The sequence below is a fragment of the Gemmata palustris genome (genome assembly GCF_017939745.1).
GTDB classification, from domain to species: Bacteria; Planctomycetota; Planctomycetia; order Gemmatales; family Gemmataceae; genus Gemmata; species Gemmata palustris.
The window spans coordinates 2073819-2189161 of the sequence record NZ_JAGKQQ010000001.1 but is presented as its reverse complement, the minus strand read 5'-3'; the positions used below and the strand labels follow the sequence as shown (position 1 = coordinate 2189161).

The 115343-nt window shown below is 64.8% G+C and carries 88 protein-coding genes and 2 tRNA genes (2 of these 90 cut by a window edge); 41 read left to right on the top strand and 49 right to left on the bottom strand.

Translation table 11 applies throughout. From position 1 onward, the window contains the following. The 4 genes from J8F10_RS08585 to J8F10_RS08570 all read right to left on the bottom strand — a co-directional run. Positions 1 to 230: the start of an ATP/GTP-binding protein gene (locus tag J8F10_RS08585; protein WP_210653418.1), read on the bottom strand. The gene continues 364 nt to the left of window position 1, outside the view; only the first 230 of its 594 coding nucleotides appear in the window; the start codon lies at positions 228 to 230; its stop codon lies beyond the left edge, outside the window. Further along, complete coding sequence (locus tag J8F10_RS08580) at positions 227 to 778, bottom strand: hypothetical protein (protein WP_210653417.1); 552 nt, start codon at positions 776 to 778, stop codon at positions 227 to 229. Before J8F10_RS08580 ends, J8F10_RS08585 begins: the two co-directional genes overlap by 4 nt. A gap of 298 nt (positions 779 to 1076) precedes the next feature. After that, positions 1077 to 2171: an IS630 family transposase gene (locus J8F10_RS08575; protein ID WP_210653416.1), complete on the bottom strand. Its 1095-nt coding sequence runs from the start codon at positions 2169 to 2171 to the stop codon at positions 1077 to 1079. A 605-nt stretch (positions 2172 to 2776) separates the two neighbouring features. Beyond that, positions 2777 to 2850, bottom strand: a tRNA-Val gene (locus J8F10_RS08570). Between the two features lie 387 nt (positions 2851 to 3237). Here J8F10_RS08570 and J8F10_RS08565 point away from each other — a divergent pair. Next, positions 3238 to 3375 (top strand): hypothetical protein, encoded by a 138-nt coding sequence (locus J8F10_RS08565; protein WP_210653415.1) that lies wholly within the window; start codon positions 3238 to 3240, stop codon positions 3373 to 3375. Between the two features lie 3 nt (positions 3376 to 3378). Here J8F10_RS08565 and J8F10_RS08560 read toward each other — a convergent pair whose 3' ends face one another. Continuing rightward, a complete protein-coding gene (locus J8F10_RS08560) occupies positions 3379 to 4713 on the bottom strand; it encodes an IS701 family transposase (RefSeq protein WP_210651692.1) in 1335 nt (444 codons plus the stop codon). Positions 4714 to 5497: 784 nt separating this feature from the next. On the opposite strand from J8F10_RS08560, the gene J8F10_RS08555 reads away from it, so the two are divergent. Continuing rightward, entirely contained in the window at positions 5498 to 6724 is a 1227-nt protein-coding gene (locus tag J8F10_RS08555; protein ID WP_210653414.1) for a glycosyltransferase family 4 protein, read from the top strand. Between the two features lie 2 nt (positions 6725 to 6726). On the opposite strand, the gene J8F10_RS08550 is transcribed toward J8F10_RS08555, so the two are convergent. Beyond that, positions 6727 to 12147 (bottom strand): neutral/alkaline non-lysosomal ceramidase N-terminal domain-containing protein, encoded by a 5421-nt coding sequence (locus J8F10_RS08550; RefSeq protein WP_210653413.1) that lies wholly within the window; start codon positions 12145 to 12147, stop codon positions 6727 to 6729. A gap of 163 nt (positions 12148 to 12310) precedes the next feature. On the opposite strand from J8F10_RS08550, the gene J8F10_RS08545 reads away from it, so the two are divergent. The 5 genes from J8F10_RS08545 to J8F10_RS08525 all read left to right on the top strand — a co-directional run bounded on the left by J8F10_RS08545 (position 12311) and on the right by J8F10_RS08525 (position 19055). Next, complete coding sequence (locus tag J8F10_RS08545) at positions 12311 to 13732, top strand: pyridoxal phosphate-dependent decarboxylase family protein (RefSeq protein ID WP_210653412.1); 1422 nt, start codon at positions 12311 to 12313, stop codon at positions 13730 to 13732. A gap of 75 nt (positions 13733 to 13807) precedes the next feature. Further along, positions 13808 to 14524, top strand: a complete 717-nt coding sequence (locus J8F10_RS08540) for an MIP/aquaporin family protein (protein WP_210653411.1) — start codon at positions 13808 to 13810, stop codon at positions 14522 to 14524. Positions 14525 to 14608: 84 nt separating this feature from the next. After that, positions 14609 to 15979 (top strand): DUF1501 domain-containing protein, encoded by a 1371-nt coding sequence (locus J8F10_RS08535; protein ID WP_210653410.1) that lies wholly within the window; start codon positions 14609 to 14611, stop codon positions 15977 to 15979. Between the two features lie 116 nt (positions 15980 to 16095). Beyond that, positions 16096 to 17703: a sialate O-acetylesterase gene (locus J8F10_RS08530; RefSeq protein ID WP_210653409.1), complete on the top strand. Its 1608-nt coding sequence runs from the start codon at positions 16096 to 16098 to the stop codon at positions 17701 to 17703. A 110-nt stretch (positions 17704 to 17813) separates the two neighbouring features. After that, a complete protein-coding gene (locus J8F10_RS08525; protein ID WP_210653408.1) occupies positions 17814 to 19055 on the top strand; it encodes an NAD(P)/FAD-dependent oxidoreductase in 1242 nt (413 codons plus the stop codon). A gap of 88 nt (positions 19056 to 19143) precedes the next feature. Here J8F10_RS08525 and J8F10_RS08520 read toward each other — a convergent pair whose 3' ends face one another. Further along, the gene (locus J8F10_RS08520) at positions 19144 to 21402 is read right to left on the bottom strand and encodes a glycoside hydrolase family 2 protein (protein ID WP_210653407.1); all 2259 of its coding nucleotides are present in this window, start codon (positions 21400 to 21402) and stop codon (positions 19144 to 19146) included. Between the two features lie 43 nt (positions 21403 to 21445). After that, complete coding sequence (locus J8F10_RS08515; RefSeq protein WP_210653406.1) at positions 21446 to 22321, bottom strand: carbon-nitrogen hydrolase; 876 nt, start codon at positions 22319 to 22321, stop codon at positions 21446 to 21448. A 120-nt stretch (positions 22322 to 22441) separates the two neighbouring features. Between J8F10_RS08515 and acs the strand changes: the two genes are divergently transcribed. Then, positions 22442 to 24391, top strand: a complete 1950-nt coding sequence (acs, locus tag J8F10_RS08510) for an acetate--CoA ligase (RefSeq protein WP_210653405.1) — start codon at positions 22442 to 22444, stop codon at positions 24389 to 24391. A gap of 240 nt (positions 24392 to 24631) precedes the next feature. Here the strand turns inward: acs and J8F10_RS08505 are convergent, their stop codons facing one another. The 8 genes from J8F10_RS08505 to J8F10_RS08470 form a co-directional block, all read right to left on the bottom strand. Then, entirely contained in the window at positions 24632 to 24817 is a 186-nt protein-coding gene (locus tag J8F10_RS08505; protein ID WP_210653404.1) for a hypothetical protein, read from the bottom strand. A gap of 59 nt (positions 24818 to 24876) precedes the next feature. Continuing rightward, positions 24877 to 26160 carry a DUF1501 domain-containing protein gene (locus J8F10_RS08500; protein WP_210653403.1) on the bottom strand — a complete coding sequence of 428 codons (1284 nt, stop codon included), beginning with the start codon at positions 26158 to 26160 and terminating at the stop codon, positions 24877 to 24879. Positions 26161 to 26175: 15 nt separating this feature from the next. Further along, complete coding sequence (locus tag J8F10_RS08495; protein ID WP_210653402.1) at positions 26176 to 28518, bottom strand: DUF1549 and DUF1553 domain-containing protein; 2343 nt, start codon at positions 28516 to 28518, stop codon at positions 26176 to 26178. A 221-nt stretch (positions 28519 to 28739) separates the two neighbouring features. Further along, entirely contained in the window at positions 28740 to 31553 is a 2814-nt protein-coding gene (locus J8F10_RS08490; RefSeq protein WP_210653401.1) for a carboxypeptidase regulatory-like domain-containing protein, read from the bottom strand. Position 31554: 1 nt separating this feature from the next. Next, positions 31555 to 31941, bottom strand: a complete 387-nt coding sequence (locus J8F10_RS08485; RefSeq protein ID WP_210653400.1) for a BlaI/MecI/CopY family transcriptional regulator — start codon at positions 31939 to 31941, stop codon at positions 31555 to 31557. 252 nt (positions 31942 to 32193) lie between these two features. Further along, positions 32194 to 33498, bottom strand: a complete 1305-nt coding sequence (locus J8F10_RS08480; protein WP_210653399.1) for a DUF1552 domain-containing protein — start codon at positions 33496 to 33498, stop codon at positions 32194 to 32196. A 378-nt stretch (positions 33499 to 33876) separates the two neighbouring features. Continuing rightward, positions 33877 to 38034, bottom strand: coding sequence for a DUF1592 domain-containing protein (locus tag J8F10_RS08475; protein ID WP_210653398.1), 4158 nt, complete (start codon positions 38032 to 38034; stop codon positions 33877 to 33879). Positions 38035 to 38494: 460 nt separating this feature from the next. Further along, a complete protein-coding gene (locus J8F10_RS08470) occupies positions 38495 to 40525 on the bottom strand; it encodes an ATP-dependent DNA helicase (protein ID WP_210653397.1) in 2031 nt (676 codons plus the stop codon). Between the two features lie 328 nt (positions 40526 to 40853). Here J8F10_RS08470 and J8F10_RS08465 point away from each other — a divergent pair, with 328 nt between their 5' ends. The 8 genes from J8F10_RS08465 to J8F10_RS08430 all read left to right on the top strand — a co-directional run bounded on the left by J8F10_RS08465 (position 40854) and on the right by J8F10_RS08430 (position 48782). Then, positions 40854 to 41042: a hypothetical protein gene (locus tag J8F10_RS08465; protein ID WP_210653396.1), complete on the top strand. Its 189-nt coding sequence runs from the start codon at positions 40854 to 40856 to the stop codon at positions 41040 to 41042. Between the two features lie 836 nt (positions 41043 to 41878). Then, positions 41879 to 42850, top strand: coding sequence for a DUF1559 domain-containing protein (locus tag J8F10_RS08460; protein WP_210661816.1), 972 nt, complete (start codon positions 41879 to 41881; stop codon positions 42848 to 42850). A gap of 24 nt (positions 42851 to 42874) precedes the next feature. Then, a complete protein-coding gene (locus J8F10_RS08455) occupies positions 42875 to 43261 on the top strand; it encodes a hypothetical protein (protein ID WP_210653395.1) in 387 nt (128 codons plus the stop codon). Then, positions 43258 to 44541: a carboxymuconolactone decarboxylase family protein gene (locus J8F10_RS08450; protein ID WP_210653394.1), complete on the top strand. Its 1284-nt coding sequence runs from the start codon at positions 43258 to 43260 to the stop codon at positions 44539 to 44541. The genes J8F10_RS08455 and J8F10_RS08450 overlap by 4 nt, the downstream gene beginning before the upstream one ends. A gap of 111 nt (positions 44542 to 44652) precedes the next feature. After that, on the top strand, positions 44653 to 45618 hold the full coding sequence (locus J8F10_RS08445) for a DUF1559 domain-containing protein (protein ID WP_210653393.1): 966 nt from the start codon (positions 44653 to 44655) through the stop codon (positions 45616 to 45618). A 63-nt stretch (positions 45619 to 45681) separates the two neighbouring features. Then, a complete protein-coding gene (locus J8F10_RS08440) occupies positions 45682 to 46053 on the top strand; it encodes a hypothetical protein (RefSeq protein ID WP_210653392.1) in 372 nt (123 codons plus the stop codon). A 52-nt stretch (positions 46054 to 46105) separates the two neighbouring features. After that, complete coding sequence (locus J8F10_RS08435; protein WP_210653391.1) at positions 46106 to 47488, top strand: carboxymuconolactone decarboxylase family protein; 1383 nt, start codon at positions 46106 to 46108, stop codon at positions 47486 to 47488. A 94-nt stretch (positions 47489 to 47582) separates the two neighbouring features. Then, the gene (locus tag J8F10_RS08430) at positions 47583 to 48782 is read left to right on the top strand and encodes an ATP-grasp domain-containing protein (RefSeq protein WP_210653390.1); all 1200 of its coding nucleotides are present in this window, start codon (positions 47583 to 47585) and stop codon (positions 48780 to 48782) included. An 83-nt stretch (positions 48783 to 48865) separates the two neighbouring features. Here J8F10_RS08430 and J8F10_RS08425 read toward each other — a convergent pair whose 3' ends face one another. Next, the gene (locus J8F10_RS08425; RefSeq protein ID WP_210653389.1) at positions 48866 to 50431 is read right to left on the bottom strand and encodes a porin; all 1566 of its coding nucleotides are present in this window, start codon (positions 50429 to 50431) and stop codon (positions 48866 to 48868) included. A 309-nt stretch (positions 50432 to 50740) separates the two neighbouring features. Between J8F10_RS08425 and J8F10_RS08420 the strand changes: the two genes are divergently transcribed. The 5 genes from J8F10_RS08420 (at position 50741) to J8F10_RS08400 (ending at position 55278) form a co-directional block, all read left to right on the top strand. Beyond that, positions 50741 to 51487 carry a gamma-glutamyl-gamma-aminobutyrate hydrolase family protein gene (locus J8F10_RS08420; protein WP_210653388.1) on the top strand — a complete coding sequence of 249 codons (747 nt, stop codon included), beginning with the start codon at positions 50741 to 50743 and terminating at the stop codon, positions 51485 to 51487. Between the two features lie 98 nt (positions 51488 to 51585). Next, positions 51586 to 52473: a serine hydrolase gene (locus J8F10_RS08415; protein ID WP_246523071.1), complete on the top strand. Its 888-nt coding sequence runs from the start codon at positions 51586 to 51588 to the stop codon at positions 52471 to 52473. 111 nt (positions 52474 to 52584) lie between these two features. Further along, positions 52585 to 53586: an IS701 family transposase gene (locus J8F10_RS08410; RefSeq protein ID WP_210652885.1), complete on the top strand. Its 1002-nt coding sequence runs from the start codon at positions 52585 to 52587 to the stop codon at positions 53584 to 53586. Between the two features lie 24 nt (positions 53587 to 53610). Next, positions 53611 to 54045, top strand: a complete 435-nt coding sequence (locus tag J8F10_RS08405; RefSeq protein ID WP_210653387.1) for a GxxExxY protein — start codon at positions 53611 to 53613, stop codon at positions 54043 to 54045. 63 nt (positions 54046 to 54108) lie between these two features. Further along, positions 54109 to 55278, top strand: a complete 1170-nt coding sequence (locus J8F10_RS08400) for a Gfo/Idh/MocA family protein (RefSeq protein WP_210653386.1) — start codon at positions 54109 to 54111, stop codon at positions 55276 to 55278. Between the two features lie 580 nt (positions 55279 to 55858). Here J8F10_RS08400 and J8F10_RS08395 read toward each other — a convergent pair. The 4 genes from J8F10_RS08395 to J8F10_RS08380 form a co-directional block, all read right to left on the bottom strand. Further along, positions 55859 to 56002: a hypothetical protein gene (locus J8F10_RS08395; protein WP_210653385.1), complete on the bottom strand. Its 144-nt coding sequence runs from the start codon at positions 56000 to 56002 to the stop codon at positions 55859 to 55861. Between the two features lie 176 nt (positions 56003 to 56178). Next, a complete protein-coding gene (locus J8F10_RS08390; RefSeq protein WP_210653384.1) occupies positions 56179 to 56361 on the bottom strand; it encodes a hypothetical protein in 183 nt (60 codons plus the stop codon). A gap of 340 nt (positions 56362 to 56701) precedes the next feature. Beyond that, the gene (locus tag J8F10_RS08385) at positions 56702 to 57157 is read right to left on the bottom strand and encodes a response regulator (protein WP_315854094.1); all 456 of its coding nucleotides are present in this window, start codon (positions 57155 to 57157) and stop codon (positions 56702 to 56704) included. Positions 57158 to 57319: 162 nt separating this feature from the next. Beyond that, on the bottom strand, positions 57320 to 57778 hold the full coding sequence (locus tag J8F10_RS08380; RefSeq protein WP_210653383.1) for a response regulator: 459 nt from the start codon (positions 57776 to 57778) through the stop codon (positions 57320 to 57322). Positions 57779 to 57947: 169 nt separating this feature from the next. Here J8F10_RS08380 and J8F10_RS08375 point away from each other — a divergent pair, with 169 nt between their 5' ends. Together J8F10_RS08375 and J8F10_RS08370 are read left to right on the top strand one after the other, a co-directional pair. After that, positions 57948 to 58136 carry a hypothetical protein gene (locus J8F10_RS08375; protein ID WP_210653382.1) on the top strand — a complete coding sequence of 63 codons (189 nt, stop codon included), beginning with the start codon at positions 57948 to 57950 and terminating at the stop codon, positions 58134 to 58136. Between the two features lie 138 nt (positions 58137 to 58274). After that, entirely contained in the window at positions 58275 to 58682 is a 408-nt protein-coding gene (locus J8F10_RS08370) for a DUF2171 domain-containing protein (protein WP_210653381.1), read from the top strand. 142 nt (positions 58683 to 58824) lie between these two features. Here the strand turns inward: J8F10_RS08370 and J8F10_RS08365 are convergent, their stop codons facing one another. Beyond that, the gene (locus J8F10_RS08365) at positions 58825 to 59991 is read right to left on the bottom strand and encodes a PP2C family protein-serine/threonine phosphatase (protein ID WP_210653380.1); all 1167 of its coding nucleotides are present in this window, start codon (positions 59989 to 59991) and stop codon (positions 58825 to 58827) included. A gap of 172 nt (positions 59992 to 60163) precedes the next feature. Here J8F10_RS08365 and J8F10_RS08360 point away from each other — a divergent pair, with 172 nt between their 5' ends. Continuing rightward, on the top strand, positions 60164 to 60556 hold the full coding sequence (locus J8F10_RS08360) for a bifunctional nuclease family protein (protein WP_210661810.1): 393 nt from the start codon (positions 60164 to 60166) through the stop codon (positions 60554 to 60556). 23 nt (positions 60557 to 60579) lie between these two features. Here the strand turns inward: J8F10_RS08360 and J8F10_RS08355 are convergent, their stop codons facing one another. The 3 genes from J8F10_RS08355 to J8F10_RS08345 are packed head-to-tail and all read right to left on the bottom strand — an operon-like array spanning position 60580 to position 64953. Continuing rightward, entirely contained in the window at positions 60580 to 61713 is a 1134-nt protein-coding gene (locus tag J8F10_RS08355) for a universal stress protein (RefSeq protein WP_210653379.1), read from the bottom strand. After that, positions 61703 to 63589, bottom strand: coding sequence for a sensor histidine kinase (locus J8F10_RS08350; protein WP_210653378.1), 1887 nt, complete (start codon positions 63587 to 63589; stop codon positions 61703 to 61705). The genes J8F10_RS08355 and J8F10_RS08350 overlap by 11 nt, the downstream gene beginning before the upstream one ends. After that, entirely contained in the window at positions 63586 to 64953 is a 1368-nt protein-coding gene (locus J8F10_RS08345; protein ID WP_210653377.1) for a sigma-54-dependent transcriptional regulator, read from the bottom strand. The genes J8F10_RS08350 and J8F10_RS08345 overlap by 4 nt, the downstream gene beginning before the upstream one ends. 269 nt (positions 64954 to 65222) lie before the next feature. Here J8F10_RS08345 and kdpF point away from each other — a divergent pair, with 269 nt between their 5' ends. From kdpF to J8F10_RS08320, 5 genes are all read left to right on the top strand, one after another. Further along, positions 65223 to 65318: a K(+)-transporting ATPase subunit F gene (kdpF, locus tag J8F10_RS38605; protein ID WP_210653376.1), complete on the top strand. Its 96-nt coding sequence runs from the start codon at positions 65223 to 65225 to the stop codon at positions 65316 to 65318. A gap of 415 nt (positions 65319 to 65733) precedes the next feature. Continuing rightward, complete coding sequence (gene kdpA / locus J8F10_RS08335; protein ID WP_210653375.1) at positions 65734 to 67572, top strand: potassium-transporting ATPase subunit KdpA; 1839 nt, start codon at positions 65734 to 65736, stop codon at positions 67570 to 67572. 110 nt (positions 67573 to 67682) lie between these two features. After that, positions 67683 to 69857, top strand: coding sequence for a potassium-transporting ATPase subunit KdpB (kdpB, locus tag J8F10_RS08330; protein WP_246523069.1), 2175 nt, complete (start codon positions 67683 to 67685; stop codon positions 69855 to 69857). Positions 69858 to 70207: 350 nt separating this feature from the next. Then, on the top strand, positions 70208 to 71302 hold the full coding sequence (locus J8F10_RS08325) for a potassium-transporting ATPase subunit C (protein ID WP_210653373.1): 1095 nt from the start codon (positions 70208 to 70210) through the stop codon (positions 71300 to 71302). Between the two features lie 504 nt (positions 71303 to 71806). Then, positions 71807 to 71877, top strand: a tRNA-Gln gene (locus J8F10_RS08320). 26 nt (positions 71878 to 71903) lie between these two features. On the opposite strand, the gene J8F10_RS08315 is transcribed toward J8F10_RS08320, so the two are convergent. Both J8F10_RS08315 and J8F10_RS08310 read right to left on the bottom strand, forming a co-directional pair. Continuing rightward, positions 71904 to 72305, bottom strand: a complete 402-nt coding sequence (locus J8F10_RS08315) for a hypothetical protein (protein WP_210653372.1) — start codon at positions 72303 to 72305, stop codon at positions 71904 to 71906. Positions 72306 to 72314: 9 nt separating this feature from the next. Beyond that, on the bottom strand, positions 72315 to 72578 hold the full coding sequence (locus J8F10_RS08310; RefSeq protein WP_210653371.1) for a hypothetical protein: 264 nt from the start codon (positions 72576 to 72578) through the stop codon (positions 72315 to 72317). Between the two features lie 183 nt (positions 72579 to 72761). On the opposite strand from J8F10_RS08310, the gene J8F10_RS08305 reads away from it, so the two are divergent. Further along, positions 72762 to 74015, top strand: a complete 1254-nt coding sequence (locus J8F10_RS08305; protein WP_210653370.1) for a ribonuclease D — start codon at positions 72762 to 72764, stop codon at positions 74013 to 74015. A gap of 284 nt (positions 74016 to 74299) precedes the next feature. Continuing rightward, positions 74300 to 75706 (top strand): BRcat domain-containing protein, encoded by a 1407-nt coding sequence (locus J8F10_RS08300; protein WP_210653369.1) that lies wholly within the window; start codon positions 74300 to 74302, stop codon positions 75704 to 75706. 25 nt (positions 75707 to 75731) lie between these two features. Here J8F10_RS08300 and J8F10_RS08295 read toward each other — a convergent pair whose 3' ends face one another. Further along, a complete protein-coding gene (locus tag J8F10_RS08295) occupies positions 75732 to 76250 on the bottom strand; it encodes a PEGA domain-containing protein (protein ID WP_210653368.1) in 519 nt (172 codons plus the stop codon). Between the two features lie 176 nt (positions 76251 to 76426). On the opposite strand from J8F10_RS08295, the gene J8F10_RS08290 reads away from it, so the two are divergent. From J8F10_RS08290 to J8F10_RS08275, 4 genes are all read left to right on the top strand, one after another. After that, the gene (locus tag J8F10_RS08290) at positions 76427 to 77764 is read left to right on the top strand and encodes a PP2C family protein-serine/threonine phosphatase (RefSeq protein ID WP_210653367.1); all 1338 of its coding nucleotides are present in this window, start codon (positions 76427 to 76429) and stop codon (positions 77762 to 77764) included. Between the two features lie 119 nt (positions 77765 to 77883). Then, a complete protein-coding gene (locus J8F10_RS08285; protein ID WP_210653366.1) occupies positions 77884 to 80226 on the top strand; it encodes a PSD1 and planctomycete cytochrome C domain-containing protein in 2343 nt (780 codons plus the stop codon). Positions 80227 to 80296: 70 nt separating this feature from the next. Continuing rightward, on the top strand, positions 80297 to 81745 hold the full coding sequence (locus tag J8F10_RS08280; RefSeq protein WP_210653365.1) for a DUF1501 domain-containing protein: 1449 nt from the start codon (positions 80297 to 80299) through the stop codon (positions 81743 to 81745). Positions 81746 to 81901: 156 nt separating this feature from the next. Then, a complete protein-coding gene (locus J8F10_RS08275) occupies positions 81902 to 85033 on the top strand; it encodes a c-type cytochrome (RefSeq protein ID WP_210653364.1) in 3132 nt (1043 codons plus the stop codon). A gap of 6 nt (positions 85034 to 85039) precedes the next feature. Here J8F10_RS08275 and J8F10_RS08270 read toward each other — a convergent pair whose 3' ends face one another. Next, positions 85040 to 86344, bottom strand: a complete 1305-nt coding sequence (locus J8F10_RS08270) for a hypothetical protein (RefSeq protein ID WP_210653363.1) — start codon at positions 86342 to 86344, stop codon at positions 85040 to 85042. Positions 86345 to 86428: 84 nt separating this feature from the next. After that, positions 86429 to 86980 (bottom strand): DUF1415 domain-containing protein, encoded by a 552-nt coding sequence (locus J8F10_RS08265; RefSeq protein ID WP_210653362.1) that lies wholly within the window; start codon positions 86978 to 86980, stop codon positions 86429 to 86431. Between the two features lie 620 nt (positions 86981 to 87600). Here J8F10_RS08265 and J8F10_RS08260 point away from each other — a divergent pair. Continuing rightward, positions 87601 to 88845, top strand: coding sequence for a glycosyltransferase (locus J8F10_RS08260; protein ID WP_210653361.1), 1245 nt, complete (start codon positions 87601 to 87603; stop codon positions 88843 to 88845). A gap of 106 nt (positions 88846 to 88951) precedes the next feature. Next, on the top strand, positions 88952 to 90814 hold the full coding sequence (locus tag J8F10_RS08255) for a TIGR03960 family B12-binding radical SAM protein (RefSeq protein ID WP_210653360.1): 1863 nt from the start codon (positions 88952 to 88954) through the stop codon (positions 90812 to 90814). Positions 90815 to 90929: 115 nt separating this feature from the next. On the opposite strand, the gene cysN is transcribed toward J8F10_RS08255, so the two are convergent. The 8 genes from cysN to aroC form a co-directional block, all read right to left on the bottom strand. Next, positions 90930 to 92864: a sulfate adenylyltransferase subunit CysN gene (gene cysN / locus J8F10_RS08250; RefSeq protein ID WP_210653359.1), complete on the bottom strand. Its 1935-nt coding sequence runs from the start codon at positions 92862 to 92864 to the stop codon at positions 90930 to 90932. 36 nt (positions 92865 to 92900) lie between these two features. Then, the gene (locus tag J8F10_RS08245; protein ID WP_210653358.1) at positions 92901 to 93530 is read right to left on the bottom strand and encodes a Shedu anti-phage system protein SduA domain-containing protein; all 630 of its coding nucleotides are present in this window, start codon (positions 93528 to 93530) and stop codon (positions 92901 to 92903) included. Between the two features lie 6 nt (positions 93531 to 93536). After that, entirely contained in the window at positions 93537 to 93818 is a 282-nt protein-coding gene (locus J8F10_RS08240; RefSeq protein WP_210653357.1) for a hypothetical protein, read from the bottom strand. 84 nt (positions 93819 to 93902) lie between these two features. Further along, positions 93903 to 94814 (bottom strand): sulfate adenylyltransferase subunit CysD, encoded by a 912-nt coding sequence (cysD, locus tag J8F10_RS08235; RefSeq protein ID WP_210661808.1) that lies wholly within the window; start codon positions 94812 to 94814, stop codon positions 93903 to 93905. A gap of 605 nt (positions 94815 to 95419) precedes the next feature. Further along, on the bottom strand, positions 95420 to 96349 hold the full coding sequence (locus J8F10_RS08230; RefSeq protein ID WP_210653356.1) for a TIGR02996 domain-containing protein: 930 nt from the start codon (positions 96347 to 96349) through the stop codon (positions 95420 to 95422). A 448-nt stretch (positions 96350 to 96797) separates the two neighbouring features. Beyond that, positions 96798 to 97235, bottom strand: a complete 438-nt coding sequence (locus J8F10_RS08225; protein ID WP_210653355.1) for a TIGR03067 domain-containing protein — start codon at positions 97233 to 97235, stop codon at positions 96798 to 96800. Between the two features lie 183 nt (positions 97236 to 97418). Next, positions 97419 to 97913, bottom strand: coding sequence for a TIGR03067 domain-containing protein (locus tag J8F10_RS08220; RefSeq protein ID WP_210653354.1), 495 nt, complete (start codon positions 97911 to 97913; stop codon positions 97419 to 97421). A gap of 98 nt (positions 97914 to 98011) precedes the next feature. Beyond that, complete coding sequence (gene aroC, locus J8F10_RS08215) at positions 98012 to 99169, bottom strand: chorismate synthase (protein WP_210653353.1); 1158 nt, start codon at positions 99167 to 99169, stop codon at positions 98012 to 98014. 255 nt (positions 99170 to 99424) lie between these two features. Here aroC and J8F10_RS08210 point away from each other — a divergent pair, with 255 nt between their 5' ends. Continuing rightward, on the top strand, positions 99425 to 100036 hold the full coding sequence (locus tag J8F10_RS08210; RefSeq protein WP_210653352.1) for a hypothetical protein: 612 nt from the start codon (positions 99425 to 99427) through the stop codon (positions 100034 to 100036). Between the two features lie 32 nt (positions 100037 to 100068). After that, positions 100069 to 101100, top strand: a complete 1032-nt coding sequence (gene ltaE / locus J8F10_RS08205) for a low-specificity L-threonine aldolase (protein WP_210653351.1) — start codon at positions 100069 to 100071, stop codon at positions 101098 to 101100. Between the two features lie 11 nt (positions 101101 to 101111). On the opposite strand, the gene J8F10_RS08200 is transcribed toward ltaE, so the two are convergent. The 6 genes from J8F10_RS08200 to J8F10_RS08175 all read right to left on the bottom strand — a co-directional run bounded on the left by J8F10_RS08200 (position 101112) and on the right by J8F10_RS08175 (position 106420). Next, positions 101112 to 101534 carry a TIGR03066 family protein gene (locus J8F10_RS08200; RefSeq protein ID WP_210653350.1) on the bottom strand — a complete coding sequence of 141 codons (423 nt, stop codon included), beginning with the start codon at positions 101532 to 101534 and terminating at the stop codon, positions 101112 to 101114. Positions 101535 to 101645: 111 nt separating this feature from the next. Next, entirely contained in the window at positions 101646 to 102017 is a 372-nt protein-coding gene (locus tag J8F10_RS08195; protein ID WP_210653349.1) for a TIGR03066 family protein, read from the bottom strand. Positions 102018 to 102192: 175 nt separating this feature from the next. Beyond that, positions 102193 to 102561: a TIGR03066 family protein gene (locus J8F10_RS08190; RefSeq protein WP_210653348.1), complete on the bottom strand. Its 369-nt coding sequence runs from the start codon at positions 102559 to 102561 to the stop codon at positions 102193 to 102195. Between the two features lie 102 nt (positions 102562 to 102663). Beyond that, positions 102664 to 103959: a Na+/H+ antiporter gene (locus J8F10_RS08185; protein ID WP_210653347.1), complete on the bottom strand. Its 1296-nt coding sequence runs from the start codon at positions 103957 to 103959 to the stop codon at positions 102664 to 102666. 419 nt (positions 103960 to 104378) lie between these two features. Next, positions 104379 to 106118 (bottom strand): S10 family peptidase, encoded by a 1740-nt coding sequence (locus J8F10_RS08180; protein ID WP_210653346.1) that lies wholly within the window; start codon positions 106116 to 106118, stop codon positions 104379 to 104381. Positions 106119 to 106186: 68 nt separating this feature from the next. Further along, positions 106187 to 106420, bottom strand: coding sequence for a hypothetical protein (locus J8F10_RS08175; protein ID WP_210653345.1), 234 nt, complete (start codon positions 106418 to 106420; stop codon positions 106187 to 106189). Between the two features lie 294 nt (positions 106421 to 106714). On the opposite strand from J8F10_RS08175, the gene thrS reads away from it, so the two are divergent. Further along, positions 106715 to 108583, top strand: coding sequence for a threonine--tRNA ligase (gene thrS, locus J8F10_RS08170; RefSeq protein ID WP_210653344.1), 1869 nt, complete (start codon positions 106715 to 106717; stop codon positions 108581 to 108583). A gap of 66 nt (positions 108584 to 108649) precedes the next feature. Next, a complete protein-coding gene (locus J8F10_RS08165; protein WP_210653343.1) occupies positions 108650 to 109876 on the top strand; it encodes a hypothetical protein in 1227 nt (408 codons plus the stop codon). On the opposite strand, the gene J8F10_RS08160 is transcribed toward J8F10_RS08165, so the two are convergent. The 5 genes from J8F10_RS08160 to J8F10_RS08140 form a co-directional block, all read right to left on the bottom strand. Further along, on the bottom strand, positions 109866 to 111191 hold the full coding sequence (locus tag J8F10_RS08160) for a vWA domain-containing protein (protein ID WP_210653342.1): 1326 nt from the start codon (positions 111189 to 111191) through the stop codon (positions 109866 to 109868). The genes J8F10_RS08165 and J8F10_RS08160 overlap by 11 nt on opposite strands. A 47-nt stretch (positions 111192 to 111238) precedes the next feature. Next, positions 111239 to 112300, bottom strand: coding sequence for an ATP-binding protein (locus tag J8F10_RS08155; protein ID WP_210653341.1), 1062 nt, complete (start codon positions 112298 to 112300; stop codon positions 111239 to 111241). Positions 112301 to 112345: 45 nt separating this feature from the next. Then, positions 112346 to 113332 (bottom strand): DNA-directed RNA polymerase subunit alpha C-terminal domain-containing protein, encoded by a 987-nt coding sequence (locus tag J8F10_RS08150; RefSeq protein ID WP_246523059.1) that lies wholly within the window; start codon positions 113330 to 113332, stop codon positions 112346 to 112348. A 96-nt stretch (positions 113333 to 113428) separates the two neighbouring features. Further along, the gene (locus J8F10_RS08145) at positions 113429 to 114502 is read right to left on the bottom strand and encodes a hypothetical protein (RefSeq protein WP_210653340.1); all 1074 of its coding nucleotides are present in this window, start codon (positions 114500 to 114502) and stop codon (positions 113429 to 113431) included. 16 nt (positions 114503 to 114518) lie between these two features. Then, positions 114519 to 115343, bottom strand: the final stretch of a protein-coding gene (locus tag J8F10_RS08140; RefSeq protein WP_210653339.1) for a HEAT repeat domain-containing protein. 1521 nt of this gene lie beyond the right edge of the window; the window shows 825 of its 2346 coding nt (coding positions 1522-2346); its start codon lies beyond the right edge, outside the window; its stop codon occupies positions 114519 to 114521.

Below are 115343 nucleotides of genomic sequence, written 5' to 3'. Positions count from 1 at the left end.
ACCACGTCTCGCTCGATCGTCCGTTTGCGGAGGAAATACGCCTGCTGAAAGGAGCGAGTTTCGTCCGGTTTCATGACGTCCATGCCGTGGTGCCCAAGTTCTGCCAGGAGGCTCCGCGCGTCTGCAGTCAAGAATCGTCGAAGCTCGGCCGGCCAACTTGGGAGGCGCAGCACACGGTCAATCAGGGTGGTCTTGCCGGTCGAACTGGCTCCGGTCAGTGCCACCTTCATGAAGTAGCTCCTGGTGGTACGGGATAAACTTGGCGGGCGATGTTTTTATCTGCGAGCAGCGCCTCGAAGTGCCTCACAATTGCCCGGCCGATTACGCCATCGGCCGAGCAGTGAATGATCGGATCATTGTTGCTTTCCGGTTCCGCTAGGAAGGGGAAAAAGAACACATCGTCATCAACAATCAAGCAACTGAAATTGGTTACACTCGCCAGCCGCAGCATCCGCAGGTTCCCGTGCCGGGTCGCCCCCGCAGGGAAGTGACGAATGAGTGCAGCCTCGGAATTGCCAATCTGTTTGCCCCATTCCGCCCCGGTCGTCTGCTCCAGTGCCGCCTGCACCTCCAGAATGGACCTCTCCTGCGTTGGGCGGCCGGGCGTCCTCAGGCTTGCGTCAGGATCCCAAAATGCGACGACGACCTCTACAGGCCGAAGAGTTGCTACAGCGGCCAAAGCCTCTGCATTCTGAGTGACGAAATGCCGATTGGTCATTCCGAATGCCCAGACTCGCTTCTGAGCTTTTTCGATCAGGGCGATGTACACCGCCCGCACGTCATCGCTCCCCCTCTGGCGGTACGCCTTCCGTATCCCATGCTCACCGGACAAGTCTTTATACCAGCGTTCGAAAACCGATGCCTCTGCCTCCCGAGTCATCTCCACCACCGTTTGGATCACGAAGAACAGCGCGGCGGCAAGAACCCCGCCACTCAGGTTCTGCCAACTCGCCTTCGAGATGCCGAGGTAGTGACCGGCCTCCGCATGCTCGGCCCAGAGAAAAGTGAGGACAGAGATAACGCCGGTGATCAGAATGGTTGCAAAACGGGCTCTTGTGGCAAGCCCTAGTGCAGCTTCAGGCGGATAGTTGTGCGAGCGGCTCCAGGTGCTCGCATCCGTAGTAGTCGCACACGCGGGTTCGGACCTCGACTGCTGCCAGCAGGCGGTCGGGTTCGACGATGGCCCTCTTGCCGTGCGCCCACTTGGGCTCGATGGGGTTGAGCCACGGGCTCTTCACCGGCAGGAAGCACGCCACGATCCGAACCCCGCCCTCCGCACGAGCCTTCCGGTTGTGGCCCTTGATCCACACCCGCACGCGCTTACTGACGTGCCACGCCGCGTTGTCCCACACCAACAGTAGCGCCTTCTTCCCCTCCGCCTTCAGCCGCTCGCACACCCAACCCAAGTAGTCCTCCGTCACTTGCGAGACCGGGCGGCCCGACACGAACCGCAACATCATCCGGCCCGTGTCCCCGCGCAACAGCCCGTAGCACGACAGCGCCTTCGGGTCGGTATCGCCCTTCGGCACCTCGCGCTCGACCAGCCGCAACGGGTCGTCGGACCAGGCGTGCATCGCGGGGAGGGCCAACCGGCTCCACCAGCACTCGTCTTGGTACCCCAGCACCCACTCCGGGTGCGACGCCGCCAATCGGATCAGCCGGTCGCGCGCTTTTTTTTTTCGCGCGTAGGCGGGGTCGGGACTTGTGATCCACTGCTTGGCCCGCTTCCACCCGTGCCCCAGGCGCTTGACCGCCTGCCGGACGGCCTCGTGGGAGAGCCGGCGCGGGGGCAACTCCTGCTCGAAGGCGACTTCGGCCAACAGATCCAGGGTCCAGGTGCTCCGGGCCTTGCCGAAGCGGCGCGGGGACTGGTGGAGGATGCCCTTGAGCGGATCGGCCTTCGCCTCGTCGAGGATCGGCTGGGCATCCTTGGGTCCGCGCTTCTTCTCGGCCAAGCAGCCGGCCCCCTCCTTCTCGAAGGCATGGATCGTGTTGCGAACGGTTTGCGAGGCGCAGCCGACCCGGCGCGAGATCTGGGACGGGGTTTGTTGGTCGGCGCTGGCCAGCAGGATCTGGGCGCGCCGGAGGGTAAGAACTTCCCGGCTGCGGAGGCCCTGTCGGAGCGCCCCGCGCTCGGATTCCGTCAACTCACGAAGAAACAGTGCTTTCATGAACCATTATTCGCAACCAACTGACCCCTCACAACAAACCGAATGACTCTCCACTAGGAGAGCGCCCCACCAGAGTTTGACAAAAAGTTTCTTACCCGGAAGGCGCATAGATCACCTGGTACACGCGCGTGGCCCCAACGTGGCGGCCAGCACCCTTACCGTCTCATCGGGTAAAAGCTCGACTCGCTCCGAGGTCGCGATCCAACCGGGACAGAAATTCGGTTTGGCTCGCCCTCCACGATTGTATTCGATGAAACTGAACTCGCCTTTGGGCACTTCAAGCCGATCCCTTTGCCCGAAATGGCTGTCACCTGCCACACTCAGCTTCAAACCCGCTGGCACCGGCGACGGTTTGTTCGTTGAATCCGCGCCGAAACCCGATAAGGCAGCGCGGAACAAGATTGGAAGACTGCTTGTAATCGCGATGCGGCCGGCGTGTCGGAACAGGTGGCCCACACAAGCCGGAACCACTTGCCACGCCGGGACGAAACTGGTGACAAGCCAGGTGACAAACAAGTCGGTGACAAACGAGACGGGTAGGGCGGGACAAAAAAAACCAGCCGCAAACCCTTGTTTTGCTTGGGTTTGCGGCCGGTGTTGTTGAGTGCGCGTTACTGGACTTGAACCAGTGACCCCCACAATGTCAATGTGGTACTCTAGCCAACTGAGCTAAACGCGCATTTTGTTGAGATTTCCAGGCTTTCGTCGTGATTGAGGCTTCCTACGCTTCCGTTTCCTACACCCGTCAGCTTTTGGAACAGTGGCTATTTGTGACCTCAAACAGCCACCGAGACAACTACACCCAAAGTAGGGGGCGATGTGTCTAAGAGCGATTCTACACCCGCATCGTCCGGCGACAAGCCTCAGAAAACCGAACAAGCCGTACCCGGGGTTCCCACTCTTCCCCACGCCACAGGAGTGTGGGCGAAGAAGATCCGCGGGAAGAGGCATTAATTTGCTCCCTGGAACAACCCCGACGGCGCTCTTGCCAAGTACCTCGCGGAAAAGGACGCCGCTGCATGCGGGCCGTAAGCCGCGCGAAGACACCGCGGGGTACACGGTCAAAATGCTCTGCAACGACTTCCTCAACGCGAAGAAGGCGCTCGTTGATTCGGGCGAACTCGCTCAGCGCTCGTGGCAGAACTACCGGGAGAGCTGCGAATTCGTGCTCTCGGAACTAGCTGTACTTTCCGCGAACTTATAGCGTTTAAGCAGCCAGATCCAGGCACCGGTGCGCGAGGGCGCGGATTCTCGCGGGGTCGTGGTGCTCGCCCACAACGGCCTGAATTTCCTCGGCCAGCAGCTCCCGTTGCCAGGCCCGGCGCTTGTCCGCGTGGCTCGGGCGCCGGTTCGGATCGTCCCACGGGGAGGCCGCCCGATGGGCCACCAGTTCATCCGCCTTCTGGTTCCAGGCCCACACCTCGGTGAGCGTGAGGGACCACGCACACAGGTGGAAGCATCCCACGTTCGACGCGACCCCGCGTACCTGCTGGTGACCGGCGCCCGCGACCTGTTTGAGATCTCGAAAACAGGTTTCCAACGAGAACCGGTCCGCGATCAGGCCCAGGATGTCGGCCACGGAGGCCGTGGGGTCCGTGCAGAAGAACGCGACCCACCCCTTGGGTTCGTCCACCAGGACGACCCGGATCGTGCCCCCGGCCGGCCGCCACGTGGCCTCGAACGTCTTGTACCGCTTCTCCACGGGCTTCCCATACAGGGTGAACGTGCCCGTGGTCCACCCGCCCTTGTGCCCGGCCCGCTTGGCGAGCGACACCCGCTGCTCCCCGTACACGCGGGGCCGCCCGCGGGCGCTCGGATCGCGGGCCGGGGGCACCGTCCACAGGGCCGCGTCCTTGCGGAGCCGGCTCACCATGGTCACCCGGAGCGCGAGTAGGGCCTTGAGCACCGGGGCCTTGGCGTACGCCCCGTCGGCCACCACCCACACGGCCCGGCCCCACGTCTTCAGCCACCCGTGGGCCCACCGGACCAGGTCCACGGCCATCACCAACTTGGTTGCGAACTCGGGCCGGTCCGGCCCGGGGATGGCCCCGAGATCTTTGCGGCGGATGTACAGGCGGGCCAACAGGGGGAGGGCCACAATCCCCCCGAGGGGGTGTCCCACCAACAACCCGAGGACCACCCACACGTGCCCGTACACGAACGGGCCCCCGGCCGGCCCGGGTGTCGGGTTGTGGTGCGCCCCGGCCCCTCGAACCTTGGGCCCGTACCGCTCCGTCGGGGTGTCGTCGAGGGCCAGCACCACCCGAGGCGCACCGGCCACCATGGGCTTGAGAACCTCGACCAACAACCGCATGGCGATACGCTCGGTGCGGCGCCCCACGGCCGCGGCCGTGGCGTAGCACCGGCGGTACTGGGGCGACAGCCCGGCGGCCCGGATCCAACCCGCGAGGGTGCGGCGCCCGCGGGTCAGGATGATCCCGAGGAACAGGACCGCGAGCCGCCGCCCGGACCGCGGGTCCAGAGCCTTGGCCAGGGTTGAAAACCAGTGGCACCGAGGGGCCGGAGTATGCGAAGATGGCATGGCCGCGTCCGTTCGGGTCGGGAGGTCGTGTGGTAACGCCATCCTCCCGGACGGGCCGGCACTCGTCTACTCCCGGCCCCACAACTTACGCCAACCGCCTATAACTTCGCGGAAAGTACAGAACTAGGCAAGACGCGCCTCGTCGGGGATCTCGACCCGAAAGACTTAGCCGCGCTACACCGGGCTGCAGCAGGCCTTCCGGCTCGAGCGGCGCCGCCGGGTAGGAGAAACGGAAGCGGTGGAGGCGCTGTACGGGATCACGCCTGAGCCCGGTGGCTGGCCCCCCGGACGTGGTGCTTCGTTACACCCGTGGGCACTGGGGCATCGAGGCCTTGCGCCACATCCGCGACGTGACCCTGGGCGAGGATCGATGTCGGGTGCGCCGCGGCTCGGCCCCGCGCGCTCTGGCCAGCCTGCGGAACGCTGCGGTCTACCTGCTGTGCCGAGCCGGGTACCGTACCGTGGCCGCCGCCACACGGGGAATCGTTGCTCAACCCGAACGTGCTGGCTTTGCTCAACCAGCCAGTGTCAATCTCTGAGTAGCCCTGCTACCCCCGGGCCCGCACTCGAAGTGCGTCCCTGCCCTGAAACTGGCGGTCGCCGCCCGGTATTGGTGCCGAGAACAGGTATCACATCACTTCGCCGTTCGTATTGTTGATGAAAAAGGTGCTGACGCGATCCGCCCGTGCCCGTCGGTCGAATCGGGAAGAGCGCCGGCGCACGGCCCGAACGCGCCGCGCCCACACGGGAATCGGCCGAGAACGTTACAATTTGGACGAGCGAAATGAAGACCAATCCGCCATCGGACCCGGAATTCGGTGGTGCCGGGGCCGCTCCCGTACACGGGCCGCGCGTCGCGTTCATTACCCACTACACGGAGCTGTACGGCGCCAACTGGTCGCTGGTAAATCTCATTGAGGGGCTCAGTAAGTACGGGGTTCGCGCTCACGTGATCGCGCCCGATCGCGGTGACTTGTTGGACGCTCTGGCCCGGCGCGGGGTGCCGACCGCGGTGCTCCCGTTCGAGTGGTGGGTCTCCGCGGACCGCACACCACAAGGCGCCGCGACGCGGATTTACCGGAACGCGCGGAACCTGCGCCCGATCGCCGCCCAGATCAGCCACTGGAACGCGGACCTGATCTACTCGAACTCGTCCGTGTTCGCGATCGGGGCGATGGCCGCGACGGAACTCGGGCTGCCGCACGTCTGGCACATCCGCGAGTTCGGCAACCGGGATTACGACCTGTGGCCCGACTTCGGCTCGCGCATGTTCCGGCTCGGGCTGCGGACCGCGGACGCCACGATTTTTGTGTCCAAGGCGCTGCAACGGGCCACGCTGCGCAAGACGCGCCTGAAGAACTCGCACGTGATCTACAACGGCGTGGCCGAAGAAGCGGTCTTTGACGCGCGCCGACGGGTGGCAGAGGCCGCACGAACCCGACACCAGCCGTTCACGTTCGTGCTCGTGGGCCGGTTCCGTGAGAGTAAAGGACAGGCGATTGCGATTCGGGCCTTTAGCCAGATTGCGAGTCGTTTCCCCGATACGCGATTGCTGCTTGTGGGCGGTGCGGGGGGGACGGGTGACCAGAGCTACTTCGATCACTGCCGCGCGCTCGCGAGCGATCTGGTCGCCGCGAACCGGATCGAGTTTTGGGGGTTCGTACCCGATCCGGAACGGGCGTTCCTGGCCGCAGATTGTGCGCTGATGTGCTCGCGGAACGAAGCGATGGGGCGCGTGACCGCGGAGGCGATGTCCGCGTGCCGCCCGGTGATCGGCTACGACAGCGGAGGTACTAGCGAACTCATCGACCCGAACCGCACCGGCCTCCTGTACCGCGGTGACGCGGACGCGCTGGCCGAGTGCATGGCCCGTTACGTTGAGGCGCCGGAACTGGCCCGTGAGCACGGCGCCGCGGGCTGGCACACCGCGCGCCAGCGTCATTCGACGGAAGGCTACGCGGCACAGATTTACGAAGTGCTCCGCGGAGTCGGCGCGGAGTACAAACAGTAACGTTAACGTCCGTCGCCGACGAGCTTTGCGGCGCGGGTGCGAACGGCCCGGTCCGGGTGTTCAAGAAGCACGGCGCGGTGCTCCTCCTCGACCCACTCCGGCTTCGCGGTTCCTTTTTGGATCGCGTCGAGAAGGGCCGTTGCGCGAGCGGGTGTGCGAAGCAAGCCGGTGATCGCTAGTTTGCGGTTCCCGACCGTCAGATCGGGTAGTGCGTGGACCAGAAGCGTTGCGGCCTCGGTGCGGTCAACGTCTACCAATCCACTCACCGCGCCTTGTTGAAGCTCCGCGTGAGCGGACTGCGCGAGGTACTTTTTCAACCGCGGTTCGGTGCCCTTCCACTCGTCGAGTGCAACGATCCGCAGTGCATCGTACCGCGTGCCCGTTGACACCTTCTCGTCGTCGGCCATTACGTGCGACAGCTTCAGGCACTCGGCCCAGCGCCCGGCCAACTCCGGATCGGGGCGGATCAGTTCCGCGAGCCGCGCGCCGGGCCATTTCCCTTCGAGACTCAGCCCGTTAATTACGCCCCCACCGAGAACGACGGCTTGCCAGTCGCGCAGCGCTTCGCCCTTTCGGGGGAACGAGACATCGAGTAGGCCCGTGAGTACCGTGGCATCGTTCGCGCGCCCCGCTCCGATGGCGACGCGCCACACCCACGGGATTCGGCGGTACTCTTCCTTCGCGTCGTTCGCCGGGAGGTTCGCGACCATCGCGCGAACCACGTCCGGCGCGAGCGGAATCGCTTGCTTCACCAGAGCCTCGCGCCGGTCTCGTGGCGTCGCGTCGTCGAGGATGAGTGCGGCGAGTTCTGCCGGTGACAGCGGTTTGTTACTCACCCCGGCGACCTTTGGTTTTGCGCCCGGGGGAACGAGGTACAGGGTGCGCAAATCAAGTAGCGCGTTCTTCACGGTTGCGTCGGCGCGGAAGGTGATCTTCCCCGCACCGGGTGGGAGCTTGATCGTGCCGAGTTTCACAAGGGCATACTGGTCCCAGCCGCCGGTGGACGCGATCTTCCCGCGCAGGGCCTGTTCCGCGCCGTCGACCGCGAAGAGGTTGCCGGCGGAGTCGTTCGCGCAGGCGTAATCGAGGTACACGTCGAACTCGCGCGCCTTATCGACTTTCACCTTCCACGCGACGAAGTCGGCATCGCGATTCCAGTACCCGATGTTCTGGAAGTCCGGCTCGAAGACGATCGCGTCGCCGTACACGAAGCACTTCGTCGCCGGGAGTGTCAGAGCGTTGTCGGCGACAGTAATTTCGGCCGGAGCGTTGCCCGCGAACGCCTTGTGCGGCGGCTCGTTGGCGGTCAGGTACGCGATCAGGTCCGCCATATCCTGCTTCGTGACATCCTTTTCCAACCCCTCGGGCATGAGTGATTTCGAGGTGCCGCGCAGCTCCTGAATTTCGGACCGGAGGATCACTTCTTCTTTGGCCTGTTGACCGCGGAGCGTGACGCTCGTGCCCGTTTCGACCGCGAGGATGCCGCTCACCGTGCGCTCGTCCTTCGTCACGGCCTTGTATTCGGAGTAGCGCGAATCGAGGTTGCGGTTCGGATCGAGGATCTCGGAGAGCAGGTACAGCGGTGACTTGTTCGCGAGCGCGGCAAGGTCCGGACCGACCGCGCTCCCGACACCTTCGAGCACGTGGCACGCGGAACACGACTTCGCGAATACGGCCTTTCCGCGCGTCTTGTCGCCCTTCAGCGCGAGCGCCGACTTGTAGTCGTCGATGATTTTTTGCCGGTCGGGGTTGGTGCTGCCCGCGAACAGTTTTTCCGCGCGTTGGCGAATCGCGGCGTCCGGCGAATCGGCGAGTTGCTGGCGCCGGCTTGCATCGATCTGCCCCGCGAGTACGGTCCCTTTCTCGATGGCGCTAAGCAGTTCCGGGTGCCACGCGGGGCGACTGAGGAGCGCATCGAGTATGCGGGCGCGCAGGGCCGGCGTCGCACTCTTCCACGCGCTGATGAGTGTGGCGGGAGTGGAGGCGTCCGACTTGCGCGTGAGCGCAGTAACCGCGGCCGTTTGCACCGCGGCGGGGCGCGTCGCAGCGAGCAACTCGGCGAGGCGCTTCAGGTCGTCGGCACGTGTGGCCGGATCGTGGCCGAGGAGCGGCAGTGCGGCGAGTAGATCGGCTTCGGTCGCGTCGTCTTTCTCAATAATCTTTCGCGCGAACGCGACAATCGGGTCGATCGATTTGCGAAGGCCCGGCGCGAGCTTGTCCCAGGTCTTCCCCTGTCGCTCCAGGGAATCGAGCGCGCCGGCGACGGCTGCCAACTGCCACGATTCAAACATGCCCCCTTTGGGCTTCGCGGCAATTTCGAGCAACTGCGGCAAAGTTGATCCGTTGTCGAGGCCCGCGGCCGTGGCAAAGAGGTCGCGCATAAGCTGCGGGGACGAGAGTACTTTCATTCGCGCGAAGGCAGCGAGGTTGTCTTTATTCAGGTTGCTCACCACGGCCGCGCGCAGGAACGGATCAGAGGAAGCACGTTGCAGAAGGCGTTCGAGAACGTGCGGGTCGTCCACTGAGAGAGCGACTTGAAGTTGCGTGCTCGCGTCCGCGGTGAGGATTACTTCCGCGAGCTGCGCTCGAAGGTGGTCTTTGTTCGCATAGAGGTTCTTCCCGAGGCGTATACTGTGCTGCTGAACGACTGGGTCCGAATCCCCGAGTGCGGTCATCAGTAATTCCTGTTTCAGATCTCCCAACGTGTCGAGCGTGCAAAGCGCTTGCATTCGCGCGAGGCCGGTCTTCGATTCGAGAACCAATTTCTCGAGTGATTCTTTCGCCTTCGCGTCATCCTTCCAGATGAGCATCATCATCGCCATGTCGCGCTGCCAACCGTTCGAGCTGTCGAGGGCGGCGACCAGCCCGGCGGTGTCGAGATTGTCGAGCCGCACCCAGGGGCGCGGGGAACCCTTTTCTGGTGCGATGCGGTAAACGCGACCCAAACCCGCGCCGGCGCGGGTGTCGATTTGCGCGAGGTCCGCGGGCGGAATCCAGCGCGGGTGCTCGATCAGGTAGCGGTACATGTCCGCTACGTACAGGCAGCCGTCCGGACCGGTCGTGATGTGGACCGGTCGGAACCAGCCGTCCGTTGAGGCGAGGAACTCGCTATCGGTTTCGTCCTTGGCGCGCTCACCAACGAACGTGGCACCGCTCGGTTTGAGGACACGGCGCGTGACGACGAGGTTGACCGGTTCGCACGTGAACGAGTTGCCGTAATATTCCTGACCCAAGAGGGTGTCTCGGTAAATGCCGAGGCCGCACGCCGCGGTGATCGTGTTCGGCGGGCCGGACAGTGCGAACCGCTGGGCGTCCGTTTTCAGCGAGAATAGTTTGTTCGTGGGGGCGACGTTCACCATCGCGTTCGGGTAGCTGACGAACGGGTTCCGGCGCAGGTAATGGTCGTCGAGAACGTAGTGCCGGATCAGTGTGCTGTTGTCGCAGCCGAACCAGTTCCCGCGGTCGTCCCGGACGCGCCCCTGTTGCGTGCGCCCGGTCGCGGGTTCGAGTTCCCCCGTGTCCGGGCGGATGCGGAAGTCGCGGTCACCGAGCGCGACCACTTTTTTCGTCAGTCCGCAGGTGATGTTTCCGCCGAAGAGCCCACATGAGCCGTACACCCAGCCGTCGAGCCCGTACTGCAGGCTGTTCACGCGCCCCTGTTGGTTCTCGGTGCCGAACCCGCAGTAGAGCTTCGTGACTTTGTCGGCTTTGCCGTCGCCATCGGTGTCTTCCGCGAACAGGATGTCGGGCGCGGCACAGACGAGTACGCCCTTGCGCCAGGGGAGCACGCCCGTGGGGAGCGGGAGGTTGTCGAGGAACACTGTGCTCTTGTCGAAGATCCCGTCGCCGTTCGTGTCTTCGAGGAACACGACGCGCCCGCCCGGTTCGAGCGGTCCCTTACCACTCGGGTAGTCGGCCATCTCCGCGGCCCACAGTTTGCCGTCCGGCCCGAACGCGATCGTCACCGGGTCCGCGACGAGCGGCTCCGCGGCCACGAGTTCGACCTTCAGCCCGGGCTTCGTCTTGATGAGGGAGCGCGACTGTTGGGGCGAGAGTGGCTTCGTGTCGCCGGTCTTCTTCGGATCGAATTTCGCCGCGAACGTTTTCCCGATTTGTTCCTTCACGGCGCTGATGATTTTGTCCTCCAACCCCGGCGCGAACGCGGCCGGCAGGTCGTAGTAGATCATCGCCCCGCCGCCCTCGTAGCCGCCCTCCTTCAGCACGCGCTCGCTGGGGATGTAGCATGGGGCGTTGTTCGCGTAACCGGTCACCCACACGCGCTCGCCATCAAGTTCCTTCTTCAACCGCAGGGGGTAATCGACCACCAACTCGCCGGGCAAGTGAACCATCGCGAGCGCTTCGCCGAACGCCCATGTTTGGACCGGGTACGCGATCTTCGTGGGGAGCTTTTCGCCCCGATCGAGTTTCGCGAGCGTGACGCGGGCGTGGTGCCCGATCGCGTCCATCCGCTTGGCCTTCTCTTCCCACTCCTTGCGCGTCGGGAGCGCGGCGAGCGGCAGTTCAAGTGCAGTGACCTTCGCGGTGATCGCGCCCGTTACGGGGGCCAGATAGTTTTGTGACAGGCGCCGGACCTCGGTCGCGATGTCGCGCCCCTGTGCGTTCGCGACATCTTCTTTCGCTCCCGCAACACCCGACGCCGGGTTCTGGTCCGCACCACCACCGATGGCGACGAGTGCCACGGCCCCCTCGAAGTTGTCCTCGATCGCCGCGGCCGCGAACCCGGCCCAGTCGCCGCCGATCTTGTTGTGCGACAGCGTGACGCAGTGACAGGCGTAGTTGACGTAAACCGCACAAATCTTGCCCATCTCGTCGCGCGCGAACAGAACCGGGAGGTCGTGATCGGTCGGGCCGTTCTTCGTGCGCCGGTTCATCGCGAAGCCGACCTTCCCGACGCCCCACTCCAGCTTCGCGGGCGTCATGTCCTTGAGTGCGGTGAGGGCCGCCTCTTCCAGCTTGTCGAGGAACACCGGCGTGTATTTGTCGATGTTCGTCTGGTGCTCCTTCGGAATGGGGACGCCGAAGAGAGTAGGGTTGGCGCCCGTAATCATTGGGCCAGTGTGCGTGTGCGTCGCGGTAATCGTGAGCCGTTCCGGTTTGAGTCCTGCTCTCTTCGCCAGGCGCTTCGCAACCTCATCGAAGACGTCGGCCGGGATACCGAGAACGTCCACGGTCATGAGCACGACGGGCGCCTTGCCGTCGTCAATGGCGAGTGCTCGCGCGTGGATCTTGTGGTACGTGCCCTCCGATTCGGTGCGGCGGGAGCCAAACCCGTTGAGGCGGACCGCGTGGCCCGGGGTGATATCGACCTTTGCTGCGCCGATCTTGTAGGGCAGCGGCTCGGCCGCGGACGCAGTGCTGAAGAACGTCGTCACCAACAGGCCAAAAGTGAATGCGGTGCGCATGGGAAAGGTCTCCGCGAGGTGCCGGATTATCTCACACGATGTGCCCGGACGCGACCCAACTTTGTCGTCGTGACGGGCTCGTGCCCGAATCACGGGTGTGGCAGCTCTTTGACGTCGCACTACACAGATTAGGGAATGCCATTCGCTGTTCACCGAGGTTTCGATGACCCCCGACGAGTTCCGTGACTACGGCCACAAACTCATTGATTTCATTGCCGACTATCGCGCGACAATCGCGACGCGGCCCGTGCGGGCAACGACGGAGCCGGGCGCGATCCGGGCACAACTCCCGACCCACCCGCCGGCCGCCGCCGAGCCGTTCGATGCGGTGCTCGCGGATCTCAACACGATCCTCCTTCCCGGACTGACCCACTGGCAGCACCCGCGGTTCTTCGGGTACTTCCCCTCGAATGCGGAACTCGCGAGCGTGCTCGGCGACTTCCTCAGTACGGGATTGGGGCAGCTCGGGTTGAACTGGCAATCCAGTCCCGCGCTCACAGAATTGGAAGAACTCGCGTGCGACTGGATGCGCCAGATGGTCGGACTTTCGGGCGCGTGGTCGGGGGTGATTCAGGACGCCGCGTCCACCGCGACCCTACTCGCGCTGCTCTGCGCGCGCGAGCGCGCCAGTAATTTCTCCCTCGTTCGCGGGGGGTTGCAGGCGGAACCCAAACCGCTCGTGGTATACGTTTCCTCGCAGAGTCACAGTTCCGTGGAGAAGGCCGCATTGCTCGCGGGCTTCGGGCGCGACAACGTCTGCGCGGTTCCCGTCGATGACGCCTTCGCGATGCGCGCCGATGCGCTGGAAGCGGCAATTCGAGCGGACCTCGATGCGGGGAAGGTGCCGTGTGCGGTGGTCGCCACGACAGGCACCACGGCTTCGACCGCGCTCGACCCGGTGGGCGCGATCGCGGAAGTCGCAGCGCGGTACAAACTCTGGGTCCACGTTGACGCGGCAATGGCGGGGTCCGCGATGATTCTTCCCGAGTGTCGGTCGATGTGGGCCGGGATCGAGGGCGCGGATTCGCTCGTGTTGAACCCGCACAAGTGGCTCGGCGCGGTGTTCGACTGCTCGCTCTTCTACGTGCGCGACACCGAGCACCTCATTCGCGTGATGTCCACGAGCCCGAGTTACCTGCGCACGCAGGCGGATGGCAAGGCGCCGAACTACCGCGATTGGGGAATCGCGCTCGGGCGCCGGTTCCGCGCGTTGAAACTGTGGTGCCTCATTCGCGCCGAAGGCGTATCGGGTTTGCAGGCGCGGCTCCGGCGCGACATCGCGAACGCCGCGTGGCTCGCGGGGGAAGTGTCGCGCACCCCGAACTGGAAGGTGATGGCGCCGGTGCCGCTCCAAACGGTGTGTGTGGTTCACGAACCACCGGAACTGACCGGCGAAGCGCTCGATGCACACACGCGCGATTGGGCGGAGCGCGTGAACGCTTCCGGGGCGGCGTACCTCACGCCCGCGGTCCTCGCGGGGCGCTGGATGGTCCGCGTGTCGGTGGGTTCGATCACAACCGAGCGCGCGGACGTGGATGCGGCCTGGAACGCGATGCGATCCGCGGCCGAAAGACGAAATTCTTAACCTCTGCGTGTGGCACACGGGCGCGTGCGCGGGTACGCTTCGAGACTCGTAAATCTCTCCCACGAAGGGTACCCTGTGTACGACCTGCTTGGTGAGTTTGTTGGTACGGCAGTCCTGATTCTGCTCGGCAACGGGGTCGTTGCGGGCACGCTCTTGAACAAGTCGAAGGCCCAGAACGCCGGGTGGATGGCGATTACTGCGGGGTGGGCTTTCGCGGTGATGGCCGGTGTGTACACCGCGAAGGCGATCGGCGCGCCGGGCTACATCAACCCGGTCGGGCCGCTGGCGGCGGTTCTTACCGAGAAACTCACGGTCGACAAGGCACTGATGTTCGCCGCCGCGGAGGTCGCGGGCGCGTTCGTGGGGGCGACACTCGTCTGGCTGCACTACTTCGCGCACTGGGCCGAAACGCCCGATCCCGAATTGAAGCGCGCGTGTTACTGCACCGCACCCGCGATTCGTCACTTTCCTGCAAACGTCTTCGGCGAAGCACTCGCGACGTTCGTATTGGTCTTCGTCGGCACGGCCGTCGTGGAGAAAGGCATCAACGGCGCGCTGGCGGCCCCGCTCGGTGGCGCGCTCGTGTGGGGAATCGGCCTCAGCCTCGGCGCCACGACCGGGTACGCGATCAACCCGGCCCGCGACCTCGGTCCGCGCCTCGCGCACGCGATCTTACCCATCGCGGGGAAGGGTGGGGGCGATTGGGGCTATGCCTGGGTACCGATCGTCGGGCCGCTCGTTGGGGGCGCAGCAGGAGCATTGGCGGCAGCGAAGTTAGTGACAAGCGCGTAACGGAATCCGCGCTCGGATCGGCGGGTAGGTGTGGTATGCTCGGAAGTCCTGCCTCGCAACCCGCCGAATTCGTGGGTACCCGCCATGAAATTCAGCCCCCACGCGCGCCCCAATCGCCGCCAACTCCTCCAACTCGGCGGAATCAGCGTTCTTGGATTGGGGTTACCGGAACTTTTGCGCGCGTCACCGGGAGGTGGTAGCGGTCTGCGGCGGGGGAAACCGAAGTCGTGCATCTTCATTGTCCAGTACGGCGGGTGCAGCCAAATCGACAGTTTGGACATGAAGCCGGATGCGCCTGCGGAGATTCGCGGGCCGTTCAAGCCGATTGCGACCGCCGTTCCGGGTGTTCGGGTCTGTGAGCACCTCCCGCGCCTGGCGCGTCTCGCCGACCGGTACTGCCTCGTGCGGTCGATGACCCACGGCGACCCCAATCACGACGGCGGAATGCACGTCTGCATGACGGGCCACTCGCGCCCGGCCGAGAGCACCCCGTATTACGGTTCGGTCGTTGCGAAGCTGTGCCCGCCGACCGGGAACGTCCCACCCTACGTGTGGCTGCAGAACCTCGCCGGAGATGTGCAACCGCGTTACCTCACGGGCGGCTTCCTCGGAGCAGTTTACGCGCCGCTGCGCATCGGGACCGATCTCGACAATCCGTCCGCGCCGGGCTTCAAGGTGAAGTCGTTCGACCCACCCACGGATGTCCCGACGCCCCGGTTGCTCGACCGACAGAAACTCCTCGCGCGTGTCGAATCCACGCAGCCCGCGGGTGGTTCTGACGCCGCGAACATGGAGAAGTACCGCGAGAAGGCGGTTGATTTGCTCACCGGTCCCGAAGCGCGGGTCGCGTTCGATCTCGACCGCGAATCTGCACGCACGCGCGACCGCTACGGGCGCCACCCGCTCGGGCAGAATTTGCTCATGGCCCGCAGACTCGTCGAAGCGGGGACGCGGCTCGTCAGTGTGACCGCGTGGACCGGACTCCCACCGGGCGAGGCGTTTCGCAACGTGCAAACGTGGGACATGCACGGCACGGGGCCGGGCCTCGGTAGTATCTTCGGCTCCACCGCGTTTGGGCTGAGTTGGGCGCTCCCGCGTGTGGACGAAGCCGTGTCCGCACTGCTGAGCGACCTGGAAGATCGCGGATTATTAGAAACGACGCTCGTGGTGCTGGTAGGCGAATTCGGCCGCACGCCGCGTGTGAGTGGCGAGGGGCGCGATCACTGGCCGGCGTGCTACTCGGCGCTGCTTGCGGGTGCCGGAATTCGTGGGGGAGCGGTGCATGGCGCGTCCGACAAGATCGCGGCGTATGTGAAAGACAGTCCGGTGAGCCCCGAGGACTTCGGCGCGACGCTGTTCCACGCGCTCGATGTGGCTCCGGAAACGAAGCTCGGGTCCGACGGGTTCACCCGGCCCGTGAGCGCGGGGAAGCCGGTGCTCGATTTGTTCGGGTGATAAGATTCGCGCGCTGCGCAAACTGGCCAGTGCATCGTTGCCTTTCGCCGGGCGACAGTTTAATTTGTCCTCCGCCTACCATTCGCGTTCCCACTTATACACTTGGAGCCCTCTCCATGCGTCCGTTCAAGGCCGTACTGCTCACCGTATCGGTGAGCGTGCTGGCGCTGGGTACCGCCCGCGCCGATGTCAAACCGCACCCGATCTTCTCTGACAACGTGGTGCTCCAGCAGGGCACTGAAGTCGTCGTTTGGGGCAAGGCCGATCCGGGCGAGTCGGTCACCGTGAGGCTGGAACGAAAGACCGAGAACGAGGCGAGCGGCGCGGTCTCGGGCGTGACCGCGGACAAGGACGGCAAATGGGTCGCGAAGATCCCGGCGCAGAAGGCCGGCACCGGCTACGCACTCACCGTGAAGGGCAAGAACACCATCGCGTTCAAGAACGTCGCGGTGGGCGAGGTGTGGGTCTGCTCCGGCCAGTCCAACATGGAATGGCCCGTGAACATCAGCGAAGACCCGGCCAAAGTGAAAGAGGGCGCGAAGAACCCGGACCTGCGGCTGTTCACCGTCAAGCAGTGGACCGCGCCGCGCCCGATCACCAACCAAGACGACCTCGGGCACTTCACCAAGTGGGACGTGAGTTCGGCGGACACGATCGGCGGGTTCTCCGCGGTCGCGTACCACTTCGGCCAGAAGCTCCAGAAGGAACTCGGAATTCCCGTCGGGTTGATCCACTCGTCGTGGGGCGGCACCCCGGCCGAGGCGTGGACGAGCCTGGAAGCGCTCGACGCCGAGCCGAGTCTGAAATACTACGCCGACCGCGCCCGGGCCACAGTCAAGGCCTACGACGAGTACGACCAGAAGAAGGCACTGGAGGCTTACGAAAAGACCCTGGCGAAGTGGAAGGAAGCTGCGGACAAGGCGAAGGCCGAGGGCAAGCCGGTCCCGAGGGAACCGGGCAAGCCGGGTGCGACGCCGCCCAATCTGGGGCCGCACACCCCGGGCGTGCTGTACAACGCGATGATTTACCCGATTTTGAACTTCAAGACGAAGGGCGCGATCTGGTACCAGGGCGAATCGAACACCGGCCGGGCCTACGAGTACCGCACGCTGTTCCCGACGATGATTAAGGACTGGCGCGCGCGGTACAACTGCGACCTGCCGTTCATGCTCGTTCAACTCGCGCCGTTCGGGAACGGCAACGCGAACGCGGTCACCTACGCCGAACTGCGTGACGCCCAACTGTACGCGGCCAAGACTTTGCCGAAGACCGGGATCGCGGTCATCACCGACATTGGCAACGAAACCGACATCCACCCGAAGCCGAAGGGACCGGTCGGCGAGCGGCTCGCGCTCGCGGCGCTGGGGATCGAGTACGGCAAGAAGATCGAATACTACGGCCCGATGCTCAAGGACGCAAAATTCGCGAGCGGCACCGCGACGCTGACGTTCACACACGTGGGCGGCGGGCTGGTCGCGAAGGACGGCGACCTCGTGGGCTTCACGCTCGCGGGCAAGGACGGGAAGTTCCACCCGGCGAAGGCGACCATCAAGGACGACACCGTTCTCCTCAGCAGCGAGCAGGTTGCGGAGCCGACCGCGGTGCGCTACGGGTGGGTGAACTTCGCCAAACCGACCCTGAATCTCTTTAACAAAGAGGGGCTGCCGGCTTCACCGTTCCGCACGGACGATGCGCCGTACACCACGCAGCCGAAGCCGAAATAGTGCATCCGGGCGAACGGCCGGCACGAGCCGGTTAGTGAGAGGTGGGCGCCAGAGCCCCTCGCGCTCGATCGGTCGGCCCGCGCCGGCCGTTCGCCTTTTAGGGAGATCGCATGACGAAGCGCGTCGTGATTGTGGGCGGGGGAGTGGTGGGTGCGTGTTGCGCCTACCACCTTGCGAAGACCGGGCACACGGTCGCCATCGTTGATCGCAAAGAATTCGGGTCCGGCTGTTCTCACGCGAACTGTGGGTACGTGTGCCCCAGTCACGTTCTGCCGTTCGCCGCGCCCGGGGCGATCACGTCCACCCTCAAGACCCTCTTCCAGCGGAACTCGCCCCTCAAGGTCCGCCCGGGCGTGGCGCTCGCGAACCTGGGCTGGTTCCTGGGCTTCGCCCGGAAGTGCAACACGCGCGACATGATGGCCGCGGGGCGCGCAATTCAGGCGCTGCTCAATTCGTCGCGGGCGCTGTTCGACGAACTCATCGCGGCCGAACGCATCGAGTGCGAGTGGGAATCGAAGGGGCTGCTGTTCGTCTTCCAGACGCCGAAACACTTCGAGCACTACGCACACACCGACGAACTGTTACGCCGCGAGTTCTCGATGCCCGCGCGCCGGTTCGATTCGGCCGAACTCGCCGCGCTAGAACCGGCCCTCAAGCCCGGGATGGCTGGTGGCTACCTGTACGAGTCCGATGCACACCTCCGGCCCGACCGCCTGATGAGCGAACTTAAGCGCGTGCTGCTGGCGCTAGGAGTGGAGATCCGCGAGAACTGCGCGATGACCGGCCTCGTGACGGCAAACGGCGTCGCCACTGCACTCAAGACCTCGGCCGGAGACGTTCCCGGCGATCAGTTCGTGATCGCGACGGGCGCGTGGACCCCTCAACTCAACGCGGCGCTCGGGTGCCGGGTGCCGATCCAGCCCGGTAAGGGGTACTCGCTGACGATGCCGCGCCCGGCACTGTGCCCGACGTACCCGCTCATATTCGAGGAGCACCGCGTCGCGGTCACGCCGTTCGCGAGCGGGTACCGGCTCGGTTCGACGATGGAGTTCTCGGGGTACGACGATTCGCTGAACCGGTCGCGGCTGGCGCTGCTCACGGACGCCGCGAAGCTGTACCTGCGCGACCCGCTCGCGGAGCCGGTGCAAGAGGAGTGGTGGGGCTGGCGCCCCATGACGTCCGACGGGCTGCCCGTCATCGATCGCGCGCCTGTTGCGAACAACGTGATGATCGCGGCCGGACACAACATGCTCGGGCTTTCGATGGCCACCGCAACCGGAAAACTCGTCAGCGAACTGGTGGGCGGCGGCAAGCCGCACATCGACCCGACGCCGTACCGGTTGAATCGCTAACAGGCGAACCCCGCCCGCCAGGGCGGTGGGTGCATTTGCTATGTGCAAGACCCACCGCCCTGGCGGGCGTGGTTCGCCTGTCACTCGCCTACTTCAGCTCCAGTAGGCCCGCGTCGATGTACTGACCGCCGCGGGTCTGCTTGCAGTGAATGGCGATCACATTCGCGCCCTTCTTGAGCGCCTTGCGCCCTTCTGCGGTCAGGAAGAACTCCGTGTAACCCGACGTCCAGTCGGTCACTTTGAGCGCGAGGACGCCGTTGATGTACACCTCGGCATCCTCATCGTGGTGCATGCGCAAGATCACTTCGCCCGTCGGCGCGTCCTTTAACTCGAATCCGCGTCGGACCCAGATATCAGCGATCTTCCACTCGGTTCGCACCACCGCGCCCGGGGTGCCCTGCGTTCCGAACCCTCCATCGGCCTCGGTCCATTTTGAGGCATCGAAATCGGATTTCTCCCAACCGTCCGCGGGCTTGGTGGTCGTGAAGCGCCACTTCTGGGCGGTCGTTTCGGACGTCGGCACGAGTTCGCGGTACTCGGGCGCCGGGCCGAACAGCGTCTTGTGCCACTTCGCGGTTTCAGCCAGATCGAACTTGATGATCTCGCGGTCGTAGGTCATCAGCCCGTTCACTTCGACTTCCACGTCCGTCGTCTGGGTGTACACGGCCGCGCTCAATCCTTTGCCGACGAGCGGGTGCAATCGCCGCACGAGCAACCGGTAGTTCTCACGCAGTTCTTCGGTGGTCTTGAACGTCCGGTAACCCCAGTTGTCGGTGTCTTTCCACAGGTGGCCCTTGAGCGGCAGACCCAGCCCGCCGAACTCGCCGAGCACGCTCACGCGGTCCGGCATCGTGGGGAACATCCCCGGGCCGGGATAGATGTGCGCGTCCTTCATGTCGCCGAACCCGCGGTCCACCCACCCGCTCGGGCCGTTCACGAGGCGCGTGCGGTCGTAGTCTTTCACCCACTTCAGGACGTCGTTAGTGTCGTGCTGCCCCCAGCCCTCGTTGAACGGCACCCACACCACGATGCACGGGAAGAACTTCAGGTGGTCCATCATCGCCTTGAGTTCCACGCGGAACTGCTTCTTCTCCGGGTCGGTGAACTTGGCGTCTTCTTTGGCGTCCGGCGGAATGAGTTGCCCGCGCGACGGGACGCCCCCGCTGGGCATGTCCTGCCACACCAGCATCCCGAGCTTGTCGCAGTGGTAGTAGTAGCGCGACGGCTCCACTTTGATGTGCTTGCGGAGCATGTTGAAGCCGATCTTCTTCAGCACTTCGATGTCGTATTTCATCGCTGCGTCGGACGGCGGGGTGAGCAACCCGTCCGGCCACCATCCCTGATCGAGAGGCCCCACCTGGAACAACGGCTTCCCGTTGAGCAGCAGGCGCATCACGCCCTTGTCGTCTTTCCCGGTGGTGATGGTGCGGATCGCGAAATAGCTTGTTGCTTCGTCGATTGTCTGGCCGTTGCGCACCAGCTCCAACTTGAGGTCGTAAAGGTTGGGTGTATCCGGTGTCCACAGCTCTGGTTTGAGGATCGGAAGTGTGATCTCGCCGTTGGGGAGGGCGTCACCGGAAGCGATGCGTTGTCCATTTCGCAGAGCCGTCACGCGGACGCGATCGTTGGGCTTATCGTTATGAGATTGCAAACTTACGATTACGACCTTGTCTTGGAGTCGTGTTTCCGTGCGCAGACCCGTGATGCTCGTTTCTGGCACGGGTTCGAGCCACACCGTTTGCCAGATCCCGGTGACCGGCGTGTACCAGATCCCTTCGGGTTTCGCTTGTTGCTTCCCTCGTGGTTGCGCGCCCGAATCCGTTGGATCCCACACGCGCACGACGAGTTCACCCTTTCCGTCCTTCAGCGCGTCGGTGATGTCCACCGAGAACGGGTCGTTCCCGCCCTTGTGGGTAACGAGTTCTTTGCCGTTGACGAAGACCGTCGATTCCCAGTCGACGGCGCCGAAGTGGAGCAGCACGCGCTGATCCTTCCACCCGGCGGGAACTTCGACCGTGCGGTGGTACCACAGGTTCTGGTCCTTGCTGACGCTCTTGCCGACCCCCGACAGCGCCGACTCGGCGCAGAACGGTACCAGGATCTGGCCGTCCCACTTCTCGGGCTTGGGCGCGTCCTTTTTGGTGATCGCGTAGTCCCACAAGCCGTTAAGGTTTAGCCAGTTCTTTCGCACCATCTGCGGGCGCGGGTACTCCTGCCACGCGCTATCGGGTTTCACTTCCTTGCCCCACTTGGTCATGAGCGGGGTGGGAGCCGGTTTCCAGTCGGCACCGAGTGCGCCGGCAGTAACGGCGCACAGGACGAAACAGGAGAGGAGACGAGCGTGCATCGTGTGGTAACTCCGAAAGGTGAACGGGCGCAAGAGAGGTGACTCAATCGGCGACGCGCTTGGTAATGCTCCCGTAGGCATCAATGCGCCGGTCGCGGAAGAACGGCCAGTTCCGGCGCACGTCTTCCATGAGCTTCCGGTCGCACTTCACGACCAGAATTTCTTCCTTGTCCGTGCTGCCCTTCTTCAGAACGCGGCCGAACGGGTCGCTCACGAACGACCCGCCCCAGAACTCCAGCCCCTCGCCGACGATGACCTCGTGCCCCACGCGGTTCACCGCGCACACGTAGGTACCGTTGGCGATCGCGTGGCCGCGCATGCTCGTTTCCCATGCGGAATGCTGCGCTTCGCCGAACTCTTCCTTTTCGCGCGGGTGCCAGCCGATCGCGGTGGGATAAAAGATCACTTCCGCGCCCTGGAGGGCCGTGAGTCGGGCCGCTTCGGGGTACCACTGGTCCCAGCACACCAGCGTGCCGACTTTGGCCGCCGCGGTGGGGAACACTTTGAACCCGAGGTCGCCCGGCGTGAAGTAGAACTTTTCGAGGAACAGCGGGTCGTCCGGGATGTGCATCTTCCGGTACAACCCGAGCAGGTTCCCGCTCGCGTCGTGGACGGTGGCGGTGTTGTGGTACACACCCGGCATCCGCTTCTCGAACAGCGACCCGACCACCACGACCTTATTTTTCTTCGCCGCCGCACCGAGCCGGTCCTCGCTCGGCCCCGGGATCGGTTCCGCCAGATCGAAGAGCGCGATGTCTTCCTTCTGGCAGAAGTAGTAACCGGTGAACAGTTCCGGCAGGCACACCACTTGCGCGCCCTGTTTCGCGGCCTCGGCGATCGCGGCCTCGGCTTTCGCCAGGTTCGTTTCGCGATCCGGCGCGATTTTCATCTGTACCGCCGCGATTGTGAAATGGTCCATAAGTCCGGCGCCCATAGTCCTTGGTACTTCACCCGCAGCTTGTTATACCGATGCCAACGGCCCGCAAGTACCGCCGAGCACCGGTCCGGCCGACTCACCCTCCCCGCATGGATTGAAACCATGAGCGATAAAAACATCACCAGCGTGCTGAAGGAAACAAGGCAGTTTCCCCCGTCCGCGGAATTCGTTGCCCGCACCACCGTGAACGCGACCGAACGTGACCGGCTCGCGGAGTGGGCCGAACGCGACCCGGACGGGTTCTGGGCCGAGCAAGCCAAGTCCCTTCACTGGACCAAGCCGTGGGACACGGTGCTCGACTGGAGCAACGTCCCGCACGCGAAGTGGTTCGTCGGCGGGCAGCTCAACGCGAGCGACAACTGCCTCGACCGTCACGTCGCGGCCGGGCGCGGGAACAAGGCCGCGCTCGTGTGGGAGGGGGAACCCGGCGATTCCCGCACGCTGACGTACCAGCAGCTCCTGAGCGAAGTGTGCAAATTCGCGAACGCACTGAAGGCGCTGGGCGTGGAGAAGGGCGACCGCATCACGATCTACATGCCGATGATCCCCGAAGCGGCGGTCGCGATGCTCGCCTGCGCCCGGATCGGCGCGATGCACTCGGTCGTGTTCGGCGGGTTCTCCGCGGACGCGGTCGCGGACCGCAACAACGACGCGAAGTCGAAGCTCGTCATTACCGCCGACGGCGGCTGGCGCCGCGGAAAAGTGGTGCCGCTAAAGGCGAACGTGGACGCGGCCCTCGAAAAATCGCCGACGGTCGAAAAGTGCGTGGTGTTCAACCGCTGTAACACCGCGGTCGAGATGAAGGCCGGGCGCGACGTGTGGTGGCACGATCTGGTGGCCGGCGCGAGCGCCGACTGCCCGGCCGAACCAATGGACAGTGAGCACCCGCTGTTCATCCTCTACACCTCCGGCAGCACCGGGAAGCCGAAAGGCGTTCTCCACACGACCGGCGGGTATTTGTTGGGAGTGTCGCTCACGCACAAGTGGGTCTTCGACATCAAGGACGACGACGTTTACTGGTGCACGGCGGACGTGGGGTGGATCACCGGGCACAGCTACATCGTGTACGGCCCGCTGTGCAACGGCAGCACGGTCGTGATGTACGAGGGCGCGCCGAACCAGCCGCGCGAGGACCGGTTCTGGGAGATCATCGCGAAGTACCGGGTGACGATCTTCTATACGGCCCCGACCGCGATCCGCGCGTTTATCAAGTGGGGCGACCAGCACCCGAAGGGGCACGACCTGTCGTCGCTCCGGTTGCTCGGCAGTGTGGGCGAGCCGATCAACCCGGAAGCGTGGATGTGGTACCACAACGTGATCGGCGGCGGGCGGTGCCCGATCGTGGACACGTGGTGGCAGACGGAAACCGGCGCGATCATGATTTCGCCGCTCCCCGGTGCGATCCCGACCAAACCGGGCAGCGCGACGAAACCGCTCCCGGGCATCGCGGCGGAAGTCGTTGACAAGCAGGGGCACCCGGTGCCAGCGAACGCGGGCGGGTTCCTCGTGGTGAAGCGCCCGTGGCCGAGCATGATGCGCACCATCTACGGGGACGACGAGCGCTACAAGTCCACGTACTGGAGCCATTACCCCAACATTTATTTCACTGCGGACGGCGCGCGCCGGGACGAGGACGGCTACATCTGGGTGATGGGCCGCGTGGACGACGTGCTGAACGTGAGCGGGCACCGGCTCAGCACGATGGAGGTCGAGAGCGCACTGGTTCACCACCCGAAGGTGGCCGAGGCCGCGGTGGTCGGGAAGCCGGACGACCTGAAGGGCGAAGGGATCGTGTGCTTCGTCACGCTGAAGCAGGGCGTGGCCCCGACCGACGAGCTAAAGGCCGAACTGAAGGCCCACGTCGTGAAGGACATCGGCGCGCTGGCTCGTCCGGACGACGTCCGGTTCACAGACTCCCTGCCGAAGACGCGGAGCGGTAAAATCATGCGCCGGTTCTTGCGCGACATCGCCGCCGGCCGGCAATCTACTGGCGACGCGACCACGCTCGAAGACCTCAACGTGCTCGCGAAACTGCGCGCGGATGACGAGTAGCACCTGGGTTACAATGGGCGAGCCGCCGATGCGTTCCTAAAGCTGCGTCCCAAGGTACCGTTGCACGATCCACGATGCGCTGATCGTTCCCCGTGGCACTCGTGGTGGAGGCCATCCTGCAGGCACGGCTGTACCAGGAGACGTTGAACAAGGCTTCGTACCCGGCGAACGTCGCGTAGCCCGCCGCCTCGAACGTCGCGCGAGCGGAGCGGCGTAACGTCGACTGGTTTCCTGGGGCCGCTACCACGCGGTTCCCGCCCCGCTCCCGGATCTGTTGGACGTGACCTTCTGGCAGGAGGTCACGTCGATCGTCACCAATGCGCCCGTAAGAGCGTTCAGTAGCGCGGGCACGGCCCCGATCTCGTTGGACCCGTCGGGCACCACTCGGCCCAGACACCGGTCGTTCTCGGTAGCCCGCGCATTCACCAGGTGCAGACACCCGCTGAACGTGTCACCGGGTGCCGCTCGGCAGGCGCCGAGACACGTCAGCCGACCAGTGACTCGATCACCTTCCCGTCTCGGAAGACGGAAATGGGGCGCCCCGAGGGCGTGCGGAGTTCGTGAGCCGGTTCGATTCCGAGTAAACTCATGACGGTCGCGGACACGTCGGCCGGCGAACACGGGTCGTTCTCAGGTGCCAGCCCGTGCGCGTCGGTGGTGCCGTAAGCGGTTCCTCCCCGCACCCCCCCTCCGGCCAAAAACGCCGACATCGACCGCGCCCAGTGGTCGCGCCCGGCGGAGCCGTTCACGCGCGGGGTGCGCCCGAACTCCCCCACACAGTAGACGACAGTACGGTCGAGCATTCCGTGGTCGCTCAAATCCGTCACGAGTGCCGACAGCACGCGATCGAGTTCCGGCAACAACTGCTGGCGCAGCGTGCGGAAGCTCCCGGCGTGCGTATCCCAACCCGTCAACCCGACCGTCACGCACCGCGCGCCGGCTTCGAGTAGCCGACGGGCGGTAAGCGCGCTGCGCCCGAACACCGTCGGCCCGAAGCGTTCCCGTACAGCCTCTTTCTCCAACGACAAGTCGAACGCCTTACGCACCCGGTCGGACCCGAGGATGTCCACCGCTTGCTGCTGGAAGCTGTCGAGCGCCGCGGGTAGTTCCGTGCGATCGAGTGCGCCGAACTTCGTGTCGAACGCGCCGCGGAGCCGATTCCTGTCAGCGAGTTGTTCCGCAGAGAACCCCGTGGGGAGAGAAATGCCTTCCACGCGCGCTGTACCGCGGCCACCAATCCCTGCTGTAAACGGATCGTTCGCCGCGCCAAGGAACCCGGCCGCGCCGGGGAACCCCGCGGCGCCGTCGAGCGCGATGTACGGCGGTAAGCCGGCCTGAGTGGGCAGTAGTTTTGCTGCAATCGCACCGAGAGACGGGTGTTTGAGCGCTGCGGCCGGCGGGTGACCGGTCGCCAGGTACGCGGCCCCGGCCCCGTGGTCGGTGATCGAGTGGTGAAGCGAGCGCACCAGCGCACAATTCTTCATCGCCCCGGCAATTTTCGGCAGGTGCTCGCAGACGCGCACGCCTTGCGCCGCGGTATCAATCGGCTTGAACTCTCCGCGGAACTCTTCCGGCGCATCCGGCTTCAAATCCCACATATCGATCGTTGCGGGACCGCCCCCGAGCCACACGAGGATCAGCCCGTCCGCCTTCGACTTGCGCGTGCCGCGCGATTCCGCCCGGAGAACGTCGGGCAAGCTCAGCCCGAGGGCGCCGGCGGCGCCGACTCGCAGGAACCCGCGCCGGTTGAAGTGTAACGACCGGGACATGGGTGTTCCTTTCGGTTAGTGATTGAGAATGAATTCGCGGGTGTTCACGAGCGCCCAAAGCACATCGACCAACCCGGCCTCGCGATCCGAGGCCGCCGATACTCGTTCCAGTGCGGTTGTTTTTTCACCCGCGTCGGGCAGACGCGAGAGCGTGGCGAGAAACAGTTCGTCCACGATCCGCGCGTCAGACATCTTCGCGGCCAGGAGCTTTGCGAGCCGCCCGCCGGTGATCTTCTTGAGCAGAACAGGATCGGTCATCAGGAACAGTGTTTGTGGTAGCGCGGGGCCACTCGGGCGCTCACAATCGCAAGTGGAAGTGCGTGCCGGGCGCCCGAACACACTGAAGACGCGCGCCGCGTGCCCCGCGCGCACGCGGTTCGTCGCCACTTCGACCGCTCGCGCACCGGCCGGCGCATCGGCACCGAAATCTTCCTTCGTACCGAGGGCGTCGTTCAGTGCGTCCAGCACCGCTTCGGCCATAAGCGGCCGGGGGTACGAGCGGGCAAAGTTTCCGTGATCGCGGCGGTTGGTGTCGTTCGGCGTTGAAGAAAGTTGATACGTGCGGCTGACGAGGATCGTGCGCTCCAATCGCCGAACATCGAAGCCGCTCTTGGCGAAATCCGCGGCCAATGCGGTGAGCAACGGCTCGTTGGAAGCGGGGTTGCTCGCCGCGAGGTCATCAACCGGGTCGATCATGCCCGTGCCGAAGTAGTGTGCCCAGACACGATTCACGAACGCGCGGGCGAAGAACGGGTTGTCCGGTCGCGTGACCCAATCGGTCAGCGCCTCACGCGGGTCGGTGCCGGTCAGCTCCGGACCGCCGAGTGCCCGCGCACTCAGAACGGCCCCGGTGTCGGGGTGCGGGAGCCGACGCGAGCGGTCCGAAAGGTACACCTCGCGCAACCGCGGAATCGGGGCGCTGACTTTTCCGGGCGGCAACTTTCGGCGCTCCTCTAGGAGATCGACCACCGCGGACGTGAGATCGGGCGAACTGTCGAACCGAACCCGGCCGAATGTGTTGGCGAACGCCCGATAATCGGTCTGCGTCCACCGGTCGAAGGGGTGCCGGTGGCACTGGGCACATTCTAGACGCACCCCGAGGAACGCGGTCGAGGTCAGTTCCGCCATCTTTTCGAGCGGGAAATACTCCTCGCCCTCGAACCGGCGCCAGTAGTGATCGAGAGTGGCCCGCTCATGGTACGTGGAGTCGAAGCCCTTGTCGTTCACCCGCTCGCGGACGATTTCCGCATCGATCCACTCGCGGAGCGCGTGCCCCTCCCGGCTGGTAGCAGTAAGCACCCCGCGCACCATCCGGTCGTAGGGAACGTTCGTCGCGAACCGGTGCCGGAACCAGTCGTGCCACATCCGGGCGCGCCTCGTGCGCTGGTCCGGGGAACCGTCCATCGCGTCCACGTTGCAACCCGTGATGTCGCACATCTTGGTCGCCCAGAGCGCCGCGTGGAGCGGGCTGGTGAGTAACTTGTCGATCGCCTTCTCGCGCTTCTTCGGATCAGGGTCCGCAACGAACGCCCGAACCTCGTCGGGTGTGGGTAGCCCGCCAGTCACGTCGATCGCGACGCGACGGAGGAACTCTTCATCCAGTGCGAGATTCGAGGGCACCACGTTGAGGCGCTTCAGCTTCGCGAACACCGCGCGATCGACATAATTGACTTCGGGAACGACGGGGTAAGGCTCGGCCCGCAGAATCGGAACGAATACTCGCGCGACCGCCGTGAGCCCCCGGTAACTGGCGACGATTGCCGTATCGCCGGGCCGCGCCGCCCGCACTTCGCCGAGCAGCGAAACGTCGGCCACCGAGTCGTCCTTTGCGCGGAGTTCGCAAAAGGCTGTCACATCGGCCGTTGTACCGTCGGCGAATGTTGCCCGCACGCTCAGTTGGGCCATCTCGCCCGGCTTCGTCAGCACGTGCTCGGACGGAACGGCTTCGAGCCGAGTTACTGCGCCCGAATCCGCGATGCGCTGGCCGCCCCCAGCGATCCAGTGGCGAAGGGCGCGCGCCTGCCACGAATTTGCCGCGAACCGCATCCCACCGCCGTGCGGAATCTGCCCCGTCGCTTTCAACAGAAGCAAACTTTGATTCGGGTCGGCCGAGTTGATGCGCCGACCGCCCCCGCCGCGGGTGAGGGCGAGGAAGTCCTTTTCCGGCTCGGCGCCGAACAACGACAGCCGCAAGCCACCCTTTCCCCCAAACGACCCGTGACAGGAACCCGCGCTGCACCCCGATTTGTTCAGCAACCCGACCACGTGTCGCTCGAAATCGACGGGACCACCCGGTTCCGCCGCTCGCGCAGAAGCGGGACCAACAACCAGGGTGAGTAGCAGGGCGGAGCGGAACATGGGGTTTCTCTCCAGTTGCGAGCAATACTCACTACCAAAAAAAAACGGGCGTGCGATTTTCTGTGTTGCGCTCGTGAGTGTGGTCCGCTCGCTCCGCGAGCGGTTGGCATCCACCAACCGCGCACAGTGCCCATCACCGCGTCACTTCGGATGCACCGCTCGCGGAGCGAGCGGACCACACTCAGAGCACCGTGCGCAACGGAAGCGCACACTCGTCACGACTACTTCTTCTTTTCCCCTTCCGGCTTCGCGGGCGCCTTCTCCAACACGATTTCGATCTCCTTCGTCGCGCCTTCTGCGAGCTTCACTTTCTCGGACTTGTCCGCGTACCCCTCCGCATGGCCGGACACGGTGGCTTCTTCGTCCGGGAACATCTGGCTCGACCGGAACCGGCCGTCTTCTTGCTCCTCGAACGACACGTCCGACTGGCGCCCGTTGCGCAGAATGAACCGGCCGTCGAGAGCGCCTTTGCCGGCCGAGTAGGTCGCGGTGACGCCCGGCTTGACCAGCTTCGTCCCGTCCTTCGCGATCACCTTCACGGTCAGAATCGGCGCGGTGTACCGCACGATCTCGATGCCCTTCACGTCGTCGGTCAGGGTGCCGAGCCGAACGGTGCGACCGTTGTTCAGTTCCTCGCCCTTCGCCTTCCGCCACCGCAGCGACCCGTGTTCGTTCGTCATCAAATTGAATTGTGTGTTTTCCATCCCGTGCGGGACGTGTGCGATCACTTTTCCGTTCGCGTCGGCCTTCGCGTCGCCGAACCAGGACACGCCGTCGATCTCCCCGAACACGTGGCAACTGTGACCGCGGGTCGGCTTGCCCTTGCTGTCGAGGTACTGGGCCTCGATCGTGACGTGCGGCACCGCCCGCACCTCGATCCGCTCCGGGTTCGCTCCGGCCTTCAGTGTGATCTTGGTCCCGGCGAACACCGCAGCGGGTACCGGCACCGCCTTCGCGTCCTTTCGATCGATCGACCCGTCCTGCGGGTACTCGCCCGGCTTCACGACGTAGTTACCCGGTGGGAGCGGGCGCATCTCGAACTCACCCTTCGCGTTCGTCACCGCCGAGCGGTTGATGTTGTCCGCAACGGGTTCGGTGATCTCTTCGTTCCGGTCCCGGGACTCCGCGTTGATGACCGCCCCAATGACCGGCTTACCTTTCGCGTCGAGGACCGTGCCCCGCAAACGCGGACCGGCTTGGAGCGTGAACGTCCCGAGGTCGCCGCGCTTGTCCTTGACGACGTGCGTGGTCGGCACGAACTCTTCGGGCAGCACCCACACCACCGCCCAACCCGGGGTCACGAGTGGGAGGCGGAACTTCCCCTCCGCATCGGTCCGAACGTCGGCGAACGACCCGTACTCGAACGTGCCCTCCGACCGCTTGCTCGTGACCGAGTACGCCTGCACTTTGACCCCTGCGGCGGGCTTCCCCGCGGGTGTTTTGACAATCCCGGTCACGGGCCGGGCGGGGCGCAACTCAACGCTCTCGAAGAACGGTCGGCCGCCCAGCTTTTCGTTCTTGCGGATCATGCTCAGGGAGTACCCGAAGCCCTTCTGCCCGGCGTAGTCCGGGTGCTCGACGTCCAGTTCGATGTACAGGTACCGCTTCAAAGTCTGTTCCGGCGGGAGCACGAACGAATACTTCCCCTGGGCATCCGTGGTGTGTTTGGTTTCCTCAATAACAGGGTTCGCCTCCTTCAGTTCCGGGTCACCGAGCACCGACCGCCGCACGACGACCGTGGCGCCCGCGATCGGCTTCCCGGTGTCCTTGTCTGTCACCTTGCCGCTGTAGTTCAGCGTCTCGCCCTTCGCGGGCGGGTCGGCCGGCTTCTTCGCGTCCTCGGGTTTCTTCTCGTCGGTCGGCTTGGCGGGAGCATCGCCCGCGGTCAACCGGATCGCGGAAGCGCCAACTACGAACCCCAGGGCGAGCAGGGCCGCACTGAAGGTCCAGACGAGCCGGCACCGGCGCGCGATCGGGGTGCGGTTCAGCAGAAGCATGTGAACCCTCCGGGTGAGGTTGGACCGGCGATCGGTGATTCCCAGGGCCAAGCCCGGAATGCCCAACCGCCGGCGGGCCAGGGTAACGAGGTACTCGGCGTATTCGACCGGGTCCGCGGACTGGTCGACGGCGCGGGCATCGGCCAGATAATCCTGACTGAGCCTCAGTTGTCGCCGCAACCACCAGAACAACGGTTGATAGAAGAGAAAGACCTGCGCGAACGTGACCAGGTACCACCTCCAGACGTCGCCGCGTTCGACGTGAGACCATTCATGTGCGAGGCCGTAGCGCAGCGCGCTCCGCCCTTCCGAGCCGCCCGCCGACGCGGGGAGGACGATAACGGGGCGCCACCCACCAAACGCGACAGGTGATTCGAGCCGATCGCTGACGAGCACGCGGGCGGAATCGGCCGCAGAGCCAGCAATCTCTCGCAGCAGCGCGACCGCTTCGGCCGACGCGGGGCGGGTGCTTCTCCAGAGGACAAACAGCCGCCAGAGGCCTACGAGCGACCAAACCAAGAACGCGCCCGTGAGCGCCCCGTACCCGATCAACACCGCGCGAGTGATCGAGAGCGCTGATTGCGGCGCTGGCGCCGGTACGTCCGCGGTTCGTGCCGATTGAACTGTCAGCGCCTCGGCGGGCACCGCGCCCGCGCCCGGACTTGAGGGGGGCGCAGAAACGAGAGTGGAATCGGCCGCCTTTTGCTCAACCGGCGGAGTCTTCGCTTCGGGAGCGGGCCGGAACGCCGGCACGCGCTCGGTAGCCGTCGGCGGGGGTAACGGCACTGGTGCGGGTTCCAGCGCGGGCGCTTCGGCCACCGACTCGGCCGGGAGCACCGCCAGGGACAAGCGAGGCAACCCGGGAATCAGCGCCACGAGGGGAACGAGCACGGCCGCCGCGAGCGCGAGCCCGACTACGCGCACGCGATCGGCCGGCTGGCGACACAGTCTGACGGCCACCGCCGCCGCGACCAAGATCACGAACCCGCCGGCCGCAACGCGGGCCAGCCATTCCGGTGTGAAAACGTCCCACGCCATTTCAACTCCCCCCCTTCCGCTGCTTGTCGGCCCGTGCTTTGGCGATCAATTTTTCCAATTCCCGTAGCTCTTCCGGGGCGGCGTCGGACGCCCGGAGCATACTGAGGACGAACTGGTCCAGTGCCCCGCCGAACACTTTGTTCAGGAACCGGGACGTGACCTGTTCGCGCGTGTGTTTGGGGAAATAGACGAACGTCCGGCCCTCGGCCCGGTGGCCGACGAGCCCCTTGTCTTCCATGTTGCGCAGAACAGTTTGAACAGTGTTGAACGCCAGCCCGAGTTCGGGCGCGAGGCGGTCCTGGACGTCGCGCACGCTCCCGGACCCGAGTTCCCAGAGCACCTTCAGAACGTCGAGTTCGCGTTCACTGGGTGGCAGGTCTTCGGCCAAAGTAACCTCCGGAAGGAGATGCCTAACCTAATAGTTTAGGTGAAACTTTACTCGGTCCGCACCCGTGCTGTCAATGCCCGCGCGAGAAAATTTGTGCCGTGCTTGCGGGTCTGTTTTCCGCACGAGGTGCGCGAGCGCGTGCCGGGACCGAGCTGAATCGTGGATGTTCTGAGTTTGTCAAATCTGCTCATTCAAAAGCGAAGGCCCACTGCACGTACAGTGGGCCTTCGCGTTACTCGATCGTGGCGCGGGTTAAATCTCCGCGAGTTGTTCCTTCGAGTCGCCGAACTCCTTCAACCTCACGCCGGCCTTCTCCATCATGGAGAGGTACAGGCTGCACATCTTACGGTTCGGCTTGCCCGTGTAGTCGAGCACGCGGCCCGTCTTGATCCGCCCGCCGCCGCGCCCGACCATCACCACCGGCAACTGGTCGTTGTTGTGGTTCCCGGTCATCATGCTCGAGCAGAACAGGAGCATGCTGTTGTCGAGGAGCGTGCGGTCGCCCTCCTTCACCGCGTCCAGTTTCTCGGCAATGTACGCGACCTGTTGTGCGAAGAACTGGTTCACCTTGAGCCAGTCCGCGCCGTCCGTATGCGAGAGCAGGTGGTGGATCATGTAGTCCACCTTCAGGTGCGGGAACCGGAGCGACGAGTGGTCGTTGTTCAATTTGAGGGTGCAGACGCGGGTGGTGTCGGTGCGGAACGCGAGCACCATGATGTCGCACATGAGCCGCATGTGCTGGTCGATGTCCTGCGGAATGCCGTCTGCCGGGCGCTTCATGTCGGGCTTGTCGAGCGTGGGCCGCCAGCCCTGGAGTCGGCCGCTCTTCCCGGCCTGCTCGATGCGCTGTTCTACCTCGCGCACGCTGGAAAGATACTCGTCCAGTCGGCGCTGGTCCGCAGCGCTCACCTTGTTCTTGTAACTGGTCGCATCCTCGCGCACCGCGTCGAGCACGCTCTTGTCGGCCTTACCGACCTCATCGCGGAACAGGCGGTCGAACGCGAGCGCGGGGTACAGTTCCAGCGGCGTGGGCGTGGTGGCCGAACTCCACGAAATGTGGGAGCTGTAGATCATCGAATAATTCTTGTGGATCGCCGCAATCGACGGCTCGGTGCCCAGCACGAGGCTCGGCACCTTCGTCTGGCCCTTCGTCTTCTCCGCGACGACCTGATCGCAACTGATCCCGGACTTGATCGCGCCGTCGGGCGCGAGGTGCGCCCCGGTCAGGAGGTTCCCGGTCTGGCAACTGTGGATGCCGCCGATGAGGGCTTCCTCGTTGTAGAGCCCACGAAGAAACAGCATCTTCTCGCGGTGCGGCTTGAGCGGGTCGAGCACCTTGCCCAACTCCATCGCCTTGCCCTCGCCCTTCGCCCACCACTCCTTGCTGTGGAAGCCATTGCCGCAGAACAGTGCCGCGAACCTAACCGGCGCCTCGGACGCGGTGTTCTTGGGCTTGTCATCGCCCCACACCGGGACTGATTCCAACCACGGCAGCGCCATCGACACGCCGACGCCACGGAGGAACGAGCGCCGAGAGAGGGGTTGCGTGATGCGCATGAGAGGCACCTATTATTTAGTTCGAGTTACGGGAGGCTCGCACTGCGTCCTCCCATTGAATCGCTTGATCGAGGCTACCCAAGCAAAGTTCCGTGCCTTTTACGTAGGGGTCGTACTCGCACTGCGAAAGTGCGTGCTCAATGACCCGACGGACAACCCGGTTTGTGATTACAATCTGATCGCCTACAGACACGCAAACTCCGTTTCCGACGTCGAGCCAAGTCTCGTGATATCTGAAGGTGCCCCAGATGTATGAGCCGATATTATTCGACGGCCAAATCCCAATTGAGATCCAGCCGTCGTCGCCCGTGGCGCGCCACCGATACTCGGTGCCTTGAACTGCGATACGACGGCTGTCTTTCCCGCGGCGCATATCCGCTACTCCCCGAACTCGCTCCCGCGAACCATGCGGAACTGCGGGCTGTTCACGATCACCCGCACGGCAGCCGAAACCTTGCCATTGTTCTTGTTCACCTCGGCCACCATTTCGTCGATGAGCGCGGTGTCCGAGAGCGTGACCGAGCGCCCTAAAGCGTACCCGAGGAGCCGCTTGCAGAACAGCCGCACCACCACGTCTTTCTTCTTGGCGAGCAGGTAGGTCCGCAGCCCGTCGATGCCCTCGAACTCGGTGCCGTCCCTGAGCTTGGCGTGGGTATCGATGGCGAGTCCGCCCAGGTCTTTTTCGCGCAACCGACCGATTGGGTCGTACTTCTCCATCGCGAAGCCGAATGCATCGATCCGCACATGGCAGACCGCACACTCTGGTACCTTCGCGTGCTTCTCCACCATTTGGCGCACGGTGAGCTTATCTGCGCCCTCTTCCTCCGGCAGTTGCGGCACGTTGGCGGGCGGGCGCGGGAGCTTCTCGCCGAGGAGCGTCTCAACGACCCAGTTTCCGCGAAGTACGGGGCTGGTACGCGACGCGCCTGCCTCTTTCGTTTGCACACTTGCGAGTCCCAGAATGCCCCCGCGACCGTACTTGCGCACGCCATCGACCTTCCGCCATTGCGGGCCGGTCACGTCCGGGATGCCGTAGTGCTTGGCGAGCGTTTCGTTGAGGTAGGTGTGGTCCGCGTCGATAACAGATGTCACCGTGCGGTCGTTCTGGAACAAGTCCTGGAAGAAGAGGATCGATTCCTCGTAGATTGCTTTTCGCAGTTCCGGGGTGAACGTCGGGAACAGTTTTTCGTTCTTCTCATTCAGTTCATCGAACCCGCGGACGTGAATCCACTGGGTGCCGAACTCGATCGCGAGCGAGCGCGTTTTGGCGTCGTTCAACATGCGCTGAACCTGGATCGCGAACACCTTCGGGTCGCGGAGCTTGCCCGACGCAGCAACCGCACGCAGTTCCTCGTCCGGCGCGCTCGACCACAAGAAGTACGAGAGCCGCGTCGCGAGTTCCCAATCGCTGACCAACCCCGGTTCCTTGCCCTTCGGCATGGCCTCGATTCGGAACAAGAACGCCGGCGCCACCAGCACGCGCGACACCACTCCGCGGAACGCCTCCTCGTGCGTGGTGCCCTTCGCGCGAATCGCCTTGTAGAGCGCGAGGAGATCGCTCTTTTCTGTCTCTTGCAGCGGCCGACGGTACGCCCGCGACGCGAACTTCAGGAGCGCATCGAGTTGTTGCGGGACCGCGGCCTCTTCGTCCTTGATGCAGTCGTCCGCCAGTTTCTTGAACAGCGGTTTGCGATCGATGAAGAACTGCTGGAACTCCTTCGGCGTATCCTGCGTGGTGAAGCCCATGAATTGCGGCAGGTAGTCGTACTCCGCGACCGCCTGGCGGCTCACGAACCGCTGCTCGACCCACAATCGATCGAGGCGCCGCGACTGCCCGTCCGTGAGGAACAGTCGAACGAGCGGTTCGTCCTCGCGGTGGAACATCTTCAGCGACACGACCTCGTCTGTCGGGACGACTTGAGGGAAGCAAATGTAGAGCGGGAAAATGCGGCGGAACTCATTGTGTCCCGCGACGAGTTGCTTGTACGCGGACCCGTTCGCGGAGCCGAGGAGCAGGCCGTCCCCGCGCGTGCCCGCCCCGGGTGGAGTGGTCGCCACGCGGGGGCGCACCAGTCGGTCACCCGCAGTATCCCCGAGCTTCGCGTCCACGACGAACTCGCGCCCGGCGAAGAGCGCGGCCGGGAGTTTGACTTCCACCACGGCATTCGCGGAGCCGACGACGTTTACATCGGTAAACTTGTCCTTCGGTAGCCCCAATACTGCACCAGTTCGTGTGCCCAACTTCGCCACATCGACGCCCCCGAACAGTGTGCTCTCGACCGAAACGAGGTTGTCGTACAGCACGCGGTCCGGCGACTTCTCCTGCGCGGGCCGCTTGCCCGCGAGCAACTTCTGCACCTCTGTCGCCAGCTTCGCGGCCTCGTCCTTGCGATCCGGCGACGCAGCAGCCTCGCGCCACTTGCCCAGCAGTGACGCGGGTGGAATCACGCTGCTGATTCCCTTACCGAGCGCACGAGACGGCCCGCGCACGAAGCTCCACACGTCCTTGTTGCCGAGTTTGTCCGCGTGCGGGTTACCGGTCTGCACCGAAGTCGCGATGTCGGCGGCGAGGTTCCACACGCGCTTGGCCTTCGCGGTCTCGGTGAGCGAGAACTCGATCGCGGTCATGTCGCAGACGTGGTCCTCGTTCTTCGCGTCCACCGCGAGGAGGACGAGATCGCCCTTCTCGACGTCGATCACCTTCGAGGCCGGCTCTGCGGTGCCGCCCAGATCCACCGGCCCTTCCGCGATCACGGCAGCCCGGGTACCGCGCCGGTGCTCGATCCACCACGCCACGCCGTTACCACATGCCGGATGCGCGTGAACGATCTTCGCGCCGAGGTTCACAGTCATCGTGGCCGGAGCGGTCCACACCACCGCGACGAACTCCTTCGGCATCGGGTGAACACCGACGCCCTTCGCCGGGATGCGCCCCGGGATCTCTTCCAACTTGTCCGACGAGTTCGTCACCAGCACCGGCAGGTCGGTTCCCTTTTTCCTCCAGCCGTTAATCGCGGGGCGTGCATCATTTTTCGGCGTCGGTTCTTCGAGAAGCGTGAGCGAGACCGCGGGGACAACTCGACCGATGCTCGCCGCGTCCCGTGCGAACGGCTCTACCGCCAACACTTCGCTCCAGCGCTTCAGGAACGTCGGGTCGAGACCGTGCTTCTTCGCAGCGCTCTCGGCCGTCAGCGTCTTGTCGTTGGCGAGTTCCACCGCAGCGGTGAGGTACTTCGCGCTGTTGACGAACACGGACGGGTACTCGACCTCGAACGCGGGGCCGAAGTCGGCATAGTCGCGGAGCATCAGCGCCGGCTTACCAGGCGCCTCGAACCGCGGGCGCGACCACACGACCGATTCACCCGTACCCGCCTCTTGCGCGGAGAGATAAACCGTCACCTCGGATTGCCCCGGAGCCGGTTTGAGCGCGAGCCGCAACGGGACCGAGTCGACTGCCGGCGGATCGACCGGCACCTGTCGCGCCAGACTCTCGACGTAGCCGCCCGCGGATTCCCCCCAGCGTGCCTGGATGTAACTCCCGACGCGACTTGTTCGCCACAGCGCGGCCTGCACCGCGACGACTTCGGCCGCGAGAGCCGGCACGTCCTTTTCTGCCGCCGCGCGCCACTTCGCCCGAATCGAATCGAGCGGCTGAGAAGGCTTCTTGTCGGTCAACGTTCCCCACAACGCCGCGAGATACTTCGCGTTCAACTTCTCTTGAGCGGCGACCTGCGTGAACTTGCCCGCATTGAGGGCGTCGCGGTGGCGCACCGTGGCGAACAGGTACGGCTGAACAGGGAGTTTGCCCTCACCGTCCGCGTGGGTCGCGTAGAACGCTCGCAGCGCGGCGGTTCCCTCGTCCGTCCAGTCGCGTCGCGTCTTCGCCGGTGAAAAACGAAAACCGTCCGGGAGCAACACCACGCGGTCCGCGATGTCTTTCGAGGCGTTGAGGTACTTGGTGAGCAGCGCGGGCGAAACGTCTGTGAGGGCTTCGGCGGCGTTGGTGAAGCCCTCGCCCGCGGCGCCGTCGGCGGGGAACTCCCGCGTCGGCTGGAGATCGACGCCGGTAAGGTCGCGGATCGTGTAGTTGTACTCCGCGTTGCTCAGGCGCCGGAGCGGGATGTGGCCCGGATCGCCGGACCGGGCCTTCGCTTCGGCATCAAGGAACCCGCGAATCCACGCGAGTAGTTGCTTCTTCTCGTCCGCGGTCGGCTGCGGTTTTTCCTTGGGCGGCATCTCGCCGGCTTCGACCTGTTCAATGATCCCGAGCCACACCTTCACGTCCTTCCGGATGTCGTCGGGGCTTGCGAACCGTTCGAGGTCGAGGCTACCCTTCTTCGCCTTCGTGGAGTGACAGTTCAGACAGTATTTCTTCACGATCGGCTGAACCGCGGTCGCGTAGTCGCCCGGCTTCGCATCGGCTTTTGGTTCTTGCGCGGCCATCGGCTGCTGATCGCGGACCAGTGCGAATACGCCCAGTGCGACCAGCGCTCCAAACGCGCCCGCGAGCCGAACGCGGAATACCCGTGTCGTCATTACGCTTCCCCGCCAACTCTCGATTTCGGGTCGATACGGTACAGGATAACAAGAGACAGACGCCAGAGCGTCGTCCCAAATCGGAGAACGCCCCGTTCTCGGGTAGCGCCGAGGGTGGAGGGCAGGTCAGTGCTTCGCGCGGTTTGCGCGAAACACGTGGGGCGGTTCCGATTTCGTGCGGGATCGGGAACTTTCGGTGTGCTGAAACAAAGAAATAAGCGCCGATGCGCGTTTGGCAAGTATCTGATCGGTTTTTGGGTGTGAACTAATTCACCACGTGCCGGAGGATGCCCCACGAAGCTCTGCAGCGCCGGCACTGGATCTGAAGCGTCCGCGCAACGACCGGCGCCTCGCTGCCATCAGCGCGACGCGGGCCACGGTGGTCTCGCGAACTGATGAGCTGGAGATTCGTGCTCTGCACTCCGGGCAGCGCTTCGAGTCATCGGGCACGGTATTCATCTTACCCCGCCTTAACCTTGCGTTTCCCGCCCCTCCCTTCGCTGGGCGCGGCCTCTTCACCGTCGATGAAGCGCTTGGCGTCCGGGAGCGCGTCCAGGAAGACGCGGCCATAGGGTTTCGTGATGACGCGCGGATCAAACAGCACCACCATCCCGGTGTCGGTCGCGGTGCGGATCAGGCGCCCGAAGCCCTGCTTCAGTTTGATCGCGGCCTGCGGTACCTGATAGTCCATGAACGGGTTCCCGCCGTCGGCCTGGATCGCCTCCAGGCGCGCTTCGGTGAGCGGGCGGTCCGGCACCGAGAACGGCAGTTTCGTGATGATGACGTTCGAGAGCGCTTCGCCGCGAACGTCTACGCCCTGCCAAAAGCTGTCCACGCCGAACAAGACGGCTTTATTCCCGTCGCGGAACTGCTCCAGGAGCTTCGGTGCGGGGAGCCCGCTCCCCTGGACGAGGAGCGTGTACCCGTGCTTCGCGAACCACGGACCGAGCTGCGCTGCGGCGCGGTTCAGAAACCCGTAGCTCGTGAACAGCACGAACGCGCGGCCCTTCGTTCGCGCCACGTAATCGGGGATCTTCTTCAGCACCTCGTCTTCGTACTTCGCGCTCTGCGCGGACGGGTCCGGCATGTCGCGGAAGAGGTGCAGTTCGGCCTGTTTCTGGAAGTCGAACGGGCTCCCGAGTTGGCTGGTCTTGGCGCTGTCGAGGCCGAGGCGCTTTTGGAAGAGCTTGAACCCCGCGTCGCCGCCCACAGAAAGCGTCGCACTGGCGAGGATCACACTCGGTACGCGGTCGTAGAGTTGCGCCTTCAGCGCCGGGCCGACCTCGATCGGCGCGCTCGCCAGGCCCACGCGGGGCACGCGCCCGGGCTTCACCTCGACCCAGTACACTTGGCCCGGAAGATCCTGGTTCAGCCACTCCTTCACGCTCTTCGCCATCGAATAGAGCCGGTCCCCGCGGCTCGTGAGCTCCATCTTCTCTTCTTCGGCGTCGCGCCCCTTCGCGAGCTCGTGGAGCGTGTCGCCGAGCTTCGTGAGGTCGCCACTGAGCGTATCGGGCACCACCTGCTTTTCGCGCACGCGCCCGGACCCGCCGCTCGAATTGGGGCCGTTCCCCTTCGGCTGGTTGAGTTGCCACTGGTACACGGACAGGAAGAATTTTTCCGTCGATTGTCGCGTCGCGTCGAGCTGCGCCACCGCGTCGCCGTCGCCGAGCGTCGCGAGGATGCCCTTTTGCGTGCGCGCGGCGAGCAGTTGGCCCATCAGGTACTCGACCCCGCCCTGCGACACCCCGATTCCGAGGTGGTCGGCGGCCACGTCTTCGAGCGTGTGCGCTTCGTCGAAGATGACCGCATCGTACTCAGGGAGCACCCCACCCCCGGAGCGCCGGAGGGCCAAGTCCGCGAAAAACAGTGAATGATTCACGACGAGGATGTTCGCGCCGAACACGCGCTTCCGCGCCTGGAAATAGAAGCAGTCCGCTTGGTGCGGGCACTTCCGCCCGAGGCAGTTGCTGCTGTCGCTCTGCACGAGATCCCACACCGGCTCGTAGGGCTGCACGGGCAAATCGGACTTGCTGCCGTCAACGGTCTGACGCGACCACCGGCCGATCTGCACGAGCTGGTCGATTGCTCCCGGGGTGTCGAGGAGTGTACTGGCTTTGGATTGCGACACCCGCAGCCGGCGAAGGCTCAGATAGTTTCCGCGACCCTTCACCAATACCGGCCGATAGTCTCCTGGGAGCACCGATTGGAGAAAGGGAAGGTCTTTGCGAATGAGCTGTTCTTGCAGACTGATGGTGTGTGTCGAAATGACGATCTTGAAGTCTTTTTTCGCACTGACGGCCTGAATTGCAGGAACCAGATACGCGAAGGACTTGCCCACCCCGGTGCCGGCTTCGACGAGCAGTTGTCGTTTCTTGTCGAGGGCGTCACCGACGGCTTCGGCCATGTCGAGCTGCTGCGGGCGCGACTCGAACCCGGGGAATTTCTTCGCGATCAGCCCGTCCGGGCCGAGAATCTTGCGTGCGTCCATGTCGGTGATTGTCGCTGCGGCGGGAAAAGGTGTAAAGGCCGGTTGCCCGAACGGGGTTCGGTCGGGAAAGCCGTTATACTTGGAGAAGAATCGGTTCCGTTTCGTGCTCAAATCACTTCAGACGCGCTGGTTCCCCCCATCTTCGTGGCGCCTACACTTCTAGTCGGAAGAATTCCCCTCGGGACTGATCGCACAGGGTATGAACTTCGTCGCCCACAATGGAGAAGGTGTACCGCATCGGCGGGATGCAACCCCGGAACGCGCCCGGTGTAGCGCCCGGCAACTATTCGGTCGCGTCGTGCGCGTGCTTCGACCCGAAGACCGGCAAATGAGAAGACACGGTAAAGCCGTCCTGAACACGTCCGAAGGGCCGGTGTACCGGCTGACAGTCGCGGGCGACGGGTGGGAGAAGGTCGGCGCGGTGGCGCAGACCCGTATCGTGGCCCGGCTCGTGCCGTTTGGTGCTGATCGGTTGTGCTCCTCGGCGGCGCCCCGGCCGGTGGGGGTGGAAATGTGAACTCGCTCGAAGTGATTCCCCTCGCGGTTCGTGGTGAGCCGAGCGCCGAAAAGTAACCCCGATTGACTTCGACCGCGGATAGGGGCGACGGGTGTCGCTCCTTCGTTCATTTACTGTCGGGTTTTGGCCGCGACCGCGAGATTAATTAGCGATGTCGACAAGTTTCTAGTTGTATCTCATCTGCGTTATGACTAGATTTGCGATGGTAGTAATTCTCGCACGGCAGTTCGATGATCTCTCCCCCTCTCATCCGCCGTTGCGGGTGGGTTGCCGCGCTCGTCGTGGTCGCCTACCTACCTCCAAACCGTGCTGAAGCGCGGTGTAGCGGACATTCGTCGGGAGGATTTTCGCCACTTCTCGAATCGGAACAGCAATCACCCTATTCAGAACCAGTTGGGCACTATAGTTCTGCACCAGTACCTTGCCCGTGTCAGGGGCCGAATTGCTCCGGCACTCCGGTGCGTGAGTCGTTTCCGGTGCTGCCGGCTCCGGCCGTTCCTATGCAAGTAAAGGATCAAGTTCGGTGCTTGGCCGCGTCCGAAGGCGGGGCTCCAAGCCCATCTTTTGATCGTGACTTATCTTCCCCACGCCCGATTCTTCGGGCCTATTCCATCTTCCACCCACCGCGACTCGGCTAACCCGTCAACTGTGCCCCACTGCGCGCCGCTGGGCCGATCGGTGATCGGCCCAGGCTCGGTCACACGCACGGGGCTCTGTGCCCACTCGTGTTGACGGCGAATTCTTTTCTGAGTTGAAAGCCTCTCCGCGCGCCCACCTCATTGGGCTGCGCACTTAACGTGTCGATCTCTCTTAATTACTCTGGCAGAGTCTTAATCATGTTGCGTTTTCCCTCTCGAAAGGTCGGCTTTACGCTGATCGAATTGCTCGTCGTTATCGCCATTATTGCGATCCTGATCGGTCTCTTGCTCCCCGCGGTCCAGAAGGTGCGCGAGGCCGCCGCGCGCATGCAGTGCTCGAATAACCTCAAGCAAATGGCCATCGCGCTGCACTCGTACCACGACGCGACCAACAAGCTCCCCGCGGGCCGGGACAACAACAACTTCTCGGCCCACGCTTACATCCTGCCTTACATCGAGCAGGATAACGTTTACAAGCTGATTAACTTTTCGCTCCAGTACAGCGACGCGGCGAACGCGACCGCTGCGGCCACGAAGATCAAGACCTTCATCTGTCCGTCCGACTCGGGCAGTTCGGTGCCGGCCGCGTGGGCGCAAAACAACTACCGCGTGAACCAGGGTAGCGGCATCCTTTGGGGGCTGCCGTCCACGGACCCGGCGAACACGAACTTCGGGTTCCCGGTTCCGAATGGCCCGTTCTTCGTCAACAGCGCGACCAAGATCACGTCCATCACCGATGGCACCAGCAACACCGCGATGGTCAGCGAGCACCCGGTGGGCAGCTTCAACGCCGGGGCGTTCTCCCCGCACAACACCCAGCGACTCGGTCAGTCGGTGGGCCTATACCCAGCGAACGCGGACGAAGCTGTCCAGATGTGTGAATCGGTTGGCTATCAGAACGCACAGTACAACGGGATGTACAACACCGGCGCCCCGTGGATCTACGGGTACCACTCCACGACGGTCTACTTCCACGTCGGCCCGCCGAACTCGCGGTCCTGCATGTACCCGGGCGGGCGCATCGGCACCGCCGCCCGCAGCACGCACACCAACGGCGTGAACCTCGCCATGTGCGACGGCTCGGTCCGGTTCGTGAACAACTCCATTCAGATCGCGACGTGGCGCGGGATGGGTTCAATGGCCGGGAGCGAAGTGCTCGCCAACCAGTGACCCCCCCATCCATAGGACGAGATCATGCGCAAGTACGCGATTCTAATGGCCACCGCGCTCGGGCTGACCGGGTGCGGCGGCTCCCAGGCGCTCCCGATGGCGGCCACGCCCGAGTCGTCCCGCGCCGCGCTCGTCGCGGCGCTGGACGGGTGGGCGGCCGGTCAGACGTTCCAGGAACTGTCCGCCGCCTCGCCGCCGGTGCAGTTCATCGACGACGACCTGAACCGCGGGACCAAGCTCCTCAGTTACAAGATCGAGGGCGAACCGCGCGTCAACGGCACCGGCTACAGCTACGTCGTCACGTTAACCATGCAGGACAAATCCGGTGCCAGTCGCGCCCCGAAAAAGGTCGCCTACGCTGTCGTTACCGAACCCAAGCACGCCGTCACACGCGAGGACCGCCAACCATGATTACGCTCGCGCTCGCATTTGCACTCACGGCTCCCGCAGCGGAACCACCGGAAACCTCCAAGCCCGTCGGGGTGACCCGCGACGAGGAGAAGGCACTTCTGGAGAAGCATAAGAAAGCGCCCCCGCGGCTCCCGATGCCGCCGGCCGACCCCACGAACCCGCTCGCCCGCGTGAACAACGGCGCGTTCCGGGCCTACTACTTACCCGCTGAACTGCGGGAGACGCGGCCGGCGGGTGCCACCTCCGGCCGCGACGCGGACCCGGCGATGACCCTGGACAACACCTTCAAGGTGAAACTGTTCTGGATCGCGTCCCGGGCGAACAACTGCTACTACTGCCTCGGGCACCAGGAGTACAAGCTCCTCGGGGCCGGTGTGCGCGACGACGACATCGCCGCACTCGACGGCGACTGGCGCGCGGCGACTCCCAAGGAACGGGCCGCCTACGAGTTCACCAAGAAGCTCACGCACACCCCGCACCTCGTCACTGCGGCCGACGTCGAGGCGCTCAAGAAACACTACACCGCGGCGCAAGTCGCGGAGATCTTGGTCACGGTCGCCGGGTACAACTCGACGAACCGCTGGACCGACGGGCTGAACATCCCGGCCGAGACCGACGGGGCGCGGTTCAAGAAGGACGAAATTAAGGCCGATTTCAGCACCTTCAAGACGCCGACCTCGGACAAGTACGCCAAGCAAACCACCACGGTCGCGCCGGTGAAACTCGCCACCCGCCCGCCGCTCGAGGCGCGCGACAAGGTCGAGGCCATCTGGAAGGAGAAGCGCACCGCGACGCTCCCGTTGGCCGACGCGAAGGCGACCGCCGAAGTGTGGACCAACGGCCCGGCCCCCGACTGGGCCGCGTTCCTCGCCACGTTCCCGAAATCGATGAAGGGCCGCGTCGAGGGGCTGCGGGCGGGGATGGAGAAGGGGGCTCTTGGCGCGAAACTGAAGGCCGAGATCGCGTGGGTGGCCGCGCGCAACGATCGCGCGTGGTACGCCCTCGCGACCGCCCGCGACCGGCTCAAGAAGGCCGGCGTGAGCGACAACGATATCTGGAAACTCGACGGCGATCGCAAGGACCTGCCCGAGGCGGAACAGGCCGCGCTAGTGCTAGCCGAGACGCTCACCGTGGCCCCGTGGAGGGTGACCGACGAGATGGTCGAGCGGTGCCGCAAGTCGTTCAAGGACGCGGAAGTGGCGGAGATCTTCTACCACACGTGCAACGCGGCGTTCTTCGACCGCGTCACCGAGGTCGCCGGGCTGCCGTTGGACAAGTAAGGTCCGGGACTCCGACAGAGTGCTTATTCCCGGCGCACGAATCGACCCGCGCGCCGGAGCTGGTGGTTCGTAGTATTTATTTGTTCGTCATTTCAAACTAGGAATCCGAGAATGAATCGCTCATCCGCCCGCAAAGCGGGCTTTACCCTGATCGAACTGCTCGTTGTTATCGCCATTATTGCCATTTTGATTGGTTTGTTGCTCCCGGCCGTGCAGAAGGTGCGCGAGGCCGCCGCGCGCATGAAGTGCCAGAACAATCTCAAACAACTCGGTTTGGCACTCCACAGTCATCACGACGCACGGGGAGCTTTGCCCCCGGGCAAGGACTCGAACGGGTTCTCGGGGATGGCTTACCTGCTCCCGTACATCGAACAGCAGAACATCTACAACCTGCTCAACTTCAGTGTTAAAGCCAGCAACGCCGCCAACAACGCGGCTCGGGCGGCCGAGATCAAGATATTGCTCTGCCCGTCCGATCCGCAGAGCACCGTCCCGGCGGGGTCGGCCGGGACCAACTACCGCTTCAACCAGGGCTACAACATCCTGTACAGCGGCATCCCGGACACCGATCCGAGCAAATCCAACTACGGGATGCAACCGGCCGACGGTCCGTTCTGGGACAATAGCACCGTGAAGCTCACGGACATCACGGACGGGACGTCGAACACTGCGGCGATGAGCGAGAAACTGAAGGGCGACTGGAGCAACGCGACGGTGACGGAGCGCTCGGACACGTTCCTTCTGAACGACTACCCGAACAACCCGGACTGGTGGAACACCAGTTGCGACTCGCTCGACATCACCGACCTCTCGCGACAGACGAACTCCGACATCGGCCAGGAGTGGCTCCAGGGTTCGCACTCGAATTCCGGGTACTACCACACGAACTTGCCGAACAAGCGGTCCTGCAAGAAACCGAGCGGGCGCGTCGCGACGCTGGCCGGTAGTGCGCACACCAATGGCGTGAACGTGCTGCTGTGCGACGGCTCGGTCCGCTCGGTCAGTAACAGCATCAGCCTCGTTACCTGGCGGGCGCTGGGCAGCCGCGCTTTAGGCGAAGTCATCAGCAACTACTAACACACTTCTCCCGCGCCCCGGGTTTCGGGGCGCGGTCCGTCATTCTTTCAACTACGAGTTCCCATGCGTTCGATCCTGCTGGTCCCGGCGATCGTTTGCATCGCCTTGATGGGATGTGAGTCGTCGCTCCCGCCCCAAACCGATGCTGCGAAGGGGCGCGAGGTGATGAAGCGAGTGCTGGACACCTGGAAACAGGGCGGCACCGTCGAAGAACTGAAGGGCGGGTCGCCGTCTATTACGGCCCGCGACCCGGACTGGAGCGCCGGGAGCAAATTGACGAGCTACGAGATCGCCGACGAGGACGGGCGGGCCGGCGTGGACCTGGTCCTGACCGTGAAGCTCGCCCTGACTCGCACCGATGGTAGAACCCAGGACAAGAAGGTGAATTACACCGTCGGCATCGGGTCATCGACCGTCGTTGTTCGCAACGAGTAGCCCCCGGATCATTGACGCCCTCCCCTCTCTCCTTCACCCCGAGGAACCGACAATGCGTTTCGCGTTTGCACTCCTGACGGGACTGATCTTTGTCCCGTTCGACTCCGTGTTCGCGGCCGACCCCAAGCCGACGGACGCGCCGCTGCCCATCCCGCTCACGCGCCCGGAGATGAAGCAGTACCTCGAAGACATGAAGCTCCGCAAGCCGCGCATCCCGCTCCCGGAACTGACCGAGGAGGACAAGAAGAAACTCGGCGACCGCGGGCAGGGGTACGAGGGCCGGCTCCGCTACCACTACATGCCCAGCAGCGGCGACGGGCGCGGCGGCAGCGGGTTCAGCTTCGGCCCCGCGGGGACCGAGGCCGCCCTGGACAACACCTTCAAGGTGCAACTGTTCTGGATCGTGTGCCGCACCAACAACTGCCAATACTGCCAGGGCCACCAGGAGAGCAAACTGCTCCGCGCCGGCCAGAAAGAGGACGAAATCGCGGCCCTCGACGGTGACTGGAAGAACTTCACCGAGGCGCAACAAGCCGCGTTCGCGTTCGCGCGGAAGTTCACCTACGAACCGAACCGGCTCAACGACGCGGACATTGACGGGTTGCGGAAGCACTACAAGGACGCGGAGATCCTGGAAATGATCCTCTCGATGGCGGGCAACAACGCCATCAACCGGTGGAAAGAGGGCGCGGGCGTACCGCAATCGCAGGGCGGGGGCGGCTTCGGCGGCAAGGAGCCGGCCGACCCGACCGCGAAGCACACCTACCTCACGCCGACCGCGGAGAAGAACAAGACGCTCGTCTCAAAGGTCGCGCCGCTCACGATCGACGCGAAGACCGGCGAACCCACGCGCCAGACGATTTGCCGCCGGCCCGAACTGGAACCGCGCGACGTGGTGGAGAAGGAACTCGAAAAGGCCCGCACGCGCAAACCGCGGCTGCCGCTGGTGGACCAGGACAAGGCCCGCGCGGTCGTGCCGGAGGACTTCCCGAAGGGCGATCTGCCCCAATGGGTCCGGTTGCTCGCGACGTTCCCGGTACAAGGTAAGGCCCGGGTCGCGAGCCAGGTGAATGCGGAGGAGAAGGGCGACCTGAAGCCGCTCCTCAAAGCGCAGGTGAGCTGGATCATCGCGCGCCAGGACCGCGCCTGGTACGCGACCGGGCTGGCGAAGAAGCAACTGCTCGCGCTCGGCCAGTCGGAGGAACAGATCTACAAGCTCGACGGCGAGTGGAAGGACTACACCCCGACCGAACGCGCGCAGTTCACGCTCGCGAAGAAGTTGTCCGCGTCGCCGGTCGTGCTGACGGACGACGACGTGGCCGCGGCGGTGAAGTTGGTCGGCCCGCGCGACGTGGTGCAACTCATCAGCTACGTGACCACCCGTGCGTCCTTCGACCGCATCACCGAGTCCGCCGGGCTCCAGTTGGAGAAATAAGAACAACCTGCCGGCGCGCGGACCGGTCCGCGCGCCGGCAGGTCCCTCATTCTTCTACGTGACAGGCCGCGCGAGGGGCCGTATTCTGAGTGTCATGTCAATCACCGTTCTCGCACTCGCGTCTTACTTCAAGGGCAACCGGTTCCTTGAACGGCTCAAGGCCGAAGGGTGTACGGTCTACCTGCTCACCGTCGAGTCCGCGCTCAAAGAGGCGTGGAACCGGGGCGCCTGCGACGAGGTGTTCGCGGTCGGCAACTTCCACGACCGGCGCGCGCTCATCAACGCGGTCGCGTACCTCATGCGGGGGCGCAAGGTCGATCGCATCGTGGCGCTGGATGATTTCGATGTGGAGGTGGGCGCGAACCTGCGCGAGCACTTCCGGATGACGGACACCGGGCACGGGGAATCGGTCGCGCGCTTCTTCCGCGACAAACTCGCGATGCGCACGAAGGCCCGTGAGATCGGGGTGCGCATCCCGGACTTCTGCCCGATCTTCAATCACGACGACGTGCGGGCGTTTCTCGCCCGCGTACCGGGGCCGTGGCTCGTCAAGCCGCGCTCCGAAGCGTCCGCGGCCGGTATCCGCAAGCTCAAGACCGCCGACGAGGTTTGGAAGCGCATCGACGAACTGGGCGACGACCAGTCGTTCTGCCTGATCGAACAGATGGTGCCCGGCGACCTGTTCCACGTCGATTCGCTCTGCGCGGACGGGCGCGTGGTCTTCGCGGAGGTCAACGCCTACTGGCGCCCACTGCTCGACGTGTACCAGGGCGGCGGCGTGTACGCGACGCGCACGGTACCGCGCGACCGCCCGGAAGTGGACGAGTTGAAGCGCGCCAATGCTCAAGTGTTAGAGGGCTTTGGGCTGGGGTGGGGCGCGTCACACACCGAGTTCATGAAGGCCCACGCGGACGGGCAGTGTTATTTCATCGAGACGAGTGCCCGCGTCGGCGGCGCGAACACCGCGGAGATGGTCGAACACGCGACCGGCGTGAACCTGTGGTCCGAATGGGCGAAACTGGAGTTGTGTCGCGGAACGCACGCCTATGCGGTCCCGCCGTTACAGCAGCGCTTCGCCGGAGTAGTGATTTCGCTCGCGCGGCAAGAGCACCCGGACACGTCCGGCTTCACCGACCCGGAGATCGTGTACCGGATGACGACCAAGAACCACATTGGGTTCGTCGTCGCGGCCGACACCCCGCAGCGCGTCGAAGACTTGCTCACGCAGTACATGGACCGCATCACGCGCGACTTCCACGCGGTCCTACCGGCCTCGGATAAGGTCTCGATTTAGTTAGAAGGGCGAACGAGCCGCGCCCGCCAAGAGGAAATGGTTCTCTTGGCGGGCGCGGCTCGTTGTACAGGCACGACAGCGGATCAGAAGTCGATCGCGGTGCGCACCGCGAACCCGTGGATCAGGCCGTCGCCCGCCGTACCGACCGCGTTCCGCGCCGCCAGGAAGTAATTGGACTGGATCTTCATGTTCGGGTTGAGGAACCAGTTCAGCCCCAGCGTCATGTCATGGACCTGGCCCCCGCGAACAACCTTGTCGTTCAAGTCCAGGTACGTGTAGCGCGCGGCGACCTGCCACGCGCCGCACCCGGTGAACCCGGCCCGCGTCCAGGTGACCGGCGTGCGCGGGGTGACGCGGGTGAACGTGCCGGTTTCGCGGCTGTACTCGCGGTGCTCACCGGTCAGGAAGCAGGCCACCTCACCGTAAGCCGACTGCATGAACACCGTTCCCTGGTCGGTCAGGCGCTGGTTGTTCGCGCCGACCGCCTGGGCGTGACCGACCCAGCTCGCATAGTATTCGCTCTGGAACGACCACGAACCCATAACGGCCACCAGTTCGGGGACGAGGATCTGCTGGTGGTTACCGAAGAACAGTCCCGTATCGGCTACGAGCGGGGAAAACGCACTCGGGCTGTTGCGGGCGTCCAGACGGGCGCGGAATCGGGCCTGGTCCTGGTCCAGATCGCGGGCCGACGCACCAAGACCGACGTGGACCAGGAGCTTACCTTCATCCTCGTATACCGGCAAGTACGTGACGCGCCCGCTCACTTCCGTCTCGTTCCGCCCCACGTTGTACGCGAACCCGCTGCGGGTGTTTTTGTACACCCCCACCCCCCAGGTTCCGCGCTTCTCCGCGAAGGTGTCGAACACCGAAACGCCCGGCTCGAACCCGTTGTTGAACCCTTCGGCGAACGCATCGAACCCGAGCGACCGCTCCAGGAAGGTCAGGAACCGGCTGCTCGTCAGGTGCTCGAACGAGTACAGCGGCTTCTGGTTACCGACGCGGACGTTGCCGATCCAGGGGAGATCCTTGTACTGCACCCACAAGTCGGTCGGGGCGGGTACGTTGGACTGCCGGTTGTCCGCGACCGAGGTCACGAACCCGTTCACGAAGTCCACCTGCGCGTAGAACTCGATGTTCTTATAGATCGTACCGCCCACGTCGAAGCGGAACCGGCGGAACGAGACGCCGTCTTCGAGCGGGTTGTTGCCGGGCACGTTGCGCCGCATCGCGGAAGTCGTGAGGTAGTTCACCGCGTCGAACTGTACGCGCCCGCCGACGGCGACGGAAAACGCCTTGTCCGCGGACTCGAACCGCAGCCCGTTCCGCCAAAAATCATTCAGGGGCGTGCTGGCGGGCGCGGAAGACGGCGCGGGAGCCGGAGGTGGGGCGCGCAGCGCGTCCAGCGCCTGGAGCGGATCGGCCGCGGGCCCGGTGCTCGTTACGGGGGCTGCCGGGACCGGGGACACGGGCAGCGCCGTTCCCTCCGCCGGGCGGAAGGGGAGGGTGTTCGTACTCGGGGGCGCTGCTCCAGAGTTCGGTGTACTCGGGGCAAGGTCTTGTGCCGCTGCCGTTGCCGTTCCCACCAGCACGCAGAGAACCGCACGGGCTCCACTGCGCAGCCGGAAGAGGGGGACGGGCGATCGCATGATCGTCTCGCTCATGGGTGTTGTAGTGTCATTTGGGGACAGGGAAATATCGGCGATCTTGAGTCGTTTCGGGATGAAGATTTCGTGTAGGGCAAATTTCGGCCGCGCAACCATCGCACTCGGTGCTGTCAGAATCCGCGCCCCCGCCCGGACTCTTACCGGGACAGTGTCCGACTACCCAATTTCCGCTTCTACTCCCCTTGCCGCGCACGCAATTCTGGACGCGCCCTTTCCCAGTCTGCTATCATGTACTTATTCCTCTCCTCTCGCGCCAACCCGCGCGCTTGCTGTCAGTTGGAGAGCCGAGCCATGCCGCGCAGACCCGTTATCGGAATCGCCACACAAACCCTCCCCGGCAAGCCGGGCGAGCGGCAGCCGTGTTGGTTGATGGGGCGCAGTTACGTCGAAGAACTGCGAAAGGTCGGCGGGGTGCCGTGGGTGATCCCGCTCATCCCCCACGACCCGGACACGCTCCAGGAAATCTTCGACCGGCTCGACGGGGTGTTCATCACGGGTGGCGTGGACGTGGACCCCACTCGTTACGGTGAACCCAAGACGGAGCTGTGCGGCACCATCGACCCGGACCGGGACGCGGTCGAGATCGCGCTGCTCCAGCACGCACTGAACCGGCAACTCCCGGTGCTCGCGGTGTGCCGCGGGATTCAGATCCTCAATGTCGCGTGCGGTGGGACGCTGTACCAGGACGTCAGTACGCAGGTGCCCGCGGCGCTCAAACACGACTTCTTTCCCACACCCGAGCAGCCGAGCCGGAAGTACCTCGCGCACGACATCACGGTGAAGGCCGGGTCGCGCCTGGGGTACATCCTGGGTGAAGCCGTGGTGCCGGTGAACAGCATGCACCATCAGGCGATCAAAGACCTCGCGCCGGGGCTCGCCGCCACCGCCTTCGCGCCGGACGGCATCATTGAGGGTGTTGAGGGCACGGCCAGCCAGTACCTCGTCGCGGTGCAATGGCACCCCGAGGAGCTGACCGAGACGCAGCCCGGAATGAAGCGCCTGTTCACCACCTTTACCGGCGCCGCCAGCGCCGCGTGAGCCGATTTTGACGAGCAGCGACCGCTCCCTCGCGGTAGGATTTCGTGGGCCGTGACCGCCTTCCTGCGGTCGCGGCTCGTTGCATTTTGGGAGCACTCATGCGCCTGTTCACACTCGCTGTCATCATGTTTTTCATCGCACCTGCTTCTGCCGCCGATCTCGAAAGTCGCATCGCTCCGCTCGCGAAGGACCACAAGGGGAAGGTCGCGGTCGCGGTGAAGCACCTCAAAACGGGCGAAGAGTTCTACCTCAACGCGGACGAGGCGATGCCCACCGCGAGTCTCATCAAATTGCCCATTATGGTGGAAACGTACTGGCAGGCGAAGGAAGAGAAGGTCAAGCTCGACGTGAAACTGACTCTCGCGAAGGACGATAAGGTAGGCGGGAGCGGCATCCTCACATCCCACTTCACCGACGGCGCCACGTTCCCGCTCAAGGACGCGGTGCGGCTCATGATCGTGTTCTCCGACAACACCGCGACCAACATGGTCCTCGACCAGATCGGTATCCCTTCGACCAACACGCGAATGGAGAAACTCGGGTTCAAGAACACCAAGATCCACGCGAAGGTTTTTAAGGGCAGCACCACGAGCATCGACAAGGCGCGCACCGATAAGTACGGCCTCGGCAGCACCACCGCGAAGGAAATGGTGCAACTCCTCGAACTGATCGAAGCGGGCAAAGTCGCGTCACCGGAAGCGTGTAAGGAGATGCTCGGGCACCTGAAGGCGTGCGACGACAAAGAGAAAATGACCCGCTTCCTGCCGGCCGGAACGGTCGTGGCCCACAAGACCGGCTCCGTGAACGCCTCCAAGACCGACGCCGGCATCGTGTACCTGAAGTCCGGCCCGGTCGCGCTGTGCGTGCTCACCGATGGGAACGACGACAAGCGCTGGGTGCCCGACAACGCCGCCCAGGTGCTGATCGCCAAGATCGCGAAGGAAGTGTACGAGCACTACGGAGAGAAGAAGGAAGAGAAGAAATAGCCACGGATGAACGCAGAAAACACGGATAAGAAAAAGAGATTCATTTAGATGTTACGCAGTGCGGCATTTTTGGGCCTTGCGCGGGTGTGGGTGTGGGTCTACGATCGTGTCATGAGCGTGCCCAAGGTGTTCCCGCAGGACTACATCGACTTCTTGATCGCGACCCCGAAGGGGTACTCGGGTACGGAGGCAGCTCGGGTACAACCGAGCCAACCCGACCCGCCGGCCCACGATGCGTTTACCCGTCTGCTCGCGCGCGTGGAACCCGATCCCGACACCCTTTGGGCCGAAGCACGAACCCAGGTCCGGCGCGACGACGGGGTGCTGGTCGTGGACGATTCGACCCTGGACAAGCCCTACGCCCGAGCCATCGAACTGGTCACCCGGCACTGGTCCGGCAAGCACCACGCGGTCGTTCGGGGGATCAACCTAGTGTCCCTGCTGTGGACCGACGGGGACCGACACATCCCGTGCGACTACCGGATCTACAACAAGGACGCCGACGCGCGCACCAAGAACGACCACTTCGGGGACATGATCCGGGGCGCCTATGCCCGGGGCTTCAAGCCCCGGGGCGTCGTGTTCGACGGGTGGTACAGCAGCCTGGATAATCTGAAACTGATCCGCAACTGCGGGTGGGTGTGGCTCACCCGGCTCAAGTCGAACCGGCTCGTGAACAAGGATCGAGAGGGCACACGGGCGCTGGAGCACACGACCATCGCGGCGACCGGCACGGACGTGTGGCTCACCGGATTCGGGTTGGTCAAGGTATTCGGGATTGCCACCCCAGACGGGGGCACCGCGTATTGGGCCACCAACGATCTGGGGATGACGGACCTGACCCGGGTGCAACTCGCCGAGTTCAGTTGGGCCATCGAGCACTACCACCGGGGGATCAAGCAATGCACCGGGATCGAGCGGTGTCAGTGCCGAACGGCCCGCGCCCAGCGCAACCACATCGGGTTGGCCCTGCGCGCGTTCCTACGGTTCGAGGCGCATTGTTTTGCGACGGGCATCAGTTGGGTCGAAGCCAAAACCGCGATCATTCGTGAGGCCGTGCGAGACTACCTGACACGACCCCACATTGGCTTCCCAAACCACCGCACTGCGTAACACCTATCATTCTGGGAAAACCACATGAACTCGACCGACGACGCCCCGCGCGGTGACCTCCGACACGGTGAGACCACCGAGAAGATCATTGGCGTATTTTACGAGGTGTACAACGAACTGGGGTTCGGATTTCTCGAGAGTGTTTACCACAAATCTATGCTTCTCGCGCTCACCGATGCGGGATTGAGGGTCGAAACCCAGGTTCACTTACCCGTCTTTTTTCGCGGTCACCTCGTCGGCGATTTCTTCGCCGATATCTTTGTGGAACACGCCGTGATCCTCGAATTGAAGGCTGCGGATGATCTGGCGCCCGCCCACAATTCGCAGCTATTGAACTATCTGAAAGCTTCGTCCGCTGAAGTGGGCTTACTGCTCAACTTCGGTCCAAAGCCGCGCTTCAAGCGCCTCGTCTTCGACAACGAGCGCAAGCGGTTGCGGCCCAAGATCGAATCTGCTTGATCTGATCCGTGGTTTCTGTGTTAATCCGTGGCTCTGTCACTGTTTTCCTCGAGGTCTCTCCAAATGGCCAAGAAACAGCTCCGCGTGGGCATGATCGGGTACGGGTTCATGGGCCGTGCCCACTCGAATGCGTACAAGCAGGTCGGCCAGTTCTTCCCCTCCCAGCACGAAGTGGTGCTCAAAGCGGCCTGCGCCCGCGACGCCGAGAAGATCAAGGCGTTCGCGGACCAGTGGGGCTACGAGTCCACCGAGACCGACTGGCGCAAACTGGTCGAGCGCCCGGACATCGACGTTATCGACATCTGCACGCCGAACAACATGCATAAGGAGATCGCGCTCGCGGCCGCCGCGAACAAGAAGGCGATCCTGTGCGAGAAGCCCCTGGCCATGAACGTGCCGGAGGGCCGCGAGATGGTCGCGGCGGTCGAGAAAGCCGGCGTCCCGAACATGGTGTGGTACAACTACCGCCGCATCCCCGCGGTCACGCTCGCGAAGAAGCTCATCGAAGAGGGGCGGCTCGGCAAGATCTACCACTACCGCGCGAAGTTCCTCCAGGACTGGACGATCAAGTCCGACCTGCCGCAGGGCGGGCAGGGGCTCTGGCGGCTCGACGTGGCCGCGGCCGGTAGCGGCGTCAGCGGCGACCTCCTCGCGCACTGCATCGACACGAGCATCTGGCTGAACGGCCGGCTCGACAGCGTGTGCGCGATGACGGAGACCTTTGTGAAGGAGCGGCTGCACAACCTGACCGGGAAGGTCGAGAAGGTCGGCATCGACGACGCCTGCACGTTCATGGGGCGATACGAGAACGGCTCGCTCGCGAACTTCGAGAGCACCCGCTACGCCCGCGGGCACAAGGCCGCGTACACGTTCGAGATCAACGGCGAGAACATGAGCCTTTCCTGGGACCTGCACGACCTCCAGCGGCTCCAGGTGTTCGACTACAAGGACGACAGCAAGATCCGCGGCTGGAAGAGCGTCCACGTCACGGACAACGGGACCGACAAGAACGGTGTCGCCGAGCACCCGTACATGGACAAGTGGTGGGTGCCGGGGCTCGCGATCGGCTACGACTCGAGCTTCACGCACCAGGTCGCGGACTTCATCCAGGGGCTCGAGACCGGGAAGCCCCAAGGCCCGACGTTCAAAGACGCGCTCGAAACACAGTGCGTGCTGGACGCGATCCTCGATTCGGCGAAGAGCGAAAAATGGGTGAACGTGGCGAAGGCGTGATGCCGCTCGCTGTAGAAGGATCATCCGGTCGTTGGCACGCGCGGTTCGCCATAAGGCGGGTGAACCGCGCGTGCCAACGACCGGTGGGGCCAGAGCCCCTCGTCCACATATCGGCCCTGGCCCTTGCTGCCTCTTCACCGCGGGGGCAGCGGCTAACAAACGCTAACATTTTGGGGCCTCGGGCCGGGAGGCCCGAAGGGATATCGCGTCAAGTGCTGATATTTCAAGTCTTTTGACATCAATCGCCGCCTTAAGAACCACTCGCGCGGCTAACTTTCGGCTAACGATCGCCCAAATTCCGCGGCTCCGGGCTAACATTCTGGTGAAATTCGGTTGATACCGGCCCTGTCCCAAATCCGCTTGGGTACACCCGTCCACAAGGATGTGCCCCGCCGCCCTCGATAATCGTGTTCAGCGCAACAACTCGACAACTAGTAATTATACGATAGTGTACGGGGGAATACAAATAATTTGAGGTCCGATCGGGCTCGTGCCACCAGTAATTGGGTGGGGTGCGAAGGTGTGACGCGCTCTTGTCGCTCAGTGGGGCGCACGAATCCGATCGCCCGCGCTGTTTCACCTATTCGATGGGTTTGATGGGGTTCGGCAGCGCGGGCATCGTGGTGGTTTCGGCCGTCGGGTCGGCGCTCGGCAAAGTGAGTGGTGGTGCCGTCACGCGGGCCGCATCGGGCGCGGGGCGCTCGGCCGGAATGAAAAGCGCCATGTCCCGAGCGCAGCACCGCGGCCAACTTCCGCGCACGACGCTGCGCACTTCAGCCGGCGTCGCAGGGAGCGCGCGACCACAATGGGCGCACCGAAACAGCGAGACGCGCGCGCGATCGGGTTCGGGGTGACTCGACGTCATGTGCGTTTCGCCGGGACGTTTGATCGTCGGCGCCATTACCCGGTGCGCGTTCGATCTTTTGGGAAGCTCAGGATGGTGGTGCCAGTGGGTTGGTCGTCTGTGAGCAGCAGAACCGGCGCGGTTACCTGCGTCGCGTTCGGTTCCGGGCGCTCGGCCTCGAGGTAAAGGACCATGTCCCGTCTGCAGCACGCGGGCCACCGGTTGTACCGCGTGCTCATGCGGACCTCGTTCGGGGAGGACGCAAAGGTGCGCCGGCAGTGCTCGCATCGGAATAGCAAGAGGCGGGGAGCGTCCGAAGACATCATCGACCCTTTGAACGGAACGTGACTCACTCAACGGCGTGCGATTCGGCGTGGAATCCGGCCCGAGTGCGCGGCTTTTGTGGGTGTTTCCGGTGGACCACAAACGGTCCGTGACGGAGATCCAATGCCAATATGCACATAGCGGGCCGTCGGGATTCCACGCGAGGTCGTCTGAGTGGATTGGCCGAAACGTGGGATCGGGAAGATCCGTGATATGCAGCGAGGAGGCGATCGGACGTGTAGAACCGTGAGGCGACTACGTTCGCAATTTGTTTCCCTGCGAAGCGGGCTCGTGATCCGATTTCCACGTTTGCCAGAGTACGTCCACGACCGATAGCAGTTTGTGCGGATCGACGGGCTTAACGAGGTGCAGGTCGAAACCCGCCGCCTTGATTCGCGCGCGACTCGATTCATCGCTCATCGCGGTAATCGCGATCAGTACCAATTTGCCGCCCGTTTGCTCGCGGAGCCGCACGGCCAATTCGTCTCCATTCATCCCCGGCATGTTTAGATCGATCAGATAAAGGGCCGGTAGGAACTCTCTTGCCTCCGCGAGTGCTGTTTCGCCCTCATAGCACGCCCGTGCATCGAACCCGACGAGGCGCAAGAGATCGACCGCGGAATCGGCCAGATCTCGGTTGTCGTCAATGTACAGCACGCGAAGGGGCGGCACCCCTTCGGGGGCGTGCTGCCCGGTGTCACCGGAACTCACGATACGGCTCTCTTGGGTGTGCCCGGTTCACGGGCTCCGCGGGCGAAAAACGTGCGGGGACAGGGACATCCCCGGGCCAAAATTAGCAATCATCGTGCCAGGAAAATCCCGGCCCCGGCCCGCACGTACTGGGACGCGCCGCCGGAGCATTGGTGCGGGCGCTCAGTGCGCGGGGCCGTTCCCAGCGAGAGCCACGTGCTCGCCCAGAACGTGGAGCAGCTCGGCCGGATCGACCGGTTTGGTAAAGTGCAAGTTGAACCCGCACCCCGCGGCTCGTTCTTTCGTTTGCTCGTCGCCCAGAGCCGTCAGCGCCACCAGAAGTGGTCCGATCGATTGCGTCGCAGCGCTGACGGTGCGGATTCGACGCGCCACCGCGTACCCGTCCATTCCGGGCATCGTGAGATCGAGGATCACGGCGTCGGGCTTCCACTCCACGACCGCCGCGAGTCCCGTTTCCCCGTCGTACCGGGCGGTCACATCGGCCCCACAGATCGCGAGCAGTTCGGCCGTCGAGTCGGCCGCGTCCCGGTTGTCATCGACGACCAGTACGCGGAGCCGGAGCCGGAGCGGGAACGGTGCGGACCCGCGGATCGCGGATAGAGGAAATGGTTCGGTGAACATTGGGAAGGCCGGTTGAAGTGTGTGAGTAGGAAGGTATCAAACGGGAAATAGATAATGCAATCGGCGCGCCGGACGCGCGCGATTGGCACTTCGTGTGCATCGGCTAGGGGTGCGGTGGCCGGACCGATAACTCCGGTGAGATCCATCAACTCCGAGGAGAGCACCTGTCATGGCGGATACCATTCGCGAGAAGATCGAAAACGCGGGCGAAGCCGTGAAAGACGCCGCGAAGAAGGCGGGGGAGAAGGCGAAGGAAGGGGCCGAAACCGTTGCCGAAAAGACCGCGAACGCGGCCAAATCGGTGGGCCAGGCGGCGAAGGACGCCGGGGAGAAGTTGAAGGACAAGAGCGGCGCGTGACCTCCGCGTCGGCTCGACTGGACCCGCCCTTAATTGGGGCGGGTCTTTTGATTTTCGGCTCGTCGTTTGCAGTTTCTCAACCGAGATGTGGCAGAGGGCTGCCGCAACACTCGTTACACCTCTCACAGGAGCACAACTATGTCGAACCTCAAAGATAAGGCCGCGGACGCGGGCCAAGCGGTCGTTGATGCGGCCAAGAACGTCGGCCACAAGATCGCGGAAGGGGTTTCGGAAGCCACCGCCTACGTCAAAGAGAAGGCCGGAATCGGGTGCGATAGCAAGGGCCCGAGCGAAGGCGTGTCGGGGATCAAGGAGCACATGGAGGTGTACGCCTCGTGTGGCAAGAAAGTCGGGGTCGTGGATCACCTCGAGGGGAGCAGCATTAAGCTGACCAAGAGCGACAGTTCGGACGGCCAACACCATTTCATCCCGACCGCGTGGGTGGGGCGCGTTCACGAGAACCACGTTCACCTGACCAAGAACTCGGTCGAGACCGAGAGCGGCTGGAAGAGCGATGCCGCCTCGTGCGCGAGCTGTAGCGCTTAAAGCGCCAATACCAACTCCGACGCGACCCGCGGCCCGTTCCACTAAAAAGGAGCGGGCCGCTTCGCGTTCCCGTTACGGAGCGTTCTCAGTGCCCAGCCCCTCGTACCAGGTCCGATTGGGTGTTGACGTGGTCGGGCTCGCCTCACGTCATCTCGATCCCGAGCAGCGTGAAATCGTCGGCGTGGCGGACGTGCTGGAGCAACTCGCGCGCGACCGTGTCCACGAAGTCGGCGCCGGCCGCCGCGCTGTGCTTGGAGACCACTTCCAGCAGGCGGTCCGGTCCGCCGGGGCCGGGGTCGCCGGTGGGCCGCATCCCGTCGGTGCCGATCAGGAGCCGGTCGCCCGGGTTGAGGGTCGCGGACCGGGCCTGGTAGGTGGTGTCCGCGGTGCCGAGGAACGGTCCCGGGACGGCCCACACGTCCGGTCCGCCGGACGCGGGGACATAAACCGGCACCGGGAGCCCGGCACGGGCCACCGTGAGGGTGCCGGTTTTGGCGTTCAGCACGCCCGCCAGCATCGCGACGAGCGGGAGGTCGTCCGCACTCAGCCCGACCAGCAGCCGGTTCACGGTGCCCAGCACCTCGTCCGGCGGCACGATGCGGTAACTCTGGCCCGTGATTTCTTTCATCACGACGGACCGCAGGACGAACGTGCCGAGCAACCCGCCCGCCGCGGCGCCGGTGCCGCCCACGTCGCCCACGAGGAACCCGACGTGGTGCTCGTCCAGGCGCTGCACGTTGTAGAAGTCGCCCCCCGAGCGCCCGCGGGGGCGGTAGCACACGTGGAACCGCGCGCCGCCGATCTGTGGGAACGAACGCGGCAGGAACGTGGCGCGAACCCGGCGGGCCATTTCTTGCTCGCGCTCGAGTTGGGCCAGTGCCTTTTTCAACTGGTCGCCGAGGAGCCGCGCCTCCGTGGCGCGGACCGCGACGCGCGCCGCGGTCGATTTGGTCCGGGCCAGCGCGCGGAGCTGCGCCACGAACGTGCCCGGGTCGAGGGGGGGCGCCAGCACCACATCGGCCCCCGAGTCCAGCCCGGCCGCGCCCAGTTCCGGCGGGGCGATCCACAGTACCGGCACGATTTGGTCGCCGAGTTCCGCCCGCCAGCGCCGGGTTTGGGCCGCGGCCACATCCGCGCGCGTCCCCGCGTCGACGAGCGCGACCACGATCGGATCAAAATCCACTGCCGGCGCGGAGCCGAGCGCGTGGTCGGTGACCACGAACCCCGCGGACGCGACCAGTTTTCGGAGTTCGTCACCATCGGTCCGACCCGGCGGGCAGCTCAGCAGCACAGTGGCGGGGGTGGGCATCGGCTTGGGTGTTTCGTGTTTGGTGTTTCGGCTTTGGTGTTTAGTATTGGGTTGTCGAGTTTTTGGGGGACACCTTCTGCTCCAAAGGCGCGGTTCGGCCAAAAGCTCCCCACAAACACTAAACGCGAAACACCAATTACTGCAACCGAGGGTTGTCGCCGTGCCCGTTCAGATGGAACTCCGCCGGATCATTATCAGTGAACTGGTTGAACACCAGATCGTTGTGCTGAAGGAAGTGGACGGTGAGCGCAATTTTCCCATCGTAATCGGTATTTTTGAGGCCACCAGTATCGACCGCCGCGTGAAGGGCATCCAGGCCCCGCGCCCGCTCACGCACGACCTCATCACCGCCGTGGTGGAGCAAATGGGCGGGGAGATCCAGGACATCGTCATCAGCGACCTGAAGGAACACACGTATTTCGCCAAACTCCGAATCCGCAAGGACGGCGAATTGACCGAAGTGGATTGCCGCCCCAGCGACGCGATCGCGGTCGCGGTGGCCAACCGGGTGCCGATCTACGTGAACGAAGCCGTACTCGGCGAAGCACTGGAAGACGACGAATAGCACGCCCGCGGTCGGTCACGCGCTCAGGGGGCCGTGTCCACGATGACAACGTCGACCCCGTGTACCGCGTGGAGAAGCCGGTCGAGGAGCGATGGGCCGAGCCAGCGCCGGTACCACGGGCGCTGCGGGCGGCCCATCACGAGGTGCGTGATGCCGTACTCCGCCACGAACGCGGACACCGCGGACGGGAAATCGGCCCCCTTGAATGTGAGCGGCACCCCGTCGAGTTGTTGCGCGAGGGCGAGGGCGTCGGCCACGCGGCGCTGGGTCGCGGCGTCGGTCTTTTCCGTGCTTTCGCCCGGAGTTTGCACGTAGACCGCGTACCACGGGGCGCCGAGCCGGTCGGCGAGTCGCGCGCCCTTGCGGAGCAACCGCAGCGCGTTGGGGCTGCGGCTCGAGAGGCACACCATGACCCGCGCGGACGTGTTCGCTTGCGCTGAGCCGTCGCGCTCGTGTCGGCGCCGGTCCAGTACGTGTGCGACCTGTTCCAGCGCGATCTCGCGGAGCTGGTTCAGGTTCGGTTCCGTGAAGAAGTTCGCCAGCGCGCGTTCGGCCCGCTCCGGCGGGTACACTTTCCCGGCCCGCAACCGCTCCTGAAGATCCTCCGCGGGCAGGTCCACGTTAACCACTTGGTGCGCCTGCGCGAGCACGTAATCGGGCACCCGCTCCTTGACCTTCACTCCGGCGAACCGTTCGACGATGTCGTACAGGCTTTCGAGGTGCTGAACGTTCATTGTGGTGATGACACTGATCCCGGCCTGAAGCAGCGTCTCCACGTCCTGGTAGCGCTTCGCGTGCCGGCCGCCCGGCGCGTTGGTGTGCGCCAGTTCGTCCACGAGGGCGACCGTCGGCCGGCGGTGGAGCACCGCGTCCAGGTCCATCTCTTCGAGTACGACCCCGTGGTATTCGAGCTTGCGCCGCGGAACCTGTTCGAGATCGTTGACGAGCGCGGCGGTGTCCGCGCGCCCGTGCGTCTCGACTACCCCGATCACCACGTCCACGTTTTGCTTACGGAGCCGGTGGCCCTCCTGGAGCATCTCGTAGGTCTTGCCCACACCGGGCGCGAAACCGAGGTAGACCTTCAGCCGGCCGCGCTGCTGTTCCCGCAAGAGCGTCAGGAACCGTTCGGGGCCGGGGCGAGCCGTGTCAGTGGTCATGGTGTGCTCCCGTTCGCTCGTCCCAGGCGGGGAGCGTGATCCGGAACGTCGTCCCCTTTCCGGGCTCACTTACGCACGTGACTTCGCCCCGATGGGCCGTGACCACTTCCTTCACGATCGCCAGGCCCAGACCGGTACCGGCCTCGTCACTTTGCCCCGGAATGCGGAAGAACCGGTCGAACACATGCGGGAGGTGTTCCGCCGGGATGCCGACGCCTGTATCGGTGATCGTGAGGACCACTCGCCCATCCGCTTCTGAGCCGGCGGCGAGTATGATCCGACCGCCGGGCGCGGTGTAGGTGATCGCGTTGTTGAGGATGTTGCCGAGCGCCTGGCCGATTCGGGTTGCATCGACTGCGATCAGTGGAGTTGGTTCGTTTCCCGTGAGGGCCAGTTCGACGTGTTTGTCGGTGGCCCTTGATCGCACTTCTTCGGCTGCGTGTCTGAGTAGCTCGGCCGGGTCCGCGGGGGTGAAGGTCGTTTCGTCACGCGGGCGCTGGAGCCGTGCGAGCGCGAGCAACTGGTCAATGAGCGCGAGGAGCCGCTCGCTGCCGTCGCGTGCATCCAGGAGCAGTTCCGTTTGCTTGGGTGTGAGCGGCCCCACCGTTTCTTCCAGAAGAACGTGAACGGCCAGACGCACCGAGGTGAGGGGCGTTTTCAACTCGTGGCTCACGGTCGCAACGAGGTCCGACTTGAACTGGTCGAGCAAACGGAACCGAGTTACGTCGTTCAGGACCACGGCGGCGCCGAGGGTATCGCCCTCCGGGGAACGGATCGGGCGGATTTGCGGCAGGTACGTGCGCTCCTCGCCACCCGACCGGAACGAAACGACCTGATCGAAGCCTTCGGGCTGGTACGTGCGCTGAGCCTGGAGTGCGTCCGCCAGCGGCACGCGGAGCGGATCGGGCGGTTGCCACATCGGGCCGGTATCGCTCCCCACAGGCGCGACGCCGAGTAGCCCCTGTGCCGGAGGGTTCGCCAGTTCCACGCGCCCGCCCGGGTCCACCACGAGAATCGGGTCGGAGAACGAATCGATCGTCGCTTGCGCCGTGCGCTGGGCGCGCACCATTCGGTCCAGGTTCGAGCGCCGGTAGACGCGCAGTTGCGCGGTCATCGCGTTGAAGGATTGAGCGAGCTGACCGAGTTCGTCCCGGCCAAAGACGGGCACCTCGCGGTCGAGTTGCCCCGATCCGCCGATGGCCTGTGCCGCTTCGGTCACGGCCCGGATCGGCCCCAGGATCTTGCGGAGCAGGTACCACGCGATCCCGAACACGAGCGCGACCAGGGCGCCGAGGCTGATCCCGAATCCGACGAGTGCCCGGCGCGCCGTGTGGCGTGCATCGTCCCGGGCGCGTTCCATGCTCTGTTGATTGATGCGGAGGATCTCGCCGGACACGACTTTGATCTCGCGGAATGTACCGAGGAGGCCGCGGTCGCCCGGGGTGCCCTCGTAGTCCGCGTGTCGCCCCGTCTGGGCGCGAGACGGGGCGAAGAATCGCACCCCGCGCCGGCGGTAGTCGTCTTTTAGAGTTCGTAACCGCGTGACCAGTTCGTCCTCGTCCGGGTGAATGGTGACGTTGCTCTCTTCGATTCGGAACTGCTCCTCGAACGCGCGCCAGTACGCCTCGAACTGGTTCCGGGCTTCTGCTTCCTTTTCCTGTGTTCGCCCCGACAGTGCGAACTGGAACGACGAGTCCATTCGCTCCAGTGCCTCGTTCAACCGGAACATGGCCTGAACGCTGGCGTAGTTCTCTTCCAGGATCGCGTCGATCCGCGTGCCGGTCCGGTCGAGCTGCGCGAACCCGATGGTTCCGAGTGCGGTCAGGAGCGCGACGAGCGGCAAAAACGCGAGCAAGATGCGGGTGCGCAGTCTCATGGGTTCCCCTTCGGCGGGTTCGACCGCTTCCGCTTGCGCCACAACGTGCTCGGGTCGATGCCGAGAACCTGGGCGGCCTCGTCGAGCGACGGGGCCGATGCGATTACCCGGCGAATGTGCTCGGCTTCCAGGTCTTCGAGCGTGACGTGCCCGCCGATTTCCATTCGGGGTGCGGGCGCGGTGGTGAGTTGGCCGGGCAGGTGCTCCACCCCGATCTCCGGTCCCGCGGTCATAATCACGCCGCGCTCGACCGCGTTACGTAATTCGCGCACGTTGCCCGGCCACGAGTAAGCGCTCATGACCGCTTCGGCTTCCGCGGTGAAGCCGGTCACCGACTTGCCGGATTGACGGTTGAAGAACGCGAGCAGGCCGTGCGCGATGGACAGCAGATCCTTGCGCCGCGAGCGCAGCGAAGGGACCGTCAGGTCGATCACGTTGAGCCGGTAGAACAAGTCCTCCCGGAACCGCCCCGCGGCGACCTCGGCTTCCAGCGCGCGGTTGGTCGCGGCGACGATGCGCACGTCCGCCCGGCGCACGACCGGCTCTCCGACCCGCTCGTACTCGCGGTCCTGCACCAGCCGGAGCAATTTCGGTTGGAGCACGGGCGGGAGGTCGCCCACCTCGTCCAGAAAGAGCGTTCCGCCGTCGGCCGCGTCCACCTTCCCGGTTTTGTCCTGCACGGCACCGGTAAACGCGCCGCGCGTGTGCCCGAACAAGTCACTTTCCAATAACTCGGCGGACAAACTCGGGCAGTGGACCGTCACGAACGGGCGCTTGGAACGCTTGCTCCGGGCGTGGAGCGCCCGGGCGAGGACGTTCTTGCCGGTCCCGCTTTCACCGCGGAGCAACACCGTCGCATCCGTCGGAGCGACCTGAAAGGCCGCATCGAGGACGCGCTGCATGACGGGTTCCTGAGTTTCCAGTTCACTTGCCGGGTCGGGTCCGCCCACGCGCTCTTCGAGGGCTGCGACTCGATTCCGCAATCCTCGAACGAGGGCAGACCGGTCGAGCACCATCCGGATCTGGTTCGGGGTGAACGGCTTGGGCAGATAGTCGAACGCTCCCCTGCGCATGGCTTCGACTGCGGAATCGAATCCGGCGAACGCGGTCACGATGACGACGTGCAGATCGCCCGCGGAGCGGAGCAGTTCGGGGAGCAGGTCGAGCCCTTTCTCGCTCCCGAGACGCAGGTCGAGGAACGCGAGGTCGAAGCGCTGGCGCCGGACTGCCTCCAGCGCTTGCGCGGAGTTCGCGGCCTCGGTGACCTTGTGGTCCATGCTCTCCAGCGCCGTCCGGAGCGTCCGGCGCAGGGCCGTCTCGTCGTCGATCACGAGCAGGTTAAACGGCTCGGTCGTGTGCTTCATGGGTCACCGGGTTGCAGTTTGCAATCCTCGTCGTGCGGTTCGCAACCCGCGTCCACGCGGGGTTGAGAGAGCCAATTTCGTAAGTCTCGTCATTTCCAGCGGTTCGGCGATTCCGTGAGCTTCGGCGCGGGAACTGCCAAGAGGGATAACGCAACAACGCTGCCGGAGGATCGTGAGATGTCTCTTGAGTTTTGGGTGCCGCTAACCATCGGCGTCGGGTTGGTTGTTTTCGCGCTCATGTTCGCCTTCGTCGTCGCGTGCGACAAGGTGTGAGGAGAACTGCCGTGATCTGGATCACCGTGGCCGTGACCCTGTTCCTGTTCGTGTACCTGCTCGCCGCGCTCCTGCGGCCCGAACGGTTTTAGTTCGGTTTCGGGTTCCTTGTAACGAGCCGCGACCGCAAGGGAGCGGAGGCGCCTCCCGTGGGAACGTTCGTGACGAACCCGCAACTGTGTGCCTGAGCCGTGAGTGTGGTCCGCTCGCTCCGCGAGCGGGGCTTGGGCTTCCGGGGCTTCGGGCGCGGTTCAGGAAGCCATCTGCCCTGAAGTGTAGTCCGCTCGCTCCGCGAGCGGGTTTGGACCACCAGGACTTCGGGCACAATGTTACAGCGCGGGAAGCCAACCGCTCGCGGAGCGAGCGGACCACACTCACCAGCACCACACCGGAAGTCGCGGCACCCGCTCCCTTGCGGTCGCGGCTCGTTTAACACGATTCCGAACAGTTCCGCTTTAATGCGGGACCAAATCGGATTTCGCGCTCCCTTGATTTAAGAGTACCGCAATGTGGCTCCTTCCATTACTGATCGTCGGCACAACGGTTCTGCTCTCCGTTCCAATGGGGCGCTACCTGGCCGGCGTTATTGACGGCAAGTACAAGGGGTTCGGCCCGCTCCGCTGGGTCGAGCGCCGACTCGATACCGGATCGCAGAACTGGAAACAGTACGCGGTCAGTCTGCTCCTGTTCAACACGGTCATGTTCGTGTTCGGATACCTGGTCCTCGCGCTGCAGCCGGTGCTGCCGCTGAACCAGTCGGACCCGGTGTTCAAGGACGGGAAGGGGATGCTGTCCCCGACCACGATCTTCAACACCGTGACCTCGTTCCTCACGAACACCAACCTCCAGCACTACTCGGGCGAGCAGCACCTGTCGTACTTCTCGCAGCTCGTGTTCGTCGTCTGGAACATGTTCGTCTCGGCCGCGGTCGGGTTCTGCGCGCTCGCGGCCGTGATTCGTGGGCTGCGGGGCGACCCGCACATGGGCAACTACTACGTGGACATGTGGCGCGTGGTGATGTACGTGTTCGTGCCGTTCAGTGTCCTCACCGGGGTGCTGTTGATCGCGTCCGGCATGCCCATGACCCTCGAACCGGCGGCGGAAGCACAAACCGTGCAGGTCGGCGCAATGGGGACGGATACCGTTGACGGCAAGGACGTGCCGAAACCGCAAGTGATCGCACGCGGACCGGTCGCCGCAGTCCTCCCGATCAAGCACCTGGGCACCAACGGTGGCGGGTTCTTCGGCGCGAACTCGACGCACCCGTTCGAGAACCCGAGCGCGTGGACCAACTACCTGGAGTGCGTCAGCATCCTGATTTTCCCGTTCTCGCTCGTCGTGATGTTCGGGCGGATGCTGAACCAGATGCGCCACGCGGCTGTGATCTACGCCGTGATGATGGTGATGTTCGCGGCGATGATCGGCTGGGCCGTCTACCACGACACCCTGAAGCCGAACCCCGGGTTACTGGCGCAACCCGAGCGCACCGTGAAAGTCGCGGGCGCGCCGGAGAAGGTCGTTCCCGCACTGGGGGCGCTGCCGGTCGATCAGGAGGGACTCGGCAATCTGGAGGGCAAGGAACTGCGCTTCGGCCCGTCCGCGGGCGCGACGTTCTCGGCCGTGACTACTGCGGTCACCTGTGGGTCGGTGAACTGCATGCACGACAGCCTGAACCCGCTGGCGGGGATCACTCCGCTGGCCGGGATGCAACTGAACTGCGTGTTCGGTGGCAAGGGCGTCGGGATGATTAACATGCTGATCTACCTGGTCGTGGGCGTGTTCCTGGCGGGGCTGATGGTCGGCCGCACCCCGGAGTATTTGGGCAAGAAGATCGAATCGCGCGAGATGAAGCTGGCGATGCTCGCGCTGCTCATTCACCCGGTCATGGTGCTCGGTCCCACCGGGCTGTTCGCGGCCCTCGATTGGGGCACGGCGGCGACCAACAACCCGGGACCGCACGGGTTCAGTGAGATCCTCTACGAGTTCAGCTCGGCGAGCGCGAACAACGGGTCCGGGTTCGAGGGGCTGGGTGACACGCACGGGTTCAACGACGCGAAGAAGAACCTCTCGACCCCGGCGCCGTTCGCGGCCCACTGGGACATCGCGACGGGGCTGGTTATGCTCCTGAGCCGGTTCATCCCGATCATCGCCCCGCTCGCGCTGGCGGCCAGCCTCGCGCGGAAGAAGACGACGCCGTTCACGTCGGGCACCATGCGCACGGACACCGCCACGTTCGGGTTCGTGCTGCTGGGCACGGTGCTCCTGGTCGGTGCGCTGCTGTTCCTCCCGGCCATGTGCCTGGGGCCGGTGGCTGAGCACTTCGGGCCGATGCCGTTCGGTCGCTAGTGCCCGGCTCGGGGCCGCGGCTATTCGCGGCCCAGGGAATTCGCGGCCGGCGGACGCCGGCCGATCGCCCAAAACTCTAACTCCACACAACGAATATGTCCGCGACATTGATGCCTCCCGAAACCGATCCGAAGCTGGCTCGCCGCGCGAGTCGGCGCCTGAGCCTGTTCGCGCCCGACCTGCTGCGCGCGGCTCTGGTGCGTGCCGTTGTCATGCTGCGACCGGACATCCTGTGGAAGAACCCAGTGATGTTCGTGGTCGAAGTCGGCACTCTGCTGTCGTTCGTGTACACGGCGTACAAGGTGGTCGCTCCCGGCTCCACGATGGCCACGCTCGGCTACTTGATCGCGCTGGACGTGTGGTTGTTCCTGACGGTTCTCTTCGCCAACTTCGCGGAAGCCCTCGCCGAAGCTCGCGGGAAGGCTCAGGCCGATGCACTCCGCAAGACGCGCCAGGAATCGCCGGCGCAGCGGTTGCGCGTCTCGGACACGTCCCGCGTGCCGGCCGGTACGCTCGCCGCGTGGTTGCGCGAGCCGCGCTCGTTCATTGACGAAGTGCCATCCACGCGCCTCAAGCCCGGCGACTTGGTGATCGTCGAGGCCGGTCAGGTCATTCCCGGTGACGGCGAGATTGTTGAGGGCGTCGCGTCGGTGGACGAATCCGCTATTACCGGCGAATCGGCACCCGTCGTGCGCGAGTCCGGCGGTGACCGCTCCGGCGTGACGGGTGGGACGCGCGTCCTGTCTGATGCGATCCTGGTGCGCGTGACCGCGGCGCCGGGGGAATCGTTCCTGGACCGGATGATCGCGCTGGTCGAAGGCGCGGCCCGGCAGCGGACGCCGAACGAAATCGCGCTCTCGCTCGTGCTCTCCGCGTTCACGCTGATCTTCTTGATTGTGGTCGTGGCACTGTGGCCGATGGCCGCACACGCCGAGGACTACATGAAGGGGTTCGTCGGGGCGACCGAACTGAAGAGCTTGGGTACCGACGTTCCGACGCTGGTCGCGCTGCTCGTGTGCCTGATCCCGACCACCATCGGCGCGCTACTCGCGGCGATCGGTATCGCGGGCATGGACCGCGCACTTCGGGCCAACCTGATCGCCAAGAGCGGTAAAGCGGTCGAAGTGGCCGGGGACATCGATACGCTGTTGCTCGACAAAACCGGGACCATCACCCTCGGTAACCGTCGCGCAACGCGGTTCGTCCCACTCGGGAGCCTCGCCGCGACCGAAGTGGGCCTACTTGCAGCGTTATCGAGCGCGGCCGATGAGACGCCCGAGGGCAAGAGCATTGTCGAACTGCAGCGGCGCACGTCCACCGCGCTCGCGGCCGTCCCGCCGTCGGGCGCGCGGTTCATCGCGTTCACCGCGCAGACTCGAATGAGCGGCGTGGATTTGCCGGACGGCCGGGCGATTCGCAAGGGGGCGTCGGACGCCGTTATCAAATACGTCAAGGCGCAGAACGGAATCATCCCGCCGCACACTGAAGAGCAGGTGAACTCGTTCGCGAGTCAGGGGATGACACCCCTTCTGATCGCCGAAGGGAACGCGATCGTCGGGCTGGTCGTGCTGGAAGACATCCTCAAGCCGGGGATCAAGGAGCGGTTCGAGCGCTTACGGAAGATGGGCATTCGCACCGTCATGGTGACCGGGGACAACCCGCTGACCGCGAAGAGCATCGCGGAGCAAGCCGGCGTCGATGACTACATCGCGGAGGCGACCCCGGAAGCGAAGCTCGCCTACATCCGCAAAGAGCAGGCGGGCGGGCGGCTCGTGGCGATGATGGGCGACGGGACCAACGACGCCCCGGCCCTCGCGCAAGCGGATCTCGGGGTGGCCATGAACAGTGGCACCCAGGCGGCCAAAGAAGCCGGCAACATGGTGGATCTCGATAGCGACCCGACGAAGTTGATCGAGGTCGTCGAGATCGGCAAACAGCTCCTGATGACGCGCGGCGCGCTCACCACGTTCAGCATCGCGAACGACCTGGCGAAGTACTTCGCCATCGTGCCGGCGCTGTTCGCGGGTACGCTCCCGTGGCTCAAGGCCATCGACGTGATGAACCTGACCTCGCCGACCTCGGCGATTCTCTCGGCGGTCATCTTCAACGCGATCATCATTCCGTTGCTCATCCCGATCGCGCTGCGCGGGGTGACGTACCGGCCGGTGGGGGCGGACGCGCTTCTGCGGCGCAACCTCTTTGTCTGGGGGGTGGGCGGCGTGATTATCCCGTTCGTCGGCATCAAGCTCATCGACACGCTGTTGGCCGTGCTCGGTATGGCCTAGCCGATTCGTGCGGGAGCGAATGTAGTCCGCTCGCTCCGCGAGCAGGGCTTGGGCTTCCGCTCGGGATTTTGTGGCACAGGCCTCTGGTCTGTGTTGCGCCTCCACAGGCCAGAGGCCTGTGCCACAAGCAAATGAACGCAAAAGAATCGTGAGTGTGGTCCGCTCGCTCCGCGAGCGGGGCTTGGGCGTCCAGGGTATCGAGTGCGACGCCATAACGCAGGAGGCCAACCGCTCGCGGAGCGAGCGGACCACACTCACGAACATCACACTTGCGGTCGCGGCTCGTCGAGGCGCGACCTCGTTTCAAAATCACCCGGTCGCGGCAACGCGCCGGATATTGAGGGACAAATATGAAAGCTCATCTGCGTGCGAACTTGTTTTTGCTGGTATTCACGGTCGTGGTCTGTTGTGTTCTTTACCCCGCGGTGATGTACGCCGTCGGGCGCGGGCTGTTCCCGACCGCTGCGTCCGGGAGCCTGATTACCGAACCGGGACCGGACGGGAAGGACGTGGTGAAAGGTTCGCGGTTGATCGCGCAACCGTTCACAAGCGACGAGTATTTCTGGTCGCGGCCGTCCGCAGCCAGTTACAACGCGACCGCGTCCGGGGCGTCGAATTGGGGCGCGAACAACCCGAAACTCCGGGACCGCGTGTCGCAGTTCCTCGGGCCGATCGTCCAGTACAAGAAGAACAGCCGGTTCTACACCGGGGCCGATCTCGAAAAGACCGTTCAGAAGGATATCGAAGTGTGGTTCGCGGCCAAACCGGATCGGGTCGCGGATTGGGCGGGCGAGTTCGATCTGGCGGTCGGGAACTGGGCCAAGACAGATTTCGCGGCCAAAACCGACACGTCCGACGAGAAGTACGGGCTTCAGGGCGAGTTCATCCTCGCGTGGGTGAAGGGCCACCCGGAGGTGATTAGCGACTGGAAGGCCGCCAACCCGACCAAAACGGACGATCCCAAACCCGAAGATTTGGCCGCGGGCTTCTTCGCCAGTTTCGCGAAGACTCACCCCGGAAAGTGGCCGGGCGTCGTGGACGTCGAGCAGCCGGACAAGACCAAAGTCAAGCGCATCGAGCCGGTATCGTCTGATAGCGCGATCAGCGCGAACCTCTTCGAGTTGTGGTTGCGCGACCCGGCGAACGCGACTCGCGTTGCGGACCTGGAACCGGTAGCCGCGGACATGGTGATGGCCTCGGGTTCGGGGCTGGACCCGGACATCACGCTTCGCAACGCGCTATCGGTGTATCAACTTGATCGCGTGGCGAAGGCACGCACTGCGCCCGGTGCCGACGGCAAGAAGGTCCGCGACGACATCACCGCCCTCGTGAAAAAGCGTGCGTTCACCCCGCTCGGTGGGCTCGTCGGCGAACCGCTGGTCAACGTTTTGGAGGTGAATCGCGAACTGGACGCCAACTTCCCGGTGCCCGCGCCGAGCAAATAAGTCTCCGTAGAGAGTCGCACGGCTCGGCCTTTGTCAGTCGGGTGATTTCAATCCGACTGACAAAGGCCGAGCCTCGTTCCTTGCAAATCCGCGATGCGGAAAATAGGTTCCTGGGAACATCTCTTCGACTCGGCATACTGCATGTGTTCAGGTGGGCGCAGTGAATTGCGAAACAAACACCGGGGATGATTCTTTTCAGATCACCCGGACACCACGTTGGTCACGGGGTGCCGGGAACCCGCGGTGAATTCTCCGACTCGCAAATTGGGTTGCCACTCTGCACATTTTTTCAGATCTCGACACCTTCCTGCGTGGCGGTATAATCTCCATACCCCGACGCGGAACTCGCGTACCGATTTGAAGCAGGGTGAATGTTCTGGAGCCAGGTTCGCCAAACTAATGCCCCACGGAATCTAAAGCGACCAAAACCTGACTAATGGTTCCTGGTCACTCTTGAACGGAAGATTTGGACCTGTAAGAATTTAAGTTCGACTCGCTGTTTTTTACCCGGTAGTGTAACGGTAGCACAAGAGATTTTGGCTCTCTTCGTCTAGGTTCGAATCCTAGCCGGGTAACTTGACACAACTCTTTATCCCATCGATCAATAGTCGATGCCCAAATGCCACCGCACTTCCGCGGCATCCAAAACCGTCAGAATACGTTCAAAATCGTGGAGATCGTCGAGTACCGCCGGAGTGTTTCGCGTATCAGTCGGATTTGCGGCCAGGTACGCGAGAAGTGCGCGAACGGTCGCAAGCCCGTCGGCGGCTGCGAACCACTGTTCGGGTGGGAAGCCGCCTTCGGGTGCCGGAGGCCCGTCTAGAAATTCCGAATACGCAGCGGCCGCCTCGTCCGGCGAGGTGCTGAAAAATTCGTCCAGGGCGCGGAGCCCGTTTCCGGGCTTGCGGCTATCAAGCCCGGACCGCGCGAGCGCCTTACCCGACACGTCGAGATCGAAACGCTGATTCGCGGGCTCGGCGACGATAAAAACCGCAACGCCCATGTTCGCCCCTCACTCGTTCACCACGTCTTCCAGCTTCGAGATCGCGACCACTTCGCTCCGGCGCACGAGCACGCGCTTGCGGTTCCGCTTGATCCCGGTGGCGACCGAGTCCGCGACGTACAGCTCCCGCGTCGTTTCGGTGTCGCGGAGGTCGTGCAGGTCCGCGTTCTTCAGCTCCAGGAAGTGCTCGTCGAACCGCACCAGGCGCCCGAGGCACACGTAGGGGCTCACGAGATCGATCACGACCTTCTGTTCGAGCAACTCGTCGAGCATTTGGACCTCCGCGCGCGGGCTAACCCGATTCTACCGTCTGGGAAGTTCGCGTTCCCGGAATATGCCAACAGAAGGTGTTCGCGGGGAGGGAAACTCGTCCCCCGGCGACACTCGCGCTTGACCGCGTAGCGCCCCCTGCGCCACGATGGGCGCGTATCATCCTCGAAACTCAGGCTCGTTCCAATGCCCCGCCGCCCGGCCAAACGGCCCGCCCTGCCGGAACAACTCGTCACGCACCCGGCCCAACTGACCGCGTGCCTCGCGCACCTCGCGGGCGCGCCGCTCGTCGGTTTCGACACCGAGTTCGTGGGGGAAGATGCGTACCGCCCGGAACTGTGCTTGGTCCAGGTCGCGACCGCCGAGCAGCTCTTCGTCATCGACCCCTACGAGTGCGGCCCGCTCGACGAGTTCTGGCAGATCCTGCTCGACCCCGACCGCACCGTGATCGTCCACGCGGGGCGCGAGGACGTGCGCATGTGCTACTTTCAAGCGGGTAGCGCGCCGCCGAACGTGTTCGACGTGCAAATCGCCGCGGGCCTCGTCGGGATGACGTACCCGATCGGGTACGCGGGGCTCGTTCACGACCTGCTGCACCAGCGGATGCAGAAGGGCGAGACGCTCACCGACTGGCGCAAGCGCCCGCTCACGCCGGCCCAGGTGCGGTACGCCTACGACGATGTGCGCTACCTGCTCCCCGCGCACCGCAAACTCACGGAGCGGTTGAAGCGGTACAAGAGACTTGAGTGGGCACAGGAAGAATTCGCCACCGCGGTGCGGAAAGCGGTCGCGGACGACGTGACCGTCGAAAGGTGGCGGAAAATCAAGGGTATCGGCGCATTAGACCGGCGCGCACTTGCCGTCGCGCGCGAAGTTTACGGCTGGCGCGATAAGTTCGCGGAGAAACTCAATCGCCCCCCGCGGTTCCTGATGCGCGACGATTTGCTCATTGAAATCGCGCGCCGCGCGCCCACAAAAGCCGAAGAGCTGCACGCGGTCCGCGGGCTCCCGCGCGGGCAGGAGGAGGCCATTATCGACGCGATCAAGCGCGCGAAGGCGTTGCCGCCCGACCAGTGCCCCGAGCCGGAGGCCCGCGACAACGATACCTCGAACATCGTGCTGCTCGGCAACCTCCTGAACGTGGTCCTTGCCGACTTCGCGGGGCGGAACCGCCTGGCCGCGAACCTCGTGTCGTCGGGTTCGGACCTGAAGGCGATCGTGCGACATCGGGCCGCCGGCGAACCGCTGCCCGATGTCGCGCTGTGCCGCGGGTGGCGCGCGAAGGCGGTGCTCCCGGAACTGCTCGCGATCCTGTCCGGGGACACCGCGATTCGTGTCGCGAACCCGAATGCCGCGGAGCCACTGGAATTGGTCGAACTGGAACCGGAAGACGACGAACTACTGGACGACGAGGAGGTCGAGGAGCCGACAGAAAGCTGATCCGGGTTCTTTGTAACGAGCCGCGCCCTTAACTGTGCGCGGAAGGTGTGACAGGTTTGTGGTCGTGGCGCCCAGTTGGAGCGATGCGTTTGGGCCTTAATTATGTAGTGCAGGCGTCTGGCCTGTGTAGCGTTCCACAGGTCAGAGGCTTGTGCCACGGATCACAACACAAGCTCTCACTGACGAGAAGTCCTGAAAAACCGGTGCCCGCGCCCGCGCCGGTGACGGTACACTAATGAGATTGGTCGCGCGGCGAACGGACCCGCACCAGAATCGGACCCCCGATGAGCACCATGCTGAAGTGTCCGAACCCGAGTTGTCCGTACACGTTCGACCCGGCGCAGGTGCCGAAGGGTGTGGTGCTCAGTTGTCCGCGCTGCACCATGCAGTTCACGCTCGGTGCCCCTCCGGTTGCCCCCGTGCGCCCGCCGGCCCCCGCCGCCCCACCTCTGGAGCCGGACTTCGAGGTCGTGCGACGCGCTGCGCTCGAGGAGCGCGACCCGGACGAACCGCTCCCGGGGCGAAAGACCGGCGGGTACCAGGTGTTCATCCTCGCGGGTATCGCGGCCGTACTGATGGCCGGCACCTCCATCGCGATCATTTTCAAGATCCTCAACCGCGGCGGGAGCACCAGTTCCACATCCTCCGGTGGCACGACACTGGTGGACAAGGACCGGAACGTGAGCATCGACCCGCTCCCGACGGGGTGGGCACAGGACGACGCGACGCGGTTGCGGGTGCGCTCGCCCTTCGTCTACGGGTTCAAGCGCGAGAGCCCCGAGGCCTACGTCATCTTCGGCTCGACCGAGTACGCGAAGGGGCGCGCCCCGCGCTCCAGCGAAATGAAGCGCGATCTGGAAGTGCCTCTCAAGAAGCAGTTGTTCAGCGAGTACGCGAAGGAGCCGGTGCCCGAAACGTCCTGGCTCGGTCAAAAGATCTCGCCGGATCACGGGTTCCGGTTCCGCGCGAAGAGTGACGATCTGGTTTGGCAGGGCGAAGCCTACACCGCCACAAGTAAGGGGATCGCGTACTTTTGGGTGGGGTGGTGCGGGGAAAATGATTTCGAGGGCCTGAAGGACGAGTTCAAGGCGTTCCGTGGTAAGTTCAAACTGCTCGATCTTCGTAACGACTGGCGCGAGACGGTCGCGAAAGAGGTCGATTACAAGGGCGGTACGGTGCCCTACGTTTTCACCGATGCCGAGGACATCTGGAAAGAAGAGCCGATCGAAACCCCGAAGCAAACGACCCCGGAACTGGACCGGTGGTTGCGGATCAGCCACGCCCCGCGCGCCGACCGCAAAGCCCTCACGGACGATGCCGAGCTACAAGTTTACATCCTTGATGGCGCCGGGGAACCGCTCGACCGGGCACGCGACTTCGTGAAAGCGCGCTGGGCGAATCACGTGAAGACCGCGAACGACGAGCTCCCCGCGCCGACTTTTACCGAGCGCACGGGTGACCCCGAGGGCGACCCGTTACCGAAGGGGGAGACGCCGGTCGTTCGGTTTGAAAGTAAAGTGGTGGACCCGGCCGACCCCAAGGTCGTGGTCGCCTCGTCGGAATCGCGCCTTCTCGTGGTGTCGGCGGCGCGCATCGGCGAGAAGATCGTCGTCGTTCACTGCTGGTGCGAGCTGGCGAAGCGCGGGGTGTTCGAGGCGCGGTTCATCCAGATCGCGTCCACCCTGCGGTAACGTTTCGCGGGGCGGGTCGCTGGCTTTAAGGGGTGACGCTCGGCACGACACTCGGGACCGCGTCCGGCACGGGCGCACCCGGTGGGAGCGCCGCCGGCTTGGGCTTCGGGGGCCGGGGTTCGGCGGGGCGCTCGGCTTGTGGGAGCGTCATACCCCGCTGCCGGAGCTCCTCGGCCTTCATCAGAATGTCGTCCCCGCGCGCCTGGGTCGCTTCGGTGAGTTTGAAGTAGTAGCGGCGCGTGTCGCGGATGTGGAACGGCCAGACGACCTCGGCGAGGAAGTCGATCGGCGGGTAGGCGTACCACGGCGCCCGGACGTGGACGCGCTCCTCGATCGTCTCGTAACCGGGTTGAACGACTTTGATCGTGTAGTAGCCGTAGTACTCGTAGGGGGCGTGGGCGGGGGCCGCCCCGATCGACTTGTTGTCGATGTATACTTGGGCGTTGGGCACGTTCGATTCGATCACGAACCGGCGGTCCACGCACCCCGCGGCGGTCAGCCCGGCCAGCACCGCCGCCAGTCGCACGGTTCGCCCCGTCGTCATCCCGGTTCCCCTGCGGCACTAACGGTGTTGCATTTAATGAGGCGCCCGCATACCAGGGACGGGCGCACCGGTCAACGCCACCCGCCCTCGCCCACTCGACAGTTATTTCCGCTGGTGCGGCAGCATTGTGCGCGCCGATGGCGTAGGATAGTTGAAGACGAGTTATGAGGTGATCCGTGTCGGCGTTTGAACCGGTGCGATTCGCCGCCCTGACCGATGTGGGCGTGAAGCGCAGCCACAACCAGGACGCGTGTGCCGCGCAACCCGCCGTGGACGCGGCCGGGTTCGCGGCGCAGGGGCACGTTTTCGTCGTCGCCGACGGCATGGGCGGTCACGCGGTGGGCGAAAAGGCCAGCGCGAAGGCCGCCCGCGACATTCCCTTCCTTTATTCCAAGCACGCACGCGACGGGATCATTCCCGCGATCCGGCGCGCCTTCCAGGAAGCGAACGCCGGGATCTACGCGATCGGCCAGCAGAACCCGGAGTTCCGCGGGCTCGGCACCACGAGCACCGCGCTCGTGATCCGGCCCGAAGGGGCGTGGGTCGGGCACGTCGGCGACAGTCGCGCGTACCGTATCCGGAAGGGGCAGGCGGAGCAGCTCACGTTCGACCACTCCTGGGTGTGGGAGATCGCCCGGCGCCAGGGCGTGGACCCCGACGAGCTCGGGGACTTCAAAAAGAACGTCATCATCCGCTCGCTCGGCCCGGACCCGGAAGTCGAGGTCGACATCGAGGGGCCGCACCCGGTCGAACCCGGGGACGCCTTCCTCCTCTGCAGTGACGGCCTCACGGGGGTGGTCACGCCCCAGGAGGTCGGCGCGGTCGTGACCGCGATGAAGCCCGACGACGCGGCCCGGTTCCTGGTTCAACTCGCGAACCTGCGCGGCGGACCGGACAACATCACCGTGATGATCGTTCAGGTCCCCGACGGGCACGAGAAGGACGCCGGCACGAAGGCCGCCAAAACCGGTATTTTCGCCCGGCTGTGGGCGGCGTGGAGCAAGCGGGTGCCGTGGGCCTTCACGGTCCTCGGCGGGGGCGTCGTCCTCGCGCTGCTCTCGCTGCTGATGCAGGTCGGGGCCGTGCCCGGCGCGACGATCCTCTTCATGCTCGCCGCGGGGCTGATCCTCGCCGGACTGTTCGGCCTGTTCCAGCACACCCAGAAAGAGGAACCGGTCAGCGCGGTCGAGATCGCTGCGGACACCGCGCCGCGCGAGCTGAACGTCTACAAAAAGTACGATTGCCGCGCGACGCAGGAACTCGCGGAGCGCTTCGCGCGAGCGGAAGCGTCCCTCCTGGAGAGCATGCGCGCTCAGGGGATTCCGGTCGATTTGGACGCCCACGCGAAGCTCGCGGAGGCGGCCAAAGTCGCGGCGGGCCAGAGCGACTCCGCCGCCGCGTTCCGCGCCCGGTGCGCGTCACTGCTGTTCCTCGCCGAAGCGTTCCACAAGGCGCGCCACAAAGAAGAGTCGTTCCGCCCGAGCTGGACCCCGAGCCCGTCGTCGCAATCTTGATGATTCGGATCGCCGTTTTTTCTCCCCTCGTGCGCTCCCGTCGAGTACACTGACGCCACTGCCTACCGACGGACCTTCCCGGGTCCGTTCCAGCCACGTTACTCTCTTTGAGGGTGCCCGTGCGTCTCCACAGCGGCCCGCTCGGTTTGTCACTCGCCGTACTCGCACTGTTTTCGGCCCGTGCGGGCGCGCAACCCGTGCCCGCCAAGATCGATTTCAGCCGCGACGTGCGGCCCATTCTGTCGAACCACTGCTTCGCGTGCCACGGTCCCGACGAGAAAGTGCGCAAAGCGAAACTGCGCCTCGACACCCGTGAAGGGGCCGTTGCCGCAGCCGTTGTACCCGGTAAGCCGGACGCGAGCGAACTGATTACCCGGCTCACAGCCAGTCCGGACGACGCCAGCGTCATGCCGCCGGCCAAGACCGGTAAGAAGCTGACGCCGCGCGAGGTGGAGATCCTCAAACAATGGGTGAAGGACGGCGCAACGTATTCGCAGCACTGGGCCTACGCGAAGCCCGTGCGCCCGGACGCGCCGAAGACCAAGTTCCCGACGACCAACGCGATCGACAATTTTCTCTTCGCGCGGCTCCAGGCCGAGAAACTGTCGCCGATGCCCGAAGCGGACCGGTACACCCTCGCCCGTCGCGTCGCACTCGATTTGACGGGGCTGCCGCCTTCGGCCGAAGAAGTCGAAGCGTTCGTGAGCGACAAAACGCCCCGCGCCTACGAGAAGTTCGTTGATAAGCAGCTCGCGAAGCCCGCGTTCGGGGAGCACTGGGGGCGGATGTGGCTCGACCTCGCCCGCTACGCGGACTCCGCCGGGTACGCCGACGACCCACTGCGCACCATCTGGAAGTACCGCGATTACGTGATTCAGAGCTTCAACGCGAACAAGCCGTTCGATCAGTTCACGGTCGAGCAGATCGCGGGGGACATGCTCCCGAACCCCACGACGGAGCAACTGGTCGCGACCGCGTTCCACCGGAACACGATGACCAACAACGAGGGCGGGACGAGCGACGAGGAGTTCCGCAACGCCGCGGTGGTGGACCGGGTGAACACGACGTTCATGGTGTGGATGGGCACATCAATGGCGTGCGCGCAGTGCCACACGCACAAGTACGACCCCATTACGCAGATCGAGTACTTTCGGTCGCTCGCGTTCTTCAACAACACCGAGGACGCGGACCGGGTGGACGAAACCCCCATCCTGCCGTTCTGGACCGATGAGTTACTCGCCAAGAAGTCCGCACTCGAAAAACAAGTCGCGGACCTCGACGCGGCGCTGAAGGGCAAAAAGCCCGACGAGATGAAGCCCGAGCGCGACAAACTCGTGGCGCTGAAGAATGACCTCGCCGCGGTGAAGCCGCTCACGACCGTGCCGGTCATGAAGGAACTGACCGGCACAGCACGCCGGAAGACGAAGTTGCAGTTCCGCGGGAACTTCATGGATCTGGGCGACGAGGTGACGGAGGGTACGCCGGCCGCACTTCACGCGCTTCCCGAGAAAGCGCCGCGCACGCGCCTGGAGTTCGCGAAGTGGCTCGTGAGTGCCGAGAACCCGCTGACCGCTCGCGTGATCGCCAATAAGTTCTGGGAGCAAATCTTCGGCACCGGGATCGTCCGCACGAGCGAAGAGTTCGGCGCACAGGGCGAGCAGCCGAGTCACCCGGAACTGCTCGACTGGCTCGCGACGGAACTGGTCGCTCAGAAGTGGGACGTGAAGCAGTTCCTCAAACTCATTGTGATGTCCACCGCGTACCGCCAGTCGGCGAAGGTGTCGCCCGAGTTGTTCGAGCGCGACCCCGAAAACCGGCTGCTCGCGCGTGGGCCGCGCGTCCGGCTCTCGGCCGAAATGATCCGCGACCAGGCGCTCTTCGCGGCCGGGCTGCTCAGTGCCAAAACGCTCGGTCCCTCGGTCCGACCGCAGCAACCGAACCTCGGCGTGACGGCCGCGTTCGGTGGCTCGATCGACTGGCAGACGAGTACGGGCGAGGACAAGTACCGGCGCGGGCTTTACACGCAGTGGCGCCGATCGAACCCGTACCCCTCGATGTCCACGTTCGACGCGCCCAACCGCGACATCTGCATCGTGCGCCGGGCGCGCACGAACACGCCGCTCCAGGCCCTCGTGCTGATGAACGACCCGGTGTATACGGAAGCCGCACAAGCACTCGCGCGCCGAACCATTGAGAAGGGCGGGAAGACTACCGCGGAGAAGGCCGCGTTCGCGTTCCGGGCGTGTCTCGTTCGAGCACCGAGCGAGGCCGAAGTCGAGCGCCTCGTGACGCTCTACGAAGCGGCCGAGGCGAAGTTCGCGAAGGACGCGGCGAAGGCGACGCAGTTCGCGACGAACCCGCTCGGCCCGCTCCCGAAGGGCGTGGGGGTGACCGACGCCGCGGCGTGGACCGTGGTCGTCAACGTCGTCATGAACCTCGACGAAATGCTGATGAAACGCTGATGTCGGTGCTCCGGGCCTCGCTCCCGGATACTTCGTGCCCACCAAGTTTCTGAATATCAGGACGGGACGCATGCACCCCGCACTCGAACGCCTTCAGGCCGTTACTCGCCGGAACTTCCTGCAAACCTCCTCGATGGGTTTAGGGGGGCTCGCGCTGTCGTCGCTGATGGGGGGCGCCCGCGCCGATGGGCCGAAGATCGAGAACCCGCTCGCGCCGAAGAAGCCGCACTTCCCGGGCACGGCGAAGCGGGTCATTTACCTGCACATGTCGGGCGCGCCGCCGCACCTGGACATCTTCGATTACAAGCCGGAACTCCAGAAGCACGACGGTCAGAACTGCCCAGACGAGTACCTGAAGGGCAAGCGGTTCGCGTTCACGGCGGGCGTGCCCAAGCTCCTCGGCACGCGGCAGCCGTTCAACCAGCACGGCAAGGCCGGGGTCTGGATGTCGGACGCGATCAAGCCGCTGCACGAGGTCGCGGACGACGTGACCGTGATCCGCTCGATGAAGACGGACGAGTTCAACCACGCCCCCGCGGAACTGTTGCTCTATACCGGCTTTGCGCGGCAGGGGCGGCCCAGCCTCGGCGCGTGGACGTGTTACGGCCTCGGCAACGAGAGCGAGAACCTGCCCGGCTTCGTCGTGCTGATCTCCAACGGCGTGCAGCCGAGCGGCGGGCAGGGCTGTTGGGGGAGCGGGTTCCTGCCGAGCGTGTTTCAGGGCGTGCAGTGCCGCAGCAAGGGCGAGCCAGTCCTGTACCTCAGCGACCCGCCCGGCCTCGACCGCGACACGCGCCGGCTCGGCCTCGACGCGATGAAAGACCTCAACGAGTTGCAAGAAAAAGAACTCGGCCATCCCGAAACGCGGACGCGCATCGCGCAGTACGAACTCGCGTTCCGGATGCAGCTCTCGGCGTCCGAGGTGATGGACATTTCCAAGGAGCCGGCGAAGGTACTCGACTCCTACGGCGCGAAGCCGGGCGCGGGGAGCTTCGCGAACAACTGCCTGCTCGCCCGGCGCCTCATCGAGCAGGGCGTGCGGTACGTTCAGCTCTTCGATTGGGGCTGGGACTTCCACGGGACCAACGCGAACGAAGACATCCGCGACGGCCTGACGCGGAAGGGCACCACCACCGCGCAATCGGTCGCGGCGCTCATCAAGGACTTGAAGAACCGCGACCTCTTGAAAGACACGCTCGTGGTCTGGGGCGGCGAGTTCGGGCGCACGCCGTTCCGCGAGGGCCGCACCGCGGAGGGTAAGATTCTGGGCCGCGACCACTACCCGGACAGCTTCTCGCTCATGCTCGCGGGCGGCGGGATCAAGGCGGGGCACACCCACGGCGAGAGCGACGACCTCGGCTTCAAGGTCGCAAAGGACCTGGTCCACGTCCACGACCTGCAAGCCACACTCATGCACTGCCTCGGTTTCGACCACACGAAGTTGACGTTCCGCTTCCAGGGGCGCGACTACCGTCTCACCGACGTTCACGGTAAGGTCGTGAAAGAGATCCTGGCATAGTGAGCCCGGCCCGCAAGGGCCGCGGGTCACGACTCGCCCGCCCCGCGAGTCACGTATCACGGCCGTGAATCGTGGGTAAACTCGCCGCCACCCGTTCGCTCGACAACCCCACCGCCCGCAAAAGCTCGTTCGCCCCCAACCCCTACCTGTGTTTGTATGCGTATTACGGCACTCGCACTCGTTGCCTCAACACTCTGTTCGTCTGCAAGTGCAGACGACGCCAAGGCGCAGAAACCGGTCACCGCTCCGACGGTCGAGCGCGGCGCGACCCCGCTGCCACCGAAGGTCGAGGTGGCGACGGTCGACTGGTCGAAGCGGTTCGCCGACGGCCCGACCCCGTTGTGGGTGTGGGGCGCGGACGCGAAAAAGGACTACCGCATCGAGAAAACGTTTGATGCGAAGGGCATCAAGGCCGCGCGCCTCGTCGCGACGTGCGACAACCGCGTCACGCTGTACGTCAACCAGAAGCAGGTCGCGTCGTCGAACGAGTGGCAGGAACCGGTCGAGGTCGACGTCACCAAGTTGCTGAAAGAGACGGGGAACGTCATCGACGCCCGCGCGGGCAACGAGGGCGGCGCCGCGGGCTTCGTGCTCAAGTTGGTTCTGGTGCCCGAAAAGGGCGCGCCGGCGTACATCGTCACCGACGAATCGTGGACGTGTAGCGTGGAGGGGAGCAAGACGAAGGAGAACAAGCCGGTCAAGAAGATCGGTACCTACGGCGACGGGCCGTGGGGCAAGGTGTTTGATGCGAGTACGGGCGCGCAACCCGGCTCGAAGGTGCCCGCGAACACGTTCGTCGCGCTCCCCGGCTTCAAGGTCGAGAAGCTGTTCACGGTCCCGCAGGACACGCTCGGTTCGTGGGTGTGCCTCACCGCAGACGACAAGGGCCGGCTGATCGCGAGCGACCAGGGCGGACAGGGGCTGTACCGCATCACGCCCGGAAAAGTGGGCACGGAAGAAGAAACAAGGGTCGAGAAGATCCCCGCGAAGGTCACCGCGGCGCAGGGGCTGTTGTGGCACAAGGGGGCGCTGTTCGTTGTGTGTAACGGCGGCCCCGGGAGCGGGCTGTACCGCGTCACGTCTTCAGAGAACAACGACCAACTCGATAAGGTCGAGAAGCTGAAGGCGATCCAGGGCGGCGGCGAACACGGGCCGCACGCGGTGCGCCTCGCGCCGGACGGCAAGTCGCTGTACGTCATCTGCGGGAACCACACGCAGCCGCCGGAAAATTTCAATCACAGCCGCGTGCCGAAGAACTGGAGCGAGGACCACATTCTTCCGCGCCAGTGGGACGCGAACGGGCACGCACGCGGTATCCTGGCTCCGGGCGGGTACGTTGCGAAGACGGATTTCGACGGCAAGACCTGGGAGATCTTTACGAGCGGTTACCGGAACCCCTACGACTTCGCGTTCAACGCGAACGGCGAGATGTTCGTCTACGACGCGGACATGGAGTGGGATCTGGGGATGCCGTGGTACCGCCCGACGCGGGTGAACCACGCGACGAGTGGCAGCGAACTCGGCTGGCGCAGCGGGACCGGTAAGTGGCCCGCGTACTACATCGATTCGCTGCCCGCAATGGTGGACATCGGGCCGGGGTCGCCGGTCGGCGTCGAATTCGGGTACGGGGCGAAGTTTCCCGCGAAGTACCAGAAGGCGCTGTTCATCTGCGACTGGACGTTCGGCACGATGTACGCGATTCACACCGAACTAAACGGGGCGACCTACAAGGCTACGAAGGAAGAGTTCCTGAGCCGCACGCCGCTCCCACTGACGGACGTCGTCATTAACCCGATCGACGGGGCGATGTATTTCACCATCGGCGGGCGCGGGACGCAGAGCGAACTGTTCCGCGTGACGTATGTGGGCAAGGAGCCGACCGAGAAAGTGGAATACAAAGCAGCGCCGACGGCCGAACTAAAGTTGCTGAAGCAGATCGAGGAGTATCACAAGCTCGCCGATGACCCGGCGAAGGCTGTGGAGTTCCTCTACCCGCACCTGAAAAACGAGGACCGCTTCATCCGCTACGCGGCTCGCGTCGCGCTCGAACACCAACCGGTGAAGTTTTGGCAGGACAAAGTGCTTGCGGAGAAGGATCGGGGGGCGATTCTCAACGGTGTTGTCGCTCTGGCGCGCCAGGGCGACAAGGCTCTCCAGCCGAAACTGCTCGAAACCCTGGATCGAGTGTTCGTCGGGATCAAGGAACCGGGCAACGGGCTTTCTCTGGGGCAGTTGGTGGACCTCAGCCGGGTTTACTCGCTCGTGTTCCTTCGGACGGGTGAACCGGATAAGGCCACTGCGGAGCGGCTTTCGCAGCGGTTCGATAGGGCCTTCCCGTCTCCGGACGACACTTTGAATCGCGAAATGGCCCAACTGCTCGTCTACCTGAAGTCACCGACCATCGTTGAGAAGATCTGCGCGGAACTGAAGAAGCCGTCGAAGCCGCTCACGCAGGAGGGGCTGGACGAGGTACTGCTCCGCAACCGCGGGTACGGCGGTACGGTCGCGAACATGCTGAAGAACGCCCCGGATCAGCAAAAACTTTCCTACCTGTTCACGCTCCGTAATGCGACCGTGGGCTGGAACATGGACCGGTGGAAGACGTATTACGGCTTCCTCGCCGAAGCTCGCACGAAGGCGGGCGGCGCGAGCTACCAGGGCTTCCTCACGAACATCGAGAAAGATGCGTTCACCAACGCGACCGACAGCGACCGGCTCGCGATCGAGGCGGGCGGGCTGCGCCCCGCGTACAAGGTGCCCGCGCTCCCCAAGCCGATCGGCCCCGGTCGGGCGTGGGCGACCACGGACATCGTTGCGCTCGGAGACAAACTCAAGAGCGGGCGCGACTTCAAGAACGGCGCGCGGGCGTTCGCCGCGGCGCGGTGCGTGGTGTGCCACCGCTTCGGCGGCGAGGGCGGTGCGACCGGTCCCGATCTGTCGCAGGTCGCGGGGCGGTTCGGTCTGAAAGACCTGGTCGAATCGATCACCGAGCCGAGCAAGGTGATTTCGGACCAGTACAAGGCGTCGGTGATTCAGACCACCGACGACAAGACCATCACGGGCAAGATCGTGAATGATGCGGGCGGCAAGTACACCGTCGTCCTCGACCCCGAAAACTCGTCGAAGGTTCTGGAACTGAAGAAGGAGGACGTCGCGAGCGTCAAGGCGTCCAACATTTCGCTCATGCCCGAGAAGCTGTTGAACGAGCTGAACGAGCGCGAGGTGCTCGACATGCTCGCGTACCTCCTGAGCCGCGGAGATCCGAACCACTCGATGTTCAAGAAGTAGACCGGGTCAACCGGGCATAATGAACCCGCGGGTGCCCAGCCCGACGCACGCTTGCACGATCGACCCGGTTAGCAGGATCATCAACGCTACCGGGCGCCGGGCACAGAAACCGGCGCCCGGTAGGAGCAGGAACGCCCCCAGAAAAATCCACAGCCGAACCGTTTCGCCCCGGTTCACGCCCATCACATCAACGGCCGCGAGACACGTCAAAACGCTGAGCGCCAGGCACACCCCGGGCTCGCACGCGACCGCCCTCGGCCCGCTCCACCCTTCGGCCCCGAGCGCCCGCGCCATCCGGTACGCGCCAGTGCCGGCGATTCCCAGCACGAGCGCGGAGGTGAGAACCCCCGTATTCGAGAGCGTTTCGATCAGGTTGTAGACGAGCCACACCCAGTAGGGGCGGTTCTCCGCGATGTTGAACTCCGTCGCGTCGCGCAGGGCGAACAGAAACGCGCTCACGATCTCGTACCCGAAGAGTTGTGCCACAGCGAGGTTCGTCGCGAAGAACGCGAGCGGAATCAGGGTGAAGATCGCGAGCACGTGTGGCGCGCCGATCGCGCGCTGGGTCCAGGCCCGACCAATAAGCGCGAGGAACGTCAGCCCGGTGACCAGAGGGAGCGGTTCAAACAGGACCAGTGCGTACAGCGCGGTTCCGGTCGCGATCAACCAGCCCGGGTGCCGGTCCGCAAGGTAGCGAAGGAACAACCAGAGGGCGAACAGGATGAACACCGGCGTGACGGAATTCAGCAGCGGGAGGAAGAACAGTTTCGACGGCAGGAACAGGTACAGCGCCAGCGCCGCGAGCCCGGCGCACCGGTCCCGGAACAACTCGCGCGCGATCGCGTAGGCAAGGACCGCGCCGAGGTTCGACGCGCCAATAATGAGAACGAGCAGGCCCGGGGGCGTGTCCCAAACGGCCCGGATCACGTGGTAGAACAGCACCTTCCCGGCCATGTTCGCGCGGGCGTGGAAGTGCAGGTGCGGGGCGAGTTCCCGAAAGTCGCGGAGGAACTTGCCCGGCGGGTAGTTCCGGGCCTCGTTGTTGAAATAGTCCGTCGGGCTGCCCACCACGTGCGTGTCCGGGAACGGCGCGAGGGTGCGCATGACCAGTTGCGCGCCGGTCCCGAATACGAGCCACGCGCCAATGACGGCGAGGGGCCACCGCTCCACGAACCGGTACGAGACCCACACGAGCGCCGCGGCCGCGACGGACAGTGCCACCCCCATCTGCACCGGCCAGTCGGCGTCCCCGTTGACCAGCGGGTACACCCACCCGCCCTCAACGGACCCGTAGAACACGTCGTTGAGCATGGGCGCGCGAACTCCTGCGAGCGGGGGTGAGTCCGGCTATCGTATGGTCGGGGCGATCGGGAACCACTCGCCATCACTTGATGGTCAGGTTGTTATGCGACCGAGCATTTTTTGGAGGCGGGCGCGCCCCAGCCGGCGGAGCGTTTCGATGTTCCGCCGCGGGATCTCGAGGAGCTGTTCCGGGTCGTCGTTTACGGCGGTAACGCTGTCCTCGCGCAGCAGGTGCAGCATGGGGAACGGCGACCGGTTGGTGTAGTTCTCCACGTCGTCCGGGCGCGTCCCACCGAACTGATAGTGCGGGTGGAACCCCGCGATTTGGATCACGCCGGTCAGCTCGAGTTCCTCGAGCAGGGATTCGGTTTCGACAACGAAATCGTTGTAATCGAGGAAGTCGCCGAGTGCGTGCGGGTGAATCAGAATCGCGGTTTCGATCTGTTCGGCGGGAGTATCGGCAAGGGACTTGAGTTCGAGGGCCAGAGCGGTTCGGAGCGCTTCCCCGTTAACCGCGTCGGTGACCGAGAACCGGATCAGCCCGCCATCGAACACGCGCCGGGCGAACGGGCACAGGTTCAGTCCGATCACCACGTCCGAAATCCACCGGCGCGTCTGTTCGATCACGGTTTCTGCGTCCGGCATGTGCTCCCCCGATTGCACGCGAGTCGGTCCCGGGGTAGTTTATCGCTGTTGTGTCGCGTCGGGGTCTAGCTCGCTGCTTTGCAGCACCGGGCGATGTTGCGTCGCCCGAGAACGTTCCGAGCACTGCTGCGCGGGGAACGGCTGTTCCAGCACCGCAGGGGTGCTCGCCCCCAGGACCGGGCCGACCGCGCCGACCGCGGTCCCGATCCTGTACTCATTTTTTAGGGGCATCGCACCCCAGCGGTGCCGTGAGCCTTCCGCGCCCCAGGTCCAGAAGTAGAACCCGACGCGACCAACATTTCTCCGGCGCTCATTCTTCTCGGAATCACTCTCGTAGCGTGCAGAACGAGCCGCTCATGTGGATGGTGTCAGTGATTCCGCGTGGTTGTGCTCGTGAGTGTGGTCCGCTCGCTCCGCGAGCGGTGCTTCGGCCCGATGTGTTGGGTTGAGTGGTCCAGTTGGTGGGGTGAACCGCTCGCGGAGCGAGCGGACCACACTCCGAACTCCAGATCCCACACGATCAACATCCTCGTTGGTATCGCGTCGGCAGCAGTGAGTTGGCCGTTGCTGCGAGGCGTCTTGTTTGTGGAGGCACGAAGCGCCCCAACGAGAGCGGCCGCATGCACGTTATCCTCGCCACAGTGGGTACCGACGGGGACGTGTTCCCGCACCTCGGGCTCGGGTCGGTTCTGCGCGAACGCGGGCACCGGGTCACTCTGGCCGCGCCCGAAACGTATCGCGCCCGGGCGGAGGCGCTCGGGCTCGCGTTCGCGTCCCTCGTGACGACCGCGGAAGTCGGCCGGATGCTCGCCCATCCCGACCTCTTTCACCCGCTCCGCAGTGGTCGGATGATGGCCCGGTGGGGCGCCCCGATGATTCCCCGCCAGTACGAACTGCTGGCCGATCTCGCACGCGAGCCGGGAACCGTCCTCGTCACCAATCCCGGGCTTCTGGCCGGCCGGCTCGTTCAAGAGAAAGTGCGGTGCCCGACCGCATCTCTGCTCCTCCAACCCGGGCTGGTGCCGAGCAGCACCGCGCCGCCCAAAATGACCGGCGGGCTGACGATCCCGTCGTGGTTTCCCCGACCGCTGCGGGAGCTGTACTGGTTGGCACTCGACGTCGCAGGGTACTGGCTCGTCGCCCGATCACTCAATTCGGTTCGAGCCACGCTCAAATTAGCTCCTGTTCGGCGCCTGTTCCGCTGGTGGTGGTCGCCGGATCTCGTGATCGGGCTGTTCCCGAACTGGTACGCGGAACCGCAACCGGATTGGCCCCCTCAACTCCGGCTCGCCGGGTTCGGCCGGTTCGATGGCACGCGGAACGACCTGCCCGACGGCGTCCGGGCGTTCTGCACGGCCGGTTCGCCGCCGGTCGCGTTCACGCTGGGAACGGGGATGACGCGCGCGCGCGGGTTCTTTCGCACTGCGGTTGCTGCGTGCGAATCCCTCGGCGCACGCGGACTGCTCCTGACGAAATACCCGGAACAGCTCCCCGCCCGATTGCCGCCCACGATCCGTCACTGCGGGTTCGCCCCGTTCCGGGCGCTGCTTCCGCTGTGCGGGGCGGTGGTTCACCACGGCGGAATTGGAACGACTGCCGCCGCACTGGAGTCGGGGTGTCCACAACTCGTACTTCCGTTGGCGTGGGATCAACCCGACAACGCGGCTCGGGTTGCGCGATTGGGAGTGGGTGCGTCTCTCGGATCGCGGCAACGGACCTCTGGTCACATGGCCCGCGCGCTGGCTCGACTCGTGACCCCGGCCGTGCGTGCTCGGTGCGCGGAGGTCGCGGCCAAGGCGCGGGGAGAGAACGGGCTGGAAGTCGCCGCCGGGTGGCTCGAAGAGTTTGCCCGCGCCAAGTTTTGAATGCACATCCATACTGCACCGAAAGCCCCGCAGAGCCCGGGGCTTTCTCGCTCCCGGCTGGTATAATCGCTGCGTCCCCAGTTGCGCCGACCGCGAGAGCCGTCCCATGCTGAACACCGCCGTTCGTGAAGCCGTCATGCGGGTTTTGCCGCGCGTGAAAACGCCCGCTCAGTACTCCGGCGGCGAACTCCATTCCGTTGCGAAAGATCACCGCCAGGTGCGCGGAAAACTGTGTCTGTGCTTCCCGGACGCCTACACGCTCGGGATGAGCCACCACGGGTTCCAGGTGCTCTACACGATCATGAACAACGACCCGCAGTGGGCCTGCGAGCGGGCGTTCGCGCCGTGGATGGACTTCGAGGGCGAACTGCGCCGCAACCGACTGCCCATGTACGGGCTCGAGACCTTCACGCCGCTGTACGAGTTCGACGTGATCGGGTTCAGCCTCCAGTACGAGGTGTGCTACACGAACCTGCTCACGATGATCGACCTCGGCGGCGTTCCGATGTTCAGCAACGAGCGGATGGTGACGGACCCGCTCGTGATCGCGGGTGGCCCGGGCGCGCAGAACCCGGAACTCCTCGCGCCGTTCGTGGATCTTTTCATCATCGGCGACGGCGAAGAATCACTGCCCTGGGTGATGGAAAAGTGGATGGCGCTGAAAGAGGTCGCGATTCGTGAAGGGGATCTGACGCACAAGCGCCGGATGGAAATGCTGGCCGAACTGGTCGGCAGTACGAAGTGGGCCTACGCGCCCGCGTTCTACGTGTTCGACTACCACGCGGACGGCACCATCGCGACCGTCAACCGCACCCGGAGCGACGTGCCGGCGCAAATCGAGAGCTGCACGATCAACCAGGACCTCGACGCGATCCCGCTCCCGACGAAGCCGGTCGTGTCGTTCGTGCAGACGCCCCACGACCGCATCGCGATCGAGATCATGCGCGGGTGCCCGTGGCAGTGCCGGTTCTGCCAGTCCACGGTCATCAAGCGCCCGCTCCGGGTGCGCTCGGTCGAGACCATCGTTCAGGCCGCGCTCGACAGCTACCGCAATACCGGGATGAACGAAATCAGCCTGCTGTCGCTCTCGAGCAGCGACTACCCGCACTTCGAGGAGCTGGTCAAGCGGATGCACGAGGTGTTCGGGCCGCTCGGGGTCAACGTTTCTTTGCCGAGCCTGCGAGTGAACCACCAACTCCGTAGCGTCCCCCAACTGATGCAGGGGTGGCGCCGGGCCGGGCTGACGCTCGCGCCCGAAGTCGCACGCGACGACATGCGGACGCAGATCCGCAAGCCGATCAAGAACGACGACCTCATCGAAGGCTGTCGCGAAGCGTTCAAGGCGGGCATGTCGCACGTGAAGCTCTACTTCCTGTGCGGACTGCCGGGCGAGCGCTCGGTGGACCTGGACGGCATCGTGGAACTCGCGGAGGCGATCAGCGAGGTCGGGAAGCAGGCGACCGGGCGCTACAAGGAAGTGACCGCGAGCGTGTCCAACTTCATCCCGAAGCCGCACACGCCCTACCAGTGGAACGGGATGCAGACGCGCGACTACTTCCGCTGGGCCGGCGACTACCTGCACCGCCAGAAGCGGAACAAGTGGGTGAAGATCAAGCAGCACGACATCGAGACGAGCCTCCTCGAAGGCATCCTCACGCGCGGCGACCGGCGCGTGGCGCCCGGGCTCCACGAGGCCTGGAAGCGCGGCGCGCGCTTCGACGGCTGGAAGGAGTGCTTCCGCCCGGACATTTGGTGGAAGTCGTTCGCGGACCTGGGAATCGACGTGGACTTCTACCGCTCGCGGCAGCGGCCGATCGGCGAGAAGCTCCCGTGGGACCACGTCAACGTAAAGAAGGGCCGCGCGTACCTGGAGAAGGAACAGGAGCGGAGCGTCATTCAGCTCCGCGTGATGGCGGACGCCGTCAGCGGCGAGGGCGGGGACAAGAGCCCCACCGGGTGCGGGGGGTAAAGACCGGGCGTGTACTCATATAGTGAGCAATCGCGTTCCGAAATTGCCGTTTCAGCGTCCGGTCGTCCCCGTTGGCTCCGAGTTGCGCACCGATTGAGTAGGTCAGTCGGCGCTTCTAGTGCAGGTAACCCTTCGACTTCATCAGCGCGACGATGCGCTCGACGCTTTCCTCGACATTGGTTTGGTCGGTTTGCAGCACGAGGTCGGGCGCCTTCGGCTCCTCGAACGCCGCCGTCACGCCCGGCATCTGCGCGATCTTGCCCTCGTCGGCGAGCCGGTACGCGCCGCTCTGGTCGCGCGCACGCAGCACCTCCATCGGGGCCGTGCAGTACACCTCCAGCACGCGGTCCCGCCCGATCAACTGCTTCGCCTTCTCGCGCACCGCGTCGTGCGGGGCCACGAACGCCGCGATCGTAATCACCCCCGCGTCGTTCATCAGCTTCGCGACCTCGGCCGAGCGCCGTAGGTTCTCCGAGCGGTCGTCGGCCGTGAACCCGAGGTCGCGGTTCAGCCCCTGGCGCATGTTCTGGCCGTACAGCACCGTCACCGCGCGGCCCTCGTCCCACAGCCGGCGCTCCAGGCCGTAGGCGATCCGGCTCTTGCCGCTCCCGGTCAGCCCGACCAGCAGCACCGTCACCGGCACGTGTTTGTAGCGCTGCTCGCGCTCGGCGGGTGCGACGAGGCTCTGGCGTAGTTTGAGGCGGGCCGCCGGCTCCGCCCCCCACACGTCGCCCGGCGCCCGGCCGCTGCCGGCCTCCAGGATCATGCCGGCGCCGACCGTGTTGTTCGTCAGCCGGTCGATGAGGATGAACGCCCCGGTCGCGGCGTTGGTGCGGTACGGGTCGCACGCCAGTGGTTGCGTCAGGGCGAGCTGCACGTGCCCGACCTCGTTCAGCCCGAGCCGCGCGATGGCCCGGTGCTCCAGGGTGTTGACGTCGACGCCGTAGCGGAACGCCGCGACCTCCGCCGACACCTGCCGCGTGGTGTGCTTGAGTGTGTACGTCCGGCCGGGCACGAGCGGCTGCTCGGACATCCACACCACCATCGCCTCGATCTGGGCGCTGACGTGCGGCGGGCCGTCGGGCCGCACCAGCATGTCGCCGCGGCTGACGTCCACCTCGTCGGTCAGCGTGACGGTCACGGCCTGCGGCGCGAACGCCTCGTCCAGTTCGCCGTCGTAGGTCACGATCGACTTCACCCGGCTGCGCTTGCCCGACGGCAGCGCCATCACCTCGTCGCCCTTGCGCAAGATCCCGGACGCCACCGTTCCGGCGAACCCGCGGAAGTCGAGGTTCGGGCGCACGACGTACTGCACCGGGAACCGCAGGTCGGTCAGGTTGCGGTCGCTGGCGATGTGGACCGTTTCCAGATGGTCGAGCAGCGCCGGGCCGTGGTACCACGGCATCGCGTCGCTCTTGGACGCGACGTTGTCGCCCTTCAGCGCGGACATCGGGATGAACGTGATGTCCGGCAGCCCGAGCTTGGCGACGAACCCAGTGTAGTCGTCCTTGATGCGCTCGAAGACCTCCTGCGAGTGCCCGACGAGGTCCATCTTGTTGATCGCGACGACGACGTGGCGGATGCCCAGGAGCGACACGATGAACGAGTGCCGGCGCGTCTGGGTCTGCACGCCGTGGCGCGCGTCGATGAGGATGATGGCGAGCTGGCACGTCGAGGCGCCGGTGGCCATGTTGCGCGTGTACTGCTCGTGGCCGGGGGTGTCGGCGATGATGAACTTGCGCCGGTCGGTCGAGAAGTACCGGTACGCGACGTCGATGGTGATGCCCTGCTCGCGCTCGGCCTTGAGGCCGTCGGTGAGCAGCGCGAGGTCGATCTCGCCGGCCCCGGTGGTGCCCACCTTCTCGCTGTCGCGCTTCACCGCGGCGAGTTGGTCCTCGTAGATCATCTTGGTGTCGTGCAGGAGCCGGCCGATGAGCGTGCTCTTGCCGTCGTCGACGCTGCCGCAGGTGAGGAACCGCAGCAGCTCTTTCTTCTGGTGGCGGGCGAGGTAGGCGTGAATGTCTTCCTGACTCAGGTCAACAGCTTGCATCTCAGAGCTTTCTCTCGCGTTCCCAAAGGAATAACATCAGTGGTTCGTGGTCAACCGCAGCTGCCGATCCATGTGGCGGTGAAGTTCGTCAAACGTCACGCAGATCACGTTGTTGCTATCGACACTGACCTTGTCGGCTCTCCAATTCAGCCGGAACCGGTCGTAGGAGTCCGTGATCCCGGCGTCCCGGCCGATGATAAGCATTGCCGAGAACCGGATGTGCCCGTCCCCAAAATCCCGTTTGAATCTCTCACTCTTTTTCAGGTCGTCGAGCATCGTGTACCAGTCGATGATCTGCGAGTAGCCGTGCTCGAACCGGGGGCTCCACACCCGCGCGTTCCCGGTCTGTGACGGTTTGAAGATGCTCTGCAACCGCCCGTCCTCGAACTCGATCACGCAGAACTGACGGTACGCCTTGTCGCCCAGAACGAGGTCGGCCGCGTAGTCACCGAAGAAGCCGTATTCAAAGCAGATTTGTGTGGCCGGGCCGATGTTCCGCATGAACGAACCGATATACGCGGACGCCTGCATTCGGCTTTTGAAGAACGGCTGGATGTCGTACTTCTCTGACAGCTCGGTTTTGGTCCGGAGCATGGCCCCGAACTCATCGATTTCGGTGCGACACTGCTTCGGATCGAACGTGACGCTGGTGAATTGCTGGGCCACAGTCGATCACTCCGATGCGGCCCCGGCAATCTTTAACCGGGAGGGCTTTGCCAGGTCCATAATGACGATCTCTCTGTTCGCCTCGCTCAGGGTGAAGAAGATCCTCATATCATCGGACGTATTCAGGAAGTAGGTGTCCTTGTAGATCGTGGCCCTCGCCATCTCGCGCAGGTGCTCGTCGTTCTCCCAATTCCCGAGGTGGTCGAACCACGAGATCACCTTCCGCCGCTCGTCGACGTCGAGCGTCCGCAGGGCCGCATCGACATCTGCCGTCTTGGTGACCTTCATGGCGCTCTCCTGCTCCCGTGAAGCGGTTCGCTGGGTTCTCAACGGGTTCCGCCCTCATTGTACCAGCGTTCCCGCACGCCCCGCTCAGAAATACCCCTCGCGCTTCTTCTGCTCCATCGAGCCCGACTCGTCGTGGTCGATCATGCGGCCCTGGCGCTCGGAGTTCCGGGCCAGGAGCATCTCCTCGATGATCTCTGGGAGGGTCGTCGCGGTGCTCTCGATGGCCCCGGTGAGCGGGTAGCACCCCAGGGTGCGGAACCGCACGCGCTTCATCATCGGCACCTCGCCGGGGCGCAGCCGCATGCGGTCGTCGTCCACCATGATGAGTGTGCCGTCGCGCTCCACGACCGGGCGCACGTCGGCGAAGTAGAGCGGAACAATGGGGATGTTTTCCAGGTGGATGTACTGCCAGACGTCCAGCTCGGTCCAGTTGCTCAGCGGGAACGCGCGGATGCTCTCGCCCTTATTCACCTTGCAGTTGTACAGGTTCCAGAGCTCGGGCCGCTGGTTCTTCGGGTCCCACTGGTGCAGCCGGTCGCGGAAACTGTAGACGCGCTCCTTGGCCCGGCTCTTCTCCTCGTCGCGCCGGGCGCCGCCGAACGCGGCGTCGAACTGGTAGTGGTTCAGCGCCTGTTTTAGCCCCGCCGTCTTCATGACGTCGGTGTGCTTCTTCGAGCCGTGGTCGAACGGGTTGATGTTCTGGGCCTGCCCCTCGGGGTTGATCCAGATCTTCAGGTCGAGGTTCTGCTCGCGGCAGAACCGGTCGCGGAACTCGATCATCGCCCGGAACTTCCAGGTCGTGTCGACGTGCAGCAGCGGGAACGGCAGGCGCCCGGGGTGGAACGCCTTCTGCGCCAGCCGCAGCATGACGGCGGAATCTTTACCGATCGAATAGAGCATCACGGGCCGCTCGAACTCGGCGGCGACCTCGCGGATGATGTGGATGCTCTCCGCCTCCAGCACTTTCAAGTGGGAGAGGTTGTAACTGCTGCTGATGGCCCGCCCTCCTGGAGTCTTCACCCCTTAATTCTATGAGGTCGGGCCGCCAAATGGCGTGTCCGTCACCGCAAACTCAATCGCTGGCACATCAGTGGAGAGTATTTCACCGCAGAGGGCACGAGAGGGCGCGGAGAAAGGCCGAAACCGAACCGGCCCCGGCCGCCCGTGCGTTCCGGCGCGCGGGTAACATCGGCTAACATTTCGGGACCGCGGGGTACGCGCCTTCATTTCGCTTGGGAGAAACGACAGTTTCTCCTTATACCGGCTAGCATTCGCGCCACAAACCGCCCGCCCCGGGTCACAAGTGCAATCCGCTCGTCAGGGTAGTCCGCTCGCTTCGCGAGCGGTTGGCTCCCGGTGTGCGTGCGATTCTTGGTGTGGAGCGGCTCCCGCTCGCGGACTACACTCGCGCGATCCCGGTCGGCACAACGCGCACCGCTTCCTCGCGGCATTATACTCACATAAAAATAGCGATATCAAGAACAGTAGTGAAAATAAGAACAGAAGCCATCAAGGGGGCCGCCGAATCCCGGCCCTTAACCGAGCACGAGATCAACGCCCCGGCCTCTAGCGCACGTGCGGTCCTGGATCGCGGCAGTGATTCAGGACGTCGGCGCGGTCGCACCCGGCTCCGGGGCGCGCCACGGCCACTTTCCTTCCATGCGCCATTTGCGCAGCACATCATGGGGATGCCGGTCACCCAGGGCATTGGAATACCATGCGAGCGGGTCCGAGGAATTCGGGTCGAACTCACCGGCCGCGCCGGACTCCAAGAAGGTCGCGTAGTCGGCGAGGAACTCTGCCCACCCGGAGGCCGATGCACATTTCTGGTCCTCGTCCCGTCCGAAGATGATGACCTGCCCAACCGTGCCCGCGGGGCCGGGCGCGAGATCAACTCCGATGTGGTTGCCGCCCGCGTCCCGGGTTAGAGGAACCCAACCGGCATTCGTGTAATCGAGCGCGACCGCCCCCACCGGGAATGACTTGTGCCGGTCCCGAAACTCCTCATTGTGACCCGCAACGTCCCGCCATATTTGCCAGTCGTGGGCGGCGCCTTGAGTGGTTTGCAGCTCGCACCCGAAGATGAAACTGTTGTTTCCGTTGTGGATCGCGAACGATTCCCGCACGTCCGGCGGGAGTGGCTGCCCGATCGCTCGTTCGAGTTCCTCGATCTCTTCGCCCGTGGCGCCGGGTGCGAGGGCTTCGAGTAGCGCGGGGTAGTGTTGGCGGCACCAGTTTTCTAATCGTACCCACGCGCTCCGGGCCGACGCCGCCAGCCAGTGCGCCAAGGGATATCGGCCAATGGCTCCGCGCCACTCCTCGGATAAGCCCTCGCCGGCCCGTCGGTATCGAGCGAGCGCCTCGTGCCACTTGGCAGAGCCGGAGGGTTCGGCCGCGAGAGCGCACTCGGCGCGGATAAATTCGCCACCGCGCCGCCCGCGCTCGTCCAGCCAGTCGGCGAACACGAGGCGCGTGGTGTCGTCGCTCGGGTCCGCTTTGATCGCCGCCAAGAACGCGCCATCTTCGTTCATACGCTCTCCGACACCCAACGCCGTGGAACTGCTCCCCGCATGCCCGTTCCGGTGCCCGGAGTTCACACCGGGTGCCCGCGGGGCCGATGGTAGAATGCCCGTGGATCAGTTTCGCGATTTCCCTTACTGTGACCACGATACCTAAACAAATGGCGGTAACCGGGTGCAGGAGCTAGTGACACGACCGCTGCGGGGGCAACGGAAGTTTCGGTGCAAGCGCCCGACTGCCGCATGACCTTTTGAAACCGTCTCTAACTTGAACGGCGGGCGAGACGTGACCAACGACGTGATGAATTCCATCTCGAACAGCGTGGGCGCAGAGTCGGCCCCGCGCAAACCCTGGGAGCGCTAAGACAAGTATCGTTGATACCCTGGCGCGGAGTAAATCACTCAACGAACGCGGGCCGCAGCATTCGATGCTGCGGCCCGTCGTTGCTACTCGTTACTCCTACTTTTCGCACTTCAGCGTGTACATCGCCTGGTTGGTTTTCGTCTTGAACTCGGTCGGCTTCTCGCCGCCCGGCGCGGTGTAGATGATGCGGATGGTGTTGTCCTTCCGCTCGATCAGCCCGTGCATTTCTTTGTCCTTGTCACTGCCGGCGGTCGGCTTGATAACGATCACACACGGATTTTTGGTCGAGTCCAGTGTGAACTCGGCGACCAGGAACTCGGTGCCGTCCTTATTTGATCCGGTGAGTTTGTTGCCCGTGAACCGGAACGTTGCGCCCTTGAAATCAGCTTCAGCAACCGCCTGGCCGTTCCGCTCCCCGGCGACGATTTGGTGCTGGCCGTCCAACTTCGGTTTCTCGTTTTCGGCCGAAATTACCACTGCGTGAACGTTCAGAGACAGGACCGCAACCAGTGCGGCGCGCACGAACATCGACATGAAATCCTCCGTGTCGGGCGAGAGTGCCGGGCGAAATGTCGGGGCGATGGCAGCGTCGGACGCGAGAGCGGGCGACAGGTCAGTCGAGGTGGCCGTTACCTTCAACGGCGATGGCAGTGTAGGGGCAGCGCACCTCAAATAGCAATGGCCCGGGGAGATTCCGGGTTTTGAAATCGGAGCCGTTTACTCTTTCGTGAACTTGTTCGGCGCCTTCACGCCCTTATCCGTGTTCTTCAGCACGAAGAGGTGCTGTTTCTCCCGCGTCATGAACTCCTTTGGCATCTCGCCGCCCGGGAGCGCGTAGATCAGCGTAATCGTGTCGCCGTCCTTCTTGATAAGCCCCGTCGCGGTCGATTCTTTGGGCTCCTTGCTCTTCATCGTGATGACCCACGGGGTCTTCGACGTGTCAAGTGTGTAGGTCGCGGAGAAGAACTCTTTCTTGTCCTTGTCGGTACCGAGAACGGTATCGCCGGTGAACTTGACGATCGACCCTTTAATCTCCGCTTCTGGAATCGGTTTCCCGTCTTTTTCACCGGAGACGAGTGTGTACCCGCCTTCCAGGGAAGCGGCAGTTTGCTTCTCTGGAGTTGTCGGCGGCTTGTCCGGAGTGGGTGGCTCCGTCATGGTGGCGACGATGACGGTAGCGGCGAAAAAGAGTATTGAGCTGATCGTTTGCATCGGGTTGCTCCTCGGGCGAGGAAGATCGGAGTCCGTTCCCGCTCAATGACGTGCGGGAAACGAACAACAATCATGCAACCGATGTGCCGTCACGACCACTAACCGGGAAGTCGGCTCGCGCGGCTCCGCAAGAGGTGATCGACCAACACGAGCGCGATCATCGCTTCGCCCATCGGCACGAAGCGCGGGAGCAGGCAGGGATCGTGCCGGCCCTTCACGAGAATTTCGGTCGGCTCCCCGGCCCGTGTCACCGTGCGCTGGGAGCGGGGAATGCTGCTCGTGGGCTTCACCGCGACGCGACACACGATCGGCATCCCGCTGGAGATCCCGCCGAGCATCCCGCCGTGACGGTTCGATTCGGTTCGGGCGCGGGCCTCGTGGTGCGGTTCCCAGACTGCGGTGTTACAGTCGGCCGCGTCCGGTGCAACGGGCGATTCGTGCGCCTCCGCGGGGACGAACACGTCGTTGTTCGCGCTGCCGCGCATGTTCGCCACCGCGAAGCCGGCCCCGTACTCGAAGCCGAGCACCGCGGGGAGCGAGAGCAGCGCCTTGCCCAAATCCGCCTTCAGCTTGTCGAAGACCGGTTCGCCCAGGCCCGGCGGAACGCCGGTGGCGACGAGTTCACATACACCGCCGATGGAGTCGCGGTCCATGCGAACAGAATCGATCAGCGCGATCATTTTCGCCGCGGTGTCGGGGATGGGGCACCGGACGGGCGTCGCTTCGATCTGCTCCAACGTTACCGTAGTGGGATCGGGAACGTCCGCGACCACGTCGCCGACCTGCTTTACGTATCCGAGCACGCCAATACCCGAGAGCGCGAGTATCTTCTTCGCGACCGCCCCGGCCGCAACGCGACTCACCGTTTCGCGCGCGCTCGACCGCCCGCCGCCGCGGTAGTCGCGGAACCCGTACTTCGCATCGAACGTGTAGTCCGCGTGGCCCGGCCGGTACTTGTCCTTGATATCGCCGTAATCACCGCTGCGCTGGTCGGCGTTGCGGAACAGGATGCCGATCGGCGTGCCGTCCGTTTTGCCTCCAAACACGCCGGACCAGATTTCCGGGGTGTCAGATTCGTCGCGCTGCGTTGTGAGCTTGCTCTGACCCGGCCGGCGCCGGAGCAGATCGGGCAGGAGGTCGTCAACCGACAGCTCCAACCCGGCCGGGCAGCCGTCAATAATGCACAGGTACCCGGGGCCGTGACTGACGCCCGACGTGGTGACGCGAAACAGTTTACCGAATGTGTTGCCTGCCATACTTCGATTGTATTGCGTGCGGGGAAAGGGAAGAGCCGCGGATGAACGCAGATAAACGCGGATCGGACCCAAAACGGATTAGTTCCGAAGTGCCCCAGTTCACAATAGGACGCCGCGAGTAGTTCTTGAACACCATCTCTTCGTGTCTGATCCGCGTTTATCTGCGTTCATCCGCGGCTCTTCCCTTCTGCCGCTTGGGGTGGAGCGTTGCGACGCACCCGGGTAGAGTGGGGCAACTCGTTACGGAGGTTGCCGATGCGAACTGCGCTCGCTGGTGTCGTCCTGCTCAGTATCGGCGCGCTGGTCCACGCGCAGCCCGCCAAAGAACCCGACCCGCGGTACGGCGTTACCGCCCGCGTCCGGCTGTACCCGCAAGCCACGCCCAAGGGCACCCTCAGAACGGCCCTCGAGCGCGTTGATGCCGGCGACTACTCGTACTTCGTCGCACACCTCCTCGATCCCAAGTTCGTGGACGAGGTCGTCACCGATCGCGCGAGCGCGCTCGAGGCCGCTACCGAGCGCGAACTCGCCCAGCTCCGGGACTTCCAGCGGGCCAACCCGAACACCGTGGTGGAAGAGAACCGCGTCCCGCTCGATCCGAAGGAGTTCCGCGCGGCCGTAACAGCGAAGGCCCGCAATTTGGGCTTCAAACAGCTCCTCAAGGACATCGAAGCGAAACTGAAAGAAGATCCGCAGGCCCAGAAGGACATGCGGAAGCTCCTGCGCGACGGCGCGTTTGCGGAAGCCGACGGGACGGCAACGGCCTCCCACGCAGACGTAAAGGGGCGCACGCTGTATTTCAAGAAGATCGGCGAGCGCTGGTTCATCGAGAACAAGCAGGCCGAGGAACCGAAGAAAGAGCCGTAAGCGGCCGCACCGACCCGCGTTGGGCACCTCGAATGATCGACCTCCGCAGCGACACCGTGACGAAGCCGACGTCCGGCATGATGGCGGCGATGATGGCCGCACCGGTCGGTGATGACGTGTTCGGGGAAGACCCGACGGTAAACGAACTCGAACAGCGCACCGCGGCGCTGTTCGGGTGCGAGGCCGGGCTGTTCGTGCCCAGCGGCACAATGGCCAACCAGATCGCGGTGCGGGTTCACTGCCGCCCGCAGGACGAGATCCTCCTCGAAACCAACAGTCACATCTGCTTGTGGGAGGCCGGGGGCGCAGCGGCGCTGAGCGGCGTCACGCTCCGCACGATCGACAGTCGCACCGGGGACGGGCGGCTCGACGGAAGTGACTTTGCCGACAAAGTTCGCCCCGACGACATGCACTCGGTGCGCACGCGGCTGGTGTGTTTGGAGAACACGCACAACCGCGGGGGCGGCACGATCACCTCGCCGGACGCGGTCCGCGACATTTCGCACTGGGCGCGACAGCACAAACTCGCGCTGCACCTCGACGGCGCCCGCATCTGGAACGCGATCGTGAAGACCGGCGTGCCCGCGAAGGTCTGGGGCGGGATGTTCGACACCGTGAACGTGTGCTTCAGTAAGGGTTTGGGCACGCCGGTCGGTTCAATGCTGCTCGGCCCGCGCGACCTGATCGCCCACGGTCGGCGCATCCGCAAGCTGTTCGGCGGGGCGATGCGGCAAATCGGGTTCCTCGCTGCGGCGTGCGACTACGCGCTCGATCACAACATTGATCGGCTCGCGGAGGACCACGCGAACGCGCGAATCATCGCGGACGCGGTGGCGGAAGTGCCGGGCTTCACACTCAAGCCCCAGGAAGTGGAAACGAATCTGGTGTGGTTCGAGGTGGGTGAGAAGCACGGCAGCGCGAAGGATGTTGCGGAGCGCCTGAAAGTGAATGGCGTGCTGGTGGCCCCGCTAGGAACGCGCGTGGTTCGGGCCGTCACGCACCTGGACGTGACTCGCGCGCAGTGCGTAACCGCGGCTGCGGCGATTCGCCGATTGGCTTCATGAGGCGGCCGGTTTTACTTCTTGTCGTCCTTCTTCGGCTCGACCTTCTCGTCCTTCTTCTTCACGCGAACGAACTCTTCCTTTAACCCGTCCGGGTCGATGAGGATCAGTTCGTCGGCGGTGAGCTTCTTGATGGTGAGCGTCTCTTTCTTGACGCGCGGGCCTTGCTTCACGTCATAGGGCAGTTCGTTCCCGACGATGCGGTACGTGCCCTCGTAGACGGACACCGTGTCCTTGTCGAGCCGCTGGCGAATGACCATCTTCCCGCCCTGGGAAAAGTCGAGTTCCACGTCGGTGTCCTTGTTCCCGCGCGAATCGAGCACCATTTTCCAGGTGCCGACCACCTTCTCGGCCTCGGTGCGCTCCTTCGGCACCGGCGCCGCGCCCGCGAAACTACCGATCCCCAACGCGACCAGACTGATGACGGCGCAGCGCATGGCGGGCCTCCACTGTGGTGGGGCCAGCATACCACCGCCGCGCGAGCGCGTAAAGCGAGACGGCCGCGGGGAACAACTCCCCGCGGCCGTCGGCGTAACTTCGCGGCCCCGTTACTTCTTTTCTTTCACGCGGTTCATCGTGTCTTCTTTGCCCTTCGAGTCCTTGGCCACCAGCTCCGTGTCGGTGAGTTTGGTGATCGTGATCGTTTCCTTCTCGGTCTTCCCGCCGAAGCTCATTTCGACTTCCAGTTTGTTGCCGTCGAGCTTGTACGTGCCGTCGATCTTCTCGGTCTTCCCGTTTACGGTCACGTGCAGGGTGAACTTGTCCTTCTCGCCGATCTCCAGCACCATCTTCGGGCCGTCTTTTTCGGCCTTGGCCGGCTCCCACTTCCCGATCAGCTTCTTGGCATCGATCTTTTCGTCCGCGGCGCCGGCGAACCCGGCGAGGACGAGAACCACAACCGACGCGGCGAGCGCACGCATTTGCTTTCTCCGGTGAACGATACTGGTCCGGCGGCCGCCACGCGGCCGTTGTTAGGAGGAGAAGGTACGCGGTCTGCCCGAGCGCGGCGACAACAAATCGATGCGGGGGTACAAAAAACGGAGCCGGCCGCGAGGGTTATCGCGGCCGGCTCCGGGGTCCGATCGAACGCGGTCGTTACTTCGCTTTCACTTTCTTGAAGGACTCGACCTTCCCGTCCTTGTCCTTGCCTTCCATCTCGTCGTCGGTCAGCTTCGTGAGCGTGACCGTTTCCTTGATATCGAGGTCCATGAATTTCAGGGCGAAGGTGAGCTTGTCGCCGTCGAGCTTGTAGGTGCCTTCGATCTTCACTTCCTTGCCGCCCATGTCGCCGGTGACGGTGAGCTTGCCGTCCTTGGTGAACTCCATCACCATCGCCTCGCCCTTCTTGGGCTTGACCGGCTCCCACTTGCCGACGAGCTTCTTCTCGTCGAGCTTCTTTTCGTCAGCAGCGTTCGCGCCGCAGACCACCGCCAGAACGATCCCGAGTCCGAGTAGCGTCCGCATTTCACGCTCCTGTGAGGGTGCAGCGCCCCTGCGGCGCCGGCCAAAACAGACTATTCGAGCGCCCGATTATCGGCGAGCGCCAAAACGTCGGGAATGTGGCCCTCAAACGGCCGGTTCCTCGCGGTCCGATTCCGGCCCGCCCGTCGGATCGGCAACGCCCAGCGCGCGGATCAGGAGGGGCAGCGTGAGCCCCTGGCCCACCAGCGTGGCGAAGATCACGGCGAACGTGAGAACCTGGATCAGGTTGCGGTTGGGAAACGGCTGACCGTTCTCGGTGGCGAGCGGCAGCGCGAGGGCCGCGGCGAGCGACACGACGCCGCGCATCCCGGTCCAACCCACGACGGTCACGCCCTGCCACGGCGGGTACGGCGTCGGGATGCCGAGCCTGCGGTCGATCCAGCGCGGCACGTAGGCGCCGGGGAACATCCACACGAGCCGAGCGCCGATTGCCGCGCCCGAAACCACGGCCGCGGCCGCGAACAGCGCCCCCGGCGAGTACGCTCCCTCGGCCTGATCGATGATTTGCCGCAGCGCGAACCCGACCAGGATGAAGATCAGCCCGTTCAACAGGAACTCGATCCACTCCCAAACGGCCCGGGCCTCTTCGTAGAGTTCCGCGCTGAACACGCGCTCGCACCGGTTGCCGACCCAGAACCCGGCGCTCACGGCCGCGAGCACCCCGGACAGGTGCAGGTGCTCCGCCGTCAGGTACACCGAGAACGGCGTGAGCAGGGTAATGGTGATGACGAGCTTCGTCTCCGCGAGCTTCTTGCGCTCGAGCCACCCGTGGAGCCACACCACGAGCCACCCGCCGGCGATCCCGATCGCGATCCCCCCGACGCTGACGTACAAGAACTCGAGGCTCGCGTTGACCAGGGAGAACGTCCCCGTGAGCACGGCCGCGACCGCGAACCGCAGCGCCACGAGCGCGGACGCATCGTTCACTAGGCTCTCGCCCTCGAGGATCGTGGTGATGAGGCGCGGGACCCGCAGGCGCTGGGTAATGGCGACCGCGGCGACCGCGTCCGGCGGGGAAACGATCGCCCCGAGCACGAACGCCGACGGCCAGGGCAGACCGACGAAGTAGTGCGCGGCGGCGGCGACCGCGACCACGGTGAACAGCACCAATCCCACCGCGAGCATGGTGATCGGCCGGATCTGGTCGCGAAATTCCGGCCACGGCGTCCGGAACGCGGTCGCGTACAGAAGCGGCGGAAGGAACAGCAGGAACACGATTTGGGGATCGATCACGACGCCCGGCGCCCACGGCTGGAGCCCGAGAACCAACCCCCCGACGACGAGCAGAATCGGCTCCGCGATATTGAACCGACGCGCGACCAGACCGAGCGCCACCGTAACCGCGAGCAGGGCCAGAATCAGTTCAACCGGGTGAAGCACAATAACCTCCGTGTTGTCCATCGCGGCTAAAGATATCGTTCCGACCCCCTCCGTGACACCGGAGTTCGCCGCGATGCCGATGTACCAACGGACCTCGCTCGGGCCACAGCCGGTGATCGCGCGGGCGGCACTCGCGGACCGGGCCGTGGACCTACGCGCTCCGGGACGCTGGGTGCGATAGCGTCGACGTGCTCGATGACGGCCGCGCACGCGCGCGGGTGCGGGGGGGCGTCGATCTGGCGCCCGGATAAGGAGTAGCAGAGTCGTCGCTTGCACGCGGGCGCAGACGGGTGTGACCCGGCGTCACAGTCGCAGAACAGGCAGGTGACGCGATCCCCAATCCAGACGGCCGGCGGGGTAGAGGAGCCGATCGTGGGACGGGACGATGAATTCACCGCCCCGTCCCACGATCGGGGCTGTCAGGGCTTCGGCGTGGACTCCGCGCCGGGGGCCGTGACGAATTTCCGCAGGTCCTCTCGGAGCTTCTTGCGCGACGGTTCGTGGGTGTACATCATGTGCCCGGCGTCGTAGTACGCCATCGTCACCCGGTCCATCAGGGGGCGCGGTCCGAGGTGGGAGAACGTGTAGTTGGTAGCGGCGAACGGGGTCGCCAGGTCGCAGTACCCACTGGCCACGAACACCCGCAGCCCCTTATCCTTCTCCAGCGCCGCCCGCAGGCGGGGGGTGACGTTGGCGTACTGGTTCGTGCCCGCCGACCCGTAGTTCCACGGCTGTACCGGGGCGCTTAGCACATACGGGGCCTCCGCCTTATACCCCAACCCGTCCGGCAGGTACTGCCGCATCGCGGCCGTGAACAACGGGGAAAGCAGAGCCGCCGCCGGGTCGCCGCCGCCTACCCGTTCGCCCCGCGGTCCGCCACCGGGGCCGCTCGCGGGCGGGGGCGCGCCGTTCGCACCCGGTCCGGCACCCGGTGTGCCGTTCGCGCCCGGCGTGCCCCCGGCGGCCGGTCGGGACGCGACCTTCGCCGACACGCGGGAGTCGTACCGCCCGACCACGGTCTGCTGGTCCCGCAGCAGCTCGGCACGGAACCGGGTCGCCTCCACCCGCAGGTCGGACCGGAGCACGAACTCCTCCGACAGCCCGGTCAGCATGGCCACCTGTTTGGCCGCCGCCTGCCGCTCGTAATCGGTCAGCAGGGTGCCCTTGTGCAGCGCCTCCAGGTACGGCCCGGCCGCGTACTTCTGCGACTCGCGCAGGGCCGTCGGCAGGTCGACCGCCCACTTCTTGTCCAGCTTCCCGTGGTGGAACGCGGTGGCCGTGTAGGTGGGCAGGAAAAGGGCGTATGGCAGTTCGTTACTGCCCCCGAACCGGATGGTCTGGAAGTCCAGCACGGTAGAAATGAGGACGATCCCGGCCAACTTCACCCCGCCCCGGTTCTGGAGGTAGGTGGACAGGGACGCCGCCCGGGTGGTGCCGTAGCTCTCCCCGGCCACGTACACCGGCGACTCCTTCCGGCCGAACTTGGCCACGTAGTCGCGGATGAAATCCCCGACCGACTGGGTGTCCTCCTCCAGCCCGTGGAACAGCTTGGCGTCGGCCGGGGTTTCGGCCCGGCTCAGGCCCGTGCTCACCGGGTCGATGAACACTAGGTCGGTGACGTCCAGCATCGAGCAGTCGTTCTCCACCAGTTCGGCCGGGCTGGGGGCGGTCAGCCCGTCGTTGTTAATCAGCACCCGGCGCGGGCCGAAGAACCCGAGGTGGACGTATGATGAGGCGGACCCCGGCCCGCCGTTGAAGCAGAAGGTGAGCGGGCGGGCGGCGGGGGCGTCCCCGGACTTCCGGGTGTACGCCATGTAGAAGATGTTCGCCTTCGCCTTACCCGTCTTGTCGGTCCCCGGGAGCATACCGGCAGTCGCCTTGTACTCGACTTTCTGCCCGGCGATGATGACCGACCCGTCCGTAACAACGGTCGGTGGCACCTTCTTTTCGTCCTTGGCCCCGGGCGCCTCGTCTTTTGGGGGCGCCTTGCCGTCCTGGGGTGCCTTCTTGTCGTCCGCGGGCCGGGGTTTCTCATCCTTGGGTGGCGCCTGGCCCTTCGGCGGGTCGCCCTTCGGCGGCTGCCCCTGTTGGGCGGCAGACGACGTGACTCCCACGGCGATGAGGAAGGCGGCGAGGAGCGCGTAGCGGCGCAAGACCATGTGGCACCTGGCATTTGCGGAGGGGGTAAGTGGAGGTCGGTCAATTCTCAGCGCCAGGAGATCGCCCGTCAATAGGTCACCTGGCCCCCGATCACGGACGCGCGTTCGGCCGCCTTCATGACGCTCGGGTGGTGCGACACGCTCACGATCTCGATATCGCGGACGAACGGCGAGCGGCGGGGCTGGCACGCGGCCCGACGGAGGAAATCCTTCACACCTTCGCTCGGGATCGCGAAGCGGATCTCGATCACCACCTCGATCTCCTCCGCGCCGGGACCGACCACGTGTGAATTGGTGACCACCTGCCCGCGCCCGGGGATAAAGAAGCCGCTCCCGCTGCGCACCCATCGCCGGCGAACCCGACCCGGATGTAGACGGACGCTTTCTTGATTTTCTCGAGCGCCTCCGCGCGGGGGTGGTTTCGGAGGTCGTGGAGGGATTTGTTCGTAACGGACGGGAGCGGGCGGTGGCACCGGAGCGCGAACGCGGCCACCTGTCGCGGTGTCCCTTCACCCGTAACATGGTCGGTGGTGGTGCGGGAGGTTGCGGCTGTATGTCCGCGTGCCACGCGCCATCACAACAGGACATCTCCAATCATGGCAACCGAAGCGGAGCTGAAGGCGGCGGGCGAAAAGTACATCCCCAAGGGCTACGACCCCGCGCTCTACAAGTTGCGCCACTCCCTCGCGCACGTCCTCGCACAGGCGGTCGTCGAGCGGTTCCCGCAGGCGAAGCCCACGATCGGCCCGCCCGTCGAGTACGGGTTCTACTACGACTTCGACCTCGACGTGAACCCGTCCGACGGCGACCTGGAGTGGATCGGCAACCGGATGCGGCAGATCATCAAGGGGAAGCACGCCTTCAAGGTGCGCGAGATCAGCGCCGACGAGGGCCGTGAACTCTTCAAGGACAACCCGTACAAGCTCGAGCTCATCGACGGGCTGACCGCGGGTAAGGACGAGTACGGGAACGCCTCGGCCGACGCACCGACCATCACCGTTTACCAGCAGGACACCTTCTCCGACCTCTGCCGCGGGCCGCACGTCGAAACCACCGGCGATCTCGACGCGAAGGGGTTCAAGATTCAGCAGGTCACCGGGTCGTACTGGCGCGGCGACAGCAAGAACAAGGCGCTCAAGCGGTTCCACGCGACCGCGTGGGTCAACGGCGACGACCTGAAGGCGCACCTCGCGCGGCTCGAAGAGGCGGCCAAGCGCGACCACCGCAAGGTGGGCCGCGAACTGGAACTGTTCGCCAACGAGCCGGTGTTCGGTTCCGGGTTCCCGATGCTGCTGCCGAAGGGTGCGACCGTGCGCCGGCTGCTGGAAACCTTCATCACCGATTACGAGCGCCGCGCCGGCTACCTGCACGTGTTCACCCCGGACATTGCCAAGAAGGAGCTGTACAAGATCAGCGGCCACTGGGACCACTACAAGGACAGCATGTTCCCGCCGATGGACATGGGCGAGGGGGGGAACGACGACGAGGAGCTGTGCCTGCGGCCGATGTGCTGCCCGCACCACATCCAGGTGTACAAGACCAAGGCGCGGAGCTACCGCGACCTGCCCATCCGCATCGCGGAACTCGGCAACATGTACCGGTTCGAGCGGAGCGGGGTCGTCGGCGGGCTGTCGCGGGTGCGGTGCATGACTCTCAACGACGCGCACCTGTTCGTCCGGCCCGACCAGGTGAAGCAGGAGATCGCGGGCGTCCTGAGCCTGATGAAAAAGGCCTACACCGACCTGGGCATCACCGAATACCGGTTCCGGCTGTCGAAGAACGGCGACCCGGACGGTCCCGCGACCGACAAGTACGTCGACAACCCGGCGATGTGGGAGAGCAGTACCACGATGCTGCGCGAGGTGCTGACCGAATCCGGGATGCCGTTCTTCGAGGCGTGGAACGAGGCCGCGTTCTACGGGCCGAAGATCGACGTGCAGGTGAAAGACGTGATGGGGCGCGAGGAGACCCTCAGCACCATCCAGGCCGACCAGCACCTGCCGGCGAAGTTCGAGCTGGAGTACAAGGACAGCGACGACACCCCGAAGCGCCCGGTGATGATCCACCGCGGCGTCATCTCCACGATGGAGCGGATGATGTCGTACCTGATCGAACTGTACGCGGGCGCGTTCCCGGTGTGGCTTGCGCCGGTGCAGGTCGCGATCGTGCCCATCGGCGACCGGCACTTCGAGTTCGCCCAGAAGCTCGGCGACCAGTTGCTCGATAAGGACCACCGCGTCGATGTGGACCTGAGCAGCAAGCGGATGCAGGCGAAGATTCGCGACGCGCAGTTGCAGAAGATCCCGTACATCCTCGTCATCGGCGACAAGGAGATGGAAGCGAACGCGGTAGCCGTGCGCCTCCGGAGCGGCGAAGACCTCGGGGCCAAGCCGGTCGCGGAGTTCGTCGCGATGCTGGAGAAGGCCATTGCGACTCGCACCCTGAAGCTGGTTCCGGGCGCCTGATCGTTTCCCACCCCGGACCGCGGGCGCCTGCTCGCGGTCCCCGCGAAAGCCACCACGAGATTCGGCATGATCGGTGTTCGCCCGGCCCGCGCGTGGTGCTGGCGGTGGAGTTCCGTTCTGGTGGTCGCGCTCGCGGCCACCACCGTGACCGTGTACCCGACTTACGCCAACTGGCCGCCGATCCGCTCCGACGGCGCCGGGTACCACATCTGGACTTACGCCATCCTGAAGGGCGACCTGTCGTTCTCGTGGTACGAGGGCGAACCCGCCGACGTCGCGCTCCTGCAACCGGACCCGGCGGTGCCCCGGTACACGTGTAAGTACCCGCTCGGGGTGGCACTCATCCGCTTGCCGGTTATGGCGTGCGTCACCGATCCCGCGCGAAACGGTTTGCCCTATTCGCCCGCGGAACACTGGGCCTGCCTCGCACTTGGTGCCGCCGCACTTGTCGCGACCACTGCGCTCGGGCTCGATGCGTGTTACCGTCTCGGTGTGACGCCGGGGTGGGCGAACGCTTCCGTCCTGATGCTCACGTTCGGCACCGGGTTGTACAGTTACGGCACCTACGACGCGAGTTTCAGTCACGTTTACTCGGCGCTGCTCGCGGCGGGCGCGGTGTGGCTCGCGGTGCGGGCCGTACAACTGAAGCGCCCGCTCCCGCTGTGGCCCGTCGTCGCGCTTGTGACACTGTTACTTCTGGTGCGCACGACGAACGTCGTGCTGATCGGCTTTTGGAGCACCGCGTGTGTGGGGTGGGCGGGTGCGGGGCGCGCGTCGCCCGGCTTCCGGTTGCGCGCGACGGGCGCGGCCTGTGTGGGTGTGGGCGTCGGGCTCGCGGTCACGCTCGCGGTCAATCACGAGATGTTCGGCCGGTTCACGCTCAACACGTACCCCGGCGAAAGGTTCATTTGGAACGATCCCAAAATGCTCCTCGTTCTCGGGGGCGAGGAGCACGGATTGTTCCGCTACTACCCGGTGATGGCGGTCGCGCTGCTCGCGCCCCTCATCGTGCGGGAGTTGCGGGGCGCCGCCGTCGCCCTGGTGGGGGTGGTCGCGGCTTACACGGTGCTGTACGGGCACTGGTGGTCGTGGCACCTCGGCGCCGGGTTCGGGCACCGCGGGTTCCTGGAGGCGGTCCCGTTCGCGGTCCCGGTGCTGGCGATGGCCCTGGCTTCGCTGTCGCGCCGCGTTGCGATTGCGTTTACCGTTGCAGGCGCGGTGGCGACGATCTACACGATCGTGCGGATGTGTATTTACTGGGGCGGGCGCGAGTACCGCGTGGCTACGTTTTGATGTGAACCACCGTGCCGTAGTGCGGGCGAAACGTGCTGTACCCGTCCACCAGTCCCCAGAGCACACTGTACGGTGGCTCCGTGTCCGGGTACGAGATGTACCCGTCGGTGAGCACCAGCACCGCGCGGACTTCCGGGTCGCCCGCGAGTTCGTCCAGCGCGGGGCTCATGTCGCTCCCGCCGAACCCGGTGATCTTGTAACGCGCGAGCTCGGCCGGGTCGATCCACTCGTCGGCCGTCACGCCGACGTCGCACTGCACGACGTGAACTTGATTCACCCCCGCGCCCTCGCAAAACGACGCGAGGAGCCCCAGGACGTGCGGGAGCGTGTTCATCATCGAGCCGCTCGTGTCCAGCACGACGTGTAGCGCCCAGCCCTCGCGCCTGCGCCCGGCGAGGATCACGCCGTCGTCGCGCTCGGCCCCCCTCCGGCTCGGGCGCGCGTAACTGCGCGGACCGGGCGAAACGGCGTCGAGCCAGTGCTGGAGCGCGAGTTGCCACGGCGGTTGGTACGCGGTGGCGACCGCTTCCATGAGGGTGCGCGTCGCGCCGGCGTCCGCGCCGTGCCCGTAACCGGTCGCTTGGTCCATCTGGTCGCGGAGCTCCTTCAGGCTGATCGACCGGACCGCCTCGCGGCGCACCCGGTCGCGGTGCGCCGACCAGTCTTTCGGCCCCAACTCCGGTTCCAGTTCGCCCTCCTCTTCGGCGGTGAGCGCGTCGCCCGCCGGGAACTCGTCCGAATCGGTATCGTCTTCGTCGGGTTCATCGGGCTCCGGGGGAACCAGGCCCGCGCGCTCGAGTTCCTGCTGAATCGCGCTCTTGGGCCTCTTCACGCGCTTCGGCTTCTTCTTGCGCTCCACGGTCCAGCAGTCGTCGAGTCTGTTCCCGTTGCGCGCGAGTTCCCGGACCAGTGTTTCGAGCGATTCCCGGCGTGCTCCGGGGCGCACTAGCCCGCCGAGCGGGACCGGGCGGTTCAGTTCGACCGAGAGGATGTCGTTGATGACGTAGTCGTGTGCGATGTTTACGAGGCGCGGCTTGGCGTTCCCGCCCCGGCCGAACGTGTCGAGCGCGAGGTGCATCAGTTCGTGTGCCACCACGAACACGAGATCCGGGAGCGACGCGGACACGAACACGGTGGGGTTCACGAGCAGCAGCCCGGAGGCGCCGATGGCCGCGACCGGGTACTTTTTCGTGACCCGCACGCGGACGCTGTGGCACAGCCCCGATAGGTGCGGGAGTGTGGCGGAAACGAGTTTGAGCGCGCGGGCCGCGTTCGCGACAGCGAGTTGCTCGGGTGAAGGTGGCTCGGGTAGCATAGATCATCTCTGGGACCACGGGCTTTCCCTACGCTCCCGGGAAAGAATCATTCTCCCGGAGGCAAGCCGGTTACAGTTTTCAGTGTGTCGAGCATGACGGCGTTTGCGCCGAGTGCGGCCCACTGGTCGACCTGATCCAGCATCAGCGCGAAGCGGTACTCTTCGCCGACCGCGGCCAGGAACGTGTTGACCTTCGCGCCGAACGCGGGCGCTGGTTGCCCGTCTGGAGCGCGGAGCTGTTGCGCGCCGATCGCTTGTCGGACGCGGTTGACGACGAACCACATCGCGGTTTCCGACGCCGGTAGGAGCGCCGGGTTCTCGATGTAGTCCGCGGCCGGGCGGAGGTCGGCGAGGCCGTCTTCGCACAGCGCGCAGAACAACCCGGCGTCGTGTGGCGTCAGGCGCCCGAACGCGAGCGCGCGGCGCTCGTCCCGTGACAGCTTTCCGGCCCCTTCCGCGAGCTGCAGGTCGCGCGAGAGCAGCGCCCAGGCGCGCGGCGTGGAGAAGGGCACCGGGTCCGCGGGTACGGGGCGCTGGAGCGCGAGCGGGACGTGGCGAATGAAAGAGCGGATCTCCGGGCGCACACCGTTCCGTTCCGCCCACGCGAGCCATTCGTCGAGGTCGACACGCACCGGCACCACGAACACGCGGTTCACGAGCGCGCTAGAGAGTGTTCGCACCAGCGCGCGGTCCTCGCTCCGGTTCCCGGCCGCAACGACCCACGTGCCTTTGGGGAGCCGGTACTCACCGAGTCGGCGCTCCAGGAGCAGCGAATAGAAAGCCTTTTGCACTTCGGGCGGCGCCGCCGGGAGTTCATCAAGGAAGAGGCAGAACGGCTCGTTGTCATCCGGGAGCAGCAGGCGCGGCGGGCAGAAGACCGCGCGGTTGCCAACCAACTTTGGCACCCCGGACACGTCTTCGGGCGCGATCTGTGTTCCCAGAAGCGAGCGGAGTTCGAGGCCGGCTTCCCGCGCCGCTTGCCGTACCGCTTCGGACTTCCCCACTCCGGGTGGTGCGAGTAACAGTAGGCTCTCACTGTCCGCGAGGCACCGGATCAGTTCCTTGGCCTGCGATAGTGTGACGGCCGGCGGGGGGGCGGGTTGGGTCATAGTTGTGTCGGGCAGTGCCCGTTTTGCGAAGGCGGCGCGACCGCGTTACACCTTCATGCCCAAACTCAGACCGTGGAGCGCGAGTTTGGCCTTCACCTCGCGCAGAGTCGTTTCACTGAAGTTGCGAACCTCTAGTAACTCGTCGTCGTTGCGCCGGACCAGTTCGCGCACGGTCGCGATACTTTCTGACTCGAGACAATTGTGCGCGCGCGCGGACAGCCCCAGCTCCGCGAGTGCCCAGTTCAATTTTTCTTCCAGCGCGGTCGATTCGGCCGGGCTCCCGAGCCACGCGGTCGCGAACCGGCGGGCGTCGTCCTCGCTGACGCGCCCGACCGCGAGGGCACGAACCAGCGCGGGCGTGAGCTGACCGCGTGCGCCGACGAGGTCGAGCGCGCGCGCAAGTGAAGCCCACGCCCGCGGGGTGGAGAAGGGCGCGACTTTGTCCGGTACCGGGCGGAGCAGGGCGTCCGGGTTCTGCTCGATGAACGCCACCACGTCCGCGCGAACGTAGTTGGCGTGCGCCCAGGTGATCCACTCCGGTACGTCGATGCGCACGTTCAGAATGAGTACGCGATTCACGAGCGCGCTGGAAATGGTGCGCACAAGAGCCTTATCTTCCGCGCGGTTGCCGGCCGCGACGACCCACGTGCCTTCGGGCAACAGGTACTCCCCGATGCGCCGTTCGAGCAGCAGCGAATAAAAGGCTTTCTGCACGTCCGGGGCGCAGGCCGGGAGTTCGTCGAGGAAGAGGCAGAACTTGGTCGCGTTCTCGGGTAGCAGCACGCGCGGCGGACAGAACACGCTGCGCTCGCCGACGATTCGCGGAACGCCGGACACGTCTTCGGGCGCGATCTGCGTGCCCAGGAGCGATTTGCACTCCAGCCCTGCGGCGCGCGCCGCTTGATGCACCACGTCCGATTTGCCGACGCCCGGCGGCGCGAGTAACAGCACGCTCTGTTCGTGCGACAGGCAGCCAATGAGGTCGCGCGCCTGTGACAGTGTGACCGTTTCAGTGATCGGGCCGGAACTCATCAGCACTTCCCGTGAAGGGAGCGGGACACGGCGGTTCTAACACAGCGTCGGTCGGAAGCACAGCGTCGAAAACTCGGCGCGCCGGCCCGCTTCCGATTACACGCGCCACGTGAACGGACAGTGGAACGTCTTCCGCGCGAAGACCGGGCGGGTCGCGTCGCGCACGTCGTCCGCGGGGGTGTCGCTGTCGCGGAGCCCCTGAATGAGCAACTCGCGCACGGCGACCGGGGCCTGTGCGAACGCCGTCGTCAGTGCCATTCGGAGGAGCCGCGGCGGGAGCACGTTGGGGTCGAGCGGGTACCCCTGCGGGGGGCGCTCGGCCGTGCCCTGTCTCGCGTTGTATACGAGCACGAACGCCCAGGGCAGCGCGGGCCAGCACGCGCGTGCGGCTCCGGTTGGTGGAACCAGCCACAAACCGAACTTCGGAAAGTGGGCGTGGTACAGCACCGGGAGCAGGTTCAAGAACGCGCGCCGGGCCGGGAGCAAGTCGAGGAGCATCTGCACTTCTGCGGCCTTCAGCAGTTGCCCCAGGCGGCCGACTTGGGCCAGGTTGTCCGCGCCGAGCAGTTTCGAGAGGCCGTCCGCAACCGGCCCCGCGTTGTCTTCGTCATCGGTCCACTCGAACAGCGGTTCCAGGTCGAACCAGAACCACAGTTCACCGAGCGCACGCGGGCGCGCCGTCAGCGCCCCCACGAGGGCCGTTTCGAGCGCTGCCGGTTTCGCCGCCCCCACGACCTGCGCCGCATCGCGCCACGACCCACACGGCGCGATGCGGGTGCCCAGTTCGCAGAGCGCCGGGTACGGTTCGCGGGCGGCGACGTGTGCGGCGATCATCGCGACCGCGGGCGCGAGGTTGTGGCCGGTCGGTTTCTTTTTCTTACCGCCGGCCTTCCGGCTCCCCGCGTTCCGGCCCACGAGTTCGTCTTCCAGCTCTTCAGCCGCGCGCGCTTTTTCGTCAGCAGCTTCTCGGTCTCGGTCGCGGTAATCGTATTCCTCTGCGTCGTATGCCGGCTGAGCGTAGGTGGCGGGGTCAATCGGCTGACCCGGTTCGGCAAGGCCGGGGAGGTCGCCCTCGCGCGCGAACCCGTGCTTCACGAGGTAGAGCGCCTCCGCCCGGGTCAGCGCGCCGCGCGCCCAGAAGTGGTGAACGAGTTGCTCAATCACCCGCATGGTGTGTAGTTGCCTTTTACCTTTGGTTCATGCGCAGGGCGCGAGTACGCACAAGCGTGCTGCGGTCCCAGATACGGTCTTCGAGCAATGCGGCCGGGTACTCGGGCGCGCCCCAAGCGTCGAGCAGTTCCAGACCCGCCCACCGGTACCAACTGATACGGTGCCCCAACAACTCGGGAATACTCGATGGTAGCGCGTCGGTGGCGCGGAAATATTCGCGAACGCACCCTCGTTTTACGCCCGGGGCCACCGATGCGGTGAGCTGATCGATGGCCCGTTCGACAATGTCTCTTGCCTCCGCCAGACTGGTGCCGGCCAGTGCTTTCTGGTGCTTGATGAGCCAGATCTTCTGCGCCGTGAACCCGCCCGAACCGAACGCACACATGAGTGCGACGAACAGCAACCCGCCCTCGGGATTGCTCCCGACGCACTGATAAACACCGTCCCAATCCACCGCTTGTGGGGAGGTCGGTTCACCCGGGCGCGGGACGTGAACCGCGATCGCGGACTCTTCGTCCAAGTCCGGCGGGTATAGCAGTGCGTACACCCTTGCTACGATTTCTTGTGGCGCATCCGCAAATACGAGCACGAGATCGTGAAGTAGTTTGTGCGCACACGTGACCCGATCCGCCAACTCGCGGAGCACCGCCCATCCCCGGGCATTGTCTGTTGCTGCGATAACGGTTTCGCGCAGTTCGGGCGCCACGAGTCGCATCTGCCCGAGGTGCCCGAGTGCGACCGCCGCTCGCGCTGCGAGGGTCGGGTTCGGTTCGCGTAACAGCTCTCGCAGTTCGGGAGATACGTCGTCGGCCACCGAGGTGAGGTGGCGGAACAATGGTAG

Bases quoted from the DNA above. Each gene is read 5' to 3' on its own strand.
- kdpB (WP_246523069.1), top strand. From the start codon at position 67,683: ATGCCTCCCGAAACCGATCCGAAGCTGGCTCGCCGCGCGAGTCGGCGC.
- J8F10_RS08400 (WP_210653386.1), top strand. From the start codon at position 54,109: ATGGCCAAGAAACAGCTCCGCGTGGGCATGATCGGGTACGGGTTCATG.
- J8F10_RS08480 (WP_210653399.1), bottom strand. From the start codon at position 33,498: ATGCGCATCACGCAACCCCTCTCTCGGCGCTCGTTCCTCCGTGGCGTC.
- J8F10_RS08325 (WP_210653373.1), top strand. From the start codon at position 70,208: ATGAAAGCTCATCTGCGTGCGAACTTGTTTTTGCTGGTATTCACGGTC.
- J8F10_RS08495 (WP_210653402.1), bottom strand. From the start codon at position 28,518: ATGTTCCGCTCCGCCCTGCTACTCACCCTGGTTGTTGGTCCCGCTTCT.
- J8F10_RS08195 (WP_210653349.1), bottom strand. From the start codon at position 102,017: ATGCGTGCGCTCGCCGCGTCGGTTGTGGTTCTCGTCCTCGCCGGGTTC.
- J8F10_RS08270 (WP_210653363.1), bottom strand. From the start codon at position 86,344: ATGCTCAACGACGTGTTCTACGGGTCCGTTGAGGGCGGGTGGGTGTAC.
- J8F10_RS08155 (WP_210653341.1), bottom strand. From the start codon at position 112,300: ATGACCCAACCCGCCCCCCCGCCGGCCGTCACACTATCGCAGGCCAAG.
- J8F10_RS08395 (WP_210653385.1), bottom strand. From the start codon at position 56,002: ATGGCGCTTTTCATTCCGGCCGAGCGCCCCGCGCCCGATGCGGCCCGC.
- J8F10_RS08360 (WP_210661810.1), top strand. From the start codon at position 60,164: ATGGAACTCCGCCGGATCATTATCAGTGAACTGGTTGAACACCAGATC.
- J8F10_RS08220 (WP_210653354.1), bottom strand. From the start codon at position 97,913: ATGCAAACGATCAGCTCAATACTCTTTTTCGCCGCTACCGTCATCGTC.
- J8F10_RS08500 (WP_210653403.1), bottom strand. From the start codon at position 26,160: ATGTCCCGGTCGTTACACTTCAACCGGCGCGGGTTCCTGCGAGTCGGC.
- J8F10_RS08300 (WP_210653369.1), top strand. From the start codon at position 74,300: ATGAGCACCATGCTGAAGTGTCCGAACCCGAGTTGTCCGTACACGTTC.
- J8F10_RS08555 (WP_210653414.1), top strand. From the start codon at position 5,498: ATGAAGACCAATCCGCCATCGGACCCGGAATTCGGTGGTGCCGGGGCC.
- J8F10_RS08390 (WP_210653384.1), bottom strand. From the start codon at position 56,361: ATGAGCACGCGGTACAACCGGTGGCCCGCGTGCTGCAGACGGGACATG.
- J8F10_RS08550 (WP_210653413.1), bottom strand. From the start codon at position 12,147: ATGCGCACCGCATTCACTTTTGGCCTGTTGGTGACGACGTTCTTCAGC.
- J8F10_RS08280 (WP_210653365.1), top strand. From the start codon at position 80,297: ATGCACCCCGCACTCGAACGCCTTCAGGCCGTTACTCGCCGGAACTTC.
- J8F10_RS08225 (WP_210653355.1), bottom strand. From the start codon at position 97,235: ATGTCGATGTTCGTGCGCGCCGCACTGGTTGCGGTCCTGTCTCTGAAC.
- J8F10_RS08535 (WP_210653410.1), top strand. From the start codon at position 14,609: ATGAAATTCAGCCCCCACGCGCGCCCCAATCGCCGCCAACTCCTCCAA.
- J8F10_RS08405 (WP_210653387.1), top strand. From the start codon at position 53,611: ATGAACTCGACCGACGACGCCCCGCGCGGTGACCTCCGACACGGTGAG.
- J8F10_RS08260 (WP_210653361.1), top strand. From the start codon at position 87,601: ATGCACGTTATCCTCGCCACAGTGGGTACCGACGGGGACGTGTTCCCG.
- J8F10_RS08240 (WP_210653357.1), bottom strand. From the start codon at position 93,818: ATGAAGGTCACCAAGACGGCAGATGTCGATGCGGCCCTGCGGACGCTC.
- J8F10_RS08520 (WP_210653407.1), bottom strand. From the start codon at position 21,402: ATGCACGCTCGTCTCCTCTCCTGTTTCGTCCTGTGCGCCGTTACTGCC.
- J8F10_RS08455 (WP_210653395.1), top strand. From the start codon at position 42,875: ATGCGCAAGTACGCGATTCTAATGGCCACCGCGCTCGGGCTGACCGGG.
- J8F10_RS08145 (WP_210653340.1), bottom strand. From the start codon at position 114,502: ATGCGGGTGATTGAGCAACTCGTTCACCACTTCTGGGCGCGCGGCGCG.
- J8F10_RS08165 (WP_210653343.1), top strand. From the start codon at position 108,650: ATGATCGGTGTTCGCCCGGCCCGCGCGTGGTGCTGGCGGTGGAGTTCC.
- J8F10_RS08180 (WP_210653346.1), bottom strand. From the start codon at position 106,118: ATGGTCTTGCGCCGCTACGCGCTCCTCGCCGCCTTCCTCATCGCCGTG.
- J8F10_RS08370 (WP_210653381.1), top strand. From the start codon at position 58,275: ATGTCGAACCTCAAAGATAAGGCCGCGGACGCGGGCCAAGCGGTCGTT.
- J8F10_RS08575 (WP_210653416.1), bottom strand. From the start codon at position 2,171: ATGAAAGCACTGTTTCTTCGTGAGTTGACGGAATCCGAGCGCGGGGCG.
- J8F10_RS08525 (WP_210653408.1), top strand. From the start codon at position 17,814: ATGACGAAGCGCGTCGTGATTGTGGGCGGGGGAGTGGTGGGTGCGTGT.
- J8F10_RS08275 (WP_210653364.1), top strand. From the start codon at position 81,902: ATGCGTATTACGGCACTCGCACTCGTTGCCTCAACACTCTGTTCGTCT.
- J8F10_RS08355 (WP_210653379.1), bottom strand. From the start codon at position 61,713: ATGACCACTGACACGGCTCGCCCCGGCCCCGAACGGTTCCTGACGCTC.
- J8F10_RS08380 (WP_210653383.1), bottom strand. From the start codon at position 57,778: ATGTTCACCGAACCATTTCCTCTATCCGCGATCCGCGGGTCCGCACCG.
- J8F10_RS08315 (WP_210653372.1), bottom strand. From the start codon at position 72,305: ATGGGCGTTGCGGTTTTTATCGTCGCCGAGCCCGCGAATCAGCGTTTC.
- J8F10_RS08345 (WP_210653377.1), bottom strand. From the start codon at position 64,953: ATGAAGCACACGACCGAGCCGTTTAACCTGCTCGTGATCGACGACGAG.
- J8F10_RS08430 (WP_210653390.1), top strand. From the start codon at position 47,583: ATGTCAATCACCGTTCTCGCACTCGCGTCTTACTTCAAGGGCAACCGG.
- J8F10_RS08490 (WP_210653401.1), bottom strand. From the start codon at position 31,553: ATGGCGTGGGACGTTTTCACACCGGAATGGCTGGCCCGCGTTGCGGCC.
- J8F10_RS08445 (WP_210653393.1), top strand. From the start codon at position 44,653: ATGAATCGCTCATCCGCCCGCAAAGCGGGCTTTACCCTGATCGAACTG.
- J8F10_RS08475 (WP_210653398.1), bottom strand. From the start codon at position 38,034: ATGACGACACGGGTATTCCGCGTTCGGCTCGCGGGCGCGTTTGGAGCG.
- J8F10_RS08530 (WP_210653409.1), top strand. From the start codon at position 16,096: ATGCGTCCGTTCAAGGCCGTACTGCTCACCGTATCGGTGAGCGTGCTG.
- acs (WP_210653405.1), top strand. From the start codon at position 22,442: ATGAGCGATAAAAACATCACCAGCGTGCTGAAGGAAACAAGGCAGTTT.
- J8F10_RS08265 (WP_210653362.1), bottom strand. From the start codon at position 86,980: ATGCCGGACGCAGAAACCGTGATCGAACAGACGCGCCGGTGGATTTCG.
- J8F10_RS08350 (WP_210653378.1), bottom strand. From the start codon at position 63,589: ATGAGACTGCGCACCCGCATCTTGCTCGCGTTTTTGCCGCTCGTCGCG.
- J8F10_RS08560 (WP_210651692.1), bottom strand. From the start codon at position 4,713: ATGCCATCTTCGCATACTCCGGCCCCTCGGTGCCACTGGTTTTCAACC.
- J8F10_RS08295 (WP_210653368.1), bottom strand. From the start codon at position 76,250: ATGACGACGGGGCGAACCGTGCGACTGGCGGCGGTGCTGGCCGGGCTG.
- J8F10_RS08230 (WP_210653356.1), bottom strand. From the start codon at position 96,349: ATGAACGAAGATGGCGCGTTCTTGGCGGCGATCAAAGCGGACCCGAGC.
- J8F10_RS08420 (WP_210653388.1), top strand. From the start codon at position 50,741: ATGCCGCGCAGACCCGTTATCGGAATCGCCACACAAACCCTCCCCGGC.
- J8F10_RS08190 (WP_210653348.1), bottom strand. From the start codon at position 102,561: ATGCGGACGCTACTCGGACTCGGGATCGTTCTGGCGGTGGTCTGCGGC.
- J8F10_RS08305 (WP_210653370.1), top strand. From the start codon at position 72,762: ATGCCCCGCCGCCCGGCCAAACGGCCCGCCCTGCCGGAACAACTCGTC.
- J8F10_RS08515 (WP_210653406.1), bottom strand. From the start codon at position 22,321: ATGGACCATTTCACAATCGCGGCGGTACAGATGAAAATCGCGCCGGAT.
- J8F10_RS08310 (WP_210653371.1), bottom strand. From the start codon at position 72,578: ATGCTCGACGAGTTGCTCGAACAGAAGGTCGTGATCGATCTCGTGAGC.
- J8F10_RS08375 (WP_210653382.1), top strand. From the start codon at position 57,948: ATGGCGGATACCATTCGCGAGAAGATCGAAAACGCGGGCGAAGCCGTG.
- J8F10_RS08460 (WP_210661816.1), top strand. From the start codon at position 41,879: ATGTTGCGTTTTCCCTCTCGAAAGGTCGGCTTTACGCTGATCGAATTG.
- kdpA (WP_210653375.1), top strand. From the start codon at position 65,734: ATGTGGCTCCTTCCATTACTGATCGTCGGCACAACGGTTCTGCTCTCC.
- J8F10_RS08565 (WP_210653415.1), top strand. From the start codon at position 3,238: ATGCTCTGCAACGACTTCCTCAACGCGAAGAAGGCGCTCGTTGATTCG.
- J8F10_RS08470 (WP_210653397.1), bottom strand. From the start codon at position 40,525: ATGGACGCACGCAAGATTCTCGGCCCGGACGGGCTGATCGCGAAGAAA.
- J8F10_RS08415 (WP_246523071.1), top strand. From the start codon at position 51,586: ATGCGCCTGTTCACACTCGCTGTCATCATGTTTTTCATCGCACCTGCT.
- J8F10_RS08255 (WP_210653360.1), top strand. From the start codon at position 88,952: ATGCTGAACACCGCCGTTCGTGAAGCCGTCATGCGGGTTTTGCCGCGC.
- J8F10_RS08410 (WP_210652885.1), top strand. From the start codon at position 52,585: ATGAGCGTGCCCAAGGTGTTCCCGCAGGACTACATCGACTTCTTGATC.
- aroC (WP_210653353.1), bottom strand. From the start codon at position 99,169: ATGGCAGGCAACACATTCGGTAAACTGTTTCGCGTCACCACGTCGGGC.
- J8F10_RS08425 (WP_210653389.1), bottom strand. From the start codon at position 50,431: ATGCGATCGCCCGTCCCCCTCTTCCGGCTGCGCAGTGGAGCCCGTGCG.
- J8F10_RS08210 (WP_210653352.1), top strand. From the start codon at position 99,425: ATGCGAACTGCGCTCGCTGGTGTCGTCCTGCTCAGTATCGGCGCGCTG.
- J8F10_RS08450 (WP_210653394.1), top strand. From the start codon at position 43,258: ATGATTACGCTCGCGCTCGCATTTGCACTCACGGCTCCCGCAGCGGAA.
- J8F10_RS08545 (WP_210653412.1), top strand. From the start codon at position 12,311: ATGACCCCCGACGAGTTCCGTGACTACGGCCACAAACTCATTGATTTC.
- J8F10_RS08465 (WP_210653396.1), top strand. From the start codon at position 40,854: ATGAGAAGACACGGTAAAGCCGTCCTGAACACGTCCGAAGGGCCGGTG.
- J8F10_RS08440 (WP_210653392.1), top strand. From the start codon at position 45,682: ATGCGTTCGATCCTGCTGGTCCCGGCGATCGTTTGCATCGCCTTGATG.
- J8F10_RS08365 (WP_210653380.1), bottom strand. From the start codon at position 59,991: ATGCCCACCCCCGCCACTGTGCTGCTGAGCTGCCCGCCGGGTCGGACC.
- J8F10_RS08160 (WP_210653342.1), bottom strand. From the start codon at position 111,191: ATGCTACCCGAGCCACCTTCACCCGAGCAACTCGCTGTCGCGAACGCG.
- J8F10_RS08435 (WP_210653391.1), top strand. From the start codon at position 46,106: ATGCGTTTCGCGTTTGCACTCCTGACGGGACTGATCTTTGTCCCGTTC.
- ltaE (WP_210653351.1), top strand. From the start codon at position 100,069: ATGATCGACCTCCGCAGCGACACCGTGACGAAGCCGACGTCCGGCATG.
- cysN (WP_210653359.1), bottom strand. From the start codon at position 92,864: ATGCAAGCTGTTGACCTGAGTCAGGAAGACATTCACGCCTACCTCGCC.
- J8F10_RS08200 (WP_210653350.1), bottom strand. From the start codon at position 101,534: ATGCGCTGCGCCGTCATCAGTCTGGTCGCGTTGGGGATCGGTAGTTTC.
- J8F10_RS08150 (WP_246523059.1), bottom strand. From the start codon at position 113,332: ATGAGTTCCGGCCCGATCACTGAAACGGTCACACTGTCACAGGCGCGC.
- thrS (WP_210653344.1), top strand. From the start codon at position 106,715: ATGGCAACCGAAGCGGAGCTGAAGGCGGCGGGCGAAAAGTACATCCCC.